Source organism: Streptosporangium sp. NPDC051022, from assembly GCF_040683035.1.
In the GTDB taxonomy this organism is placed as follows: Bacteria; Actinomycetota; Actinomycetes; order Streptosporangiales; family Streptosporangiaceae; genus Streptosporangium.
Genome location: NZ_JBFBCF010000002.1, coordinates 479,480 through 593,973 on the forward strand (window position 1 = coordinate 479,480; position 114,494 = coordinate 593,973).

The following is a 114,494-nucleotide window of genomic DNA, read 5'->3' on the forward strand; positions in this document are numbered from 1 at the left end:
GGGAAACACCCCACACCAAGCGACAGCGGGAACAGCCCCCGGACGGATCACTGAGCCTTGGCGTACTTCTCCAGGTCGTCGAGGATCTTCCCGGCAGCCGTGACACCGATGCCGAGCATCCAGGTCTCGTCGTCCACGGTGTGCGCACGACCGTCCTTGACGACGGGGATGCTCTTCCAGAGCGGGCCGCCGGTGACGGTCGCCTGGCTCTGGGCCGCCTGGTCGCCGTAGGCGCTGTAGAACAGGACGTCGCCGTCCGCCTGGGAGAGGTTCTCCTGGCTCAGCTCGCCGAAGCGCTTGTCCTGGGCGTCGGACAGTCGCTGCGGTTCGGGACGGCCGAAGCCGGCGTCGCCGACGACGATGCCGCTGAACGACTCGGGACCGTACATCCGGATCTGGGTGGGCATGAAGCGCACGATGCTCACCTTGACCACCTCCGAGCCGCCCAGGGCCCGCGCGCGACTCTGGTAGTCGGCCAGGAGCTTGTCCGCCTTGGACTTCACACCCAGCGCGTCGGCGTCGAGGAGGAAGTTCTCCTTCCAGGTGGTTCCGACCTTCTCCGTGAACACGGTCGGCGCGATCTTGCTGAGTTTGTCGTAGAACTGCTCCTGCCGGAACTTCGTACCGAGGATCAGGTCCGGCTTGAGGGCCATGATGGCCTCCAGGTTGGGCGTCTGGAGGGTGCCGACCGGTGTGGTGGCGTTCAGCGCGGCGCCCAGGTATTTCGGCCATGCCTGGTTTTCGGCCGCCTGGGCTGCGCCGACCGGGGAGAGCCCCAGTGACACCAGGGTGTCGAGCTTGTCGGTGTCGAGCACCACGACCCGCCGGGGAGACTCGGGCACCTTCGTCTCGCCCATCGCGTGCTTGATCGTGCGGGTCGCACCCGTGGTGTTCTCGCCGCTCCCACTGGTTCCGCAGGCCGTGGCGGTGACGAGGGACAGCAGGACGGCGACCGTGGCCTTGGTCAGGCGGGCGGGCATCGAATCTCCTCAGGTTCTTAGGTAAGGCATGCCTAAGCATAGTTTCGGACAGTTTTCCGTCCAGACTCGCCCCGTCCGAAACAAGCCCGAAACACCGTGTGACGGAGTTTCACAGATGCGAAACACAGGGCGCCGCGCCACGAAACCACCGAAGAAGACGCTGAAGCGCATCGTCAGTGCGCGGCCGGTCGACGGAGCCCAGAAGCGTTCACTGCGACCTGAGATCGGCCACACGCCATTTGTAAGGAGGGTCGCTTCGGATGAAGATCGATGGCGGCACCACTGCCTGGATGCTCACGGCCACCGCGCTGGTGTTGCTGATGACCCCGGGGCTCGCGTTCTTCTACGGCGGCATGACCAGAGCCAAGAGCGTCCTCAACATGATGCTGATGTCGTTCGCGAGCATCATCACCGTGACCATCGCCTGGGTGCTCTACGGTCACTCGCTGACCTTCACCGACAACGGCAGCAGCCTTGTCAACAAGTTCATCGGAGGCTTCGGCGCCCTCGGTCTGCAGAGCCTGGTGGACACCGCCACCAAGCCGGACGGTACCGGAATGCCCAGCCTCGTGTTCTCAGCCTTCCAGCTGACCTTCGCGATCATCACCGTCGCGCTGATCAGCGGTGCCATCGCCGACCGCGCCAAGTTCGGCGCGTGGGTGCTGTTCACCGTCGTCTGGGCCACCGTGGTCTACTTCCCCGTCGCCCACTGGGTCTGGGGCAACGGCTGGCTGTTCAGTCTCGGCATCGAGGACTTCGCCGGCGGTACGGTCGTCCACATCAACGCCGGTGCCGCGGCCCTCGCGCTCGCCCTCGTGCTCGGCAAGCGCGTCGGGTGGCGAAAGGAGCCGATGCGCCCGCACAACCTGACCCTCGTGCTACTGGGCGCCGGACTCCTCTGGTTCGGCTGGTTCGGGTTCAACGCGGGCTCCGAGCTCGCCGTGGACGGCACCGCGGGCCTGGCGTTCATGAACACCCAGATCGCCACCGCGGTCGCCGCGGGTGCCTGGCTCGTCGTAGAGAAGATGCGCGACGGCCACGCCACCAGCCTCGGCGTGGCCTCCGGCGCGGTCGCGGGCCTGGTGGCCATCACCCCGGCCTGCGGCTTCGTGGACCCCTGGGCGGCGATCGTCATCGGCGCCGTCGCGGGCGCGGTCTGCGCCTGCGCCGTCGGCCTGAAGTACAGGCTCGGCTTCGACGACTCGCTCGACGTGGTCGGCGTGCACATGGTCGGAGGCGTCCTCGGCGCGGTCTCGCTCGGCTTCCTGGCCGCCTACCCCTTCCTCGAACAGCAGAGCAAGGGCCTGGTCTACGGCGGTGGCCTCAAGCAGCTCGGCCTGCAGGTCCTCGGCCCGGTGGCGGTCGGCGCCTACTCCTTCGTCGTCACCTGGGTCATCGCCAAGATCATTGACAGGGTGATGGGCTTCCGGATCAGCGCCGAGGAGGAGATCGCCGGCGTCGACATCACCTCCCACGCCGAGACCGGCTACGACCTCGGCACCGTGCACGCGTCGGGCATGGCCTCCCCCAAGGGCCCGGCGGTTTCCAGCACCGCGAAGAAGGTGAACGCATGAGACTCATCACCGCCGTCATCAAGCCCTTCAAGCTCGACGACGTGAAGGCGGCCCTGGAGCAGTTCGGGGTCAGGGGCATGACGGTCAGCGAGGCCAGCGGGTACGGCCGCCAGCGCGGCCACACCGAGGTCTACCGCGGCGCCGAGTACCAGGTGGACCTGGTCCCCAAGGTCCGGCTGGAGGTGCTCGCCGAGGAGGACGACGCCGATGACATCATCGACGTCATCGTCAAGGCGGCGCAGACCGGCAAGATCGGAGACGGCAAGGTCTGGTCCGTGCCGGTGGACACGGTCGTCCGGGTCCGCACCGGAGAGCGCGGACCCGAGGCGCTCTAACCGGTGAGAGGCGACACTCGCTCGTACGCCGCGGCCCGCAGGGAGCGGGCCGCGAACGTCGACCGCTGGTTGACGGACCTCCTCCGGGCCGCCTGCGGCACGCCGTACGGGCGTGTCGGGAGGAACGGGGACCCCGGGACCGACTCCAGGGCCGACTCCAGGGCCGGGGACGACCACGGCGCCTTCGGCGGTGTCGCACTCGTCGCGGTGGGCAGCCTGGGCCGCGTGGAGCTGGCCCCGGGAAGCGACCTGGACCTGGTCCTGCTGCACGACGGCCGTGACGACGTGGCCCGCATCGCCGACCGCCTCTGGTACCCCGTCTGGGACTCGGGCGCCGGTCTCGACCACTCGGTGCGGACCGTCGAGGAGGCCACGGTGGTCGCCGAGAAGGACCTCAAGGCGGCGCTGGGGCTGATCCAGGCCCGGCACGTGGCGGGGGACCCCGAGCTGACGAGGGCCGCCAGGGAGAGCGTGCTCACCGGCTGGCGGGCCGACTTCAGGCGCCGTCTGGCCGAGCTGCGGGAGTCGGCGGACACGCGGGCCGGGGCGAGCGGCGAGCTGGCGTTCCTGCTCGAACCCGACCTCAAGGACGCGCGCGGCGGGATGCGCGACGTGCAGGCGATGCAGGCCGTGGCCGCCGCCTGGGTCGCCTCGGCCCCCGGCCCCCGGGTCCGTGAGGCCTACGAGCTCCTGCTCGACGTCCGGCACGGTCTGCACCTGGTGACCGCCAAGGGAGCCGACCGGCTGGTGCTCCAGGAGCAGGACGCGGTCGCGGGGACCCTGGGCCTGCTCGACGCCGAGGCGTTGATGCGCAGGCTCGCCGAGGCGGGCCGTACGGTCGCGCACGCCTTCGACGCCACCTGGCGCACCGTCGACCGGTCGCTGTCCGGGCCCGTGCCGCGGGGGCGCCGCCCGCTCGCCGACGGCGTCGTCGAGCACGGCGGCGAGGTCGTGCTCGCCCGAGGCGTGGACCCGCGCAAGGATCCCGTCCTGGTGTTGCGTGCCGCCGCCGCGGCGGCGGAGGCCGGGCTGCCGCTCGCGCCGGCGACCATGAGCGCGCTGGCCGCCCAGTCGCCGCCGCTCCCGGTGCCCTGGCCGGACGAGGCGCGGGACGCGCTGGTCGCGCTGCTCGGCGCCGGGCGCGCGGCGGTGCCGGTCTGGGAGGAGCTGGACCAGGCGGGCGTGCTGGTCCGGCTGCTGCCCGACTGGGAACGGGTACGGCACCGCCCCCAGCGCAACCCGGTCCACCGCTACACCGTGGACCGGCATCTGATCGAGACCGCCGCGGGGGCCGCCTCCTTCACCCGCGAGGTCTCCAGGCCGGATCTGTTGCTCGTCTCCGCGCTGCTGCACGACATCGGCAAGGGCCGGCCCGGCGATCATTCAGCCACGGGAGCGGTCGTGGCCAGGGATATCGGCGCCCGGATGGGGTTTTCTCTGCCAGATGTGGAGACCCTGGAGACCGTGGTCCGCCACCACCTGCTGCTGCCGGAGACGGCGACCCGCCGTGACCTGGACGATCCGGTGACGATCTCCCGCGTGGCCGAGGCCGTCGGCTCGCGCGAGGTCCTCGAACTGCTGGCCGCGCTCGCCGTGGCGGACGGCAACGCCACGGGGCCCGCCGCGTGGAACTCCTGGAAGGCCTCCCTGGTCGCCGATCTCGTCCGGCGGGTGCGTTCGGTGCTGTCGGGGACCCCGCCGCCGCCCGCGCCCGCGCTCTCGGCGGCGCAGGCCTCCCTGGCCAGGCACGGCGGCGGCGCCGTACGGGTCCACGGGGGAGCGGTGACCGTGGTCGCGCCGGACAGGGTGGGGCTGCTGTGGAACGCGGCGGGGGTGCTCGCCGCGCACCGGATGGTGGTTCGTGCGGCTTCCGCCGCTTCGGCGGGGTCGACCGCCGTGATCGAGTTCTCGGTGATCCCAGAGTACGGCTCGCCGCCCGATCCGGCGACGCTGGAAGCCGATCTTCGGCTGGTTCTGGCGGGGCGGCTCGACATCGGGCAGCGTCTGGCCAGGAGGGCCCGTTCGATGCGTCCGCCCCGGGTACCGGTGGCTCCACCACGGGTTACTCTCGTGGACGACGCGTCCAATACCGCGACGGTCGTAGAGGTGCGCGCACATGACCGTCCGGGGCTATTGTGGCGAATCGGTAGGGCTTTTGGAGATTGTGGTCTTGACGTGCGGGCCGCACGTGTGGAGACTCTCGGCGCAGAGGCGGTGGATGTCTTCTACGTTGTCGATAGAGCCGGACGTCCTCTGACTGACGAGGCCCAGCGGGCACTGGTGCGGGACCAAGTGCTTGCCGCCTTGCGATAACCATAGGAAGTCGTTCTCTCGTCACCTGCGTAACGATTACGTCCGGTTTGTCGGCTATGTCGATTGCGTCCCGTGACCTTGTGGTCTGATGAGGGCCACCTATGTCGTGATGGTGAGAGGTAGAGCGAGAGCGGTGACGACGGCTACAACCGAGGGCGGCAGTGCTGCGGCACATGACCGCGGCAAGCGCTTCGCCGCCCGGTTCGGGCTGCGGAACTGGCGTGTGCGGTCACGTCTCACCGCCCTGATCCTGGTGCCGACGGTGGTGGGCGTCGTGCTCGCCGGGACGCGCGTGGTCACCTCCGTCGACAGCGTGGCCGGATACCAGCGGACCGCCTCGGCGGCCGAGTACTCCGGTGGGTTGCGCGAACTGGCACAGGCTCTCGGTTTGGAACGTGACCGAGTCGCCTGGGCCGCGTTCTCCCCCGCGAACCAGGGGTTGCAGGACGCGGCGACGGCGCAGCAGGCGACCGTCGACGCGCTGGTCGCCAAGGTCCTGCTCGACCTGCAGGCGATCGACGACTCCTACGGCCAGCGGGCCGCGGAGGCGGCCAAGGACGTGGGCTACCAGCTCGCGGGGCTGGGCGAGCTGCGCAAGCTGCCCGGGACGAACCGGGCGGAGCGCTACAGCATCATGATCGCTCCGCTGCTCCAGCTCCACGAGGAGCTCACCCTGGTCAGCGACGACCCGGAGATCATCGGCAACACCCGGGCGCTCAGCGCGCTGGCGCGGGCCAAGGAGGAGGTCTCCCGGCAGCGCTCGCGCCTGCTGGCCGGCTACTACGCGGCGTCGCTCGTCACCACCCAGGAGATCGAGAAGTTCATCGCCTCCCGATCGCGGATGGAAGAGTACAAAGCGGACTTCACCGTCGAGGCGAGCCCGGTCAACCGCCAGCTCCTCGTCAAGGCGATGATGGACGAGAAGGTCTACCGGGCCGAGCTGACCAAGGCCAGGGCGATCGTGCTGGCCGGCGACCCGCGCCACCAGGGCCGCCTGATCTCCGACTTCGCCGCCGTCAAGCAGTGGTTCTCGGACAACAGCTTCATCCTCGACCGGATGAAGAAGGTCGAGACCCAGGTCGCCGGCGATGTGATCACCCGGGCCCGTGAGCTGGAGGACACCGAGCAGCGCAACGCGATCATCGCGTCGGGGCTGATCCTGCTCCTGCTGATCCTGGTCCTCGGCCTCACGGTCGTCATCGCCCGCTCGATGGTCCTGCCGCTGCGCCGCCTGCGGGCCGAGGCGCTGGACGTCGCGGGCTTCAGGCTCCCCGAGGTCGTGCGCAACCTGCGGGTCTCCGGCGACACCCAGGCGCCGGACGTCGCCTCGATCTCCGTCGACTCCAAGGACGAGATCGGGGAGGTCGCCAAGGCCTTCGACGAGGTCCACCGGCAGGCCGTACGGCTCGCCGCCGAGGAGTCCGAGCTCCGCTCCAACATCAGCGCGATGTTCGTCAACCTCTCCCGCCGCACCCAGACCCTGGTCGAGCGGCAGATCTCGCTGATCGACGGCCTGGAGAAGGGCGAGGAGGACGGCGGCCGCCTGGCCGACCTGTTCAAGCTCGACCACCTCGCCACCCGCATGCGCCGCAACTCCGAGAACCTCCTGGTCCTCGCCGGCCACGAGCCGTCCCGCAGGCGCAGCCAGCCGGCCAAGCTCGTCGACGTCGTCCGGGCCTCGCTGTCGGAGGTCGAGGACTACGAGCGGGTCCAGGTCAAGGTGCACCGTACGATCTCGGTCGCGGGAAGCGCCGCGAACGACATCGTCCACCTGGTGGCCGAGCTGGTGGAGAACGCCATCCAGTTCTCCCCGAGGGCCAGCCAGGTCACGGTCTCCAGCAGCCTGATCGAGGGCGGCGGCGCGCTGCTCGCGGTCAGCGACGCGGGCATCGGCATGACCAACGAAGAGCTGATGGAGACCAACCGCCGCCTGGCGGATCCGCCCGTCGTGGACGTCTCGGTCTCCCGCCGGATGGGTCTGTTCGTGGTCGGCCGGCTGGCCCTGCGCCACGGCATCAGGGTCCAGCTGCGCCCCCAGGAGACCGGCGGTCTCATCGCCATGGTCCTCTTCCCGGCCGCGCTCATCGTGGAGACGACCCAGCCGAGCCACACGCCGTCCTGGGGCGGCGAGTCGCAGAGCCAGAGCTCCTTCAGCCAGAACTCCTTCAGCCAGAGCTCGTTCGGGCACGCCTCGCTCGGCCGGACCTCGTTCGGGAACACCTCCTTCGGGCACACCTCGATCTCGCAGCCCTCTCCCGGGCAGCCCCAGGCCCCCCAGCCGGCCTCCGCGTTCGGCTCGACGTCGTTCTCCGGCGAGCAGCCCCCGGCCCAGCAGCCGGTCTCCTCGGGCTCACTGAGCGCCCCGCTGCCGACCGGGGGGTACCCCCTGCCCAAGCGCCGGGTCCCGGGGGCGAACGGCAACGGGCCCGTCCCCGCGGCCCCCTCGGGTGACTTCTCGGCCTGGGGGAACACCTCCCACGACGACCCGGTGACCGCGTCGATACCGGTCGTACGGCTCTCCCCGCTCGAAACCGAGCAGGAGGAGTATCTGCCGATCTTCGCCTCCATCGAGTCGGCCTGGTTCCGCCGGGCGGACAACACCGGTGAGGCCGCGTCCGCCGCCGACGACGCCGGTGAGCAGCCGGACTCCTCGGCGCACGAGGAGTCGCAGGGGGCGGTCGAGGCCGTCGCGGCGGGGGCCTCGACGGCCGGTGAGCCGTCCTCGGAGCCGGACGTGGAGCCGGTTCCGCGGCCGCTCAGGAGGCCGGCGCCGGTTCGTGAGCCGGAGAACTGGCAGACCGCCGCCGACGCCGGATGGCAGGCGGCCCAGGCGGCCAGCGACCCCACCCTCGGCGGGATCACCGCGGCGGGTCTTCCCAAGCGCACTCCCAGGGCCAACCTGGTGCCGGGCACCGCGGCCTCCGCGCCGTCCGCCCCGGCGGCCCCGATGCCGCCCATCTCGCCCGAGCGGGTCCGTAGCCGTCTGTCGAGTTTCCAGCAGGGGGTACGGCGAGGACGTGCCGAACTTAACGAGGACCCCGCCAGGAACCTGGCGGACAGGGAGGAGAGCCCGTGACGACCTTGAGCCATGAGGCGCGGAGGTTCGACTGGCTTATCACCGAGTTCGTCCGAGGCACCCCCGGGGTCGCGCACGCCGTGTGCGTTTCGGCAGACGGGCTGCGGCTCGCCAGTTCGGAAGGTTTCCCGGACGACCGCGCCGACCAGCTCGCCGCCGTCGCGGCGGGCCTGCTCAGCCTGACCGTCGGAGCCTCCCGCGTCTTCGAGGGCGGGGCCGTCACCCAGACCGTGGTCGAGATGGAGCGCGGCCTGCTGCTGGTCATGGCGATCAGTGACGGCTCGGTGCTCGCCGTGCTGGCCGCCCCCGAGTGCGACATGGGCCTGGTGGCCTACCAGATGACCCTGCTCGTCGATCGCGCGGGCCAGGTGCTCACCCCGGCTCTGCGGGCCGAGCTACAGGCCTCGCGGGGGAGATGACGATGACGTGCTTCAGGGGAGAGGGCCGTGCTCGGGAGTGACGGAAGCGGGGACGAGGAACCCCTCTTCCGTCCCTACACGGTCACCGGCGGACGCGCCGAGCCGCGCTATCACATGGCGATCGAGACACTGGTCTCCTCCTCGTTCATCATGGACGAGGAGCTGGCCCTGCTCACCCCCGAGCAGGAGGCCATCATCAGGATGTGCCGGGCGTTCCGGTCGGTCGCCGAGATCTCGGCGTTGCTGAGGGTCCCGCTCGGCGTGGCCCGCGTGCTGGTGGCGGATATGGCCGACGAGGGGCTCGTCCGCCTCCACCAGCCGAGTCTCGAAAAGGGACAACCGGATCTTAACATGCTTGAAAGGGTTCTCAGTGGACTTCGCAGGCTCTAACCATGGCGGCCTGACGTCGACGAAGATCGTCGTCGCCGGCGGGTTCGGCGTCGGCAAGACCACGTTCGTGGGCGCCGTCTCGGAGATCATGCCGCTGACCACGGAGGCGGTGATGACCGACGCCAGCGCCGGCATCGACGACCTCGGCCTCACCCCGAACAAGGCCACCACCACGGTCGCGATGGACTTCGGGCGTGTCTCACTGGACCAGGATCTGATCCTGTACCTGTTCGGTACGCCGGGTCAGCACCGGTTCTGGTTCATGTGGGACGACCTGGTCCGCGGCGCCATCGGCGCGGTCGTGCTGATCGACACCCGGCGGCTGGCCGACGGTTTCCCGGCGATCGACTACTTCGAGGAGGCCAGGCTCCCCTTCGTGGTCGGAGTCAACGGCTGGGACGGGCAGTTCCCGCACATGGAGGAGGAGGTGCGGGAGGCCCTCGCGCTCGCCCCGCACGTCCCCGTCGTGCGCACCGACGCCCGTTCCCGGGACTCGGTCAAGAGCACGCTCATCACGCTGGTCGAACACGTCCTGCGTGTCCGCGCCGCGTACGGCATGTCCGTCTGACCCCCGCGCCGCGGCCGCGTGTCAGTCCGGCAGCCAGTCCTTCCAGACGATCTTGTTGGCCTCGATCCACTTCTGGGCGGCCTCGTCGGCGCTCATGCCGTGGTTGGTGATGTCGTCGGCCACCGCGTTCTGGTTGTCGTTGCTCCAGGAGAAGTTGCGCACTAGCTCGTAGGCCCTGCCGCCGCCGTCGGCGAACCGCCTGCTCACGATCTTGTCCAGCAGGTAGGGCGGATAGTCGCAGGCGACCTTCTTGGGGTCGGCGTCGCAACCGATCGCGTAGGGGGGAAGGTTGATCTTCGCCAGCTTGAGCTGGGTGAACAGCCACTGCGGTTCGTAGAAGTACATCAGCAGCGGGGTGCGCCGTTCCGTCGCCAGTTTCGCGGCACTGATCAGAGCCTTCTCGCTTCCCGCGTACACCACTTTGTACTTGAGGCCGAGATTTCGGACCAGTGCCTCGTCGTTGGTGACATATGAGGGATCTCCGTCGAGGAGCTGGCCGAAATTACCCGATTTTTGGGTTTTAAATAGGTCAGCGTACTTATTGAGCTTTCGCCAGTCGGTGATGTCGGGATATCGCTCGACCATCCACTGGGGGACGTACCATCCGATGACGCCCCGGTTTCCGTTCCGCCCGGCGGCGACCGCGACTTTCCGTTCCTCGATGTAGGTCTTCTTCTCCGCCTCGCGCCCCCAGTTCTCGACGATGACGTCCACCGTCCCCTTTTCGATTCCCTCCCAGGACTGGGCCTCGTTGAGTTCCACCTTCTGCACGCGGTAGCCGAGTTCCTGTTCCAGTAGCCGGCTCAGGACCGCGGCGCCGGCCTCGTAGCCGACCCACGGATTGATCGCGATCCTCACGGTGCCGCCGGTCGCCTGCGGCCCGGGCGTCGGCGGGCTGCACGCGGAGAGCAGGACGAGCAGTGCGGTGATCCCGGCGATCCCGGCGATCCCGGCGAGCCGTCTTCCCGCCGGAGTCCTCGCGGGTGTTCTCAAGGGGGTTCTCGCGGGGGTCCCCCCATGGGCTCCCGGAGAGGCCGGCCCGGTCACCGGGGTATCCAGGGGGACCAGACGGACTCGTTGGCCTCGACCCACTTCCTGGCGGCCTCCTCGACGCTCATGCCGTGGTTGGTGATGTCGTCGGCCACCGCGTTCTGCGCCGCGTTCGTCCAGGAGAAGTTCCTGACCAGCTGGTAGGCCCTGCCGCCGCTCTCGGCGAACCGCCTGCTCACGATCTTGTCGAGGTCGAGCTCGGCGTAGTCGCAGGCGACCTTCTTGGGATCGGCGTCACAGCCCGGGGTGTGCGGGGGGAGGTTGATCCGGACCAGGTCGATCCGGCTGAACAGCCAGTGCGGGTTCCAGAAGTAGAACAGCAGGGGCCTGCGCTGTTTCTGGGCCTGGGTGGCGGACTCGATCAGCGCCGCCTCGCTGCCGCCCACGACCACCTTGAGGTCGAGCCCCAGGTTCTTGATCAGGGCCTCCTCGTTGCTGACGTACGACGGATCGCCGAAGAGCAACTGCCCCTTGCCGCCCGACTCCGGGGTTCTGAACAGGCTCGCGTACTTGTTGAGGTTTCTGTAATCGGTGATGTCGGGATATTTATCCACCATCCACTTGGGGACGTACCAGCCGATGACGCCCTTGTTGCCGGTCGAACCCGCCTCGACGGCGACCTTCCTGCCCTGGATGAAGGTCTTCTTCAGGTCCTCGTGGCCCCAGTTCTCGACGATGACGTCGACGTCGCCCTTCTCGAAGCCCTCCCAGGAGACCTGTTCCGCGAGTTCCTTCCGTTCGACGGTGTAGCCGAGCTTCTTCTCCAGCAAATAGGCGATCACTCCGGCGCTGGCCTCGTAACCGACCCACGGATTTACGGCGATCTTCACGGTTCCGCCCGCGGACGGTCGTGCCGGGCCGGAGACCGCCTCCACCTTGGCGCCGCCACAGCCCGCGGCCAGTGCGAGTGTGAGAACACCGGCGAGCAGGCGGACTCTGCGTCCGATCCTCATGCGATCCTCTTCTTTCGGGGGAAACGTTCGGGGGAAACTCTCTGCGGATCCGTCACGGAGGGACGCTCGCCGGCGCCCCGGGTGATCCGGTCGAGCATGACGCCGACCAGCACCGTCGCCACTCCGGCGGCGAACCCCATGCCGAAGTCGGCGCGCTGGGAGAAACCGGAGACGACGTCGTAGCCCAGCCCGCCGGCGCCGACCAGCCCGCCGACCACGACCATGGCGAGCGTCAGGACGATGCCCTGGTTGGCGGCGAGCAGGATCGCCGCGCGGGCCATCGGCAGCCGGACCTTCCACAGCACCTGCCGCTCGGTCGACCCGCAGGAGCGCGCGGCCTCGACGGCGGCGGGACAGACGCCGCCGATTCCGTCCTCGACCAGCCGGACGACCGGCGGGACCGCGTAGACCACCGAGGCGAGGATCGCGGTGAACCGGGTCGCGCCGAACAGCGCCAGCGCGGGCAGCAGGTAGACGAACGGCGGCATGGTCTGCGCGGCGTCGAGCAGCGGGCGCTGCACCGCGGCGAACCGGGGCGAGCGGGCCGCCGCGACGCCGAGCAGGAGCCCGGCGGCCATGGTCAGCGTCACCCCGGCCAGTACGGTGGTCAGCGTCTCCATGGTGTGCTGCCAGAGCCCGAGCAGGGCCGTGGCGAGCAGGCAGCCGGCGGCGGTGACGGCTGCCCCGCGTCCGCCGGTCCGCCAGGCGATCACCGCCACCGTCGCGGTGGCCAGCCACCAGGGGGCGGTGGTCAGCACGGTCTGCAGCGGGTTGAGCAGCGTCTCGGTCGTGGCGGCCACGATCGTCTCCGTCACGCCGTACCAGGAGAACTTCGCCCAGGTCACGGCCTCGTTCACCGGACGGGCGAGGTGGAGCACCCAGCCCTCGGGGAAGTCGGCGGGCAGGAACCTCGCCGCGATCACGCCGCAGAGCGTCAGGGCCGCGGCGACGGCGATCCGTGGCCGTGCGGAGGTCCGCGCGGAGAAGGCGCCCGGGGCCGTGGGCTCGCGTGTCGCGGCGGCCGTGGTCACCCGGTCCAGCACGACGGCCATGATCACCACGGCGAGGCCCGCCGGGAGCATGAGGCCCACGTCGGCCCGCGACAGTCCCGAGACGATGTCCGAGCCCAGCCCGGGGGCGGCGATCAGCGCGGCGATCACCACCATGGACAGCGCCATCATGAAGGTCTGGTTGACGGCCAGCGCGATGGTCGTGCGGGCCATGGGGAGGTGGACCTTGCGCAGCGTCTGCCAGCGCGTCGCGCCCACCGCGGTCGAGGCCTCGACCGCGGTGGGGGAGACCCGCTCGACGGCCAGCGCCATGATCCTGATCGCCGGGGGAATCGCGTAGACCGCCGTGGCGACCGTGGCCGACGCCGGTCCGATCTGGAAGAACAGCACCATCGGCGCCAGGTAGGCGAACGTCGGCATGATCTGCATGACGTCGAGGAGGGGGAAGAGCAGGCGGCGCAGCCGTACCGAGCGGCCCGCCCAGACGCCCAGCGGCAGGCCGACGAGCAGGGAGAGCAGGACCGCCGCGAGCACGAGCGCCAGGGTGTCGGCGCTCTCCCGCCACACTCCCAGCACCCCGAACGAGACGAACCCCGCCAGTGCGGTCAGCGCGACCCGCCCGCCTCCCGCCAGCCGGCCCAGCGCGCAGGCCAGCCCGGTCGTCCCCGCCCAGCCCAGCGCCTCGGGCACCAGGTGGAGCGCGTCGTGCAGGCCGCCGACCAGCAGCCGCACGTAGTTGACGAAGAACAGGAAGACCGGGCTGTCGTTGCGGTTGGCGTCGACCCAGTCGCGCACGTCGCCGACGAACCGGAACGGTGCCGCGTCGTCGTCGTGGGGGAGGGTCGCGGTGCCCCGGAAGAGCAGGTAGGCCGCCACGACCACCGCGACCCCGGTGAGCCGCGCCGGCCAGGACCGCGGTCCCGTCCGGGCACGGGGCGCGGAGGGTGGCGCGGGTGGCGCGGGCGGCGCGGGCGGCGGAGCGGTCCCGGGTACGGCGAGCACGCCGGTGAGACCCGGGACTCCCGGCGGTCCGGACGGCCCGAAGGACGCGGGGGATCCGAGAGCGCCGGAGGGCGAGGTCATGCGCCGCTCCTCCCGGCGTACGGGCCTGTCAGCGGATCGCCGGTCATCGCCGCCAGGATGTCGAGCCGGTCCACCACGCCTATCGGGCCGCCGCTCTCCATGACGCGGATCGGGCAGGCGGAGCGCATGGCGGCGGGCACCGCGTCGCGGACGACGGTTCCGGCGGGGAGCGCGGGGCCGTCCAGCGGCTCGCCCTCCCGGGGCGGACGGCAGATCCAGCGCAGCGAGAGCACCTCGCCCCTGGGCACGTCCCTGACGAAACGGGCCACGTAGTCGTCGGCGGGGGCGCCGACCAGCTCCTCGGCCGTACCGAGCTGGACGATCTCGCCCGCACGCATGATCGCGATGCGGTCCCCCAGCCTGAGCGCCTCGGACAGGTCGTGGGTGATGAACAGCATGGTCTTGCCGACCTCGTGGTGCAGGCGGATGATCTCGGCCTGCATGTCCCGGCGGATCAGCGGGTCCAGCGCGCTGAAGGGCTCGTCGAAGAGCAGCACCTCGGGGTCGCAGGCCAGTGCCCTGGCCAGGCCGACCCGCTGTTGCATGCCGCCGGAGAGACGGTCCGGGCGGACGTCGGCGAAGCCGTCCAGGCCGACCAGGGAGAGCAGTTCCCCGGCCCGCCTGTGCCGCCGGGCCCGCGGGACGCCCTGGACCTCGAGGCCGTAGGCGATGTTGTCCAGCACCCCGCGGTGCGGCAGCAGGCCGAAGTGCTGGAAGACCATGCTGACCCGGTGCCGTCGCAGATCCCTGAGCTGCGAGGGGGAGGCGGCGCACACGTCCTGGCCGGCGATCGAGATCTCTCCCGCGGTCGGCTCGACCAGCCGGGTCAGGCAGCGGACCAGGGTGGACTTGCCGCTTCCCGACAGGCCCATCACGACGAACACCTCGCCGGGCCGTACCGAGAAGCCGACGTCCCTGACCGCGGCGACACAGCCGGTCCGTTCCCTGAGCGTGGCGGGGTCGAGCCACGCGTCGGGACCGCCGAGGACGCGTCCGGCACGGGGGCCGAAGATCTTCCACAGCCCGCGTACCTCGATCGCGGCGCCGCCGGATGGGGCCACTGGCTCCTCCAAAGCTGGAAGCTCGGATTTGGTGAGGCTAAGGACGTAGTGAGTCAAGATATGGGGGAAATATCGCGAATCACAATGATGTGATCTTCTGAAGTTCGCCCGCCCTTCCGGTCCGATGTCCGTTCCGCATTGGCATGGAACGGTGTAAACGGTCATGTGGGCAGCGAAAAACTTAATGGACATATAAGGATGTCCGTAATAAGGATTCCAGGCATTATTTGATCTCTCGGGTTTCCCGAACTGTTGTCGCGTAAGCGGCTATTTATGAAGTTGTGTTCGATTGGCCCCGTAGGTTGAGATGTGCTCGAATTGCCGGAAGCCATGGAAATTCGGCCATCGGATTCATCCACCGAGAGGCAGCGTTCGGTGAGTACACACAAGATCCAGGGGGCGGGAAGCGGCTTCCGCCTGCGGAACTGGCGGGTGCGCTCCAGGCTGATCGCGCTCATTCTGGTTCCCACGGCCGCCGCGGTACTGCTCGGCGGAATCCAGGTGCTCACCTCCCTGGGCGCGGCCACCGACTACCAGAAGGTCAACGATCTGGCCAGGCTCTCCGACCACATCGGGGCCCTCACCCACGAGCTGGCCAGAGAACGCGACCGCACCTCCTGGTACATCGCCCTCGGCCGTCCGCAGCGTGAGGTGCAGGCCGTACGGCAGCAGATGGACGGGGTCGACACCGAGGTGACGCGCGTCCGCGACAGCGCCACCACGCTCAGAACCGTGGTGGGCGGCCGGACCAGGGACGAGGTCGACACCGTGCTCGCCCGGCTGGGCGACCTCGGGCCGCTGAGACGGCAGGCGACGGGGTCGTCGCTGCTGCCCGACGCGGCCGTCGACGCCTACTCCCTGGTGATCGACGACCTGTTCTCCCTGTACGACGAACTCGGCAAGGGCAGCGACGACGACGTGCTGTTCGGCCAGGCCCTGACCCTGGGGGCGCTCGCCAGGGCGAAGGAGGCCCTCTCACAGCAGCGGGCCCTGCTCTCCGTGGTCCTGGTCGCGGGCCGGTTCGAGCAGGAGCAGCTGGAGAGGTTCCTCGGCGAGATCTCCGTGGAGCGCAACGCGCGCCGGACCTTTGCCGCCGAAGCCGGAAGCGGGGAACGCCGTCTGTTCGACGAGACCGTCAACGGCCGGACCTCCGACCGGGCCGAATTCCTCCGTGAACTGGTCCTGCTGCGCGCGGACTCGGGCGCCTCCCTGAGGGGACTGGACCTGTCGAAGCGGGACGACGCCGCCGAGTGGTACGACGCGGTGACGGTCACGATCGACCGGATGCGCGATGTCGAGCGGCGGCACACCCAGGCCATCGTCACCCGCAGCCAGCAACTCGGCGACGCCGAACAGAACCGCGCCCTGGTGGTCGCCGGATCCGTCGCGATCCTGCTGGTGATCGTGCTCGCGATCACCACCGGGGTCGCGCGCTCGCTGGTCAAGCCGCTGCGGCGGCTGCGGCGGGAGGCGCTGCAGGTCGCGGGGGAGCGGCTGCCCGCCTACGTCCAGCGGGTCCGCGAGTCACGCGACGGCGAGGTCGACGAGGACGTGGTCCCGATCGGTGTGCTCTCCCGCGACGAGATCGGCGAGGTCGCCCGCGCCTTCGACGAGGTTCACCGGGAGGCGGTACGGCTGGCGGGCGAGGAGGCGAAGCTGCGCACCACGGTCAACGCGATGTTCGTCAACCTCTCCCGCCGGAGCCAGACCCTCGTGGAACGCCAGCTCACCCTGGTCGAACGGCTGGAGCGGGGAGAACGCGACGACCGGCGCCTGGCCGACCTGTTCAAGCTCGACCACCTCGCGACCCGGATGCGCCGCAACAGCGAGAACCTCCTCGTCCTCGCGGGGCAGGAGGTCGCGCGACGCTGGCGGAAGCCCGTCGAGCTGATGGACGTGGTCCGGGCGTCGCTGTCGGAGGTGGAGAACTACGACCGGGTGGTGACCCAGGTCCAGTCCGACGCCTCCGTCATCGGTCCCGCCGTGAGTGACGTGGTCCACCTGCTCGCCGAGCTGGTGGAGAACGCGCTGTCGTTCTCGCCGAAGGAGAGCAAGGTCGTGGTCTCCAGCAGCCTGATCGACGGCGGGGATGTGATGATCTCGGTGACCGACCGCGGCATCGGCATGACGACCGAGGAGTTCTCCCGGGTGAACGAACGTCTGGCGAGCCCGCGCACCGCCGACGCCTCGGCCGCCCGGCGCATGGGCCTGTTCGTGGTCGGCCGTCTCGCGCTCAAGCACGGCATCCGGGTCCGGCTCCGGCCCCAGGACACCGGCCTGACCGCCATGGTCCTGCTGCCCGAGACGCTCATCGATCCGGTCCCGTCGCAGGGGGCGTCCCCCTCCGCGGGGTCCCCGCGGCCGGTGGGCTTCCCGATGCCGTCGAACGTCTCCCCGTTCCCCGCCGGACCGGACGACGTGTTCGGGTCGATGCCGCCGGGGATCCCCGGGGCGGTGCCCGCCCCCTTCGGCGCCCCGCCCCCCGGATCTCCCGTCCTGTCGGCACCCGTCGCCCAGGACACCCCCGTCGCCCGGGACACGCCCGCAGGATCCGGCCATGCCGGGCCGGGCGCGGCCCCCGGTTCACCGGAGACGGACGCCATCGGCTCGCTGCCGGAGGTGGGGGCCTCCGCGCTGGACGCGGAGGAGTTCCTGCCGATCTTCGCCTCGGTCGAGTCGGGCTGGTTCCGCCTCTCCTCCTCGGGGGGCGCGACGGCCTCTTCCCCGGGGGGCGCGACGGTCGCCGACCGGCAGGGACACGCCGAACGGCCCGGTGGTCCCGGGCAGTCCGGCGAGCACGCCCCCTCGGACGCCGGCGCCGGAGGCGGGGAGGAAGGCGGGGCCGAGCCTGATTCGTGGTCGTCCCCCGCAGACGCGGGCTGGCGGGCGGCCCAGGCCGCCAGTGCCCCGGTACTCGGCGGGACCACGACATCCGGCCTGCCCCGGCGCACCCCCAAGGCCAATCTGGTGCCCGGCTCGGTGATCCCCCCTCCCGACGAACCCCCGCGCTTTTCGCCGCCCCGTTCGGCCGACCGCGTCCGCAACCGGATGTCGAGTTTCCAGGAGGGGGTTCGCAGGGCCCGTAACGAACTTCCGGACCGGGAGAGCTGAGCAGTGCGCGGGGAGTACCGAGGCGACCGGGAGCGGATGGACGGCCACGACCCTTCGCGGGGCACGCCCGCCCGCTACGGCATGCCGTACGAGGAGCGTTCCGGGTTTCGAGAGGAGCCTCCGGAGCGCCACGGAGGACGTCCCGGATTTCAGGGGGAGCGTTCAGAGGCGTACGGAGAACGTCCCGCTTTCGGAGGGGAGCGTTCAGAGACGTACGGGGAACGTCCCGCGTTCGGAGGGGAGCGCTCAGGGGCGTACGGGGAACGCCCCGGATTCCAGGACGGCCGCGAGGAGCCGTACGGGGAACACGGCGGGTTCCACGACGAGCGCTCCGGAGCGGCGGGGGAGGAGCGTTCCGGTTTTCCCGGCGGGCCCGAGCCGTACGGCGAGCACGAGGAGGAGAGCTCGCTGGTCAGGCTGTACGCCGTCACCGGAGGCAGGACGGCGCCGACGACCCGGCTCGCCATGGAGGCCCTGGTCTCCTCCGCCACGTCCGCCCGGCTGGGCCTGTCCTACATCCGCGAGTACCGTGCCATCAGCGAACTGTGTCACCAGATCCGCTCCGTCGCCGAGATCTCGGCCCTCCTCGGCATCCCTCTCGGGGTGGCCCGCGTCCTCATCTCCGACATGGAGTCCGAGGGGCTGGTCCGTGTCCACCATCCGCACAGCGACGCGAGGGGCCCGGACCGCGTTCTCCTCGAACGCGTCCTCAGCGGCCTGCACCGGCTGTGACCCGCGTTCGCGTCCCCTTTCGGCCACTATCGGGTGGTCTCCCGGCTCAGGGAGGAGGGGTCAGCTGAACCCCGGCTGAAAGTTCGCTGGAGATTTCCTGGGAGGCGGAAGAAAGCGGCGGATCGCGGGCGGGGCGGTGACATCCGAGCTCAGAGCGTTGATCACCGCACCGGCCTGTCCGCTGCCCGCGTGTGACACGGGAGTGAGCCGGTGCCGGATTGAAGCGGAGTTCAGCAGGTGAACCAAACTTTCCAGGGGTGATGTCGCGCAAAGTCTTGCTCAAGTTACGCTTGGCTGCAACACTCCTGCTTTGGTCTGCCGTGTCCTTAACGGTCGGTCTACCCCACTTACACCGAAATTCCGAAGGAGTAGCGGCCGTGTCTCGTGCCCGGTACCCCCGTCGTCTCCCGGCTGTCGTCCTGGCGGGCGGTCTAGCACTCGCGGTCTCGGCCTGCGGTGACGGCGGAACCACAGAGGGCACGCTTTCCGCTCCCTCCCCCTCGGCCACGGCCGCGCAGCTCAACCCGAACGTCAACCTGAGCAAGCAGAACCTGACCGTCTCGATCCCGCCGGGCTACACCCCCGACGACCTGGCGGCGAGGGTCGACGAGAAGCTCAGGGTCAAGCTCAAGGTCCTGTCGCACGACAGCAACGCCGCCGTCATGGGCAAGCTGACCGCCGACGGCGGCAGCGACCTCGACGTGGCCTTCGTCTCCGGCCAGTACGCCCAGGCCCTCAACAAGAAGGGGCTGCTGGAGCCGATCCACTCCGAGCTCGTCCCCAACCTGGCCAACCTCTACCCCGAGGCCGAGGATCTCGCCTACGACAAGGGCAACGCCTTCTCGGTCCCCTATATCTGGGGGACCACCGGCATCTGTTACCGCTCGGACGTGCTGAAGACGCCCCCGACGAGCTGGAACGATCTCCTGAGCCCGCCGGAGGAGGCCAGGGGGAAGGTCACCATGATGACCGCCGAGCGCTGGCTGCTCCTGCCCGCCGTCAAGGCGATCGGCACGTCGATCAACACCAAGAGCGAGGACGACCTGGTCAAGGTCAAGGAGAAACTGATCGAGGCCAAGCCGAACCTGCTGGGCTACGACGACGGCACCTACGGCGAGCGCCTCAAGAGCGGCGAGGCCGTGATGGCCGAGGCGCGGGACGGCGGGTGCCCGGGCCGGGAGAAGGACATCAAGTTCGTGCTGCCGAAGGAAGGCAGCGACCTCTGGGTGGACACCATGGTCATCCTGAGGAGTTCGAAGAACAAGGAGGCCGCGCACGCCTTCATCAACTTCGTCCTGGACCCGAAGATCCACGCCTGGGCTGCGCGGAGCACCTCCTACAAGGTTCCGAACAAGGCCGCGATGGACGCCCTGTCCCCGGAGGTCAAGCGCGGCGACGCGTCGCTGCAGATGTCCCCGTCGCAGCTGCTCGCCGGTGAGTCCCTCACCGATCTCGGCGAGGACACGGTCAGGTACACCCGCCTGGTGACCGAGGTCAAGGCGGGCAAGTGACGGATGCCGCCGCCCCCGGCGCGACCGCGCGGACGCGGTCGCGCCGGTCGCGTGTGCAGGGACGCCCGGCCCGCCGGGTGGCCCGGGACGGAGCGCTGATTTCTCAATGAGACGTCTTGAGCGGATTGTTCGTGACGGTCCTGGCGTAACCCAGAATCAGTTCCACCGCCTCATCCGGGCCGATCACCGGGTGGCGGGCCGTTATGCGGTAGCCGTACGCATCCTCGAGCGAGACCAGATTGCGCGCGATGACGACGGGGTCGTCGGACAGGGTGAAGGTCCCCAGGGCGGATCCGGTCTCCAGGATGCTCTGGTACATCGAGACCTGACGGTCGTAGAGCGTGGTGAGCAGCAGGGCGTACATCCTGTTGCGGGGGGCGGCTCCGCCGAGCTCGTTGAGCAGCCGTACGTCCGGGTCGTCCGGTCCGTGAGGCAGTCCGGAGCGGACGGTCACGACGAGTTTCTCGGCGGGGTCGCGCATGCCGCTGATCCGCTTGAGACGCTGCTCGTAGAAGCGCTCCAGCCCGGCGTGGTGGGCGTCGATCAGCAGTTCGTCCAACTGCGGGTAGTGGTAGAGCACGGCGCCGGAGGTCAGACCGGCCTCCTCGGCGACATGGGTCAGATGCACCCCCTCCGTGCCGTGCCGGATGATCGCCCGGTGCGCGGCCGCGATGAGATCGAGACGCCGATCCGCCCGCCTCTTGCGCGTCATAATCCCCCAATCGTTCAAGACCCGCCTCTGTACCGGGGTCCATAGTGGCTGCTTTCTGGTGTTTTAGCTAGAGAGAGAATTGAATCATTCTTCAAGCCGTATAACTTCTAGTCACGTGGAGGTGTGATGTCTCTCGCGATCTCGTTCACGTCGGAAAGCGCCTGCGCGCCGGCGAAGAACCACGTCGGCGTCGGCGGCATTCTTCACGGGCGCGGAGGCGTTTTCGCAGCTGAAGCCTTCCGGAGGAGAAAAACGGCGGACCTCGGATTCGAGCGGGAGCGGGCAGGCCTCGCATCACCGCCGGAAGAGGAACCGGAAGAGGAAGAGGACGCGGGGCGGTTCCGGAAGGACGACGTCCGGGGCGCCGTGCCGGAATATCGCACGTCGGCCCGGGGGCGGCGGGAGACGATGGCCGCGGTGATCCGGGACACGCCCATCGATGGCGTGTTGGGCACGACTCCGTATCGATTCGTCGTCTTCACGGAGACGCCGCACGAGGGGATCGAGCCCACCGGCACCGTGCGGGAAGCCGTCCCGCCCCCGCGAACCAAGATCATCGCCATGGTTGGCCTGGTCACGGCACATGGTGGCGACAACGCGGCCACCGGGGGGTCGCGCCGCGGCGGGCAGGTGATCGCATTTCCCCTCACAAGGGACCAATACGACAATGCGCAACGAGTCGGCGAGCTCGGCTACGGTGTGCGCCTGGCCACCCACACGTTCACCGACGAGGAGCTGGCCGGCGCGCTGGACAGGCTGCTTGGCGACACCGGGCTCCGTGAGCGCCTGGCCGTCGCGCGCGAGAGGATCCGCCGCCGTGACGGCCTGCGAGGGCCCGTCGGCCTGATCGAGAGAGTCGGCTCCTGAGGGCCCCGGCATGACCACGATGAGAGAAGTTCCATGGGCGAGTTGACCAACCCGGCGGGCGGGGGAGTCCGGTCCGAGGTGCCTGACGCCCCGGTGGGTGAGGTCGCGGCCGGCCGTCCGCGCTCTTTCGTCCGTGCCGCCCGAAACGGCGAGATTGTTCGGGGAGAGCCTTTCGGGCCGGTGCTTCTGGCTCTACCGTTCAACGATGAGGGCGAGGCGGTACGGCCGACAGGCGACACGCCGTACGGACCGGCCTCCTCGGTACGGCCCGCGGGTGTGGCGCGGGCGCTGTGCGTCTCCGGCCGGCTCGATGTGGGCGTGACCTGGATGAACGACCACCCGCCGAGCGCGTCCGAGGCTCCGTGCGGCGGGGTCGAGGACGGTGGCCTCGGTGAGGACGTGAGTCAGGGGGTGGCCCGGGGGCGCCCGGTCATCCACCACTTAATGATCAAACACCAGATCCCGGAGGCGAAAGAATCTTTCAGGCCTTCTTGAGGTTTGGTGTCGAATGTCCCTTTTGGGGGGATTTGTCGGCACCTACTCCATTCGAAGTGACATAAAGGATGTGCTCAAATTGCTACCGCCGTATCCAAAACCGGCGAGGGGTTACGTAGGCCAGTGATGACAAAAGACCGCCGCAGCCACCGTGTGTCAGCGGTGGGCAGCCGCCTCCTGCCCTCGAACTGGCGTGTGCGCCCCCGTCTGGTCGCGCTGATCCTGCTCCCCACGGCCGCGGCGGTGGTGCTGAGTGGACTCCAGCTCAACAGCTCGCTGACAAACGCCACGGAGTACCGTAAGACAACCGAGGTCGCCTCGCTCATCGAGCAGCTCACGGATCTCTCCTACGAGATGTCCAACGAGCGTGACCTCACCGCGTGGTATATCGCCGACAGGCGCCGGTCCTCGCGGCTCGCCATGGTCAAGGACCTCCAGGGCCGGGTCGACCTGACCCGCACGAAGGTGCTCACCGCGATCGACGCCCTGGGCGACGACCAGGATCCCCGCGTTCTCGCCGAGGTGACGCAGGTGCGCAACTGGCTGAACGGTCTGTTCAGCCTCCGCAAGTCCCTCACCGGAGGCGACGTTCTCCCGCGTGCGGCCCTGACCATGTACTCGCGGATGATCGCCGACTTCATGACCCTGCACGACGACCTCGGTCGAAGTGCCCGCGACGAACGCCTGGTCGGTGACGCCCTCGCGCTCGGCGCGCTCACCCAGGCCAGGGAGCAGTTCGCCAAGCAGCGAGGCATCCTGCTCGTCGCCCGGATCGAGGGAAAGCTCGACTTCGACGACCCCGCCGACTTCCTGGGCGCCTACAAGAGCCAGATCAGCCAGCAGGCGTCCTTCCAGGCGGCCGCTTCGCCCGCCGACGTCAAGCGGCTGAACGACGTGCTCACCGACCCCCAGATCGCCAAGGCCGAGGCCATGCGAGCCCTGGTCATCTCGCGGATGCGCGAGAACATGGGCCTGCCCAGGGAAATGGGGATGAACGCCTGGTACGAGGCCGCCTCGGCCGTCGTCGACGGTATGAACGCGGTCGAGCGAAGCCTGGCCGCCTCGGTCGTCTCCCGGAGCCAGGAGCTGCAGGATGCCGAAGAGCGCAGCGCCATCATCACCGGTTCCACGATCCTCGCCCTGTTGATCATGATCCTGCTGGTCACCGCCTGGGTGGCCGGTACGCTGGTCCGTCCGCTGCGCAGCCTGCGGAGCGAGGCGCTGGAGGTCGCGAGCACCCGGCTGCCCGAGACCGTCCAGGCGCTGCGGGAGTCCGGTGAGGCCAATCCGAACGTCGAGGTGGCCCCCATCCAGGTGGCGGCCCGCGACGAGATCGGTGAAGTCGCCCGGGCCTTCGACGAGGTCCACCGCGAGGCCATCCGGCTGGCCGGTGACGAGGCGCGACTGCGGAACAACGTCAACGCGATGTTCATCAACCTCTCCCGGCGCACCCAGTCGCTGGTGGAACGCCAGATCGACCTCATCGACGACCTGGAGCAGGGCGAGCAGGACGACTCCCGGCTGGCCAGCCTCTTCAAGCTGGACCACCTGGCCACCCGCATGCGCCGCAACTCCGAGAACCTGCTGGTCCTCGCGGGCCAGGAGCAGAGCCGCCGGTGGAGTGAGCCGGTCCCGCTGAGCGACGTCGTCCGAGCCTCGCTGTCCGAGGTCGAGAACTACGAGCGAGTCAGCCTGCGGGTCGAGTCGGGAACCCTGATCGTCGGCTCGGCCGTCAACGACATCGTCCACCTGGTCGCGGAGCTCGTCGAGAACGCCATCTTCTTCTCACCGCAGGACACCAAGATCGTGGTGAGCAGCAACGCCAACGAGACGGGCGCCATCATCCTGGCGGTCACCGACGCGGGCATCGGCATGAGCGACGAGGAACTGGTCGACGTCAACCGCAGGCTGGCCGAGCCTCCCGCGGTCGACCTGTCGGTCTCCCGCCGGATGGGCCTGTTCGTGGTCGGCCGGCTGGCCATGCGCCACGGCATCAAGGTCCAGCTCCGCCGCCCGGAGACCGGCGGCCTGAGCGCCGTCGTGCTGCTGCCCGTGCAGGTGGTCGCCCAGTCTCCGCTGATGCCGCAGATGGCCATGGCGGGTCAGGGCGCCGCCGTCGTGCCCGATCACGACCCGTTCGCCACCGGGCCCAACCCGAACCCGTTCGGGACCGCCCCCTCACGCATGACCCCCGGCCGGGCCCCCTCGGTTCCGGAACCCCCGATCCCGCAGCCTCCGGCTCCGACCCCCTCGGTGGCCGACCTCTGGTCGTCCCCGGTGGTCTCCGCCTCCGCGGTCGAGGACCTGTGGTCGTCTCCTCTCACGCCGTCTCCGTCGGCCTTTCCCCCGGCGCACCCCTCCTTCCCGGTCGGCGACCCGTCGTTCCCCACGGCGCAGCCGCACTTCCCGGCGGAGCAGTCCTTCCTGGCCGAGCCGTCGTTCCCGGCGGCGCAGCCGTCCTTCCCCGCCGACCCGCTGTCGTTCCCGGCGGCCGACCGGTCCTTCCCCGCGGCGCAGCCGTCGTTCCCGGCGGGGCCGCCGCGGTCCGCCGCGCAGCCGCCGGCCCCGCCCGCCTGGCCGGAGATGCCGCCGGTCGATCCGTGGACGCCGCCGCGCCGGGAGGTTCCCGACCACACCCAGGCCCTGCCCGCCGTCGAGGTCTCGCCGACGGAACCGGAGCCCGAGGAGTTCCTGCCGATCTTCGCGGCGGTAGGATCCGACTGGTTCCGCAGTTCCTCCGCCGGACCCGAGGCCGAGGCCGAGATCGAGGCCCAGGTCGAGGTCGAGGTCGAGCCGGAGGAGGAGACGGAGGAGCCCGAGATCGGGTTCGGCATGCTGGAGCAGCCGCTCCAGCAGGACCAGCCGGTGCTGCCCGTCCGGCGGCCGGGACGGCAGGGGCCGCCTCCATTCGAGAGGCAGGGGCCGCCTCCGCTCGAGAGGCAGGGGCCGCCTTCGCTCGAGAGGCAGCCCTGGAGCAGCCCGTCCGACCAGGGCTGGGCCGCCGCCGAGGTGGCCAAGAAGCCGGTGGAAGGCGGCGTGACCGGAGCGGGCCTGCCCAAGCGGGTGCCCAAGGCCAACCTGGTTCCCGGAACCGCCGCCCCGGCACCGGCCACTCCGCCCGCCCCGCTGCCCCCGATCTCGGCGGAGCGGATGCGCAGTCGTCTGTCCAGTTTCCAGCAAGGCATTCGGCAGGGCCGCGCTGAGATGAACGAGCGGTTGAACGCCGCTGAGGGAGAAGAGCAGTGAACCACCAACTCAGTCAGGCCGCTCGCGGCTTCAATTGGCTGATCACCGAGTTCGTCAAGGAGATGCCCGGTGTGGCCCACGCGGTGATCGTCTCCGCGGACGGTCTTCCGCTGGCCTACTCGCAGGGCTTCCCGAAGGACCGCGCCGACCAGCTCGCCGCGATCACCGCCGGTCTGATCAGCCTTACGCAAGGGGCCTCCCGCGTCTTCGAGGGAGGCCCGGTGTCCCAGACCGTGATCGAGATGCAGCGGGGCCTCCTGCTGACGATGTCGATCAGCGACGGTTCCGCGCTGGCCGTACTGGCCTCCCCGGACTGTGACATGGGCCTGGTGGCCTACCAGATGACGATGCTGGCTGAGCGTGCGGGGCAGGCGCTTACGCCTGCTCTCCGGGCTGAGTTGCAGTCGGCCCAGCGATAGGGAGGTGGTATGGACGCACCAGGTTGGCGTGTACCGGGGGAGGAGCCCCCTAGCACGCCTCATCAGGCCAAGAGTGGACGTAATCGTCTGATTCGTCCGTACGCTGTGACGGGGGGAAGGACAGCTCCTCGCATACAGCTCGCGCTCGAGGCGCTGGTCTCCTCGGCGACGTTCGTAAGCGTGGACACCTCCACGCTCTCCACGGAGTACCAGGCGATCATCTCGTTGTCCCAGCAGGTGCGCTCGGTGGCGGAGCTTTCGGCTCTGCTGCGCATGCCACTGGGCGTGACCCGGGTCCTGATCGCCGACATGGCTGCCGAGGGCCTGGTGCAGATCCACCAGCCGTCGCTGGATGCCGGAAAGCCGGATCTCAACTTGCTTGAAAGGGTGCTCAGTGGGCTTCGCAGGCTCTGACGCCGGAATGACGTCGACGAAGATCGTTGTAGCCGGGGGATTCGGTGTCGGCAAGACGACCTTCGTCGGCGCGGTCTCCGAGATCATGCCGCTGACCACGGAAGCGGTGATGACGGAGGCCAGCGCGGATGTGGACGACCTCTCGCACATCCCGAGCAAGCGGACCACCACGGTGGCCATGGACTTCGGGCGTGTCTCGCTGGACCGGGATCTGATCCTGTACCTGTTCGGTACGCCGGGTCAGCACCGGTTCTGGTTCATGTGGGACGACCTCGTGAAAGGCGCGATCGGTGCGATCGTGCTGGTCGACACCCGGCGGCTGGCCGACAGCTTCCCGGCGATCGACTACTTCGAGGAGGCCGGGCTGCCCTTCGTCGTCGCCCTGAACGGCTTCGGCGGGACGCATCTCCACGGCGAGGAGGAAGTGCGGGAGGCTCTGACGATCTCTCCGCACATTCCCGTCGTCCGGACCGACGCCCGTTCGCGTGACGCCGTGAAGTCGACCCTCATCACCCTGGTCGAGCACGTTCTCACGCTTCGCGTCTGATCTCTTGTGTCCGGCGCGGGGCTCACCCGGACGATGAGCCCCGCGCCGGGCCGGCTCCACCGGCGAGCCGGCCGGGTCCCCGGTCCTACTTCTCCGGCCTGACCCGGATGTCACGCTCGTGCATCAGCTTGATCCGCCGGTCGACGACCTCGGTCCGGAACTCCGCGCGCCCGTAGGGCCCGCGGTCGAGACACAGGTCCTCGGGGTGGATCGGCCTGTCGTGGACGGGCCGGTACCGCTCCGTCTTGAAATCCCTGATCCGGTCGTTCCGCCGCGCGTTGACGCGGAAGCGGCGCGGCGCTTCGATGCCGATCGTGCCGGACCCCCGGGAGAAGGCACCGCCTTGGTCGCGGCACCCGACGATCCGCCCCCTGTGATCCACGACCGTCGGGTGACCGCCGAAGGTGCCGATCCGACGTCCTCGTGGCCGACGTCGAGGACCTCCTCGAATCCCCGCGGCGCTCCCTCGGGAGGCGCGATCAGGTCGATCACTTCTGTTCCGGCAGGATGAGGGAGGTGACGTCGAACGGCTTCTGCAGGTAGCCGTACTCGAGCATGAGGTCCGAGACCCGCTGCAGCCGCGCGGCGTTCGTCGTGAGGGGGAGACCGGGGAGCTGGATGATCTCCGCGGTCTGCTTGTTGATCTTGGTGTACTGGGGGATGACCTCGGCGAACGCCTTGCGGTCGTTCGCGGCGATGGTCTTGGCCTTCAGCAGGGCGCGCTGGAAGGCCGCGACCGTGCGCGGGTTCTTGTTCGCGAAGTCGGCGGTGACGAAGTAGCCGGCGATCGGGAGGCTGTCGGTCGGCCCGGTCATGGGGTCGACGAGCTTCACCGCGCCGTCCGTGGCCGAGGCGCTCACGAACGGTTCGGGCATGAAGCCGGCGGCGACCTGCCCGGTCTTGACGGCCTGCCACATGTTGGGGAACGGGAACTCGGCGAAGTTAATCTTGTCGCGGTCGACCTCCAGGCCGTGTACCTTCAGGGTCACGCTGGTGGTGAGCATCGCGATGTTCCGCTTTGTGTTGATCCCGATCGTCTTGCCCTTGAGGTCCTCGATTTTGGTGATGCCCGAGTTGGGCGCGACCATGAGGGCGTAGCCGCCGGGCGTCGCCGTGGTGGCCTCCGAGATCACCTTCAGGTCGGCGGTCTTCTGGGAGACGGCGGTGAAGGCCGAGACGTAGTTGCTGTGCAGGATGTCGATGCCGCCGCTTATCAGCGTGGTGAGCGAGGACCCGCCTCCCTCGATGATGGTGTACTTGACCTTGAGGCCCTCCGCGGCGAAGAGACCGCGGTTGATGGCTATCTGGATCGGCGCCACCTCGGGTACGGGCAGCACGCCGATGGTGATTTCGGGCTTCTCCAGGCCGTTCGCGGCGGCCGTGGTTTCACTCTTTCCGGTACTGCACGCGGTGGCGAGGAGCGAGAACGCGGCGATGGCGACGCAGACTCGCGCCAATGGACGGAACCTCATATGTGGCTCCTCGAAGAGGTGGGGGATTTCGACATGACTTGCACGTCCCGGAAACGGGGGGAAGAGATCAAGGAGCGATCGTAGATGCTCTCAAATCCAGCAGCAACCCTTAATGTCGGGTTTAGCGGCAGTCCATAATTAATGTCCCTGTATGGTGCCTTTTGATAGCTTCACGATAGTTTTATCGGATTAGCAGTGTCCCTACTTGACGGAATTGAGAGGAGTGTGGGAGGGGAGTGCCGGTTTCCGGCTCTCCGGATTCGGTGTGCCGATGGGGTGTGGTCCCGCATTCCGTCGTTTCGGGTCACCGAAATGAGATGTGATGGCCTCATCGCCGTACCCCGCTTTTCATTTGGGGACATACGACGCATGTGGAACGTTCTGGGGTGTGGCCGGGGTCACAGTTGTTTTATCCGGAGTCTCGAAAAGCTTTTGCGGATGGCTTCAAAAATGTGGTCCCGGATCGTCGAGGGGAGAACGTGACCGCATGTCAGCGGCCGGACGGCGTGCCGTACCGGTCTGAAGGGGAGTTCAACGCGGCACTCGGCGCGGGGGCGGGAGAGGTGTGCGGCGCGGTGGCTCGGGCGGTGGCTCGGGCGGTGGCGGGGCGCTGCCGGGACGTCGGCGGGGCCGGGACGGTGGCCGGGCGGGATTCTCACGCCCGGCGGCGTCTGGGGCTCGGAGCGGCCGGAGATGTCAGCGGATAGGGGAGGACACCGGCGGGGATGCCGGAAGGGGACCGGCCGATGTCAGGAGGGGGAGCCCTGCGGGGTCCGCATGCCGCGCACCAGGCGGCCGACCTCGGCGCGCATGCGCACGAACTCCGGGTGCTCACGCGTGCTGATCTGGTCGCGAGGCCCGGGAAGGTCGACGCGCAGGTCGCCGACGATCCCCGCGGGCGCCTTCGACAGCACCACGACGCGATCACCGACGTACACGCTCTCGTCGATGTCGTGGGTGATGAGCAGGATCGTCATGGTGTGCAGGCTCCGGACCCGCAGGGTCAGGTCCTCCAGGTCCTCGCGGGTCTGGGCGTCGACGGAGCCGAAGGGCTCGTCCATGAGCAGCAGGGAGGGGCGGTAGGCCAGGGCGCGTGCGATGGAGACGCGCTGCTGCATGCCGCCGGACAGCTCCCAGGGATACTTGCCCGCGGCGCCGGCCAGGCCGACCAGCTCCAGCGCCTCCAGGGCGGCGTGCGTGCGCTGCCTCTTCCCCTGTCCTTTGCGGCGCAGCGGCAGCGAGACGTTGTCGGCCACCGACATCCAGGGGAACAGCGAGCGGCTGTAGTCCTGGAAGACCACGGCCAGGTCGTCCGGGGTCCGGCTCACCGGCGTGCCGTTGAGCACGACCCGGCCGCCGCTCGGGCGCAGCAGCCCGGCGATGGAGCGCAGCAGGGTGGACTTGCCGCATCCGGAGGGGCCGACGATGCACACCAGCTCGCCCTCGGCCACGCTCAGGTCGATGCCGCCCAGCGCGTTGTGGGCGGACGCCCCGCGGCCGTAGGTGTGGGTCAGGTTCGAGATCTCGAGCACAGCGGGTCCTCAGGTTGTCTGCTTGGCGGCGCGGTGCCAGGACAGGACACGCCGCTCGATCGCGAAGAAGGCCAGGTTCAACAGGTAGCCGAGGAGGCCCAGCACCACGATGGCGCTCCAGATGCCGGGCGGGTCGAAGGCCCGCTCGGCGGCGCGGAGCTGGAAGCCGATCCCGTCCGTGCTGCCGACCAGCTCGGAGACGACCATGAGGATCAGCGCCAGGGACAGGCTGAGCCGCAGGCCCGCGAAGATCTTCGGCAGCGCGGAGGGCAGGACGACCCGCCACAGTCGCTGCCCCCACGAGAACCCGAAGACCCTGGCGGTCTCCATGTGCTGGCGGTCGACGTAGCGGGCGCCGTCGACGGTGTTGAGCAGCACCGGCCAGATGACGCCGAACACGATCGTGGTCAGCTGTATCTGCGTGCCGATGTTCATCAGCGGCAGCAGGAGCGGCAGGAGCATCGGCGGCGGGATCGCCCGGCAGAAGTGGACCAGCGGGTCGACGAAGCGCGCCAGCGGCGCCGAACGGCCGATCATGATGCCCAGCACGATCCCCGCGATTCCGGCCACGGCCCAGCCGGCGAACAGACGTGCCAGGCTGGGTGGGAAGTTCTCCACCGCGAGGTCGCTCAGCCACAGCCGGTTCGCGGGGCCGGTGAGCCACATCTCCCGCATCTTGACCACGATCGTGGTCGGCGGCGGGAAGTAGGGGTTGTCCGCAGCCCGGGTGCCGGCCTCCCACAGGACCAGGACCACGGGCAGCAGCCAGAGCCGCAGGACGGCGCGCAGGACGGTGCGCAGGACAGCGCGCGGGGCGGTGTTCACGGCGGTGTTCATGGCGGTGTTCATGACGGTGCCCATGGCGGTGCTCGGAACGGTGCTCGGAACGGTGCTCGGGGTGGTGCTCGGGGTGGTGTGTTTCACCTGCTCGCTCACCCGGTCACCCCCGCGCGGGCGGTGTGCCAGCGGAACAGGCGCCGCTCGGCCCCGACGAACAGGCTGTTGGTCGCGACGCCGAGGATCCCGGCCCACATCGTCGCGGCGATGATGAACTCCAGGCCGTCGGGGCTGCTCCCGGCCATGATGACGTAGGCGCCGATCCCGGCTGATCCGCCGGCGAGCAGTTCGGCGCTGATCGCCAGGATGAGGGCGACGCCGGCCGCCAGCCGTACTCCGGTGGCGATGAAGGGGGCGGTGCTGGGCAGGGAGACCCGCCACAGTACGGCCAGCGGCCCGAAGCCGAAGCTCCGCAGCGTCTCCTTGGCCACCGGGTCGACCTCCTGCAGGCCGTACATGGTGTTGATCAGGACGGGCCAGCAGGAGGCGTAGAAGATCACTGCGATCTTGAGGTCCAGCCTGTCGGGGAAGATCAGGATCGCCAGCGGGACGAGGGCGACCGAGGGGATGGGGCGGAGGAACTCGATCAGCGGCCGCACCGCCCTCTCCACCCCGGGAAGGCTGCCGAGCAGCAGCCCGAGCGGGACGGTGACGGTCACCGTGAGCAGCAGGCCGAGCCCCCACGCGGTCATGGTGGCCGCCACGTTGGTGAGGAACTCCCCGTCGACGGCGAGCTCGGCGACCCGGGTCAGGATCGTCGAGGTCAGCGGGAGGACACCCGGGTCGACGAACCCCGTACGGCCGGCCAGTTCCATGACGGTGAGCAGCCCGGCGATCCCGAGAGCGCCGCAGAGCACCCTGGTGCCGATCCCGGCTCGCCCGGTCATCCGACTGGCCCGGAACGGATCGCCAGGTTCGTGGATCCCAACCTCATGAGGTCTCCTTAGAAGGATGTGACCGTCCGGCCGGATCTCCCGCGAAGTCGTCCGATGACGTGGAGACGGTTCCTCGGGAACGCGAGGTGAGGGGCTCCCGACCGGGAAGCAGCGTAGCGGAGGGATCAGCTTAATCATAAGTATTGGCCAATAGGGTCAAATCGGACAAATAAGGACTTATGTTCTTCGATTTCGTGGATTAGGGTCTTGCCAATCTCTCCGTCTCAGGCTTGTCTGGTGAAGGTGTGGTGACATGAAGGGAAAGCCGCGTCATCACGCCGGATATGGCCCTATAAATCTGCTCGGTGGGTCCCGTGGGGGCTGTCCGATTGCGGGCATCTAGTCCTGATTACCCATAAGTTGCGACTTATGGGCTATTGGCCGAACTCTTCTGGCTATGCTCCAATAACCCTCGCCCCAAGGATGCATCCGCGTCACGTGAAGATCAGATGCATGACAGGATCCCCTCCAATCAGACAATCCGAGGAGAGGTAGCGGAGGCCAGTGAGGACAGCGTCAATCCCCAGTGAACCCGAATCCGGGCTGGTGGCTGCCCAGGTCTTCGGCGACTCGGAGACGCCGGAAAGCGGCCGGAGCAAGGCCGTCAAGCAGGAAAGATCCACAAAGAACGGCAGCAGGTTCGCGTTCAGAAACTGGCGTGTGCGATCGCGGCTGGTCGTGCTCATCCTCGTCCCCACCATCGCGGCGATCGTCCTCGGTGGGTTACGCGTGGCCGCCTCCGTCGCCAGCGCCGCCGAGTACGAACAGGTGCGCCTGACCGCGGAACTGTCGTCCAGCGTGAGCGGGCTGGTGCACGGCCTGCAGCTGGAGCGCGACCTCGCCGCCAGGTTCGTGGCCCTGGGCCGCCCCCGCGGCGCCCGCGCCAAGCTGGACGAGCAGCACGGCGTGGTCGACAGGATCGTCATGGACGTGCGCGAGCGGCTCCGCGGCGCCCAGAGCGGAGTCGTCGCCACCCGTCAGCGCGATGAGCTCACGCAGATGAGCGCCCGCCTCGACGAGCTCGACGGTATGCGCAAGGCCGTCGTGAACAGCGCGCTGCCCGCCCAGCCCGTCATCCAGACGTACTCGCAGACCATCGCCGATCTTCTGGCGCTCCACGAGAACATCGTCCAGGTCGACGCCGACCAGAGCCTCACCAGTGGCGCGGCCGCCTTCGCCGCCCTGACCAGAGCCAAGGAACAGGCGTCCAGGGAGCGGGCCGGACTCGCCGTCGCGCTGGCCGGCGGCCGGTTCAGCGACGAGGGACTCAACGCCTTCACCGTCGCCCGCGCGCAGCGCGACAGCGAGCTTGCCACCTTCAGAAAAGAGGCCTCGCTCGACCAGCGCCAGTTCTACGACGACACCGTCAGCGGCCAGAAGGTCGACCGCGCGGAGTTCATCCGCCTCAGAGCGCTGTTCCTGGCCTCGACCGACGCCCCGCTCGTCGGCGTCGTCGCCACGAACCCCGGCGTGGGCGAGCAGGGCCAGTGGTTCGACGCCTCAAGCGTGATCATCGACAAGATGCGCGCGGTGGAGAAGGCGATCTCCGACGAGGTCATCACGGAGAGCCGTACGCTCCAGGAGTCCGAGCAGCGCGGCGCGCTGGTCGCCGGCGTGGCGAGCGGGCTGCTGCTCCTCCTGGTGCTCGTCATCACCACGATCATGGCGCGCTCGCTGGTCAAGCCGCTGCGCAGGCTCCGCACCGAGGCGCTGTCCGTCGCCGGGCAGCGGCTGCCCGAGACCGTCCAGGCCCTGCGGGAGAGCGGGGACGCCGACGCGGTCAAGGTCCTGCCGATCGGCGTCGACTCCGACGACGAGATCGGAGAGGTCGCGCGAGCCTTCGACGAGGTCCACCGCGAAGCCGTACGGCTGGCCGGCCAGGAGGCCACGCTGCGGAGCAACGTCAACGCGATGTTCGTCAACCTCTCCCGGCGGAGCCAGACCCTGGTCGAACGCCAGCTGTCCCTGATCGAGAGCCTGGAGCACGGCGAGCAGGACGAGAACCGTCTCGGAAACCTGTTCCGGCTCGACCACCTCGCCACCCGCATGCGGCGCAACAGCGAGAACCTCCTGGTCCTGGCGGGGCAGGAGCCCGCGCGCAGGTGGAGCCAGCCGATCCCGCTCATCGACGTGGTCCGCGCCTCGCTGTCCGAGGTCGAGAACTACGAGCGGGTCGTCCTGCAGCTGTCCGCGGGCGTGTCCGTGGTCGGCACCTCCGTCAACGACGTCGTGCACCTCATCGCCGAGCTGGTGGAGAACGCGACCTCCTTCTCTCCCAAGGAGACGAAGGTCGTCGTGTCCAGCAACCGCATCGACGGCGGCGGCGTGATGGTCGCGGTCACCGACGTCGGCATCGGCATGACCGCCGACGAACTCGCGCAGGCGAACTGGCGGCTGGCCCACCCGCCGGTGGTCGACGTGTCGGTCTCCCGCCGGATGGGCCTGTTCGTGGTCGGCCGGCTGGCCCTGCGGCACGGCATCCGCGTACAGCTCAGGCAACAGGACGCCGGCGGCCTGACCGCCATGGTGCTGCTGCCCGAGGAACTGCTCTCCGGAGGAGTCGGCTCCCGTCAGGCGCCGGCCACCCAGGGCGGCGGCGACTGGGCCGCGACCATGGGCCCCGCGGAGCGGGCGGTGATGGACCGGTCGCCCATGCTGGCCAGCCCGGCCGGGCTCGACCCGGCGCAGGCCGCGTTCACCTCCTTCGAGACGGCCCAGCAGGCCTTCAACACCTTCGACGTGCGCCGGCAGCTCGCCTCCTTCGAGACGCAGCGGCCCCCCGTCACGAACGACCCCCTCACCCCCTCGCCGTTCGACTCCTCCTGGGTCGGCCACATCCCGCAGCAGGGCAACGGCCCGAGCTGGTCGAGCCCCACGGCGGACACGGGCGTGTGGCCCGGCCTGCCGGTACAGGGAGGCGACGCGGGAAGCTGGCAGCACACCTCCCAGGCGGGCACGAGCGTGTGGCCCGACCAGGCGGGCACGAGTGTGTGGCCGGACGCGCCCGTACGCGGCGGCGACTCCGGGATCTGGACGAGCATGCCCGCCCGCGACGGCGACTCGGGGATCTGGCCGGGCCCGGGAGGGCCGGGCCCGCTCGACAGCCGCCCGTTCGGCGGCCGCGGGTTCGACGCCGCGGACAACACGGGCCCGCTGCCCGTGATCTCCGACCCCTCGGTCATGGAGGAGGCAAAGGAGGAGTTCCTGCCGATCTTCGCCGCGGTCGAGTCCGACTGGTTCAAGAAGGTCGAGCCCGCCGCCCCGGCCGAGGCTCCGGCCCAGAAGCCCGAGGACGTGCCCGCGTCCCCGGCGCCCGACGCCTGGTCCTCACCCGCGGACGCGGGATGGCAGGCGGCGAAGGCGGTCAGCGAGCCCGCCCTCGGCGGGATGACCGGCTCGGGGCTGCCCAAGCGGGTGCCCAGGGCGAACCTGGTGCCCGGTACGGCCGCGCCCGACCAGGCCGCGGCCTCCCCTCTCCCCTCGCTCCGGCCGACCGTCTCCCCGGAAGCGGTGCGCAGCCGCCTGACGAGCTTCCAGAAGGGAGTACGGCAGGGCCGTGCGGTGGCGAGGGGCGAAGCGGGTGACGGGCAGCCGTATCCCGACTTCAGTCGGGACGTTGAAGGAAACAAGGAGGACCGGTGAGCGATCTCATCATGGTCGCCAAGGAGGATGACACGTGCGCGAGATGAGCCAGGCCGCTCGGGGGGTCAACTGGCTGATAACCGACTTTGTGAACAACGTCCCAGGCGTGGCTCACACGGTCGTGGTGTCGGCTGACGGTCTGCCGTTGGCGTATTCCGATGGATTCCCCCGGGACAGGGCGGACCAGCTGGCGGCGGTCGCCGCCGGGCTGATCAGCCTCACCCAGGGTGCCTCCAGGGTCTTCGAGGGCGGTGCGGTCACCCAGACGGTGGTGGAGATGCAGCGAGGGCTGCTCCTCATCATGTCGATCAGTGACGGCTCCTGCCTGGCCGTGCTGGCCGCCGCCGACTGTGACATGGGCTTGGTGGCCTACCAGATGACCCTTCTTGTCGAACGAGCGGGCCAGGTGCTGACACCGGCCGTCCGCGCCGAACTCCAGGCCTCCCACCCCCGGTGATGGCGATGACCACCATAGGAGGACGCCGTGGCAGGCCGCGGCTGGACGGGTGAGGGCGACCCGCTAGGCGGGTCGCCCTACCAGTCGATGGAGGATCCCTACCGGCATCAGGGGGGACCTTCGCATTTCACGCAACCGGTGCCCGGGGAACAGAGCTCTCTGGTCCGGCCGTACGCCGTGACCGGAGGGCGGACCGCCCCCCGGACCCAGCTCGCCATGGAGGCCCTGGTCTCCTCGGCGACGTCCGTACATCACGATCTATCCACCCGCACGCCGGAGTATCAGGCCATCAGCGCCCTGTGCCGGCAAGTGCGTTCGGTCGCTGAGATCTCCGCGATGCTCCGCATCCCGCTCGGCGTTACCCGGATCCTGGTCGCGGACATGGCGGCCGAGGGTCTGGTCCAGCTGCATCAGCCGCAACTGGACGCGGGCAAGCCGGATCTCAACCTGCTGGAAAGGGTGCTCAGTGGACTTCGCAGGCTCTAGCCGCGGCGGCGGCCTGACATCGACGAAGATCGTCGTCGCCGGTGGGTTCGGTGTTGGTAAGACCACGTTCGTGGGGGCGGTCTCGGAGATTCTGCCGCTGACCACGGAGGCGGTGATGACCGACGCCAGCGCCGGCATCGACGACCTCGGCCTCACCCCGAACAAGACGACCACCACGGTCGCGATGGACTTCGGGCGTGTCTCGCTGGACCGGGACCTGATCCTGTACCTGTTCGGTACGCCGGGTCAGCACCGGTTCTGGTTCATGTGGGACGACCTGGTGCGCGGCGCGATCGGTGCGATCGTGCTGGTCGACACCCGGCGGCTGGCCGACAGCTTCCCGGCGATCGACTACTTCGAGGAGGCCAAGCTTCCCTTCGTGGTCGCGGTCAACGGTTGGGACGGGAGCTATCTGCACGGTGAGGAGGAGGTGCGGGAGGCGCTCACCCTGGCGCCGCACATCCCGATCTCACGCACCGACGCGCGCTCGCGCGACGCGGTGAAGGCGACGCTCATCACCCTGGTCGAGCACGCCCTCACCGTACGGATGGCCGTTCCGGGCTGGGGCCGTTGAGGGGTCGTCGAGGGGTCGTCGAGGGGTCACTGAGGGACCGCTGACATCTCACCCGCCTTCCCGCCGTCTCCCTGCCGCCTCCGGGGCCCGCCCCCGGCGCCGGTACGGCGAGGCATGGCTGCGCGGGTCCGGCCGGCACCGGCGAGGGGTGCCCGGCCAGACGGATCCTCCCGGCGGTGACGACGGCCGGCCGTTCCGGGCCGTGACCTGGTGAATTATCCTGGGCACGGCGCCGGTCCCCGCTCGCCGGGGCCCTTCGGCGTGGCCGGGATCGGCGGGCCTGCCGATCCCGGGCGAGGGCGAGATCCCCGGGACGGAGAGGCCGCCGGGGCGTAATTCGTCCCTCTCAGCGGATAGGCTGGGGGGTCGAGTCGCAGACCTGTAGCGCAGAGGCTGGCCAATCACGTGTTCGAGACGCTTTCCGACCGGCTGACATCGGTCTTCTCCTCCCTCCGTTCCAAGGGTCGGCTCTCCGAGGCCGACATCGACGCCACCTGCCGCGAGATCCGCATCGCGCTGCTCGAGGCCGACGTCGCGTTGCCGGTGGTCAGGACGTTCGTCGCCCAGGTCAAGGAGCGTGCCCGGGGGGCAGAGGTCTCCCAGGCGCTGAACCCGGCACAGCAGGTCGTCAAGATCGTCAATGACGAGCTGGTCGAGATCCTGGGCGGTGAGACCCGGCGGCTTCGCTACGCGAAGAACCCGCCGACCGTCATCATGCTCGCGGGTCTCCAGGGTGCGGGTAAGACCACCCTGGCAGGCAAGCTCGCCCGCTGGCTGCGTGAGCAGAACCACACGCCGCTGCTGGTCGCCGCCGACCTCCAGCGCCCCAACGCGGTCCAGCAGCTGTCGGTCGTCGCCGAGCGCGCCGGCGTCGCCGTCTACGCTCCCGAGCCGGGCAACGGCGTCGGCGACCCGGTCGCCGTGGCCCGCCAGTCGGTCGAGCACGCCAGGCGCCAGCAGCACGACATCGTCATCATCGACACCGCGGGCCGCCTGGGCATCGACCAGGAGCTGATGAAGCAGGCCGCCGACATCCGCGACGCGGTCTCCCCGGACGAGGTCCTGTTCGTCGTCGACGCCATGATCGGCCAGGACGCCGTCTCCACCGCCCAGGCCTTCATGGACGGCGTCGGTTTCGACGGCGTCGTGCTCACCAAGCTCGACGGCGACGCCCGCGGCGGTGCGGCCCTGTCGGTCCGCCACATCACCGGCAAGCCGATCATGTTCGCCTCCACCGGTGAGAAGCTCGAGGACTTCGACGCCTTCCACCCGGACCGGATGGCCTCCCGCATCCTCGACATGGGTGACATCCTCACCCTGATCGAGCAGGCGCAGAAGACCTTCGACGAGCAGGAAGCCGCCAAGATGGCGGGCAAGCTCACCTCGGGTGAGGGCTTCACGCTCGAAGACTTCCTCGAGCAGATGATGATGGTCCGCAAGATGGGCCCCATCAAGAACCTGCTCGGCATGATGCCCGGCATGGGGCAGATGCGCGACCAGCTCAACCAGGTCGACGATCGCGACCTGGACCGCGTCGCGGCCATCATCCGCTCGATGACCCCCGGCGAGCGCCAGAACCCCAAGATGATCGACGGCTCCCGCCGCGCCCGCATCGCCAGGGGTTCCGGCGTGACGGTGACCGAGGTCAACAACCTCGTCGTCCGCTTCTTCGACGCGCAGAAGATGATGAAGCGCATGGCGGGCGGGATGGGCATCCCGGGCATGCCCGGCGGACGCAAGGCGGGCAAGGCCGCCCAGAAGAAGGCGGCCAAGGGGCGCCGGGTCAGCGGTGACCCGCGCAAGGCCGCGCTCGGCAAGGGCGCGTCCGGTGCGGCGCCCGCCCAGGACGGCGCGCCGGGCGGGGGAGGCCTCCTCGGCAAGCTGGGCGCCGGTCAGCTCCCGCCCGGCATGGAGCTGCCGCCGGGCTTCGACCCCTCGAAGTTCAAGCTTCCCGGACAGAAGTGACCGGTCTTCCGGGTCGTGGGTGAGCCGGTCTTACGGGGGCGGCGATGAGCGGCGGTTTCGACGGGTGGGCCCGGTGGATCTGGGTGGTCATCGTGGTGGGCTTCATCGTCGTGGCGACCCTGGAACTCCTGGGAGTGCGGCCCAGGTGACCTCCGGGCCGCGGGCCGCGCCGTGCACCGGACGCTCCGGGGCCGCGCTGTGAACCGGACGCTCCCGGGCCGAGGCGCGGATCGGATCCCGGCCCGGCCGGGACCCGTCCCGGGGCGCGGGCCGGATCAGCCCGGCGGGCAGCCGGCCGGTGCCGACAGCATCCGCAGCAGCGCCCCGAGCGGAGGCGGCACCCCGTCGGCGCCGTCGCCGCATCCGTCCGGGGCGGGGACGGAAACGCTCCGGATCCCCTGTTCCGCCTCTCCCGTCCGGCCGAACTCGCCGGCGACGGCGCCGGCCCTCAGGGTGAGCGCGGTGCCCAGCACGGCGAGGGATCCGGTCGCGGCCAGCAGCAGGGGTCTCAGGGTGGTTGCCACGGCGGCCAATTAGCGCAGTGACCGGAGCCGCCCGGCGTCTTGGACACACGTGGCTTACCGAGATTTGCCCTTCGCCTGCCGTACGGAATGGTGTCGGGTTGACCTGGCACCCCCGTACGTCTGGCACAATGACATGTTGGAACATCGTGACCACGCGGGTGCCCTCTCACCCCCGCATGCCGCGCCTGTCCCTTGAACGGTCCTCTCCTCGTAACCCCACTCGATGAGACGTCGTTCACCCACGCTCTAATGCAGGAGAGACCACACCAGTGGCAGTCAAGATCAAGCTCAAGCGGCTCGGCATGATCCGCAACCCGCAGTACCGCATCGTCATCGCCGACAGCCGCACCAAGCGTGACGGCCGGGCGATCGAGGAGATCGGCCTGTACCACCCGAAGGAGACCCCCTCGCGCATCGAGGTCGACTCCGAGCGGGCGGCTTACTGGCTGGGCGTCGGCGCGCAGCCGACCGAGCCCGTGCTGAAGCTCCTCAAGCTCACCGGTGACTGGCAGAAGTTCAAGGGCGAGGCTGCTCCGGCTCCGCTCAAGGTGGCCGAGCCCAAGGCCGACCGCCACGCCGCCTACGAGGCCGCGGCCAAGGAGACGCTGTCCCTGGACAACGCCACCACGCCGAGGAAGTCGGCCAAGAAGACGGTGAAGGCCGACGAGCCGGCCGCCGAGGCCGAGCCGGTTGCGGAGGAGAAGCCGGAAGGCGAGGCCTGAGGTGCTCGAGGAGGCCCTCGAGCACCTGGTGAAGGGCATCGTCGAACACCCTGACGAGGTCCAGGTTCACGCCCGCCGCATTCGCAGCGGACGTGTGCTTGAGGTTCGGGTTCACCCCGAGGACCTCGGTAAGGTCATCGGCCGTGGCGGCCGCACGGCCAAGGCGCTCCGCACCGTCGTGAACGCTCTGGGCGACGGCAAGTACGTCCGGGTCGACCTGCTCGACCTGAACGAGGCCCGCTAGCCGACACGAGATCCATCGAGTGAACGGGTCACCCACGCAGCGTGGGTGACCCGTTCGCTTTTCCGACACACGATCATCTTGGGAGGCGGGCGTGCAGCTTGTCGTAGGCCGGATCGGCCGTCCCCACGGGCTCCGCGGCGACGTGTCCGTCGAGGTGCGCACCGACGACCCCGACCGGCGTTTCGCCCCCGGGGCGGTCATCGCGACCGACCCCGCGTCCGCGGGCCCGCTCGTCGTCGAGTCCCGGCGCTGGCACTCGGGGATCCTGCTGGTCAGGTTCCAGGGGGTGGGCGACCGCGACCGCGCCGAGGACCTCAGAGGCACCATGCTCGTCATCGACTCGGCGGACATCCCCCCGTCGGAGGACCCCGACGAGTTCTACGATCACCAGCTCATCGGCCTGGCCGTCGTCACCCCCGGCGGAGAGCGGGTCGGCGAGGTGTCCGACGTGCTCCACCACGGCCAGGACCTGCTCGTCGTACGGCGCGGCCGGGACGAGGTCTACGTGCCGTTCGTCAAGGCGCTGGTCCCTGTGATCGACCTGGAGAAGGGTGTCCTCGTCGTGGACGGGCCCGCCGGCCTGCTCAACCCGGACGAGGCCGTCTGAACATGCGCGTCGACGTGATCTCGATCTTCCCCGAATACTTCGCCCCGCTCGACGTCTCCCTCATCGGCAAGGCCCGTGAGCGCGGCATCCTGGACGTCCATCTCCACCAGCTGCGCGACTGGGCCCACGACGTGCACCGCACCGTGGACGACACCCCCTACGGCGGCGGCCCCGGCATGGTCATGAAGCCCGATCCGTGGGGCGAGGCCATCGACGCGGTCCTGGCGGCCGACCAGGCCGCGCTGCCCAGGATCATCGTGCCGACCCCGAGCGGCGTGCCCTTCACCCAGCGGCTCGCGATGGAGTACGCCGCCGAGCCGTGGTTGCTGTTCACGCCCGCCCGCTACGAGGGCATCGACTCCCGGGTCATGGCGGAGTACGGCTCGCGGATGCGCGTGGACGAGGTCAGCATCGGCGACTACGTGCTGGCCGGGGGTGAGGTCGCGGTGCTGGTGATGATCGAGGCCGTCGGGCGGCTGCTGCCCGGGGTGCTCGGCAACGCCCGCTCCGCCGTGGACGACTCGTTCGCGCCGGGAGCGATGGAGAACCTCCTGGAAGGTCCCGTTTACACCAAACCTCCGGAGTGGCGGGGGCGCGGGGTCCCGGAGGTCCTGCTTTCCGGGCACCACGGCAGGATCGCCCGGTGGCGGCGGGACGAGGCGCTGCGCCGTACCGCGAAGAACCGGTTCGAGCTGCTGGCCGCGCTCGATCCGGAGAGCCTGGACAAGCACGACCGGCAGGTTCTGGCGGAGCTCGACATCCCCGCCCGGCCCGTCTCCGGGGGCGACTGACCGGGCGCGGCCGAGAGGACTGATCTTCCCGGCGGGAGCGGTGACCGGTACGTCCAAGGGGTGGGGCCGGGGCCGTCGAGGGGAGTCGCCTCGCGCGTCCTGACGCGCTGATTTCCGGTCGGTCGTGAAAATATGGCAGACTGAAGCGTTGCCGCTTACTGTCCACGGGTTGGCGCGCGCTGTCGGACGGACAGGTCCGACTCCAAGACACATTCGATCCAGCACGTGTGTCCATCGCGATGCCGCCCGGCGCGGCCGGATGGACCTCCACGCGCTCGCCTAAATGAGGTACCACTGCCATGCACACGCTGATCAGCGAGCTCGAGAAGTCCTCGCTCCGCACCGACATCCCGGCTTTCCGCCCCGGTGACACGCTTGAGGTTCACGTCCGGGTCATCGAAGGCAACCGGTCCCGTGTCCAGGTGTTCAAGGGCTTCGTCCTGCGCCGCCAGGGCAGTGGCGCCCGTGAGACCTTCACCGTTCGCAAGGTCAGCTACAGCGTCGGCGTCGAGCGCACCTTCCCGGTGCACAGCCCGGTCATCGAGAAGATCGTTCTGGTGACCCGTGGCGACGTCCGCCGCGCCAAGCTCTACTACATGCGTGAGCTGCGCGGCAAGGCCGCTCGCATCCGCGAGAAGCGCGAAGCCCGCTAAAGCGCGGAGCCCGCTAAGACGTCCGCGTCGTGCCGTTCTGGCCCGTCCACCCTTGCCGGTGGGGCGGGCCAGTCGCATGCAGGAGGGTTTGACCTCTTATGGCGGACCCATAGCTGTCAGGTAACCAGCAGGGAGCCCGGCCGGGACTCCGCATCATCTAGGCTCGTCAGCGATGATTAGCGAAGACCGGGAGTCCGGCGCCGCTCCGCGTCGACCTGCCGAAGACGAGGTGGGCGTGGTCGCCGAAGAAACCCAGAAGACAGCCAAGGACGGCAAGAAGGGCTCCTTCTGGAAGGAGCTCCCCGTCCTGATCGTCGTCGCGCTGGTCCTCGCGCTGATAATCAAGACCTTCGTGATCCAGGCGTTCTACATCCCGTCCGAGTCGATGGAGAACACCCTCCTGACCAACGACCGCGTCCTGGTGAACAAGCTCGTCTACCACGTCCGCGACATCGAGCGCGGTGACGTGGTGGTGTTCTCCGGCGTGGACTCCTGGGACGGCGAGGTGCGGCTCGAGGAGCCGTCGAACCCGGTTGCCGGGTTCTTCCGCTGGGTCGGCACCGCCTTCGGCGTGGTCCCCGGTGAGAAGGACTACATCAAGCGCGTCATCGGCGTGCCTGGCGACACCGTGAAGTGCTGTGACGCCAAGGGACGTGTCACGGTCAACGGGGTCCCCCTCGATGAGAAGAGCTACCTCCACCCCGGTGACGCGCCGTCCCAGAGGTTCTTCGAGGTCAAGGTCCCGCAGGACCGTCTGTGGGTGATGGGCGACCACCGCTTCGTCTCCCTCGACTCCCGCTCCCATCTGGGCGACCCCGGCGGCGGGACCATCCCGATCGACAAGGTGATCGGCCGGGCCTTCGTGATCGTGTGGCCGTTCTCCAGGGCGGCGATCATCCCCATTCCCCCAACCTTCAACCAGCCGGCTCTCAAGGCCGTGGCCGTCGCGACGGAGGCGGTTCCCTACGCCGCCGGTCTCGCGGGGGCCGTGCCGCTGATCCTGTGGCGGCGGCGTCGCCGGCTTTCGACTCGAGGCGGTAGCCGTACGTCATGACCGTGGAACCCGACAACAGGTCCGTTGCCCCCGACAGCGAGCCCGGCGGAGACAACGGCGGAGAGAAGCACACCGGAGGCCCCCGCGCCGAGAAGGGCGCGGCGGCCTCCGACGCGGACAGGCCCGGCACCGGAGCGTCCGGTGAGGACAGGGCCGGTGAGGACAGGTCCGGCACCGAGGTGATCGGTGTCGGCGGGCACGTGGAGGAACCCGGCAAGGACGGGAAAGGCGGCAAGGACGGGAAAGGCGGGAGGAAGGCGTCGTCCGGCAAGGGCGGCGCGCGCGAGTCCCTGCTTCTCGTCGCCGGCGGTGTGGTGGTGGCGCTGCTTTTGCAGGTGTTCGTCTTCCAGACCTTCCGCATCCCCTCCGAGTCCATGGAGCACACCCTCGAAGTGGGCGACCGCGTGGTCGTCAACAAGTTCCACGGCGACACCGAGCGCGGCGACGTGGTGGTCTTCACGGGCTGGCGCGGCGGTGACACCATCAAGCGGGTCATCGCGGTCGGCGGCGACACCGTGAAGTGCTGCGACGACCAGAAGCGGATCACCGTCAACGGCGTGCCGCTCGACGAGAAGGACTACCTCTACCCCGACGACTTCCCCTCGGGCTCCAAGTTCGAGAAAGTCGTGCCGAAGGGGCGGCTGTGGGTCATGGGCGACCACCGCTCGGCCTCGGGTGACTCGCGCTCGCACGAGAAGACGGAAGGGGAGGGCACGATTCCCGAGAGCGCGGTGGTCGGCCGGGCCTTCGCGATCATCTGGCCGCTCTCCAGGGCGGGCCTGCTGTCGACGCCGGAGACCTTCACCAAGGTGAGATAGCCAGTACCGAATGGTCCGGTTGGGGCGTACTCTCTGCTCATGGTCCCTATGTGTGCCGTGGTGTCATGACGGTTGCGTTCCGTCCCACGCCCAGCGTGGTCCGGCGAGACTCAGGGCTGTACGGCTATGAGCGGGCTCTCGCACGCCGTGGACTGGGGCCGGTGGCCGGAGTCGACGAGGCGGGCAGGGGGGCCTGTGCGGGGCCCCTGGTGGTCGCGGCGGTGGTGCTCGGGCGCAGGATCGAGGACCTGAACGACTCCAAGGCGCTGACGGCCTCCCGGCGGGAGACGCTGTACGAGCGGATCACCGCGACCGCCGAGGCGTTCAGCGTGGTGGTGATCCCACCGGAGGAGATCGACGCGCGTGGTCTGCACAGGTCCAACATCGAGGGCATGCGCCGGGCGGTGGCGCGGCTATCCTGTGATCTTGGTTACGTGCTCACCGACGGCTTTCCCGTCCCGGGCCTGCCGGTGCCGTCGCTGGGCGTGTGGAAGGGGGACCAGGTGGCGGCCTGCGTCGCGGCGGCCTCGATCGTGGCGAAGGTGACGCGGGACAGGATGATGACCGCACTCGACGAACACCATCCCGTGTACGGCTTCGCCGTGCACAAGGGGTATGGCACCGTGGGGCATCGCAGAGCGCTCCAGAGGCACGGTCCGTGTCCGGCTCACCGTTTCTCGTTCGCGACGGTGGCGCGGTCAGGGACGGATGAGGTGATGGGTGAAAATGAAATGGGGGCCGGTGTCGCCTGATCTGGCGGCTCGGGAAGGGCGTGTGACAGGAGGACCGGTATGAGCGCAGAGGATCTCGAAAAGTACGAAACCGAGATGGAGCTGCAGCTTTACCGTGAGTACCGCGACGTGGTCGGGTTGTTCACCTATGTCGTCGAGACCGAGCGGCGCTTCTATCTCACGAACTCCGTCGACCTGGACGTCCGTACGGCTGAGAACGGTGACGTGTTCTTCGACGTGAAGATGCAGGACGCGTGGGTCTGGGACATGTACCGGCCCGCGAGGTTCGTCAAGAACGTCCGCGTGGTCACCTTCAAGGACGTGAACGTCGAGGAGCTGGCCAAACCCGACCTGGAGATGCCCAAGGAGGGCTTCTCGAGCTGAGATTCCTCACGACCCGCGAGCCTCCCGCGGACCCGTCCCTTCAGGGACCTCCCGCGGGATCTCGCCGGCTGTCCGGGGGAGGGGTCCCCACACCGGCCTGCCGGTGACCCGGGACCTCCCGGACCCGGAAGCCCGGGGTCGGGCGCCGCGCCGGGTTCCCGGACGTGCTTTCCGCGGGCCGCGCCTCTCCCGGGGGCGGGTTCCAGAGGAGGCTCCTTTCCCGCCGGGGTGCCGTGGGGCCCGCGCACGACGCGGTCGGACGCGGCAGGGGAGACGGGCGGAAGGGCCGGTGCCGGGGCTCTGCCAAGAAGGCGGCCCCGTGGCACGAGCGGGCGATCGATTCGTCCGGGGAGAAAAGACCGCCGCCGTGGCTACGGTACGTGTCGGCCGTTCGGGACGGCCCTGCCCAGAATCAGATTCGCGATGCGCAGCAGCCGGACGATGTAGGTGCGTCCTTCCTCGCTGCGGACACGCGGCTTGATCCAGCGCAGGTCCCGGGCGCAACTGCTGAGGATACGACGTTGCCCGGCGTCCAGGACACCGCGCTGGTGACCGACGTAGTGTGAGGGCGTTCCTCCCGGCTGAGAACGGAACGCCGGGCTGAGGCTTCGGCGGACGGGGCCAGGGCGTGTTTTCCACAGGCGTGACCCGTGCTCGGCCCGATATCCACAGAACCCGTTCGGGCTCCCCGGGACCGGGGTGAGGTGAGCGAAGGTCTGGGACCGGAGGTGGTTCCATGACCGCGAAAGACGATCTCGGCAGGCATGGCGAGCAGATCGCCGTCGACTATCTGCTGGCCCACGACATGCAGATCCTGGATCGCAACTGGCGATGCTCCGACGGGGAGATCGACGTGGTCGCCCGTGAGGGGCGCACGCTCGTCGTGGTGGAGGTGAAGACCCGCTCCGGCCGGAGCCACGGGACCGCCTTCGAGGCGGTCAACGAGGCGAAACTCGCCCGTCTGCGCAGGCTCGCGGCCAGGTGGCGGGGTGAGCAGGGCGAACGGAGCGAGCGGTTCGACGCGATCCGCATCGATGTCATCGCCCTGGAGCGGTTCGCCGGAGACTTCACCCTCCGCCACGAACGAGGGATGTGCTGAATGCCTCCCCGAATGTCGTGGACCGTGCGCCAGGCCCGAGAGGGGGCGTGATGACCGTCGCACGCACCCGCTGCGTCGCCCTGCTCGGGGTGACGGGTCACACCGTCGACGTCGAGGCCGACGTCGGCAACGGCATGGCGGGCATGCATCTCATCGGCATGCTGGACACCGCGCTCAGCGAAGCGCGCGACCGGGTTCGCTCGGCCGTGGTCAACAGCCGCTACGCGTGGCCCGACGCCCGCATCACCGTCAGCCTGTTTCCCGCCAGCCTCCCCAAGCGGGGCAGCATGTTCGATCTGGCGATCGCCGTCGCCCTGCTCGCGGCGGCCGGGTTCGTGCCCGCCGCCAGGGTGGCCCGGCCGTTCTTCCTGGGAGAGCTCGCTCTCGACGGGTCGCTGAGACCCCTGCGCGGGGTGCTTCCCGCCGTGATGGCGGCCGCCGCCGCCGGGGCCGGCACGGTCGTCGTTCCCGCGCGCAACGCCGCCGAGGCCGCTCTCGTGCCCGGCGTGACGGTGATCCCCGCCGCCACCCTGGGCGAACTGGTGAGCTGGCTGCGCAGCGACGACCCGGTCAACGTGCCCATGATCGAGGATCTCCGGCGGCAGGACGGGCCCGCCGAGCCCGCCGTCACCTGGCTGTCCTCGCCCGCGAAGGACGGCGGGGTCGTCCCGGATCTGGCGGACGTGGCGGGTCAGCCCTTCGCCCGCCGGGCGCTGGAGGTCTGCGCGGCCGGAGGGCACAACCTCTGGATGCTGGGACCACCGGGCACCGGCAAGACGATGCTCGCCGAACGCCTGCCCGGCCTGCTTCCGTCCCTGGAGCCGGAGCAGGCACTGGAGGTCACCGCGATCCACTCCGTCGCCGGAACCCTGCCCGAGGACCGCCCGCTGCTGACCAGGTCACCGTTCGTGGCACCCCACCACACCGCGACCGTCGCGGCGGTCATCGGCGGAGGCAGCGGAGCGATCAGGCCCGGTGCGGTCTCGCTCGCCCATCGGGGAGTCCTGTTCCTCGACGAGGCCCCCGAGTTTCCCACGACCGTGCTCGACTCGCTCAGACAGCCGCTCGAGTCGGGCACGGTGACGGTCTCCAGGGCGATGGGATCGGTGATGTTCCCCGCCAGATTCATGCTGGTCCTGGCCGCGAACCAGTGCCCGTGTGCGCGGCCGTCCAGCCCCGAGGACCCGTGCCGGTGCACTCCGACGACCCGTCGCCGCTATCTGGCCAGGCTTTCGGGCCCGCTGCTGGACCGGGTCGACGTCAAGATCACGCTCTATCGCTCGACCCGGCGTGAGCTCCTGGCCGACCGCCGGTTCATCGAGCCGAGCCGGGTGGTGGCCGAGCGGGTGCTCGCCGCCCGCGAACGCGCCGCCAGACGGCTGGCGGCCACACCCTGGCGGTGTAACGCGGAGGTGCCGGCCCAGGCCCTGCACACCGACTACCGGCCGGCGCCCAGGGCGATGACCCCTCTGCTGAAGTGTCTCGACAGCGGAGAGCTGAGCGCCAGGGGACTGGATCGAACACTCAGGGTCGCCTGGTCGCTCGCCGACCTCGCGGACAAGAGCATGCCCGAGGTCACCGAGACCAACGCGGCACTCGGACTGTGGCTGGGAGTGGAGCGATGAACGATCGGCTCGCGCGGATCACCCTGATGCGGGTGGCCGAACCGGGCGACGCGGTGATGGGCGGGATCGTCGCCGCCCACGGCCCGGAGGCCGCCGTCGAGCGGATCAGCCGGGGACGCCCGGACCCGGAGCTCACCCGCTGGTTCGCGAACCTCCACGGCTCAGGATCACCCGGCCCGCAGGACACGTGCGAGGTCGAGGACGGCCCGCACGGCATCGGTTCGCGGGATGTGCGCGAGATCGGGTCCGGTGTGTACGGCGCCGGTTCGCGGGATGTGCGTGAGGCCGGGTCCGGTGTGTACGGCGCCGGTTCGCGGGGTGCGCGTGAGGCCGGGTCCGGTGTGTACGGCGCCGGTTCGCGGGGTGCGCGTGAGGCCGGGTCCGGTGTGTACGGCGCCGGTTCGCGGGATGTGCGTGAGATCGGGGACGGAGCGTACAGCGCCGGTTCGCGGGATGTGCGTGAGGCCGGGCGCGGTGTGTGTGACACCTGCCGCGCTCGTTCCGGGGCGGATGGTGCCTCCGGTGCCCGGGCTGGGATGAGCGGTGCCCGCGGTGCCCGGTCCGGGGTGGAGGACGTTTCCGATGATCGGGCCGGGGCGAACGGTGTCCATGGTGAGTGCTCAAGTGTCCGTGGTTTCTGCTCAAGGAGGGAGGATGTTTCCGGGGCCGAAGCCGGGGGCGGGGGTGAGATGAGCGGTGTCCGCGGTGCCCGGTCCGATGCGGCGGACGCTTACGGCGTCTCCTCCCGATCGAGGGACGACCACGTCGCGGCTAAGTTCGCTCGGATGCTCGCCTCCTGGGCGGCCCGTTTCGAGACGGCCGATCCCGCTCGGGATCTGGCCGAAGGGGAGCGTTGCGGGGCCCGGCTGGTGATTCCCGGAGACTCCGAATGGCCGACCCAGCTGGACGACCTCGGAGACCGTCGCCCCTACGCCCTCTGGCTTCACGGGGAGGCGGACCTGCGTTTCTCCTGCCTTCGGTCCGTCGCCGTCGTCGGTTCCCGGGCGGCCACGCCGTACGGCACGCATGTCGCGACGGAGTTCGGAGCGGGGTTGAGCGAGCGCGGCTGGACCGTCGTGTCGGGCGGCGCCTACGGCATCGACGGGGCGGTCCACCGCGGCGCCCTCGCATGTGAGGCGCCGACGGTCGCGGTGCTCGCCTGCGGTACCGACGTCACCTATCCCAGCGCACACCACGACCTGTTCGCGGCCGTGCGGTCGCAGGGCCTCCTGGTGAGCGAGTCACCGATGGGCGTCCGGCCCACCCGGCCACGTTTCCTGATTCGCAACCGGCTCATCGCCGCGCTGTCCAGGGGAAGCCTGGTGATCGAGGCGGCGGTGCGCAGCGGGGCCCTGAACACCGCCGGACACGCCGTTTCGCTGAACCGGGTCCTGGCCGTCGTGCCGGGGCCGGTGACCTCGGAGACCTCGGCCGGATGCCATCGGCTGATCCGTCAGGGCAAGGCTGTCTGCGTCACCTCCCCCGAGGAGATGATCGAGCTCGTCGGCGTGATGGGCGACGACCTGGCCCCCGAACAGCGAGGTCCGGTGTTTCCCCATGACCTGCTGAACTCGGAGACCCGCAGGGTCCTGGAAGCCATGCCCATCCGCATCGGGGTCGGTCCGGCCACGATAGCGGTGACCGCAGGCGTGGACATGGAGACCGTGCTGTCCTGCCTGGGCGGACTGGCCGCCGCCGGATACGTCGAACGCGTCCCCAAAGGCTGGCGCCTGCGTTCCGGCGGACCTTCCGGAGGATAGACATGCCGTTGCGACGGGGGCAGCGAAGGGCCCGGCACTTGCTGTGACGGGGAAGCCGGGGGCAGGGTCTTGTGGCAAGGGGCTGGAGAGGGTCATCTCTGGCGAGGTTTCGGGGCATGCCTCGCTGAGGGGCATGCTCTCTCCCGTTGACATCCGTTGATCGCCTCGGAAGCCTCTCCGGAGCCCTTGTGTCGGCGACCGGTGAGAACCGCTCCTCCCCTCTCACTCATGGTTCGTCTCGTTCACGGTTCGTCGGCCAGATGGGAAGCAGCCTGACCTGGCCATGCCCCAGTAGGAGCAGTGGGTCGAGATAGAAGTGATCCCGGAGCAGGCCCCAGTGCAGGCAGCCGGTCGGGCAGTGACCGGGAAGATCCTGGACTATGCCGATGACCTCACCCCGGGCCACCGTCTGGCCGTGCCGTACCGATGGATGGACGGGCAGATAGGTGGTTCGCAGACCGCCGGGATGGAGCACCGTCACCACGTCGCGCTCGGCGAGCGGCCCCGCGTAGCCGATCGTTCCGGCTCCTGCGGCGCGCACCTCCGCACCAGGGGACGCGGCGAGGTCGACTCCACGGTGACCGGTCAGCCATGGCTGTGCCGGGGGTGCGAAGCCCCGGAGCACGCGGGGGTGTCCCGTGAGCGGCCAGTCCCATTTGTGCGAGGGATCGGCTGCTTTCCGGAGATCCGTCGGAGTGATCGTGGCATGGGTGCTTCCGGTCCCCGTTCCCAGGGCGGTGAGCAACAGCGCAGACAGCAGGGTGCGTATCCCAGAGGCGCGGAGGAGATTCACGTGTTCGAGGATGAGAGACCTTTGTCGGCTCCGGGTGGACCGAACCGGATTCTGTGGACAGGTGGAGAGAGAACGCCGGGGGTGTGGGCGGGATGAGGCCGGGAGACGAACGGGAGCGGTGAGGGAGTGGGGGAGCGGGGAGATGTGAACGAAGGGGACGGGAGCGGGATATGGGCGAACGGCGATGGAGGTGGCGGTGGCGGTGGAGGTGGCGATGAGGGGGGCGGTGGTGGGAGGCGATGAGGGTGAAGGGATGGGGGAGTGGTGGACAGGGGTGAGACGAAGGTGGAAGACGGCGATGAAGGTGGCGGTGGTGAGGAGAGACAGGGGGGAGGGGAGCGAGATGAGAGCGGGAGGTGAGGGGGAGATGGTGATGAAGGTGGTGGTTGGGGGAGATGGGAGTTAAGGACGGCAGGCGGGAGTGATGGGTGGGAGTGGGATGAAGGTGGGGGATGGGTGGGAAACGGTGGTGAAGGGTGATGAAGGTGGCGGTGGTGGGGTGGGTGAGATGAGGCGAGGAGATGGAGATGCGGGTGAGACGAGTTCGGGTGGGAGGGGCGGGGTGGAGGAGCGCGTGCGGGAGTTGGCCGCCGGAGTGGGGGTCGAGCTGCCGCCGCTCCGGGTAACCGGCGCGGACCCCGTGTTGCCGTCCGTCTTCCGCGTCGGTACGGCCGCGGCCGTCACGGTGGGAGCCGTCACCGCGACGGCCGCGAAGCTCTGGGGAGGTGCGCGGGAGGCCGAGGTGGACGTACGGGAGGCGGCGGTCGCCTTCAGGGACGAGCGTCACTTCGAGATCGACGGGGTCGCGCAGGGCGGATGGGCCCCGCTCTCCGGCGACTACCGGAGCGCCGACGGCTGGGTCCGGCTGCACTGCAACTTCGACCATCATCGCGACGCGGCCCTCGTGGTTCTGGGACTGCCCTTGGACGCCGACCGGGACGCCGTCGCCCGGGCATGTGCGGGCCGCGAGGCCGTCGAGATCGAGGAGGCGGTGACGGCCGCGGGAGGCTGCGCGGCCGCGATGCGAAGCGCCGCCGAATGGCGGACGCATCCTCAGGGGCGGGCGCTCGCCGGATTGCCGCTCGTCGGCGTCGGCCGGATCGACGTCGCCGGGCGCGGGCCCGATCACGAGGGGACAGGGCGGCCGGAGAGCGGTGGTGGGGCGGAACGGTCCGACGGCGGATGGTCCGGACGGGCGGGGCATGGTGACGAGGGGACAGGGCGGGGGCGTGGGGATGCGGGGTCTGTGCCGGGGGAGCGCGACGCCGGTGGGGTGGGGCGGGGAAGCGGTGATGACGAAGGACCGGGACGGCTGTGGCGTGGTGGCGAGGGGCTTGGGCGGGGGGCGGTTGGTGTCGAGCGGCTGGGGTGGGGGCGTGGTGGTGATGGGGGGTCTGTGCCGGGGGAGCGTGACGCCGGTGGGGTGGGGCGGGGAAAAGGCGGTGCCGGACGGTCGGGATGGATGGAACGCGGTGGCGAGCGGATGGAGCGGGGACGGCCGTTGGGCGGGCTCAGGGTGCTGGATCTGACACGGGTGATCGCCGGGCCGGTGGCCACGCGGACGCTCGCCGCCCACGGGGCACAGGTCCTCAGGGTGGGGGCCGGGCATCTGCCCGAGGTTCCGGGGGTGGTGATCGGTACGGCGTTCGGGAAACGGTCCTGCCATCTCGACCTGAGGACCCCGGCCGGTGCCGCCGCACTGCGCGACCTGGTCGCGGAGGCGGACGTGTTCGTGCAGTCCTACCGGCCCGGCGCCCTGGAAGCACTGGGCTTCGGCCCCCGGGAACTGGCCGCGATCAGACCGGGGATCGTGTGCGTCGACGTCTCGGCGTACGGCTCGCACGGCCCCTGGGCGGGCAGGCGGGGGTTCGACAGTCTGGTCCAGATGGTGTGCGGCATCGCCCACGAGGGCGGGGACGGCTCCCGGCCGCTTCCCCTCCCCGCCCAGGTTCTCGACCACGCCACCGGTTACCTGGCGGCCTTCGGCGCGATGGCGGCCCTGCTGCGCCGGGCGGCCGAGGGCGGTTCCTGGAGGGTCGAGGTGTCGCTGGCCAGGACCGCGCTGTGGCTCGACTCCCTCGGCCGCGTCGACGGCGGGGACACGCCGGATCCGGAGGTCGCCGACCTGCTCCGCGAGATGGACAGCCCTTTCGGCAGGCTGACCTACGTCAGGCCGCCCGGAACGATCGACGGGGCCTCGCCGTACTGGGCGAGCCCGCCGCCGGGGCGGGGGAAGCACCCGCCCGCCTGGTGGTGAGGCGGTCCTCGTAGCCTCGAACAGGGGGAGGGCTGCCCGGCTTCGGACAGGGGTGGTGACGTGGGAGCACAGGGTGGGCTGCGCCGTACGCTCTCGGCTCGGGATCTGATCGTCTACGGGCTGCTGTTCATCGGGCCGCTGGCCCCGGTCGGGGTGTTCGGGGTGCTCGACGCCAGGAGCCTGGGCGCGGTCGCGCTTGTCTACGTCATCGCCACGATCGCCATGGCGTTCACCGCTCTCTCCTACGCCGAGATGTCGCGGGTCGTGCCGAAGGCGGGGTCGGTGTTCGCCTACGCCTCGGCGGGGCTGGGGCCGAGGGCCGGGTTCCTGGCGGGGTGGCTGGTCATGCTCGACTACATGCTCATCCCGAGCGTGGCCTACCTGTTCTCCGGGATCGCGCTGCACGCGCTCTTCCCGTCGGTCCCCGCCTGGGCGTTCACGGCGCTGGCCTTCGTGTTCACCACCGCGCTGAACGTCTCCGGCGTACAGCTGGCCGCCCGTGTGGGCATGGTCGTGCTGCTGTCCGAGATCGTGGTGCTGGCCCTGTTCGTGGTCATGGCGGTGGCCGCGCTGGTCACCGAGGGGCCGGTCCGGCCGTGGCTGTCGCCGTTCGTCGGGGTGGGCGGGACCACGCTCGCCGCGGTGATCGGAGCCGTCTCCGTGGCGGTGCTGTCGTTTCTGGGCTTCGACGCCATCGCCTCGTTCGCCGAGGAGACGACCGGTGACTCCCGCCAGGTGGGGCGGGCGGTGCTGCTCTGCCTGGGGGTCGCGGGCGTGCTGTTCGTGCTCCAGACCTACCTGGCGGGGCTGCTGGACCCGATCAGCCCGGCGGAGCTGGCCGCGCACCCGGCGGCGCAGGGCGTCACCTTCTACGAGGTGACGGACCGGTCGGTCGCGCCCTGGCTGGCGGGTCTGATGAAGGTCGCCAAGGCGGTCGGGCCCGCGTTCGCCGCGATGACCGCGGTGGCGGCTGCGGGGCGGCTGCTGTACGGCATGGCCAGGGACGGCGGGCTGCCCCGCGCGCTATCGTCGGTCGACGCCGGGTCGGGGACGCCCAGGGTGGCGTTGCTCAGCGCGGGGGCGGTCACGCTGGTGGTCTCCGTCTGGGCGGCGAGCAGGCCCGACGGTCTCGACGTGCTGGTCTCGGTCGTGGACATCGGGGCGCTGGCGGCGTTCACGATGCTGCACGTGTCTGTGATCGGATATTTCAGGATCCGGCGGGGAAGCCGTGACCTGTGGCGGCATCTGGCGGTGCCTGTCGCGGGCGCGCTCGTCGCGGTCTGGGTCATCGTCCTGGCCTCCTCCCTCGCCAAGCTGGTCGGTGTGCTCTGGCTGGCCGCCGGGTTCATCGTCCTCGCGGTGCGCGGGCGCGGCCCAGGGGGGAGAGCCAGATCCACGGGATCGTGAGCGCGACCCCGGCCGCGCCGATCCACAGCACCGGGCGCAGTCCCAGCAGTTCGCCGAGCAGGCCGCCGGCGAGGCCGCCGAGGGTGAGGACGCCCTGGACGGTGAAGGTGTTGGTGGCGTTGACCCGGCCCCGCAGCTCGGCGGGGGTCTCCCGCAGGACGACGGCGCTGAAACAGACGGCGAAGGAGAGGATGGCCATGCCGGTGACCAGCCCGCTGACGGCCAGGAGCAGGGACGTGGCCCACAGGGCTTCCGGGGCGGCGGTCGCCGCGATCACGTAGTTGAGCGGGAAGAACAGCGTCGCGCAGGCCAGCACCCGGTTCTCGCCGAACCGCCCGGCCAGGCGCGGGGCGGCGGCCGCGCCCGCCAGGCCGCCGACGCCGAAACAGGCGAAGAGCACGCCGATCAGCCCGGCGGGCAGGCGGAGCTCGGTGAGCGCGTAGATCATGAACACCGCGTTGTAGGCGGCGGCGAAGAAGTTCGTGATCGCTCCGCATCCGCAGAGCGCCCGGAGCGCGGGGTTGCCCGTCACCGCGCGCAGGCCCTCGTGGATCTCGGTCCACATGCCGCGAGGGGGAGGCGGGGTGTGGTTCTCCGGGGCCCGGATGCCCTTGATCAGGAACGCCGAGACCAGGAAGGACACCGCGTCGAACAGGATCGCGAACGGCGCGGTGAACAGCTGGACGAGTAGCCCCGCGAGGCCGGGACCGCAGACGGAGGCGAGGGAGTAGACCGAGTGCATGCCCGCCAGGGCCTCGGTCCGCTGGTTCTCCGGGACGACCACGGTCAGGTGCGGGAAGCTCGCCGCCCGGAAGATCACGGTTGCGGTGCCGACGACGAACGCCGTCGCGATCAGCCAGGGCACCGTCAGCACCCCGATGCCCCAGGCGAAGGGAATCGTGGCCATGGCCAGTGCCGACGCCGCCTCACAGGCGATCATGACCGGCCGGTGGCGGCTGAGCCGGTCGGCGATCGCGCCCGCCTGGAGCCCGAACATCAGGAAGGGCAGCGAGGCCGCGGCGGTGAGCGCGCCCATCTCGGCGGGTGAGGCACCGAGCAGGGCGGCGGCGGTCAGCGGCACGGCCAGAAGGGAGATCGCGCCGCCGGTCTCCGAGGTGATGCGGGCGGACAGCAGCAGCCGGTAGTCACGCTGCCTGCGCAGCGGGACCGTCTGGGGCATGGGGGACGAGGCCGTTTCCTGAAGGGAATGCTTCATAACTCTGAAGGTAATCCTTCACGGTTATGAAGGCAATCCTTCAGATCTGGAGTGGGTACGGTTTGCACATGACCCAGGCACGCGAGCCGCTCACCGATCCCGTGGCGATGCGCGCGCTCGCCCATCCCGCACGGCTGGCGATCCTGAACCGGCTCCAGGTCGAGGGGCCCGCGACCGCGACCGAGGTCGCCGCCGTCGTCGGCGTCACCCCCAGCGCGGCCAGCTACCACCTGCGCATGCTCGCCAAGTACGGCTTCGCCGAGGACGCGCCCGCCCGGGGCGACGGCCGGGAACGCGTGTGGCGCCGGACCAACGGCGCCCTGTCCGTCGCCCTCGACCCGGACGACGGCCCCGAGGCGCGGGCGGCCAAGGACCTGCTGATCAGGGCCATGCGCGGCCAGGCGGACGAGGAGGTGGCCCGCGCCCTGGACAACGCCGACCGCGAGTCCCCCGAGTGGCGCGAGGCGTCGGTGTTCACCCGTACGGCCCTGCTGGTCGACGCCGAGGAGCTGCGGGAGCTGCACAGGCGGATCGAGGAGCTGATCGCCCCCTACGCGATCACCGAGAGGGACCGGACCCGGGCTCCGGCGGGGGCGCGGGTCTCCGAGGCTCAGATCAACCTCTTCCCGCGGGCCGAGCGACGTCCGCACGGGCTGCCCCGCGACCGGTAGGATCCACGGGCGCTTTCCCGTGGCTGACCGGGCAGGGAAGGCAAGCTGAGGTCAGCGTGAGGCCCGGCTGAGGGTACACTTTTCGATGGCCTGTCACTGGCGGGCCGACTTCGCATGCCCCGTCAAGAACCGTCCACTCGGTCCGGGTGAGAGCCCGGCTGGAGTCGGTTCGGAGCATCAGGGCGGCGGTCGAGGACCGTCGCGTCAAACCGAGAACAGCGCCCAGCGATGGGCGCTCCGACCTGGAGGACAATCACATGTCCACCCCCGTCGTCACCATGCGACAGCTCCTTGAGAGCGGCGTCCACTTCGGTCACCAGACTCGTCGCTGGAACCCGAAGATGAAGCGCTTCATCTTCACCGAGCGCAACGGCATCTACATCATCGACCTGCAGAAGTCGCTGTCCTACATCGACAGGGCCTACGACTTCGTCAAGGAGACCGTCGCGCACGGCGGCACGATCATGTTCATCGGCACGAAGAAGCAGGCCCAGGAGGCCATCGCCGAGCAGGCCGCGCGCGTCGGCATGCCCTACGTCAACCAGCGCTGGCTGGGCGGCATGCTCACCAACTTCTCCACCGTGCACAAGAGGCTTCAGCGCCTGAAGGAGCTCGAGGAGCTCGACTTCGACAACGTGGCCGGCTCGGGGCTCACCAAGAAGGAGCTCCTCATGCGCCGCCGCGAGAAGGAGAAGCTCGAGCGCACCCTCGGCGGCATCCGCGACATGTCCCGTGTTCCCAGCGCGGTGTGGGTCGTCGACACCAAGAAGGAGCACATCGGGATCAGCGAGGCCCGTAAGCTCAACATCCCGGTCGTCGCGATCCTCGACACCAACTGCGACCCGGACGAGGTCGACTACCCGATCCCGGGTAACGACGACGCCATCCGCGCCGTCGGCCTGCTGACCCGCGTCGTCGCCGACGCCGTCGCCGCCGGCCTCATGGCCCGCGCCGGTGTCAACCGCGGCGACGACAAGCCGGCCGTCGCCGGTGGCGCCGAGCCGCTGGCCGAGTGGGAGCAGGAGCTGCTCGCTCGCCCCGAGGCCGCTCCGGCCGCCGAGGCCGAGGCTGCTCCGGCCGCTGAGGCCGAGGCTGCTCCGGCCGCCGAGAACGACGCCGACGCCGAGGTCGCCGCTCCGGCCGCCGAGGCCGAGGCTGAGGCCGCCGCTCCGGCCGACGAGGCCGACAAGCAGGCCTAGGCCTCTCCCGTACGGCGCAGCCGTACGACCCGCAAGGCTCTTTCCGGGTGGGTGCGCTCCCCAAGGAGGGCACCCACCCGATCCACCCAGCCACCTGATCTCATGCCGACTTCTGAGATCAGTGATGATCCCCGCGAGGAAAAGACAATGGCTTCCGTGAACATGGCCGACGTCAAGCGGCTTCGTGAGCTGACCGCCGCCGGCATGATGGACTGTAAGAAGGCTCTGGAGGAGTCCGAGGGCGACTTCGACCGCGCCGTCGAGCTCCTGCGTCTCAAGGGCGCCAAGGACGTCGGCAAGCGCGAGGCCCGTACCGCCTCCAACGGCCTGGTCGCCCTCCAGCAGGACGGCGACTCCGCCGCCGCGCTGCTCGAGCTCAACTGCGAGACCGACTTCGTCGCCAAGGGTGAGCGCTTCCAGGAGCTCGCCGCCCAGGTCGTCGAGCACATCCTGGCCACCAAGCCGGCCGACGTGCCCTCCCTGCTGGAGTCCGAGCTCGACGGCAAGTCCGTCAAGGAGCAGCTGGACGAGGCCAACGCCGCGCTCGGCGAGAAGATCGAGATCCGTCGGTTCGCGGTGCTGGAGGGCGGCTTCATCGGCGCCTACATGCACAAGACCGACCCGCAGCTTCCGCCGACCGTCGGCGTTCTGGTGCAGCTCGACACCGCCAACGCCGAGGTCGCCAAGGACATCGCGCAGCACGCCGCCGCGATGGCCCCGAAGTACCTCAACCCCGCCCAGGTCCCCGCGGACGTCATCGAGAAGGAGCGCGCGCTCTTCGAGGAGATGACCCGCGAGGAGGGCAAGCCGGAGGCCGCCATCGCCAAGATCGTCGATGGCCGCATCAACGGCTGGTACAAGGACTTCACGCTGCTTGAGCAGGCATTTGTCAAGGACAACAAGAAGTCCATCGCGAAGTACGCCGGCGAGAACGGCGTCGAGGTCCAGGGCTTCGTCCGTTACAAGGTCGGCCAGGCTTAGGCTTGACCCAGCTTCTCTCACCAGAGCGCTAAACGAGGAGGCCGCCGCCGTGCAGGAGAACTCAGAACCCGCTACGTCGGCGGTTTCGTCGTACGCGGGCCCGCTTCGCTGGAAGCGCGTCATGTTGAAGCTGTCCGGCGAGGCATTCGCCGGCGGCGAGCCGCTGGGCATCGACCCTCGTGTCGTCGGCCAGCTGGCCGACTCGATCGCCGAGGCGGTCCACGAGGGTGTCCAGGTCGCTGTCGTGGTCGGCGGCGGCAACATGTTCCGCGGCGCGGCCATGTCCGAGCGAGGAATGGACCGCGCCAGAGCCGACTACATGGGCATGCTCGGAACGGTCATCAACTGCCTGGCCCTCCAGGACTTCCTGGAGAAGCGCGGCATCGACACCCGCGTTCAGACGGCGATCACCATGCAGCAGGTCGCAGAGCCCTTCCTGCCCCGTCGCGCCATCCGCCACCTGGAGAAGGGGCGCGTGGTCATCTTCGGGGCCGGGCTCGGCTCGCCGTTCTTCTCCACCGACACCTGCGCCGCCCAGCGTGCGCTGGAGGTCGGTGCCGAGGCGCTGCTCAAGGGCACCCAGGTGGACGGCGTCTACGACGCCGACCCCCGGAAGAACCCCGACGCCGTCCGGTTCGACCACCTCGAATATGGTGAGGTGCTGACCCGCGGTCTCGGTGTCATGGACGCCACCGCCATCAGCCTGTGCATGGACAACGGCCTGCCCATCGTGGTCTTCGACCTCATGGGCGAGGGCAACATCCTCCGGGCGGTACGCGGTGAGAAGATCGGCACGCTGGTGAGTCCGGCAGGGAAATAGGGAGCGAGCCTGACGGAGCGAGCGAAGTGGTGCGCGACGGAGGAGCGTCCCGCGGAGTGAGTGAGGAATGGTGAGTGACCCAGAGAACGGGGAGCGAGCCTGACGGAGCGAGCGAAGTGGTGCGCGACGGAGGAGCGTCCCGCGGAGTGAGTGAGGAATGGTGAGTGACCCAGGGAACGGGGAGCGAGCCTGACGGAGCGAGCGAAGTGGTGCGCGACACAGGAGCGTCCCGCGGAGTGAGCGAGGAATGGTGAGTGACCCAGAAGACGGGGAGCGAACCTGACCGCGGCGAGTGGAGCGGGGGCGGCACAGGCCGGCCGGAGGGGTGCCTCCGGTGGGACGGCGTTCCGCGAAGCAGGTGTGGAATGGTGAGTGACCGATAAGGCAGGGAGCCGCTGTGATCGACGAAACTCTCTTCGAAGCCGAAGAAAAGATGGAGAAGGCCGTGTCTGTGGCGAAGGAGGACTTCGCCAGCATTCGCACGGGCCGCGTCACCCCGTCGATGTTCAACAAGATCAGCGCTGAATACTACGGTGCTCTGACGCCCATTCAGCAGCTGGCCTCGTTCCATGTCCCCGAGGCTCGCATGGTGATCATCCAGCCTTTTGACAAGGGCTCGATGGCCGCGATCGAGAAGGCGATCCGCAACTCCGACCTTGGCGTGAACCCGGGCAACGACGGCCAGATCATCCGGGTGGTCTTCCCCGAGCTGTCGGAGGAGCGCCGCAAGGAGTACATCAAGGTCGCCCGGGGCAAGGCGGAGCAGTCCAGGGTCTCCATCCGCAACATCCGCCGCCACGCCAAGGAGAGCCTCGACAAGATGGTCAAGGACAGCGAGGTCGGTGAGGACGAGGCCCGTCGCGCCGAGAAGGAGCTCGACGACCTCACCCAGAAGCACGTCGCCAAGATCGATGAGCTGCTCAAGCACAAGGAAGCCGAGCTGCTCGAAGTCTGAGCCGTGGTCCTTGTCCCGCACGGGTCCTTCCGCGCGGGGCAAGGATTTTGCGTATGAGAGTGGGACCCCTTGGAATCTGCGGCGGGCGGTAGCCGTACAGGCCGGAACCTTCCCGTCGCGATCGCGGTGGGCGTCGGTCTGGGAGCGGTCATCATCGCCTCCCTCTATTTCGTCGAGTGGCTCTTCCTGGCCGTGGTGATCGCGGCGGTGGGCATCGGCGTGACGGAACTCGTCAAGTCGTTCGCGGCCAGGGACATCAACGTCCCGGTGATCCCCGTCCTGGTCGGGATGGCCGCCATGATCTGCGGTGCCTACTGGGGCAGGGAGAACGGGCCCGCCTGGCTGGTCGGCATCTTCGCGATGACCGTGCTCGTGCTGATGGTCTGGCGGATGTTCCAGGGAACCGAGGGCTACGTCCGCGACGTCTCCGCGACCGTCCTGGTCACCGTCTATCCCTCGCTGCTCGCCGGATTCGTGGCGCTCCTGCTCGCCGATCCCCACCATGGGGCGGACCGGGTGGTCGTCTTCATCGCCACCACGGCCGCCAGCGACATCGGCGGTTACTTCGCGGGCATCTCCTTCGGCAAACACAAGATGTCGCCGCTGATCAGCCCCAAGAAGACCTGGGAGGGCTTCGCCGGCTCCGCGCTGGCGTGCATGGCCGTGGGCGGCTGGCTGGTCGCGTGGCTGCTGGAGAGCGACGTCTGGAAGGGCGTGCTGATCGGCGCGGTCGCGGTGGTCTTCGCCACGCTGGGAGACCTTGTCGAGTCGGTGATCAAGCGGGATCTCGGCGTCAAGGACCTGGGTAGTGTGCTGCCCGGTCACGGCGGTCTGATGGACCGTCTCGACTCCCTCGTCGCCGCGTTGATCCCGGTCTGGGCGCTGCTCACCCTGCTGGTGTGAGCGACGGCAGGGACCGGCGGTGTGTCACCCCGTTCCGGTGAGCCTGGCCGCGGAGAGGCGTGGCAGCAGCGCGCGGTAGCCCGCCTCCACGACCAGGTCCAGCTCCTCCGCGGTGATCGGGACCAGCCACAGCCACTGCACGGCCTCGCCGCCGAAGACGAAGCCCGACAGGTCGGGCAGGCCGGGCAGCCCGGCCAGCATGATGACGCCGTTGTAGGCGGAGCCGAGCGGGAAGGTGTCGGGCCGGTGGTACCACTTCGCGGTGTGCCCGTGGCCCAGCCAGGTGACCGAGTGCCAGGGGTACTGGCCGAGCCAGAGGAAGAGCCGGGCGGCGTCGCGCGCGTCGCCCGGGGTGGCGACGGCGAGCTCCACCCGGGCGCAGGCCTCGGGGCGTTCGATGTACTGCTCCACGGTGGGCATCGGCTGGCAGCTCATGCCCACCGTGGACAGGATCGTGTACTCCCGGTCCCGCTCGGGCGGCCGTTCGGTGACGCCGACCGCGGGCAGCCGCTCGCCGCCCGCGTCCCAGAACCTGCCCGCCGTCCCGACCGTCCGGTCCAGATGGCCCATCACGAACTGCTGGAACGTCGCCCAGGACCCGTCGCCGCCGCGCCAGTCCCAGTAGGCGCGGGCCTTGGCCAGCCGGGGAGCCAGGCCCTCCAGGGCCTCCTCCAGGGACCAGGCGAACGGGGACTCGCCCATCGCGTCACGGGAGTAGCCCGGCATGCCCCGGCTCATGTCGGCCCAGCCAGGAATGACCGCGAGCAGCTCGTCGTTCTCGTACAGGGCGACGCCGTCGCCCTCCTCGAACCACAGCGAGCGCAGCTCGCCCAGCGGCGGCCTGCCGTCGGGGTGCCGGGTGTTGGCCCTGGCGGCCACCGGAGGCAGTTCCGGGTCGAGGCCGGCCGGGTCGACCGTCTCCGGAGCGGGACGATGGTTGGCCAGCCATACCGCTCCGTGCACCGTGCCCTGAGGCCCGCACAGGTAAGCTACCGAGGAGGTCTCGTCGCGTTCGACCACCAAGGTGCGGCTTCCGTAGGGATTGGCGTCGGTGAACACGACCTCGACGCCGTCTCCCCGCTCGCCCGTGGAGCGGATTGTCGCCATACCTCCGGACTCTAGATCAAAGGGCGAGCACCGCTTCGAGTATTCGCGTAACCGTCGAGAGAAGGCTTTGGACGTGTCGACTGCCAGCCCGGCCGGAACCCCCGCCCCCGGCCAGCTCACCTTCGTGGCGCCCCGCCGGGCGAAACCCGCGCGCCACCTGGCCGACCTGACCATGGCGGAACGCCGGGCCGCGGTCGCCGAGCTGGGCGAGAAGCCGTTCCGCGCCGACCAGCTCTCCCGCCACTACTTCGAGAAGCTCAACGGCGACCCCGCGCTGATGACGGACCTGCCGGCCGCCGCCAGGGAGAAGTTCGCCACCGCGCTGTTCCCCAGGCTGCTGACCTCGGTGCGTGAGCTGACGACCGACGCGGGCACCACCCGCAAGACCCTGTGGCGGCTGTTCGACGGCGCGCTGGTCGAGTCCGTCCTGATGCGCTACTCCGACCGGACGACCATGTGCGTGTCCTCCCAGGCGGGCTGTGGCATGAACTGCCCGTTCTGCGCCACCGGTCAGGCGGGCCTGACCCGCAACATGACCACCGCGGAGATCGTCGAGCAGGTCGTCGCCGGGGCACGGGCCCTGGCAGAGAACCAGGTCCCCGGCGGTCCCGGGCGGGTCAGCAACGTCGTCTTCATGGGGATGGGCGAGCCGCTGGCCAATTACAGGGCCGTGGTCGGAGCCGTGCGCCGGTTGGTCGAACCCGCCCCCCACGGCCTGGGCATCTCCGCCCGGGGCGTCACGGTCTCCACCGTCGGCCTGGTCCCGGCGATCGGCAAGCTCGCCGACGAGGGCCTGCCGGTCACGCTGGCGCTGTCCCTGCACGCGCCCGACGACGAGCTCCGCGACACCCTGGTGCCGATCAACACCCGCTGGAAGGTCGCCGAGGTCCTCGACGCGGCCTGGCGCTACGCGGCCAAGACCAAGCGGCGCGTCTCCATCGAGTACGCCCTGATCAAGGACATCAACGACCAGGAGTGGCGGGCCGACCTGCTCGGCAAGCTCATCAGGAACAAGCTCGTGCACGTCAACCTGATCCCCCTCAACCCCACTCCGGGCTCCAAGTGGACCGCCTCGCGCCCCGAGGACGAGCGGGCCTTCGTCCGCCGCCTGGAGTTCCACGGCGTCCCGGTGACCGTCCGCGACACCCGGGGCCGCGAGATCGACGGCGCCTGCGGCCAGCTCGCCGCCGCCGAGTAACCCGGCCTCCGGGACACACCGTCGCCGCCCCGACCGCGCGGGGGCTTGGGGCGGTGGTGCGGGCCGCCCCGCTTCGAGGCGGTCGGGTGCCTACCAGCCCGCCCCGGCCAGGGCGGCGGCAAGCCTGGGGGCGATCACGTCCCCGTCGGCCAGGCCGGCGATGTGATCCAGGCCCGCGAACTCGATCACCTCGAATCCGAGCTGACGCAAAGCCCCGGTGTGGCGGCTGACGCGGCTGGCGATGGCGCTTCCCCCGACGTAGTTGTACATCCGGCATTCCGGTTCACCGTCCAGGGTGCCGTACCACACGATCTTCGGGCCCTTCAGGGCCGCCAGGGCCGGGGCGTCGTCACGAGTGGCCCACTCCCGGTACAGCAGGATGCTCATGTGGAGTTCGTCGGCCTTGTCCGGTAACCCCGCCTGCAGGAAGGCCGTGCGGGCACCTTCGACACAGCCGAGCCAGTAGTCGTTACCCGTCAACAGGGGAAAGCCGCCGATCATGAGGCCCGCGGCCCGGTCGGTGGCGACCACCAGGAAGCTCGCCAGGGCGGCCATGCCCGAATACCCGGCCAGCACGAAGTCGCCCACGCCCGCCGCGTCCGCCACGGTGTGCAGGTCGGCGATCTCGACTTCCGTGGGGAAGCGGGTCCAGCTCGTCGCCTCCCACGGGCCGCCCGCCTCGTCCTCGGCCTCCATCTGGCCGACGACCTGCCGGGGCTTGTAGCGGACCACCCGGTGGCCGCTCGCCGCCAGCGCGGCCCCGAGCGTGGAGTGCTCGTTGCGCATCCGCGACGGAAACACGACGGCCGGGCCCTCACCGATGGCCTCGTACCACAGCCGGTAACCGTCGTTCGTCACCGTGATCGCCATGATGCCCCTCTCCTTCGACCCGGCACGGATCTTCCTTGACCCGAGACGGGTTCCCCTGACCCGATACGGAGCCATCTTTGGGCACACCGCTCGCGGACAACAAGATCTTCAAGGAATCGGGGAAGCACCGATTCCCGGTGTTCTCCCATCCTGCCGATCACGGCTCCGAACAGACCGCCGTTCCCATGGGGCTGCCCCTGTCAGCCACGGCTCCGGCATCCGGACGTTCGCCGGTCCAGTCGGCCGTGGCCGTCGGAACGGACTCCGGCCGGACGTCGGCGGAGACGGTTCGAGACCGAGCGCCGGGGCTTTGGGGGCTTGGGTCACCGGGGTGCCACCTCGGGGACTCCTGGGGGACCTCGGAGCCTCAGGGGCGGGTGCGGCGCAGGCGTAGGTAGGCGATGATGCCGGCGGCGGTCCACAGGAGCGTCGCCGCGGCGATCCCGGGCAGGGCCTGGTCGACTCTCCCCGTGTTGGCCGCCCGCATCCACGGCATGATCGGTACCGTGAAGGCGCTCACCGGGGTGAGGCTGATCAGCAGCATGGCCGTGTAGCCGCCGACCAGGGCCACCAGCGAGGTGGTGGGAGAGGGCAGGATCGGCCTGCTGGTCAGCGCGCCCAGCGCGGTTCCGACGCACAGGCCGAGCAGGTGCAGCCCGATGCCGCGGAACAGGTCCCCGGCGGTGGGCAGGGCGCTGAACCCGTAGAGCAGGGGAAGCGCGACCGCGAACGCCGCCATGCCGAGGTTGACGATGAGCGCGGCGAGCAGCCCGGCTCCGACCTCCCGGCCGGGGCGGCCCGCCGCCGTCATCGAGATCAGCCGCTGCGTCGGGGGCTCGGTGTCGAGAAGTCCCCGGGCGCCCCAGGCGAAGACGAGGATGAGCAGCCCGGCCGAGTCGCCGTACGAGGACAGCTCACTGCCCACCGGGACCCGTGACGAGTAGAAGATGATCATCATCGCGAACAGCCCGATCACCGGCTGGAACAGGCGGTGCGATCGCGCGTAGGCGGCCAGCTTGAAGCGGACGAGGGGGATCATTCGCCTCTCCCGGTGGTGGACGTCTGGTTCGTCATGGGGCTTTTCGGCCCTGTCTTCCCCGGCCATGGGGCTTCCGGCTGCCGGTCGTCCGGTTGGGGGACGTGGGGCGGCGGGTGGGCCGCGATCACGGAAGTCGCCGGGTCGTGTGGCCGTCCGCGCGGAGTTTCTGCTCGACCTCGTCGGCCTGTCCGGCGTCGACGACCACCTCGATGACCACCTGCTGGGGGCGCTCCCCGGTTTTGACGGTGACGGCGCCGTCGGCGACCAGCCAGTGGTCGGCTCCGGGGAAGTTCTCCAGCTGGTTCTGGTGGTCGCTCACCACGATCGTCCCGCCGTTCGCGGCGATCTCGCCGATGATGACGGGCAGTTCGGCGCGGGTGTGCGCGTCCAGCCCGGCGAAGGGCTCGTCCAGGATCAGCAGGTCCGGCGGGGCCAGCAGCGACTGGATCAGCCCGACCTTCTGGGCGCTGCCCTTGGACAGGTCGCCGAGGGGCTGCTCCAGCAGGTGCGTCGCGTTCAGCCGCTCGGCCAGCCGCCCTATGGCCGCGGGGGAGACGCCCCGGATCCTTGTCATGTGGGTCAGGTACGCGGTGACGGTGAACGCCTGGTCGACGGGGAACACGTCGGGGGCGTAACCGACGACGCGGGGGCGCTCGGAGATCGACCCCTGGGAGGGCGGGACGATTCCCGCCAGCAGGCGCAGCAGCGTGGACTTGCCCGCGCCGTTGCGGCCGGTGACCTCGATGACGGAACCGGGCTGAAGCGCCAACTCGATGTCCCGCAGGACCCAGGGACCGCGGCGGGAGTATCGGAAGGACACTTTGGAGAGCCGCATGGCTGGTAACACTATCGTGATCACCCGTTTCCATCCCATTGTCGCCAGTGGAAACGGTAGCGATTAGGAAATAAAGTTAACAGAAGTTGCGGCGGACGTTCTCCCCTCCGGCGCCGGGCGTTCCCGTGGCCGCCGGACACGGAGCCGGACGGCTCACGCGGGCCGGGACGGTCTCGGGCGGGTGGTCGCGCTCATTCGGTGAGACCGAGTCGTCCAGCGGCCCGGACGGCCAGCCAGACCTCGGTGAACGCCCCGGTGGAGGCCAGGTCCCGGCCGGTGAGGGCGGAGAACCTGCGGATCCGGTAGGCCAGCGTGTTGGGGTGGACGTGCAGCGCGGCGGCGGCCTCCTCGGTGCGCCGGTCGCGTTCCATCCAGGTGCGGACGGAGGCCAGCAACCGGGAGTCGTGCTCGGCGTCGTAGCGGATCACCTCCCCGAGTACGTGCTCCACCAGGGCGGACAGCACCGACGGATCCTCGGGCAGCCACCTTCCCGTGGCGTCCTCGCCGTAGCGGACCAGCGGCCGGCCGGACTCCGCGGCCCGGGTGGCGGCCCAGACCGCCTCCCGCTGGGCCACCCGCAGCGAGGATCCCGCGGAGAACGGCCTGCTCATTCCGGCCGCGACCCCGGGGAGACCGGGCTCCGCCGACCCGCCGCCCTCCGCTTCGGTCTCCGCCGTTCCGGCGATCACCGTGCCGAGTTCCGGGGGGCCGAGCACGTAGCGGTCCTCGCCGCGGCGCAGTACGAGGCAGGGGTGGTCGTCGAGGGCGCGGAGCAGCGCCTCGTCCGGGACCCGCCGTACCGTCAGCAGCACGAGACCCTCCGTGGGCAGCCCGAGCCGGACCAGCCGTCGCCGGGCCGTCGCCGGGTCCAGCACGTCCTGCAGCAGTTCGGCCAGGATCTCGGCGCCCTCACGGCGGAGCGTCTCGCGCTCGTGGCGGACCATCGCGACCTGGAACGCGGCCACGGTGGCGATGTGCTGGGCGACGGCGAGACCGGCGGGGCGGGCGCCCTCCCGTTCGAGGGCGACCAGGAATCCCGCGGGCCCGCCCGGGGCGGGCACCGGCAGCACGAAACCGCCGGGGATCGTGGGGGGCGCGTCCACCGAGGTGGGCAGCGTCCCGGGATCGGGCACCGGCACCCCCGGCAGCAGCGGGCGCCCCTGCGGTGTGCACAGGTACACCTGGTAGCCGGACAACCGCTCAAGCCGGTGGAACAGCGTGGGGGTGTCCAGGTCCTCCGAGGCCAGCCAGCGCAGCGCGCCGAAGACCTGCAGCTGCGCGCCGAGCCGCTGGCGGGCGTCCTCCTGCACGGCCGCCGCGACCTCCTGGGCGATCGCGATGAACGGCACCGCCAGCGGCACCTCGAGCACGGGCATGCCGCGCTCCTCCGCGGCGGCGAGGAACGACTCGTGCAGCGGCGGCACGTGGAGCTGGGCCGACAGCGCGAGCGCGGAGACCCCGGCGTCGTCGAGCCGCTCCAGGTAGGCGCGTTGCCGCGCGGCGGAGCGGGGGATCGCGATGCCGGTCGTCATGATGACCTCGGCGCCGAGCAGCCAGGGGGTCGGGTCGTCCAGTTCGCTGACATGCGCCCAGGAGACCGACCGGCCGAGCCCGCTCTCACCCGCCAGCAGGCGCAACTGGAGGGCGGGGAAGCGGATCAGGTCCTCGACGGTGAGCTTGTGGTTGGCCACAAAGACCACCGTACTGCTTCATGGCTCACACAATTGCCTAGAGTGGTCGAAAGCTCGCAAACTGTCCTGAACCTCACTTTGACCTGGAGATTTCCGGAGGGACCAGCCGCATGACCGAGCCTCGAAGGCCCCGAGGGCCCGTTGACTCCTCACTCGTCCCGCGCTTCGCGGGACCGGCCACCTTCGCGCGGCTGCCCCGGCTGGACCAGGTCGGGCGGGCCGACGTGGCGGTGCTCGGGGTGCCCTTCGACAGCGGGGTCTCCTACCGGCCCGGCGCCCGGTTCGGCCCCTCGGCGGTGCGCGAGGCCAGCCGGTTGCTGCGGCCGTACCATCCGGCGCTGGACGTCTCGCCGTTCGAACTGGCCCAGGTCGCCGACGCCGGGGACGTCGCCTGCAACCCGTTCGACATCGGGCAGGCGGTCGAGACCGTCGAGCACGCGGCGGGGGAGCTGATGGACACCGGGGCCAGGCTGCTCACGATCGGCGGCGATCACACGATCGCGCTGCCGCTGCTGCGGGCGGTGGCCCGGCGGCACGGCCCGGTCGCGCTGCTCCACTTCGACGCCCACCTGGACACCTGGGACACCTACTTCGGCGCCGCCTACACCCACGGCACCCCGTTCCGCCGGGCCGTCGAGGAGGGGCTCCTCGACACCGAGGCGCTCAGCCACGTCGGCACGCGCGGGCCGCTGTACGGCCGGCGTGACCTCCAGGACGACCGGCGCATGGGCTTCGGCGTCGTGACCTCGGCGGACGTGATGCGCCGGGGCGTGGACGAGATCGTGGCCGCGCTCAGGCAGCGGATCGGCGACCGCCCGCTGTACGTCTCGGTCGACATCGACGTGCTCGACCCCGCGCACGCCCCCGGCACCGGCACCCCCGAGGCGGGCGGGCTGACCAGCCGCGAGCTGCTGGAGATCATGCGCGGCCTGGCCGGGACCGGCCTGGTCGGCGCGGACGTGGTCGAGGTCGCCCCCGCGTACGACCACGCCGAGATCACCTCGGTCGCCGCCTCCCACGTCGCCTACGACCTGGTCAGCCTGCTGGCCCTGCGAGGGGCTCACGGCACCGGCCCGGCTCTGGAGGAGACTCCGTGACGACCCCCCGTGAGGAAACCGTGACGACACCCCCCGAAGAAGGCGCGGACCGGGGACCGGCGCTCAAACGCGGCGCGATCTCCACCCCCCACCTGGTGTTCTTCGTGGTCGCCGCAGCGGCCCCGCTGACGGTCATGGCGGGCTTCGGCGGCATCGCCTTCCTGTACGGCGGGCAGGCCACCCCCGCCGGATACCTCGTGGCGGGCCTGGTCTACCTGCTGTTCAGCGTCGGGTTCACCGCGATGAGCCGCTACGTCAGCAACAGCGGGGCCTTCTACGCCTACATCTCGGCGGGGCTGGGACGGGTGCTCGGCGCGGGTTCCGCGGTCGTCGCCTACCTCGCCTACCTGGGCGGGCAGATCGGCTTCGTGGCCTCGGCGGGACTGTTCGCCTCCCTCCAGATCGGGCAGGCCACCGGGTTCACGCCGCACTGGGCCGTCTCGGCGGTCGTCATCACGCTGGCGATCGGCTGGCTGGGCTACCGTCAGGTCGACCTGGGGGCCAAGGTGCTCGCCCTGCTCCTCGTGGGGGAGATCGGCGTGCTGCTGGTCTTCGCGGCCGCGGTGCTGCTGAAGGGCGGTCACGAGGGACTCTCGCTGGAGAGTTTCACCCCGTCGACGGTGGCGACCCCCGCGATGGCGACGGTGCTCGTGCTGACCCTGCTGGTCTACATCGGCTTCGAGCAGACCGCGATCTACAGTGAGGAGGCCCGCGACCCCGCGCGCACCGTGCCGAGGGCGACCTACGTCGCGGTCGGCTTCCTCGCGATCTTCTACACGTTCATCGCGTGGACCATCCTGATGGCCGCGGGCCCGACCAGGCTCGCCAAGCTGCTCGAAGGCGACCCCTCGACGTTCGTCCCGGTGCTGAACAGCGAGTTCGCCGGTGAGACGATGACCGTGATCATGCAACTGCTCGTCATCACGAGCTTCATCGCGGGGGTCCTCGCCCTGCACAACGCCTGCACCCGCTACCTGTTCGCCCTGGGCCGCGAGCGGCTGGTCCCGGCGGCGTTCGGCCGGGTCGGCGCCCGCACCCGGACCCCCGCGTTCGCGGGACTCGTGCAGACCCTCGTGGTCTGCGTGGCGCTCGTGGCCTTCGCGCTCGCCCAGGCCGACCCCTACACCCAGGTCGTCATCTGGACGAACACCCCGACCGTCATCGGCGTGCTGTTCCTGCAGGTGCTCACCTCCGTCGCGGTGGTGCGCTTCCTGGCCAGGCACGGCAGGCGGGAGAGCGTGTGGCGGCGGCTGGTCGCCCCGGTCCTGGCGGCGGTGCTGCTGGTCTCCGCGCTGGTGCTGGTCATCAGCCGGCTGGACGTCCTGACCGGGATGAGCCCGGCGCAGAACATGCTCGTCATCGTCTCCCCCCTCATCGCCGGGCTGCTCGTCGGCTGTGCCCGTGCCCTGTGGCTGCGCGGTATGAGGCCGGAGGCCTACGACGCGCTCGCCGTGAAGATCCTGACCGCGGAGACCGCGGAGACCGCAGAGGAGAGAGCATGACGTACGCGTGGTCCGTTCCCACGACCTGGATGCCCGAGAAGCCGGGCGAGGGGCCGGAGATCTGGTGTTACGCCGACCGTTTCTCCTACGACCCGGGGGATGTGGTGGCGCTGCACGTGCACACCACCGCCGAGACCTACGACGTCGAGGTGATCGCCGACGGGGCCCGCCCCCGTACGGTCTTCCGCAGGGAGGGGCTGCCCGGGGTGGCCTGCGAGACCCCCGAGGACTCCTACGCCACCGGCTGCGGCTGGCCGGTCGCGCTGACCGTGCCGGTCGAGGAGGACTGGCCGTCCGGCTTCTACCTCGTCATCGTCCGGATCATGGACGGGGACCGGGTCCACGAACGCGAGGGCTTCTTCGTGGTCCGCCCCGGAGACCGGCCGAAGGCCCCCATCGCCATGGTGCTGACCACCAGCACCATGCTGGCCTACAACGACTGGGGCGGGGCCAACCACTACCGGGGGCTGCCCGACGGCGCGGGCAACGACATCCCCACCCCGCTCTCCTCGGCCCGGCGGCCGCTGGCCAGGGGGTTGTGCCGTAAACCCGTCGGGGCGCCCCGCAACATCCACACCGACACCCCCGAGCCGGGCTGGATCCCCCGGCACCCGCCGTACGAGTGGGCGCTCCACAACGGCTACTCCCGGCACCACGCCGACGCCTTCTGGGCCACCTACGAGCGGCCCTTCATGGTCTGGGCACAGGAGCAGGGCTACGAGATCGACGTCCTCACCCAGCACGACCTGCACTTCGAGCCCGAGATCTTGGACGGCTACTCCTGCGCGCTGTTCGTCGGCCACGACGAGTACTGGACCTGGGAGATGCGCGACGCCGTCGACCGCTTCGTCGACCGGGGCGGGAAACTGGCGCGCTTCGCGGGCAACTTCGTCTGGCAGGTACGGCTCAGCGCCGACGGCGGCACGCAGACCTGCCACAAGATGCCGCAGCTCGATCCGCTGCTGGACAGCGACCCGGCCCGGGTGACGACCGCCTGGGACTGGCCGCCCATCGGCAGGCCCGCCGCGGAGACGATGGGGCTGACCGGCCTCGGCGGCGTCTACATCCGCTACGGGAACTGCGTGCCCCGCGCCTCCGGCGGGTTCACGGTCTACCGCCCGCACCACTGGGCCTTCGAGGGCACCGACCTCTACTACGGCGACGTCTTCGGCGGCGCCCCGATCTGCGTCGCGGCCTTCGAGGTCGACGGTGTCGAGTACACCTTCCGGCGCGGCCTGCCGTACGCCACGGGGGAGGACGGCGCGCCGGACGGCCTGGAGATCCTCGCCATGGCGCCCGCGGTCACCGGCGCGGAGGACCGCTGGAGGGGGCAGGTGCCGTTCGGCGCCCCGGCGGCGGAGGTGGCCGACCTCCTCCGCGCGATGTACGACGGCGACGTGCCCGAGCACCTGGACAAGGAGTACGGCGCGGGCATGATCGCCTCCTTCGCCCGGGGCGCGGGGGAGGTCTTCAACGCCGGGAGCTGCGAGTGGGGCAACGGCCTGATCCACCGCGACCCGTTCACCGAGCGGATCACCCGCAACGTGCTCGACCGCTTCACCGCGACCGCCGGGGAGACCGGAGCGGCTCAGGAGACCGGAAGCGCCGAACGAGCCGGAACCACCGCGGAGACCGGGAACACCGGAGGAGAAGGATGATCGAGCGGACCGTGGACGACCTCAGGGACATCGCCGTCGGCCTGGGCACGCCCGTCGTGCCCGTCTGGCCCCCGGGGGAGGCCTCCGAGACCTGGCGCGAGACCGAGTGGCGCAGTTTCTCCGACGACAGCGGGGCCTTCTTCGGCGGTGGCTGGGAGGGCGAGCCCGGCACTCTCCGCCTGGATCCCTACCCCTACGACGAGGTCTGCGTGATGATCGAGGGCGCGGTCGCGCTGGTCGACGTCCACGGGGGACGCCGGGAGTTCCGCGCGGGTGACGCCTTCTTCGTCCCCCGCGGGTTCCGCGGCGTCTGGGAGACGCTGGAGCCCGCGAGGAAGGTCTTCGTCGCCTTCGCCCCGCCGTCCTCCTGACCCGGGGGACACGACTCCCGGGGGCGCCCGCGAGGCCGGTGGGCCGTGCGGGCGCCTCCTCCGGGAGGGGTCAGCGGGTGCCCCAGGAGTAGGTCTGTTTGTGGAGCTTCAGGTAGACGAACGTCTCGGTGGCGCGGACCGCGGGGATGGCGCGGATCTTGCCCAGGATCTCCAGCAGGTGCTGGTCGCTCTCGCAGACCGTCTCGACCATGATGTCCAGCGACCCGGCGGTCAGCACGACGTAGCTGATCTCCGGAATGGCCGACAGTTCGTCGGCCACCGCCTCCAGATTGCCCTCGCACTTGATGCCGATCATGGCCTGCCGGGGGAAGCCCAGGGTCAGCGGGTCGGTGACCGCGACGATCTGCATCACCCCGCCGTCGATCAGACGCTGGACCCGCTGGCGCACGGCCGCCTCGGACAGGCCGACGGCCTTCCCGATGGCGGCGTACGGCTTGCGCCCGTCCGATTGCAACTGCTCGATGATCTTCTTGGAGATCTCGTCGAGGACGACCGGACCGGACTTGGCGTCGGTTTCGCGGCGTACCTTGGGCGGCGTCGTCATCCGCGCTCCCTGGCGTCATGTTGCGTGGCTGCTGCCGTCATGTTGCGGCTCCGGTGCGACATGCTGTCAGTTATCAGGCCTCTGTCAAGCGATTTCGTAGCAATTTGGTATCTTAACAACGAAATCCCTTGTCGCGAGGCCTTTCTTCTGTAAGAGTCGCGACAACTCAGCCCAAGAGCACTAGGAGGTCGACGGTGACCACCCCGGTTGAGAACCCTGAACTCACCCGTCTGCGCAACTATGTCAACGGTGAGCTCGTGGACGCCAGAAGCGGCAGTTTCTCCGACGTCATCGATCCCTGCACCGGGGCAGCCTATCTTCAGGCGCCCATCTCCGGCCCGGAGGACGTCGACGCCGCCTACGCCGCCGCTGCCGCCGCCTTCGAGTCCTGGAGCCAGCTCACCCCGGGAGAGCGCGCCAACCTGTTGCTCAAGGTCGCCGACGCCATCGACGCCAGGGCCGACGAGCTGAACGAGGCCGAGTGCCTCAACACCGGCAAGCCGCGCGCCCGCATGGCCGAGGACGAGACCCCGGTGGCCGCCGACCACTTCCGGTTCTTCGCGGGCGCCGCGCGCACGCTGGAGGGGCCGACGTCGGGTGAGTTCCTCGCCGACCACACCTCCGTCATCCGCCACGAGCCGATCGGCGTCGTCGGCCAGGTCACGCCCTGGAACTACCCGATGATGATGGCGGTCTGGAAGATCGCCCCCGCGCTCGCCGCGGGCAACACCGTCGTGCTCAAGCCCTCGGACACCACCCCGGTCTCCACGGTGAAGCTGGCCGAGATCATCGGCGAGATCCTGCCGAAGGGCGTCTTCAACGTCGTCGTCGGGGACCGCGAGACCGGCGCGCTGGTCGTGGGGCACCCGACCGCCCAGATGGTCGCGATCACCGGTTCGGTCGGCGCGGGAATGGCCGTGGCCAGGTCTGCGGCCGACGACCTCAAGCGGGTCCACCTGGAGCTGGGCGGCAAGGCCCCGGTCATCGTCTTCGACGACGTCAAGGACCTCAAGGGCGCCGCCGAGGCCATCGCCACGGCCGGGCTGTACAACGCGGGCCAGGACTGCACCGCGGCCTGCCGCGTGCTGGTCCACGAGGACGTCCACGACACGTTCGTCGCCGCGCTCGCCGAGGCGGCGGCCGCCACCGTGACCGGCGACCTGTCCACCGAGGACGCCCTGTACGGCCCGCTCAACAACGCCGCCCAGCTGTCCAGGGTCGCGGGCTTCCTGGAGCGGGTCCCCGGCCACGCCAAGGTGCTGACCGGTGGTCAGCAGGTCGGGGAGAAGGGCTACTTCTTCGCCCCCACCGTCGTGGACGGCCTGCTGCAGGACGACGAGATGGTGCAGAACGAGGTCTTCGGCCCGGTCATCACCGTCCAGACCTTCTCCGACGAGGCGGACGCGGTGGCCAAGGCCAACGGCGTCCGGTACGGCCTGTCGAGCTCGGTCTGGACCTCCGACCACGGCCGGGCCATGCGGGTGTCGAAGCGTCTTGACTTCGGGGTCGTGTGGGTCAACACTCACATCCCGTTTGTCTCAGAAATGCCACACGGAGGCTTCAAGCACTCCGGTTACGGCAAGGATTTGTCGGTTTTCGGACTTCATGACTACCTTCGCGTCAAGCACGTCATGCACTACATCGGCGAATAGCCGCTAACAAGAGGGACACGCCTGGTATGACCGAAATCCAGGCGGGTGCAGAGGGGGAGTCGGAGGCGGCCGTCGCCGTCATCGCCGCCGGCTCCCCGGTGCCCGCCATCGAACTCGCCGGAGTCGTCAAGGAGTACCTTTCCCACGGGGAGGTCGTCCAGGCGGTCAAAGGGGTCACGCTGACCATCGCCGAGGGCGAGTTCTTCTCGCTCCTCGGCCCCTCCGGCTGTGGCAAGACGACCACCATGCGCATGATCGCCGGGTTCGAGGACCCGTCGCGCGGCACCGTACGGCTGCACGGCCAGGACGTCACCGACGTCCCCCCCAACAAGCGCGATGTGAACATGGTCTTCCAGTCCTACGCGCTGTTCCCGCACATGAACGTCTGGGAGAACGTCGCCTTCGGTCTCAGGCGCAAGAAGGTGGGGGCCGCCGAGATCAAGCGGCGCGTCGGCGAGATGCTGGAGATCGTGGACCTCACCGGGCGGGAGAAGCGCCGCCCCAAGGAGATGTCCGGCGGCCAGCAGCAGCGGGTGGCCCTGGCCCGCGCCCTGGTCAACAAGCCCAGGGCGCTCCTGCTGGACGAGCCGCTCGGTGCCCTGGACCTCAAGCTCCGCCAGGCCATGCAGATCGAGCTGAAGCGCATCCAGCGCGAGGTGGGCATCACCTTCGTCTACGTCACGCACGACCAGAGCGAGGCGCTCACCATGAGCGACCGCATCGCCGTCATGAACGACGGCCTGGTCGAGCAGCTCGCCTCCCCCCGCGAGATCTACGAGCGTCCGGCGACCGCCTTCGTGGCCGGGTTCATCGGCACCTCCAACCTGTTCAACGGCACCGTCGACCGGGTCGAGTCGGGCTGTGCCGTACTGCGGGCGGGGCAGACGGGACAGGGCGGGCAGGAGGGCCGGATCCTGGTGGCCGCGGACTCCCACCGGCCCGGGGACGCCATCGCGGTCACCGTGCGCCCGGAGAAGATCACGATTTCCGCCGAGGAGCCGGCGGGCGACGTCAGCGCCGTGCGCGGCACCGTCTCCGAGGTCGTCTACCTCGGTCTCTACAACAGCTACGCGGTGCGCCTCGCCGACGGCGCCGAGATCACCGTCTTCCAGCAGAACGCGCTAGACAGTACGAGCACGGCCGAGCGCGGCGAGGCCGTCTGGCTGTCGTGGCAGCCCCGCCACTCGTACGTGATCGGAAGTTGACTACAGCCATGCACCCTCGCACGAACCCCGCCCTCCTCCGAGGCATGACGCAGAGCCGTTCGGTCACCCGTCGCGACGCCCTCCGCCTGGCCGGGCTCTCCGCCGCTGGCCTCGCCCTGGCCGGCTGCGGCATCCAGGGCAAGAAGGCCGCCGCGCCGCCGCAGAAGGACGCGGTCACCGACTTCTGGGCCGCCAAGCAGAAGAACGGCACCCTGCGCTTCGCCAACTGGCCGCTGTACATCGACAAGGACGGCAAGAAGTACCCGTCGCTGGAGATGTTCACCGCCGACACCGGGATCCAGGTCGCCTACCAGGAGGCCATCCAGGAGGTCCCGTCGTTCTTCGGCAAGATCCAGCCGCTGCTCGCCGCGGGCCAGGACATCGGCTACGACCTGATGGTGCTGACCAACGGCGTCCACCTCGGCCGGGCCATCCAGCTGGGCTACCTGGCCCCGCTGGACCACGCCAAGCTGCCCAACTTCACCGCCAACGCCGCCCAGAAGGTCAAGAACCCGCCCTGGGACCCCGACAACGCCCACACCATCCCGTGGATGGTCGGCCTGACCGGCATCGCCTACAACCCGAAGTACGTCGACGAGGTCAAGAGCGTCCAGGACCTCTGGAACCCCAAGTACAAGGGCAAGGTCGGCATGCTGTCCGACAACGAGGAGATCGCCAACTTCGGGCTGTTCGCCCAGGGCATCGACCCCGACAAGTCGACGGAGGCCGACTGGCGCAAGGCGGGCGAGAAGCTCAAGGCGCAGCGGGACGCCGGGCTCGTGCGCAAGTACTACGAGAACGACTACGTCGACGCGCTCGCCAGGGGCGACGTGTGGATCACCATGGCCTGGTCGGGTGACATCTTCCAGCAGGTCGCCGAGGGCAAGGACCTCAAGTTCGTGGTCCCCCAGGAGGGCGGCACGATCTGGACCGACAACATGTGCATCCCCAAGACCGCGCAGAACCCGGTGGACGCGCTGACGTACATGGACTACGTCTACCAGCCCAAGATCGCGACCATGCTGGTCGAGGCCATCAACTACGTCACCCCGGTGCCCGTGACCAAGGACCTGGTCCTCGCCGACGCGGCCAAGAAGACCGGGGACGACAAGGCGGCGCTGGAGCAGCTGGCCAACAGCCCGATGATCTACCCCGCGGAGGTCGACATGGCCAGGCTGCGGTCCTACGTCACCCTCGACGCGGCGAAGGAGAAGGTCTTCGAGTCCATCTTCCAGCCGATCACGCAAGGCTGACGGTGAGCCCCCGGTGAAGCGTCTCGCCCCCTACCTGCTGATCCTGCCCGGCGGCATGTGGTTGCTGATCTTCCTGGTGGTGCCGATGGTCTTCATGGCCTCGGTCTCCACCCAGGAGGGCGACATGGTCAACGGCTTCGTCCAGACCTTCAACTTCTCGGTGTACGGCGACGCCCTGATGCAGTACCAGACGCAGTTCCTGCGTTCGGCGCTCTACGGCCTGGTGGCCACGGTCGTCTCCATCGCGCTGGCCTACCCGATGGCCTACTGGATCGCCTTCAAGGGCGGCGCGCGCAAGTCCACCTACCTGCTGCTGGTGCTGCTGCCGTTCTTCGTGTCATTCGTGCTGCGCACGGTGTCGTGGAAGTTCCTGCTCGCCGACGACGGCATGCTGCTGTCGCCGATGAAGTCGATGGGCCTGCTGCCCGCCGACTTCCACGTCCTGCAGACCACGGTCGCGGTGATCGGCGGCCTGGTCTACAACTACCTGCCCTTCATGATCCTGCCGATCTACGTGGCGCTGGAGCGGGTCGACCCCCGGGTGATCGAGGCCGCCCAGGACCTCTACGCGGCCAAGCGCGAGGCGTTCACCAAGATCGTGCTGCCGCTGTCGCTGCCCGGCGTGTTCGCCGGGGTGCTGATGACGTTCGTCCCCATGACCGCCGACTACGTCAACGCCGGGATCCTCGGCGGCCCGCAGAACACGATGATCGGCAACATCATCCAGACCGAGTACCTGGTCAACGCCGACTACCCGGTCGCGGCGGCGCTGTCGTTCACCCTGATGGCGGCGATGCTGATCGGCATCTTCGCCTACGCCAGGGCGCTCGGCACCGAGAACGTGCTGGAGGCGGCGGCCCGATGAGCGCACCACGAACCGCCACGGTCACGGCCGGGGAACGGGCCGACGCCGGAACCCCCGGGCCGCGGCGGCCGAAGACCCGGCTGGGCGACCGGCTGCTCAAGATCTACGTCTGGCTCATCATCGCCTGGCTGTTCCTGCCGATCGCGGTGATGATCGTGTTCGGCTTCAACGACACGCAGAGCAAGTCGAACGTGAACTGGCAGGGGTTCACCCTCAAATGGTGGACCCGGCTCGGCGACTACCCCGAGCTGGTCGCAGCCGTGGGCAACTCGCTGAAGATCGCCCTGCTCGCCACGCTGATCACGACGGTGGTCGGCACGCTCATGGGCCTGGCCCTGGGCCGCCACCGCTTCCGCGGGCAGGGCGCGACCAACCTGGTGCTGTTCGCCGCGATCGCCTCGCCCGAGCTCGTGATGGGCGCCTCGCTGCTGTCGCTGTTCGTCAGCCTCGGCGTGGGCACCGGCTTCTGGACCGTGGTCGTCGCGCACGTGCTGTTCTCGCTGTCGTTCGTGGCCATCACCGTGCGGGCCCGGGTGGTCGGGCTCGACCGGTCGGTCGAGGAGGCCGCCAGGGACCTGGGCGCGTCCACCTGGGTGACCTTCTGGCGGGTGACGTTCCCGATGATCCTGCCCGGCGTCGTCTCCGGCGCGCTGCTGGCGTTCGCGCTGTCCATCGACGACTTCGTGATCACCCAGTTCACCAGCGGCGCCCTCCAGACGTTCCCGCTGTGGATCTGGGGAGCCACCCGTATCGGGGTCCCGCCGCAGGTCAACATCCTGGGAACGCTTATATTCGCGGTAGGCGTCGTGATCGCCGTGATCAACACGGTGAACACTCGCCGCCGAACCTAGCTGCCGTCAAGCCCCGTGCCATCGGTGGATGGCACGGGGCTTCGGTGTATCAAGATCCTCGGCAGAGAACAGGGAGGCGAGATCGGATTCAGGCGGGGGGAACCCGCGCGTGATCTTCATGATCCCGCGATACACACAACAACACTTTGACTCACGTAGGGAAGTGAGATTTGTGGATCCGCTGAAGGCTCTTGCTGACGCGGAGCGCAAGCCGTACTGGCTCGACAGTCCGGCGAAACCCGAGCCGCTGCCGCGGCTCTTCGGAAACACGACCGCCGATCTCGCGGTGGTCGGAGGTGGCTTCTCGGGGCTGTGGACCGCCCTGATGGCCAAAGAGCGCGACCCGTCGCTCGACGTGGTCCTGCTCGAAGGTCGCAAGATCGGCTGGGCGGCGTCCGGCCGTAACGGGGGCTTCGCCATGGCGACGCTCACCCACGGCATCGCCAACGGCCTGGAACGCTGGCCCGAGGAGATCGAGACCCTCGAACACATGGGACTCGCCAACCTCGACGAGCTCGGCGAGACCGTCGCCCGGTACGGCATCGACTGCGGCTACGAGCGCACCGGTGAGCTGCACGTGGCCACCGAGCCGTGGCAGCTGGAGGAGATGAACGAGAGCGTCGAGGTCGCCAGAGACCTGGGTGTCCGCTTCGACACCCTTGACCAGGAGCAGGTCAGGGCGGAGGTGAACTCGCCCACCTACATCGGAGGCCACTGGGAGCGCGACGGCTGCGCCATGCTCGACCCCGCCCGGCTGGCCTGGGGGCTCCGGGAGGCATGCCTCTCCCTGGGGGTACGTGTTCACGAGCACACACCCGTCCGGCACATGAAGGACACCGGGACGAGCATGGACCTGCTCACCCCGTACGGCACCGTCAAGGCGGGCAAGGTCGCACTCGGCACCGGCGTGTTCCAGCCGCTGCTGCGGCGGCTGAAGCACTTCCTGGTGCCGGTCTACGACTACGCGCTGATGACCGAGCCGCTGTCGGCGGAGCAACTCGCCTCCGTCGGCTGGCACAACCGGCAGGGCGTCGGCGACTCGGCCAACCAGTTCCACTACTACCGTCTGACCTCGGACAACCGCATCCTCTGGGGCGGCTACGACGCGGTCTACTACAACGGTGGGAAGATCAAGCCGGAGTACGAGCAGCGCGACGAGACCTTCGCCAAGCTGGCGGAACACTTCTTCACGACGTTCCCCCAGCTGTCCGGGCTGCGCTTCACCCACAGGTGGGGCGGCATCATCGACACCTGCAGCAGGTTCAGCGCCTTCTACGGTCAGTCGCACGGCGGGCGTCTCGCCTACGCCGCCGGCTACACCGGCATGGGGGTCGGCGCGACCCGCTTCGGGGCCAACGTCATGCTCGACATGCTCTCCGGTGAGCGGACCGAGCGGACCGAGCTCCGGATGGTCAAGGAGAAGCCGCTGCCGTTCCCGCCCGAGCCGGTCCGCTCGGTCGGGATCCAGATGACCCGCTGGTCGATCGCCCAGGCCGACCTCCACCAGGGCCGCCGCAACCTCTGGCTGCGCACCCTGGACCGGATGGGCCTCGGCTTCGACTCCTAGGGCGTCCCGGTCCTCATCGGCGCCCCGGTCCCGGCCGGTGTCCCCGGCCTGGCCGGTGCCCCGATCGTCGCCGTCCGCATGCCGTACGGCTCCGCGCCCCCGCCTCGGGTGCGCGGGGCCGTACGCGCGGGTCCGGTTCTCGCGGCTTCCGTGCCGTGCCCGGTTCGCGGGGCCGTACAGTCTTGGGACATGAGCGAGAGGGTGGAGTTCGACGCCGACGGGATCACGCTCGTCGGCGACCTGCGCGGGCCCGCCGGGTCCGGCCCGCATCCGGCGCTGGTGCTGACCGGGCCGTTCACCGGGACGCGAGACCAGGTCACCGGGCTGTACGCGGCCAGGCTGGCCGAGGCGGGATACGTGACGCTGGCCTTCGACCACCGCAACTGGGGTGAGTCGGGCGGCGCGCCACGCGGGCACGAGGACCCGCAGGGCAAGCTGCACGACCTGCGGGCCGCGGTCTCACTGCTGCGCTCGCGCCCCGAGGTGGACGGCGACAGGATCGGCGCGGTCGGGATCTGTCTCGGCGCGGGGTACGCGCTCAGGTTCGCCGCCTTCGACCCCCGGGTCGGGGCCTTCGCGGGCATCGCCGGGGCCTACAACAACCCCTACGGCATGCGCGCCGCCATGGCGGGCGGCTACCGGGACGCGCTGGCCTCTCTCACCGACGTGCTGGAGCGCCAGGACCGGGGCGGACCGGTGGAGTACATCCCCGCCGTGGCCGAGGACGGCGAGGCGGCCATGCCCGGCGACGAGCCGTTCGCCTACTACGGGACCGGGCGCGGAGCCTCCCCGCTCTGGCGCAACGAGGTCACCCGGGCCTCTCTCCGCGAGCTGATCACCGTGGACAACATGACCGGCGCCGACTTCCTGTCCCCCAAACCCGGCCTGATCGTGCACGGCCTGGTCGACCGCTTCTGCTCCCCGGAGGGGGCGGAGGAGGCCTACCGGCGCATGGACGAGCCCAGGAGGATCGTCTGGCTGGACGCCCGGCTCCACACCGACCTCTACGACACCGAACCCCACATCACCCACGCCGTCGAGGCGGCCACGGCCTTCCTCACCGAACACCTCCGGAGCCGGTCCTCACAGTGATCCGGGCTGGGACCGGGAGCCGTGCCCCGATAGGTGTACATCCATCGGTGTATCGGGGGGATGGGTCTGGATGACGATGTCCGGGCGGGGGTGGCCGGACATCGTTGACGGTGTGACGACGCGACGTATCGACGTACTCGACGTGCTCAGGGGCGTCGCCATCATGGGCACCCTGGGCACCAACATCTGGATCTTCGCCAGTCCGGAGGGACCGGCCGGGGTCATGAAGGCGCTGGGCGACCCCGGGGTCCTGGAGACCTTCCTGCGGTTTCTGACGAACGGCAAGTTCCTGGCCCTGCTCAGTCTGCTGTTCGGGGTGGGGATGGAGCTGCAGTACCGCTCGGCCGTACGGCGCGGCGCCACCTGGCCCGGCTGGTACCTGTGGCGAACGGCGCTGCTGTTCGTCGAGGGACTGCTCCACTATGTGCTGATCTTCGAGTTCGACGTGCTCATGGGCTACGCCGTGGTCTCGGTCCTGGCGGCGTTCCTTATCGGCCGGAGCGACCGAGTGGTCAGGGCCTGGATGATCACGGTGGGGGCGGTGTTCGCCGCGCTGATCGGCCTGGCCACCTTCGCCATGTTGTACGGCGTGGCCTCCATGACCTCGCCCGCTCAGAGGGAGTCCTCGACGCTGTTCTCCGAAGGGAGCTATCTCGACCAGGTCGCCGCCAGGATCCACCTGGTCGTCGTCTACCGGATCGAGGCCGTGCTCATCCTCCCGCTCGGCGTCGTGCTCTTTCTGCTCGGCTCGCGGCTGGTGCGCGCCGGGGTGTTCGAGGACTCGGGACGGGGCGCCGCCCTGCGCCGGAAGCTGATGCTCGTCGGGTTCGGCCTGGGCGCGCCGCTCAACCTGCTGACCGCCTTCGCCGGGGACACCTGGTTCCTGGTCGACCGCTACCTGTTGCCGCCGCTGGTCGCGCTGGGCCTGCTCGCGCTGACGACGACCCTCGTGCACCGGATGAGCGGTGCTCCGGGCCTGGTCAGAAGGGGACTGACGGCCGTCGGCCGTACCGCGTTGAGCTGCTACGTCTTCCAGAACCTGGCCGGGGCGGTCCTCTGCTACGGCTGGGGGCTGGGTCTGGCCGCGAGGTTCGACGGACTGCGGCCGTGGTGGGTCGCGGGCGCGTGGGCGGGTATCTGCGTCGCGTTCATGACCCTGTCCACGCTATGGCTGCGCCGCTTCGAGCAGGGGCCCCTTGAGCTCGTCCGGCAGTGGGCCCACAGCGCGCCGCAGCGCCTGGCGTGGCCTCGGCCCCGGTCCGGTCCGGAGGGGGCTGATAAAATGACCGCCAGTTCTCTCCGGCGTTAGGGTCCAGTTTGTCGCGGAAGGTCATTGGCACCGTCGCCGCCCTTCTGCTTGTCCTGTTCGCCGTCGTCCACGCGCCGCTCCAGGTGCCTCACGACCTTCACCACGAGCCCGGCCTCGCCGTCACGCTGGCCGGTGGCGCGGTGCTTCCCCCGCACCTCCCGCATTCGAATCCGAGCCCGAGCCCGAACCCGGATCCGGGACCGGCGGGGCACTTCCTGGCTCCGCCGGACACCGCGCAGGGGCCGCCCGCGGGGGCGACGTGGACCCCCCGTCCCCACCGGGCCGCGCCTCCCGTCGCGCGGGCCGTACACACCTCCGCCGAACCCCGGGCGCCTCCGTCCGGCGATCTCTGACACCTGACACCGAGATCGTCCGTCCTACGGAGGCCTTCCATGTTCTACGAATGTGCGTTCACCATGCCCGGAATCCGCCCGGAAGGGGGACACCGTGGCACTGGGTGACGCTCTCATCGCCCTCGGCGGCTCCTTCCTCGCCGCCGGAATCATCGCCAGGCTCGGCGCCCGGATCGGGCTGCCGACGATCCCCCTGTTCATGCTCGCGGGCATCATCTTCGGCCCGCACACTCCCGGGCTCGCCCTGGTGGAGAACCCGGCCGACCTGAAGGTCATCGCCACGCTCGGCCTGATCTTCCTGCTGTTCTACCTCGGTATCGAGTTCTCCCTCGACGACCTGGCCGCCGGCGGCAAGCGGCTGGTGTTCGCCGGGGTGACCTACATCGTGCTCAACGTCGGCGGCGGCCTGGCGTTCGGGTTCGCCCTCGGCTGGGGCTCCCGGGAGGCGCTGGTCCTGGCCGGGGTGATCGGAACCTCCTCCTCGGCCATCGTGACCAAGCTGCTCGTCGACCTCGGGCGGCTCGGCAATCCGGAGAGCCGCCTCATCCTGGGCATCGTCGTGGTCGAGGACGTCTTCCTCGCCCTCTACCTGGCCATTCTGCAACCGGTGCTCAGCGGCGCCGACTCCTTCGCCGCCGCCGCGCTCTCCTTCGGCAGGGCGTTCGCCTTCCTGATCGCGCTGACCGCGCTGGCCAGGTGGGGCGCCCGGCTGGTGGACAAGCTCGTGACGACCAGGGACGACGAACTGCTCGTGGTGACGTTCACCGGGCTGGCGATCCTCACCGCGGGTGTCGCGGAGGAACTCGGCGTCTCCGACGCCATCGGCGCCTTCATGATCGGACTCATCCTGAGCTCGACCAGGGCGGCACCGCGCATCCGCGAGCTCGTCCACCCGCTCAGGGACGCCTTCGCGGCCCTGTTCTTCTTCGCCTTCGGGCTGTCCATCGAGCCGGGGGACATGCTCTCCGTCGCCTGGCCCATCGCGGCCGCGGTGGCGATCACGCTGGTGCTCAACGTCCTGGCCGGCGGGCTGGCCGCCAGGATGAACTCCTTCGGCATGACGGAGGGGGTCAACGTCTCGCTGACCGTGCTCTCGCGTGGTGAGTTCGCCCTGGTCCTGGCGACCATGGCGCTCGCCGCGGGACTGGACGGCAGGCTCGCGCCGTTCATCGCCGGATACGTGCTCGTGCTCGCCCTGTTCGGGCCGCTGATCGCCAGCCGCTCCGACTGGATCGCCCGCGTGCTCGCGGGCAGGCTGGCGCGGACACGGGAACGGGCCGTCTCCCGGCCGGGCTAGTTCCGCGCGCCTTCGCGGCCCTGCACCACTGCGCCCCTGACCTTCAACCGCGCCTCCGCGTGCCCTACGGCAGGCGTGCCCGTGGCGATCCGTCGCCGGTGAGGTCCCGGGCCCACGGCGGGTCGGCTCCCGGCACCGAACAGGTGAGAGCGGCGACCCGGGCCGCGAAGGCCGCCGCGTCCCCGGCCCGGTCGAGGTCGAGGGTGTCGAGCCGCCCGCCGAGCAGGCCGTGTGAGCGCAGCCGGTGCAGGAGGGCGGCGGTGAAGGAGTCGCCCGCGCCGACGGTGTCCACGACCGTGACGACGGGAGCGGGCACCGTCACGCGCTCGCCGTCCAGGGAGACGAGCGCGCCCTCGGGCCCGCGGGTCACCACGACCAGCCGCGCGCCCGCGGCGTGCCAGGTGTCGCAGGCCCGCTCGGCCTCCTCGCCGGGGTGGATCGCCTCCAGGTCGTCGTCGCTCAGCTTGACGATGTCGGCCAGCGCGCACCACCGGAGCATCCGTTCCCGGTAGACGGCCAGGTCGACGAACCCGGCACGGACGTTGGGGTCGATCGAGACGGTCGCGCGGGCGGCGATCCGCGCCAGCAGCTCCTCGATGCGATCCGCGCCGGGGGCGTGGACCAGGGCGATGGAGCCGGTGTGCAGGCAGGAGACGTCGCCGGCCCGCTCGGCGGTCAGCTCCGCCGTGCTCCACTGCCAGTCGGCCGAGCCCTCCGCGTAGAAGGAGTAGGCGGCCTGCCCCGACTCGTCCAGCGTGGCCACCGCGAGCGTGCTGGGCTCGGCGGCGCTCACGCAGCCGGTCAGGTCGACTCCGGAGGCGTTGAGATGGGCGCGGAACAGGGCGCCGAAGGAGTCGTGGGAGAGCCGCCCGAGAAAGCGGGTGGGCGTGCCGAGCCGGGAGAGGGCCACGGCGGTGTTCGCGGGGCTGCCGCCGGGCAGGACGCGCAGGGTGAGCTCGCCCCGCGCGCTCCCGGTGACGAAGCCGTCGGCGACGCACTCACCGAGCACGGCGACCTGGCCATCGGACATGTGGGCCCGCCCTTTCTGAGACGGCCTGACGGGAGGCGCTCCGTCGGCGTCTCCGGCCCGTCACGGCCGATTCCTGCGGTCGCGGGTCCGAACCGTCGTCGCGCCCGCTCTCCCCCGGAGCGTCGCACAGTCGTGCCCGGAACCGGAGGGTCGCGATCGCGCCGGAACCGGAGGATCGCACAGTCGTGCCCGGAACACCGAACCGGGACGCCCACCGGTTCGATGTGGTCGGCGACCCATGAAAAGGGCGGGCCGTAAACCCGCGAAAAAGGGCGGGCCGCGACCGTGTGAAGCCTGGGGCGGATGAGGCGTCCGGCCGGCGCCCTCCGGGATATTCGTATTCGTATTTTGTCGGTGGTTTCCGTGCAGGTGAGAGTGGGCTTTCGCGGCGGAGAGTAGTCCGATGTCGCCGAACGGTTATTGACTCTCGATGAAAACAATATTATCCATGTCTGTTATGGATGTCGGCGGATGAGGTGCCGAAATCCTCGCAGGGGTGCCCGAGGCCGTGTAGCCCGATGTGTGGAGATCGCCTTTCGGCTCCCCGGAACCCGTATGCACTGAATCGCATTAACGGAGAGGCCATTGCCCACAGCGCATATCGTCCAGTTACCGTTTCCCTCGACCAGTGAGCCGCAACGCGACCTGCGCCGCTATTACGATCTGTACGAACGGGAGTTCGCGCGCCTCTTCCCGGAGTTCTTCATTCCGGAGGCGAGCCTCTGGGAGATGCCCCTGTGGGTCGCCCACATCACCGCGCTGCTCGACGAACTCGACGTCGAGTCCACCTACGTCGACCTGAGCTCCACCGCCTCCCCGGACGACTGCCTGCGCGCGCTCGTCGAGGTGAGCGCCCCCGGAGACGCGATACTGCTCAGCCCGCTGGCACAGAACTTCGACCTGGCCCTGCGCGTCAGCCGCCCCCTGAAGCAGATGGGGCGGATCACCGTGATCGGGGGGAACATGGCGCCTCTCGCCACTCCCGGCGACGTCAGCAGGGTGGTCAGGGGACAGGTCGGGATCGAGCAGTTGCGCGCGGTCCTCCGCCCCGAGACCTCGGCCGACGGACTCGTGTCGGTGCGCAGCCGTTCCGGGATCGCCGAGGAGCGCATCAGCTGGGTGCCCCAGTACCGCCATCTCGGAGGATACGCGGGACGGGTCCCCCTGCTGCGGCTCAACGCCAGCCACGGCTGCCTCTACAAGTGCCGCTTCTGCGGAGACGCCTGGAGCCAGCAGCTCACCCTCGTCGAGACGGACGCGCTCGGGCGGGAGGTCGACCAGTTCGCCGAGCGCTACCCCGGTACGCGGCTGGTCTACATCGGGGACAAGACGTTCGGCCAGTCGCGTGAGGCCGTGCGGAACCTGCTCACGGTCTTCCGCGACAGGCCCGGCTACCGCTTCATCGTGCAGACGCACGTCCTGGCCGTACGCCCCTGGGTGCTGGACGCGATGTCCGAACTGGGCGTCGTGGCGGTCGAGCTCGGGTTCGAGTCCGCCGACACCGAGATGCTCCGCGAGTCGGGAAAGCTGTCGCGGGGCCTTGACCACTACCGCGACAGCCTGCGGGCGATCGACCGGCGGGGCATGCGCGTGGTGCTCAACGTGATGGGCGGCCTCGCCGCGGAGACGGAGAACGGCCACGCCGAGACGGTCCGCTGGCTGCGGGAGTGCGCCGACGTCGTCTGGCTCGCCAACCTCTACAACTTCGTCCCCTACCCCCTGGTGCCCGACTTCCCCGTACTGCGCCCGCGCATCCACGACTGGGACTTCGCGCACTGGCGGGAGGACGCGCCCGTGGTGTTCGAGCCCTATCACCTCACGCCCGGCAGGAGCTGGGAGTTGTTCGTGGAGAAGGTGGAACTCATGACAGATCTTCTGGCCGGAAGGCGCGAAGCGGAGGACGCATGCCTGAAGTGAGAGAGTCGTCCTTCGACCCCGCCGTCCTTGTCGCCGCCGCCGAATCGGCGCCCGTCCGCGTCGCCGCCGCGCCCGGCTGGGCCGGAGTGCCCACGCTGTTCGGGGCGGATCTGGTGACCGACTGGGACCGCCTGCCGTCCGAGCCCTCCACGTGGGTGGCCGCCGGGGTCCCCTTCGACGGGACCACCAGCTCCAGGCCCGGCGCGGCCGAGGGACCGAGGGCGATGCGCGCGTCGAGCCTCGTCTATTCAAGTTCCCTGTCCACCCGTGCGGTCGAGCCGATGACGGACATGCGGACGGGCAAGGAGTTCGAGTACGGACATCCGGTGGTCGTGGACGCCGGAGACCTGTCCGTCTTCCCCAGCGACCCGATGGCGACGGTCGCCTCCGTGGCCTCGGGAACGCGGGCGCTGCTGGACGGCGGGCGTCGCGGCATATTCCTCGTCGGGGACCACTCGTGCACGATCGGCACCTTCACCGGCTTCTACCTGGCCATGAGGGAGACCGTCCCGCCGGAGCGGATCGGGTTCGTCAACCTCGACCACCACTTCGACTACGGCGATTCGAGCCGTCTGCACGGGCCCATCTACCACGGGTCCAACTCCCGCAGGATCTCCGAGCTGCCCGGGATGAGACCGGAGAACATCGCCTTCGTCGGGGTCGGCGACGTGACACGCCGCGACCAGCTCCGCCACCTGGTCGACCGCGGCCACTCCGTGATCGCGGCCCCCGAACTGCGCGACGACGCCCGGCCGGTCGCCGCCCTCGCCGAGCGGCTGGGGGAGAGCTGCGACGTCGTCTACATCTCGACCGACATCGACATCCTCGACTGCTCCGTCGCCCCCGGGACGGGCAACGTCACCCTCGGAGGGCTGACGGGCTCGGCGTTCCTGGATGTCTGGGAAATCCTGCACGGTCTGCCCGTCGGGGCCTTCGACATCGCCGAGGTCGCGCCCCGTCTCGATCCGACGGGCCGGACCCCGCAGATCGCGGCCAGGCTGCTCTTCGAGGCCGTCTTCCGACTTCACAAGGGGTGATCCATGACCCGTTCCGAACATGCCACGCGAAGCCCGCACGACGCGTCCGATCCGGTCAGGGTCGACGTCCTCACGGTCGACGTCCCCCCGTCCTGGTTCGCCGAGGCCGGGGCCGCGTCCTGGGCGGACGGGGCCGCCGAGCACCTGTCCGGCGGAGGCTCGGTCACGATCCGGCTGGCCGGTGAGGACCTCTCCCTGCCCACCGCGGAGCTGATCTCCAGGGCGAGGGCCGCGCTGCTGGCCGTCACCACCGTCATGAGGCGCGAGCACCTGCTGCCCGGCGACGCCTACGTCGAGGTCGACGAGGAGAGCTACGGCACGCCGACGGTGCCCCGGGGGAGGTCCCGGTTCCTGCTGCCCCACCAGGACGGGGCGCATTCGAGCTTCCTCACCCCCCGCAGGGAGAACGACCGCCACGGCATCACCGACGACCGGATGTTCTCGAACACGGTCTTCTTCAAGCGCCCCTCCCACAAGATGTACCAGGGTTTCCTGATCACCCATCGCGGGGCGTTCCCCGGCGAGACGTACTACTACAACCTCATCGCCCTGCTGGTCGAGGCCTACCGGGTACGGTCCGGCGCGCCACCGGAACGCGGCGAGGACGTCGAGCGGTTCCTCGGCGACAACATCGCGCGCTCCCTGCGGTTGAGCGACGTGCACCGTTCGCGTTACCTGACGCTGGGCTCCCTGCTCGGCTCGGCCAACCCGGCCCACCACGTGCTCCCCAGCGGCCCCCGCGCCGAGAGCGAGCTGTGGCCGGAGCAGTACGCCTCGATTCCCGGGATCTGGGAGCTGGTCGAGGGCTGTCCCTGCGGCGCATGTGAGGGCCCCGGGGCCGTACTCGTCTGCCACTCGACCTTCGAGACACTCGGCGTTTCCTGGCCGGGGGTGCGGGAACGCTACGAGAGCACGGTCGTCGGCGGGCGGGGGGATCTGCTCATCGGCAACAATCTCTCCCAGATGCACGCGGCCTTCTCGGCCAGGAACCGGCAGATCTGTCCCGTCTGCATCGTCGTCGACAAGCCCGCCGGACCCGGGTACGAATCGTGGCTCGCCAGGGAGTGGGACCAGGGGCTCGCCAGGCTGGGGGTGACGGCGTGAAACGCGAACACGAGAGCGCGCGGGCGCTGGCGATCCACGAGGCGGGCCACCTCCTCGTGGGGTGGGCGCAGACGGTCGTCTCGGTGAGCGCGAGTGTGTGGTCGCCGAAGGGGTTCACCTTCACCGAGGTCGGCGCGGACGCCGACTGGACCGCGGCGGAGGAGAAGACGCGCAGCATCGCCGCGCAGGTGGCCGTCGCCGTCGCGGGCGGCGCGGCCGAACTGGCCGTGGCCGGAGAGCCGGGCGTCTCGCGGCTCGCGGAGATTCCGCTGGACGACATCCTCGGGGCGACCGGAGGCATCGACTTCCAGCTCGCCCAGGAGTGGCTCGCCCTCCAGCGTCACGATCCCAGCCAGGACTCGATCGAACTGGAGATCGTCGACGTCTTCCGGCTGGTCGCCGTCGACCTGTCCGCCTCCCGGGTCACCTCGGCCCTCGGCGCGCTGGCGGACCTGTTCCTCAGCAGGCGGGCCGCCCGGCCGCGGGAGGAGGTGAGCATCCGCCTGGACGAGCCCGAGGTCCGCGACATCGTGGCCGGCCTGACGCTTCGCGCGGACTATCCGCTCGGCCGTACCACCACACCGAACATCACCGAAGTGACGACACGTTAGGGGCACCCAGGGAATTGGAGACGGGAACGATCGGCATCACCACCAGGCGCGTCACCCTCGACGACCCCGTGGCCGCGCTCGACTGGGCGAAGGCCGTCGAGGGAGGGCCGCCCCAGCTCTCGGTCCGCTGGCTCGTCTGTCACGGCGCGGGGTTCGACCGGCCCTGCGAGTACGCCGTCGCCTACGCCGAGGGGCGGCCGGTCGCGGTCGCCGTGTTCCACCTGCGGTTCGACACCGACGACCACACGAAGTACCGGTTGTCGAACCACATCGACGCCGCCGGCCCCGGCCTGCCGTTCGAGGGGGCGGAGGATCTGCTCGGGGAGCCGTCCGTCGTGGTCGTCGCGCCCAGCTCATACGTGTCCGGCCTGCACGTGGCGGCGGACGCCGGGCGGCGTACGGCGAGAGCCGCCGCCGGCGCCCTGCTGCGGCTGGTCGGACGGGTGGCCGCCGAGTCCGGAGCGGGCTCGGTGTTCCTCCCGCACCTCCCCGATCCCGCGCCCGGCTGGCTCGCCGAGGAGATCTCCGGCCCCTCCCACCTGTTTCCCATGGGGGCCTCGGCGTATCTCGACCTCGGCGGGATGTCGACGTTCGGCGAATATCTCTCGGGGTTCACCGCGAAACGCAGGCGTGAGGTCGTGCGTGAACGCCGGGCCTTCGCCGCGGCGGGGCTGCGGATAGAGACATCGCCGGTCGTGACGGTCTCCTCCGATGTCGTGCGGCGGCAGGTCGGTCACTACCGGAGATACGGCCTTGTTTCCAGCGAAGAACGGATATCAGGGCAATTTCACTCTTTGCAGAAAGAATATGAGGGAAGGCTGCTTTTCCTTAAGGTGATACGCGGTGACTCCGGCGTCATCGGCCATGTGCTCGCGATCCAGGAAGCGGACTGGCTCGTGCCGAAACTCGCGGGATTCGAGGGCAGGGAGGGGTTCGCGTATTTCGAGGCCACCTACTATGCGATGATCGAATGGGCGCTGAGAGGCCCGAGGTGCGCCCGGATCGACTACGGAGGCGCCGCCATCGACGCGAAGGTCCGGCGAGGCTGCCGAGTTCGCCCGCTTCAGGGGGCGCTGCTGCTGCCACGGTGACCGAGCCTTCGGCACGGAGACCCGGGCGGCGCCCCGACGGAGGGAACGGCCCGAGTCGCTTTGGAGATGGGAAGCTGCCTTGTTGCAGAGTGTGGAAGTCCCGGACGAGGAACTGCTGGCCAGGAGCATGGCGGGGCAACTGGCCGACCGGTTGCCGCCCGGCAGCCGGGTTTCGCCGTGGCGGCGCGGTGCCGACTACGCCGCCCTGCTCGTCGAGGTCGACGGCGAACGGCGTTTCGTGCTCCGGGTGCCCCTCCGGGAGATCGCCCCTTCCGCGTACGACGGCACGGTCGACTTCGGCGCGGTGCTCGAACGGGAGGCCCTGGTCCACGGGGTCCTCGCGGACGCGGGTGTTCCCGTGGCCTCCCTCAGAGGGTGGCAGCGCGCCCGCGGTGAGGACACGCGCTCGTGGATGCTCCTGGACTTCGTCGCAAATGACGAGGTGGCCGAACTCGGTGCCGCGCAACTCCGCCGCCTCGGCGAGGTCCTCAGGCTGATCCACGGGATACCGGTGCCCGCGTCCCTGCGGGCGCGGCTGGGAGCCGAGTGCGCTCCGGAGGCGATGGTCGAGCGGGTCGCGATCCGGGTGGGCGCGCTGGCGGAGCGGGTGCCGGTCAGGGGCCATCGGGCGCTGGTCGAGGCGGCCACGGCGGTGATCAGGAAGCGTTCGGCCGGGGCCCTCCACCTGCTCCACATGGACCTGCGCCCGGAGAACCTCTGCTTCCGCGGGGACGACCTTGTCGCGGTGATCGACCTGTCCAACTGCACCATGGGCGATCCCGCGGCCGAACTCGGCCGGATGAGGGCGTACGGCCTGCTGGGAGCGCCGCTCCTGACCGGCTACGGCTCGCCGGAGGGGGACCCGCCGGGAGAGGACACGGTGGCCGCCTACGCGGCCGACACCTTCGCGCTGCTCGGCCTGCTCGGCACCGACGAGTTCGCCGACCAGGCGCTGGTCGACAGGGGAACGGCGGGGCTGGAGTGGTGCGAGAAGGTGCTGTGCGGTTGACCCGCGAAGCGGGAACGGCACCGAAGGCGCCGTGCGGGTGACCTCGTGCGGGGACGGCGCGAAGGGGGAGATTCCGTACGGGTGACCCGGTGCGGGGGTGATGTGACGGGGGAGGTTCGTACGGGTGAGCCGGTGCGGGATCGATGCGACGAGGGAGATTCCGTACGGGTGAGCCGGTGCGGCGGGGAAGGCGCCGTGGGGGTGAGCCGGGACGGCCGAGGGGGCGGGAAGCGTGGTGCGGGGGGATCGCTGTGACGCTTGACGGGGAACGCCGTGCGGGTGACCCGGTGCGGGTGGCGGAGAGGAGGAGTGCCGGTTGGCCGCCCCTGGCGGCACTGCTCCCCGAGCCGGGCCCGGTGACGGCGCTCACCTGGGCGACCGCCTTCAGGACGGTCGGGCGGGGCCTGTTCATCACGATCAGCGTGATCTACTTCACCTCCTCGGCCGGCATGTCGGCGGTCGAGGTGGGTCTCGGCCTGTCGATCGCCTCCGCCGCCGGGCTTCTCGGCGGCCTGCCCGCGGGGCGTCTCGCCGACCGGTTCGGCCCGCGCGGCGTCACCGTCGCGTTCTCCGCGGCCGGCGCCGTCCTCACCTGTGGCTACGTCGTCGTGGACGGCTTCGCGGGCTTCGTGCTCACGGCGGGTCTGGCGACCTTCGCCGAGGCCGCCGAGCAGACCGCGCGCAGTGCCCTGATCGGCGTGGCCGTCCCCCCGGACAGGCGGGTCCAGGCCAGGGCCTACCTCCGTGCCGTCACGAACGTGGGCTGGTCGGTCGGAGGGCTGGGCGCGGCGGTCGCCCTCCACTACGGCACCCGGCCCGTGTACCTGACGATGATCTTCGGGTGCTCGGTCTGCTACCTGGCCGGGGCGCTGCTGACCCTCAAGGTTCCCGCCGCCCGGACACCCGTACAGGCCGCTGACGAACCCGTGTGGGCGGTGCTGCGCGACCGCCCCTACGCACTGCTCGCCCTGCTGAACGGGGTGCTGTCCGTACACGGCGGCCTGCTGACCGTGTCGATCCCGATCTGGGTCGTCGAGCGCACCACCGCCCCCACGGCGACGGTGGGGGTGATGATGATGCTCAACACCGTCGCCGTCACCCTCCTGCAGGTCCGTTTCAGCCGGGGAACCGAGAACATCGAGGGCGCGGCGCGCGCGCAGCGCCGCTCAGGGCTGGCCCTCCTCGTCTCCTGCCTGTTGTTCGCCGCCTCCGCCGGCCGGTCCGAGTGGGTCGCGGTCACGGTGCTGGCCGCGGGCGCGCTCGCCCACGTCGTGGGAGAGCTGCTCCAGGCCGCGGGATCGTGGGGCCTGTCCTACGAGCTCGCCCCGGCTTACGCGCTCGGGCAGTACCAGGGGTTCTACGGGATGGGCTACCAGCTCGCGAACATCCTCGCGCCCGCCCTGCTCACCACCGTCGTGATCGCCTGGGGAGAGACGGGGTGGGCGCTGTTCGGAGTGGTCTTCGCGCTGGCCGGGCTCGCCGTGCCGCCTGTCGCGCGCACCGCGACCAGGACGGTCACCACCGGCTAGCCGGGGGGCTGGTCGTCGGCGGCCTCGTGGGCAGGATCGGAGACGGAGGAGGAACCCGCGTTGCGGGCGGGGGCGGACCCCGCGGCGGCGACCACCACTCCCGAGGTGCCGTCGACCGTGATCCTCTGACCGGTGACGATGTGCTCGGTCGCGTGGGCGACGCCGACCACCGCGGGGATGCCGTACTCGCGGGCGACCACCGCGCCGTGCGAGTTCGCGCCGCCCATCTCCATCACCAGGCCGCCCGCGGTGAGGAACAGCGGGGTCCAGCCGGGGTCGGTCGAGGGGCAGACCAGGATCTCACCCGGATCGAGGTGGGCGCCGACCGGGTCGAGCACCACCCGGGCGATCCCGGTGACGGTGCCCGCCGAGGCGGAGGTGCCGGTCAGCGCGCCGTCCACCGGCACCGCCGAGGCGACGGCCTCCGGTTCGGTGCCGTCCGACAGCACGATCCGGGGCAGGTGCCTGCGCCGCCGCTCGCGGGCGGCGTCCTCGCGCCGCCGGGAGACGAGCGCCCGCAGTCCGCCCTCCGAGAAGGACGGGTCCGACGAGCCCGAAGAAGAGGGAGCGGTCAGGGCGGTCCTGACCTCCCGCACCGTCAGGAAGAAGACGTCGCCGGGGGAGTCGACGAGGCCGCGGGCGGCCAGATCGGCGCCGACGGTCCTCAGCTCGGCGCGCATCGCCGCCAGGACGGTCACCATGGAGAACTTGGGCAGCTCGCGGAGACCGGCCAGGGCCCGTGCCCGGCCGAGGGCGAAACGAATGACCACGCCGCGCGGGCCGCCCACGCGGGAGCTCAGATCTCTGATCATCTTTGTGGCCTCGGCGGTGCCCCGGGCGAACAGGGCGTCGGGGGCCGGTGCCGGGTCCTCCAGGCGGAGGTAGTTGGCCAGCACGCCGATGATGTGCGTGGGATCCTCCGACCAGCGGGGCACCCCGAGGTCGATCTCACCCACCGCCCGGTCACCGTAGACCGACAGGAACTCCCGCAGTCCCCGCTGCACCGTCTCCGGCAGCGATCCGTCGCCGAAACGCCCGGCGAGCTCCGCCGCGGGGGTGCCCAGCAGCAGGGCGGCGGCGTCCGCGTCCGTGCGGATCCGGGTCGCCAGACGCCACAGGGCCAGGTCCATCTCGGTGGTCACGTTGTGCGGCAGCCCGCGCAGCACGGTCGAGATCTCTCCCGGCCCGGCGTGCTCGCCGAGGAGCCACGCGGCCAGGCCCAGCATGGCGAACCCGGCCGCCGGTCCCGGCACGATCCGGGGGAGCACGGTGACGGCGTGGACGCCCAGCATCCGCTCCACCCGGTCGAGCCGCTCCAGCGACGTGGCGGTCCCGGGCAGGGGCGCCAGCCGCTCCCGCAGCTGTGATCCCAGCCGCTCCAGCCGCTCGCGTGCCGCCGCGGGGCGCAGCACGGCCTGTACGGCGCGCGAGGGAATCCGGAACCGGGACGCGACCCGGAGGAAGCGGCGCAGGGCGGGCCGTACCGAGCGCTGGGTCACCCCGAAGCGGGGGTCGTCGAACAGGCCGCGCACCACCACGGCCGACCTCGCCTCCATCACGTCGAACACGCGAGGCATGACCGTCCGGCCGGCCCGGCTGCGCACGAGCCCGGTGATGTCGAAGAACAGCCTTCCCCCGGCCTCGGCGATCTGGGGGACCCCCTCCGCCCTGCCGGCCGCCGTCCCGGCCACGGGGAATCCGAACATCCCGGCGCCCGCCGACGACAGCAGCCGGAAGGCCGAGACGCCCATCGGGGTGAAGGGCGCGTAGACGCCCTGCGCCACGTTGACGGAGAAGTAGATCCGGGTGCCGTCCGGCTCCGCCTCCCGCGCGGAGTGCCGGGGGACGGGGAAGAGGGTGGTGATCGGGCGGGACTGGGTCAGCCACAGTGTGCCGTCGGCGTCGATGGCCCACTCGGTGTCCTGCGGGGCGCCGTAGTGCTCCTCGACCCGTCCGCCCAGCGCGGCCAGCGCCCTGACCTGGTCGTCGGTGACGCAGGCCCGCTCCGCGGCCGAGGCGCCGGCCGGGTTCTCCACACGCTCGACACCGCCCCCGGGCAGCGACCGTACGGCCAGCAGCTTGTCACCCGGGCGCCGCTCGGTGATCCGGCCGGTCGCGATGTCCACCACGAAGCGGTCGGGGTTGACCGCGCCGGAGACCACGGCCTCGCCGAGCCCGTGGGCGGCGTCGATCACCGCCTCGTGCCGCCGCCCGGTGACCGGGTTGGCGGTGAACATCACCCCGGCGACCTCGGACTGCACCATCTCCTGGATCACGACGGCCAGCAGGACGGTCCGGTGGTCGATGCCGTTGGCCGCCCGGTAGGCCACCGCCCTGTCGGTCCACAGCGAGGCCCAGCAGCGCCTGACCGCCTCCAGCACGGCGTCGTCGCCGATCACGTTGAGGTAGGTGTCCTGCTGTCCGGCGAAGCTGGCGTGCGGCAGGTCCTCGGCGGTCGCGGAGGAACGGACCGCGACGGGGCCGTGCGCGCTGCGCCGTACGGCGTCGGCGATGTCGCCGGGGACGGGGGCGGACAGCACGAGCTCGCGGGCCCGGGCCGCCAGGCCGTTCAGGGTCGCGACGTCTGTGGCGGGGGTCGCGGCCAGGGCGTCGAACACGTCGTCCAGACCGGCCCCCTCGGTCACCCTGCGGTAGGCCTCCGTGGTCAGGCACAGGCCGGGCGGGACGGGGAGCCCGGCCGCGGTGAGCACCCCGAGGTTGGCGGCTTTGCCGCCGACGAGGGGCAGGGTCTCCGCCCCGATGTCATCGAATTTCAGGATCAGCGGAGTGCTGGGCATCGGCTTGTCGCCTCGGATTCACGCAGCGGCTGGGGACGGGACCGGGGGCGGAGCCGCCCGAGACCGCCGGCGACGCCGGTGAGGCGGTCGCGCTCCAGGCCGTCCACGGAACAACTCCTCGCATGACTGTAATCAGTGCGTTTCCGCAACGGTAAATCCACGTGAGCAGGAAGTCAACAAGTGATGAAATAACGCGTGTGATCGGACCGCCGGGGACGTGGGGACGGCGGGTGTGGGCGACGGACCTGGTCCGGATGGCCGGCGGTGGGGGAGATCGGCGACGGGCGTGTTCCGGAGGAACGGCTGTGAGAGCGGAGACACGCCCGGAGAGGTCGTCCTCCGTGGGCCAAGTTCTCCCAAGTGATCGAAACCGGGGCGGGAATTGGATAAGAAGGAGGACATGACTACCGAGCAGACGTTCGTCATCGTCGGTGCGGGCCTCGCCGGTGCGAAGGCCGCCCAGTCCCTGAGGGAGGAAGGCTTCGACGGCGGGATCACGCTGGTCGGCGCCGAGACCGAGCTGCCGTACGAGCGCCCTCCGCTGTCGAAGGGCTACCTCCTCGGTAAGGAGGAGAAGGCCAAGATCTACGTCCACGACGAGACCTGGTACCGCGAGCACTCCGTCGAGCTGGCGCTCGGCAACCGGGTGACGGGTCTCGACCGGGGCTCGCGCAGGCTGGAGCTCGACGGCGGCGGGCGGCTCGACTACGACAAGCTGCTGCTCGTCACGGGTGCCTCCCCGCGCCGGCTCGACGTGCCGGGCGTCCAGCTGGAGGGAATCCACTACCTTCGCAGCCTCGAAGACTCGGAACGGCTCCGTGAGACCATCCGGGGCGGTGGCCGGATCGTCGTCGTGGGGGCCGGATGGATCGGTCTGGAGACCGCGGCCGCCGCGCGGGAGTACGGCTGCGAGGTGACCGTCGTCGAGCCGCAGCCGGTGCCGTTGCGGGCCTCGCTCGGCCCCGAGATGGGCGCCTTCTTCGCCGACGTCCACCGGCGGCACGGGGTCGACCTGCGGTTCGGGCGGCAGGTGACCGCCTTCCTCGGCGGGGAGAGGCGGCTCCGCGCGGTGGTGACCGACGACGGCGCCGAGATCCCGGCCGACGCGGTGATCGTGGGGGCGGGCGTGCTGCCCAACGTCGAGCTCGCCGTGCTGTCGGGCCTGGCCGTCGACAACGGCATCGTCGTCGACCGGTCCCTGCGCACCGAGGATCCCGACGTCTACGCCGCGGGCGACGTGGCCAACGCCTTCAACCCGCTCTACGGCACCCGCATCCGCGTCGAGCACTGGGCCAACGCGCTCAACGGCGGCCTGACCGCCGGTAAGGCCATGCTCGGGCAGGACGTCGTCTACGACAGGCCGCCCTACTTCTTTACCGATCAGTACGACGTCGGCATGGAGTTCTCCGGCTGGTTCGCGCCCGGCGGATACGACTCCGTCGCCGTCCGCGGGGACCTGGAGGCGCAGTCGTTCTACGCCTTCTGGCTCGCGGAGGGCCGTGTCGTGGCGGGGATGCACGTCAACCAGTGGGACGACGGCATCGCGCCGGTGCAGGCACTGATCCGCGGCGGCGCGGCCGTCGACCCGGCCCGTCTCACCGACCTGTCGGTCCCGCTGTCCGACCTCGCGAAGAGCTAGGTGCCGCGACTCGGAAGTAGGTGCCGCGACCGGGAAGACCGGGAACGTTGACCGGGCCGGGCGCCGCCCGTCGGCGTCGATCCGCCCCGCTTCGCCGCCCGCCGTACCGGCGCCCGGACGGTCACGGGCGCGGTGAAGGCGGGCGGCGCGAACGCGGTGAAAGTGGGGTCGTCACGGATGTGGCGGAGGTAGGACGGTCACGGGCGCGATGGAGGCGGGTGCCGCGAATCGCACTTTTTTATGGCGGGGTCCCGGTGGGAGTGTGCGTTCATGGAGACCGAACGCAGGCGGATCGTGGTCCGGCCGTACCGTGCCGGAGACCGTGACGAGGTTCTGGCCCTGGCGCCCCGGCTCACCGAGGGGGTCGCGGCGTGGCGTGAGGCGGGGGCGGTCGCCGAGGCCGTCGTCGGCTGGGTGACGGGCTCGCTGGAGCGCGCCGCCCGGGGAGACGCCGGGGTGTTCGTGGCCGAGTGCGACGGCCGTGTGGCCGGGTTCGTGACCGTCACCGTACGCGCGCACTTCACCGGGCAGCTGGACGGATACATCGGCGAGCTCGCCGTCGCCCCCGATGCGACCGGGCGGGGTGCCGGGCGGGCTCTGGTGGCCGCGGCCGAAGGGTGGGCGCGTGACCGCGGTCTGGAGAACGTGGTGCTGGAGACCGGGGCGGCCAACCGGCAGGCTCTCGGGTTCTATCGCGCCCTGGGTTACGTCGCCGAGGAGGTACGGCTGCGCAGGCCCGTCGGCGCTCCCGGTCCGGCGGTCCGGGAGCCGCTCGGGTGAGCGGTTCCCGGCGGCGGACCCGGGAGGACGGAAAGGTCCCGACGCCGGAGGGCCCGGCGCGAGGCGTCCGGCGAACGGCCGGAGAGAGCGCTCAGGAGGTGGCGGCCTGGCGGGCGCGGCGGGCTTCGCGGCGCTCGACGAAGCGGGAGGCGGAGACCTCGAGACGGGCGAGGAACTCGGCGAGCTCCTCACGGGCCTTCTCGCCCTCGCCGTCGAGGTCCTTCATGTCGAAGACGGCCCACTGGCGCAGGACCGGCATGAGGACGTCGTCGATGTGGAGGCGCAGGTCGTAGATTCCGGCGTTGGCGATGGTCATCGCCTTGCGGCTGAAGCCCTGGATCCCGGTGCCGGGCATCTGGAAGGTGGTCACCACGTCGGTGACGGCGCGCATCGTCTGGCTCGGGGTGAGCTGGAAGGCCGCGTTGAGCAGGTTGCGGTAGAAGAGCATGTGCAGGTTCTCGTCGGCGGCGATCTTGGCGAGCAGCCGCTCGCAGTTCGGGTCCCCGGAGGCCTTGCCGGTGTTGCGGTGGGAGATGCGGGTGGCCAGCTCCTGGAAGGAGACGTAGGCCAGCGAGTGGAGCACGCCCTCGTAGGTGTTGCTGAACCCCTCCTCCATGTGGAACATGCGGGCACGCTCCAACGCGACCGGGTCGACCGCGCGGGTGACCGTCAGATAGTCGCGGATGGCGGTGCCGTGCCGGCCCTCCTCGGCGGTCCACCGGTGGACCCAGGTGCCCCAGGCGGCGTCGCGGCCGAAGGCGGTGGCGATCTCGTAGTGGTAGCTGGGGAGGTTGTCCTCGGTCAGCAGGTTGACGATGAGGGAGACCCGTGCCTCCTCGGGGATCGTGGAGTCAGTCTCGACCCAGGCGTCGCCGCCGAACACGCCGTCGTAGTCCCTGCCCTCGGACCACGGGACGTACTCGTGCGGGAACCACTCCTTGGCCACCTTGTGATGCCGGTCCAGCTCCCCGGCGACGACTGGCTCAAGCTCAAGCAGCAGCTCGGTCTGACTGAACTCGCGCATACGGCCTCTCCCTCACAGACTACGGAACCGTAACCTACGTTAGCGTAGGTAAAGCGAGGCCCGGTACGTGGGATATGCCGTCTCCCCCAATAAAAAAGGCCTTTCCGCAGGTGAGAGGGGCGAGCGCGGTGAGCTCCGGACTTGGCCGGAGCTCCTGGTCACGCGGGACCGAGGCCGAGCGGCTCGCGGGGATGAGGGACGTCGCCCGCGGACGGCTGGGCGGAGGCGGGGACACCCGTGGCGGGGCGCCCGGGGAAGGCGAGGAGCGTTTCCCCGGCGGGCCGGTCGCCCAGGGCGCGCGCGGCGAGGAAGACCACGGCCGCGTCGCCCAGCACCAGCAGGCGCTGGACCAGTCCGTAGTAGTCGGGGCCGTCGATCAGGGCCGAGGGCAGCGAACCCGGATGGGCGGCCAGGAACGCCGCGAGGAGCGCGATCGACAGCACGCTGGCCGCCGACAGCGCCGGGTTCCCGAACCGCCTGCCGAGCATCCAGCCCGCGCAGGGCAGCGCGGTGAAGACCACGGCCGCCGACCAGCGGTGGATCTCGCCGCCGACCGAGGTGACGCCCGGTGCCGCGTCCGTGGTGAAGACCGCGGTGAGCAGCAGCCCCAGGGCTCCGGCGAGGAGCAGCACGCGGGCGGCCGCGCTGCGGACCGGGTCCGTCCGTGCCAGGCCGTACGCGACCCACACCGCTCCCAGGGCGAGCGCGATCGTGCCGCCGACGATCGCCCAGGCGCTGGTGTCGAGCAGCGCGTAGTCGCTGATCACGGTGTTCATCGGGTTCACCTGCCCGGCGGCGGCCACGTGCGCGTAGGACGTCGCGGTCAGGGCGAGGACCGCGCCGGCCATCCCCGGCCAGCGCGGCATGCTCCCCGGGGGATACCCGGCCGCGGAGCGTCCGCTCACGGACTCTCCGATACCTCCGACGCTCCCGGCCGTGATCCCTCCGGCCGTGGAGCGCCTGGCCGCAGGCTCCCCGGCCGTACGGTTCACGTCCGCGTCCGCTCCGGTCGCCGCCCCTTCGTTCACAGTGCCTCCACTCACAGGGCTTCCGTTGACGGCGTCTCTGCCCGGGGAGCCCGCTTTCACCGCGCCACTTCCCGGTAGATCGCCTCGAATCTGGCGAGGGACGCCTGGTGGTCGTGGGTCATCGCGATCGCGCGGCTGACCGCCCCCATGGCGGCGCGCGTCTGCGGGGAGCCGAGCAGGTCGCGCAGGTGGCCGGCGAGCCCCCGCACGTCACCGGGGCGGAAGAGCCAGCCGTTCTCGCCGGGCCGTACGAGATGGGGCAGCGCCATCGCGTCGGCGGCCACCACCGGCAGGCCGGTGGCCATCGCCTCCAGGGTCGCGATGCTCTGCAGCTCGGCGATGCTGGGCATGGCGAACACGTCACCCGCGGCGTAGACCTGGGGAATCGCCTCGTCGGGCACGAACCCGAGGAAGAACACCCGGTCCTCCACCCCGATCCGGCGCGCCAGCTTTTCCAGCACCTCCCGCTGCCCCCCGCTGCCCACCAGCGCGAGCTGCGCGTCGGTGTCGTTGAGGAGGTACGGCAGGGCGCGGACGAGCTCGTCGAGCCGCTTCTCCTCGTCCAGCCGCCCCACGAACAGCACGGTGTCCCGGTCGGGCAGGTCGAAGGCCTTGCGCGCCCACGACTTCGGTTCGGCACGCGGCTGGAAGCGTTCGAGGTCGATGCCGCAGGAGACCGCCTCGACCGTGCGGGTGAACCGCCTGCCGGTGAGCAGCCCGGCGGCGATCTTGGTCGGCGTGGTCACCCGGTCGACCCGGGAGAAGATCCGGTTGAAGTCCCGCCAGGCCAGCTTGGCCGCCTGCGCGCGCAGCGGCCCCGGGACATGCGCGAACTGGAAGAGGTTGTCCGGCATGAAGTGGTTGGTCGCGACCACCGGAACGCCGCCGCGCCGGGCGGCCGCGATCGCGGCCCGGCCGATCACGAAGTGTCCCTGGACGTGGACCACGTCCGGGGTGATCGCGCCGACCAGCTGGTCCAGCCGGGTGGGCACCGAAAAGCGCATGGTCGGGTGGACCACCAGCCGCGCCGAGCGTAAGCGGTGCACGGTCACCCCGTCGACCTGGTCGGTCCTCGCGGATCCGGTGTCCGAGACGCAGACCACGTGGACCTCGTTGCCCCGCTCGGCCAGCCCGCACGCCAGCCGATAGGTGAAATAGGCGGTGCCGTTCACGTCCGGAGGGTAGGTGTCGGTGGCTATCATGATCCGCCGCGGACGCGTGGGGACGGTGTCGGGAGCGAGGATCGGGGCGGCTGACATGACCATCGGTACTCCGTTCGTCGAGCTATCGAGTAGTGGGGGACAGCGGAGTGGTGCGCGCCAGCGCGACGGTGCCGGCGATGGTGAGCGCCCCCGCGGCCAGCGCGGTCAGCGTGCTCGCCAGGCCGGTCGGCAGCGGTTCGTTGAGCAGTAGTGCCCCGAACGCGACGGCGGTGAGGGGGTCGGCCACCTGGAGCGCGGCGAAGGCGACGCCGAAGTGGCCGACGGCGTAGGCGCGCTGCAGCAGGGCCAGCGCGATCAGAGCGGGCAGCGGGACGGCGAGCATGAACCAGATCTCCCAGTTCCCGTAGACCACGACCCTGGTGAGGGTGGCGGTGGCCCCGTACAGCACGCCCGCCGCCATGGCGAGCAGGCCCGCCCGTCCGGCGGGCGGGGCCTGCCGGGCGACGCCCCACAGGATGAAGGCGACGGTGGCCGCCCCCGCGAGCAGGGTCACCGCCCCTCCGGTGCTGAGATGCGGATCGCCGGTGTGCGGGGGGATGGCCAGCACCAGGCCGATGAGCCCGATGGCGATCACCGCTGCGGCGGTCAGCTCGCTCGGCTCCGGCCTGCGGCGCCCCAGGGCGGCGGCGCAGGGCAGGGCGAACAGCAGGCTGGCCACGCCCATCGGCTGGACGACGGTGAGCGGGCCGTACCTCAGTGCGAGGACGTGCAGCGCGGTGCCCACTCCGATGGCGAGGCCACCGAGCAGCCACCTGGGACGCCGGAACAGGTGTCGTAGCGTGGGCCGCTCCGCGTCCGTCGCCTCGGCCTGCTGCAGTGCGGCTCCGAGTGCGAAGAACAGCGATCCCAGCAGTGCCAGGCCTGCGGCCAACACGGTCATGCACACTCCTCCCAAAGCAGATGAAGACATGGCGAGATGGCCGATACGCCTCAAATAGGCGTCCGGATGGGGTCTTTCGGGGGACCACTGGCAGCGTCCCGTGACACGGACGCCGAAGCCATCAGGGTTCTCCCTGACTTCCCGGGGAATTCCCCGGGATCCGGATCGGGGACTGTTGACCCGCTGGCTTCGCCTATCGTAGTTTCGCGGGCATGGATCTGGTCGGAGCATGGCGGCTGATCGAGTGGCGGATCACCCGTCCCGACGGACGCGCCTCCCACCCCTTCGGCCGAGACGCGATCGGCCTGCTCTGCTATACCTCCGACGGCCACATGAGCGTGACCATCGCGCGCGCGGGGCGTCCGCCCCTGCCCGAGGCCGACCCTCGCAAGGCATCCGCGGAGGCGCTGGCGGGGGCGTTCACCTCGTTCTTCTGCTATTCCGGCCGCTACGAGATCCGCGACGGCCACGTGGCCCACGACATCGAGGCGGCGCTCAACCCCGCCTTCGCCGGCACCACCCAGATCCGCGAGATGAACTTCGACGACGACCGGCTCGTCCTGGCCGCCCCCGAGGGCGGCAGGTGGCACACCCTGATCTGGAGGAGGGCATGAGCGCCGCGCGGCGCCTCCGGCCAGGCCCGCCGGGTTCACCGGCTTCGCCGGGCGTCTCGGGCCCCACGCGGGGACGCGCCCTCCGGATCCCCGCCTGACCGCGCGCTGTCCGGGCTTCCGCGCGGCGGTGCGGGGTGGTGCTCAGTCACGGGCCCTGACGGCGACCGGCCGCGGCTCGTCGGCGCCGACGGGGGCGGCGGTGCCCGCGGTACGGCGTCCCCGGACGTGCCGGACGATCTCCACCACCGCGGTGATCGACAGCGCGATGCCGAGACCGAGCAGCAGGCCCTTGATCGGGTCGTTCTCGAAGGCCGCGCCGCCCACGTAGCCGATCAGCCCCGAGTAGACCGCCCACGAGAGGGCCGCGACGGCGTCGAAGAAGGCGAACGCGCGCCGGGGGTAGGCGACCGCGCCCATGGTGAGGGTGCAGGCGGTCCTGCCCGCCGGGATGTAGCGGGCCACGACCAGGACCAGCCCGCCCCGCTGGGCCAGGGCCCGTTCGGCCCAGGCGATCGCCTTGCCGCTGCGTCTGCCGCTGCGCAGCCGGTGGTTGGTGGTCCGCCCGATGGCGTAGGAGATGTGGTCGCCGGCGAACGCGCCCAGCGCCGCCACCGCGATCACCAGCGCGAGGTTGGGGGCACCGGTCGAGGCGGCGAACACGCCCGCCGTGATGACGGACGTCTCGGCGGGCACCACAGGGAAGAACCCGTCGAGCATCGCCAGCGCGAACAGCGCCAGGTATATCCAGGGCGAGGACATCGCCTGGTGAACGGCGTCGAGAATGGCCTGGGTCACGCTGTGCTCCTGTAGGTGTGGGGAACCCGCTTACAGCACGGTGACGAGCTATCTGAATCCGGGCATCGGGGGCGGGCCCCCAAGTTTTCGGGGCAGATCCCTGAGATCCCTCAGGGGTCCATCACATCGACCATAGGAAGCGAGGGGAATCCCGCACATCCCGCATTCGGCTGCCGTGACCCCCTACTTTCGGCAGGGGTGCCCGTCCTCCGTACGGCCGAGACGTGTCGCCCGGGTCACTTTGTGACATCGCGGAGGTGACGGGCATGAGGCCGCGTCGTGTCAGGGGTGGAGAACCGGCCGGGCCGACCGGGATGTTCCGGCCGGCCGCTACCTCCGGGGCGCGCGGGGTCAGGCGGTCAGGGCGGCGGGAGCCGGGTCGTGGTGCAGGCGGCGCAGCACCCGCCGGAAGGCGTAGACGGAGACGGCCGCCGCCAGGCCGCTGATCAGGGCCACGACCGAGGTGCGGACCAGCAGGTAGGTGCCGATCGACTGGTGGAGCAGGAGCCAGATGCTCACCGAGGAGTTGGCCAGCAGGACGAAGGCCCACAGCAGGGTGATCCGGGCGAAGAACCGGCGGACACGCTCGTGCCTCAGCACCGCCGAGGGCAGGTGGATGTAGTCGAGGGTCAGCTTCTGCGCCAGCGGGCGGTTGAGCCGTACCGAGGCCAGAAAGGCCATGCTGATGCAGATCGTGCCGAGCTCGGGCTGGAGGAAGTAGACCACCGCGCTTCCGCTCCACAGCGCGAGCAACGCCCGGACGGTGATCGCGATGGCGGCCAGGACCATCGTCCCGGGCACCCGCACCCGCCGGATCAGCCGCCAGGCCACCCCCGCGTACACCCAGCTCACCGCCGCGATCAGGGCGCCGTTGAGACCGAGGACGGCCAGGGCGGCGTAGAAGACGGCCAGGGGGGCGACCACGCCCTCGAGCAGCTTCGGCACCGCCTGCCGGAGCAGGGCGGTGAGGCGGGGGAGGGCGACGGGTACATGGCTCATGACGCTCCACGGGACGGTGGAATGACCGGCGCTGAGGGCTTCCGCGCCTCCCCGGAGGTGGGGGTGCCGGACATATCGGGTCTGTCGTGTGGGCTTTCGCCGTGCCGGCGTGCCGGAGAGGCACCCCGGCTTGACCGGCCCCTTACCGTACCCGAGCCGAATGCATGCCTTCGCTATACCTGCCGATGCCGTATGGCCGGGTGCGGTTTCCGGTCCGTTGCCGTATGACGCGGCGACGCGGGGCCGGATCCCGCGGCTGCGGTACGCCGCCTGCCGGGGATCCGCTCGTCACGGCCCAGCAGGAGGCGCGGACACTCCGTCGCGGGCGAAGCTCGGGAAAGATGCCAAGGATCGTGGGAACGGTATAACGGTTCGGAAACGGAAGCTTTCCCGATGCGGTCAAGTCCGCGACGATTCAAACATGGCAGTACGCGCACACACGTCCGGCCGGTCGACCGAGGGTGTTGCGAATGTGGCGGCCCAGCTCATCGGCTGGCCAGACCTGGCGCTGAAACGTACCCGCAGGGGGCTGGGCTTCCGGGCCAGCGGCCGGGAGATCGTCAGGATGCCGGGGGACCACACCGCCGAGCTGCTGCTCACCACCGACGTGATCGACCGGTGGGCCCGGGTGCTCACCGACTGCAGGCGGGTCACCCCCGGCAGCACCGCCGGGTGGGTGACCATGACCATCGACGGCAGGGCCGACGCCGAGCTGTTCCTCTCGCTCGTCAGCGTGGCGATCAAGGTGAACCAGACGGCGCGATAGCCCCGGTCCCCGGCCCCGGCCGTGTGCCACGCGGCCCGGCCTCCGCGGCCGATCGGGGGGCGTGGCGGTCTTCCACGCCTGCCCGTGTGCCGCGACGGCCGGTGTCCGCGCCTATCCGAGCGTCGCGGTGGCCAGCCTCGCGCCGAAACCGATGAACAGCGCGCCGACCCCGCTGGTCAGCCCGGCCGCCAGCTTGCGGCGTGCGCGGAACTGGTTGGCGAGGAAGGTCCCGCCGAAGATCAGCGCGGACAGGTAGAGCACGCTGAACAGCTGGCAGATGGTGCCCAGGATCAGGAAGGACAGCACGGGCGCGCCGTAGGCCGGGTCGACGAACTGGATGAAGAACGAGATGAAGAACAGGATCGCCTTGGGGTTCATCAGGCTGATCACCAGGGCCTTGCGGAGGGGGTTCTCCGCGCTGCGCTGCGGTGCGGGAGCGGCCTGTGCCGCCGCGGGCGTCCGCCACGAGCGCCAGGCCCCGCGGAGCATCTGGAAGCCGATCCACGCGAGGTAGCCGGCTCCGGCGTACTTGACGACGTTGAAGAGGATCGGCGTCGACCTCAGGAGCGAGGCGACCCCGGCCGCCGCGAGCACCATCAGGACGGTGTCACCGATGAAGACCCCCGCCGCGGCGCGGTATCCCTGTCGCACCCCGCGCTGCGCGGCGGTGGTGAGCACATAGAGCGAGTTCGGGCCGGGCAGCAGGATGATGAGGAAGGCGCCGATGACATAGGTCCATATGTCGGTGATGCCGAAGAACATAGCGATGCTCCATGCGATGTTGCGAGATGCACCACACGGTACCCCCCGCGGGCCTTCTCCCGCCTCCCGGTATGGCTTCTCGGGCCCTCGCCGCGCATCCGGGCCGCCACCGCGCGTCTGGACCGTCACCATGTGCCCGGGTCGTCACCCTTTCCAGGCCGTCGTCATGTGCCCGGGTCGTCACCCTTTCCAGGCCGTCGCCGCGCATCGCGAGCCGCCGCCAGGGAAGGTGTTTACCTTTAATTCCTATCGAATTACCATGAAAATGCTCGGGGGGTGCCGTAGGACGAGTGAGGTCGTGAGATGAGCGAGACAGGTCCCCCAACCGCGCCCGAGGGCCGGACGGCGATCAACGAGGACTGGGCGGCCACGGTCGTCGGTCTGGTGCTGGTGGTGCTGGTCCTCACCGGGGTGATCCCCGTCGGGCTGGTGCCCTGATGAGCACAGAGAAGAGGAGAGAGGCCCCGGTCGGGGCCGCGCCGACGCCGGGAGCGGGAGCGGGGCCGGTGGGGGCGCTGCTCGGCGTCCTGGTCGTCCTGCTGCTGGCCGCGGTGACCCGTTACCTGGACCAGAACGTCCCCGCCCTGCTCAAGGGCACCGCGCTTGAGAACGTCGCCGCCGCGATCGAGTATCCGGTCTACGCGATCGTCATCGGGCTGCTCGGCAACGCCGTGCTCACCGCGACCGGGGTGCGCGACCGGCTGTCGGGAGGCTTCCGGACCGAGTTCTTCATCAAGACGGGCCTGGTCCTGCTGGGCGCCTCGATCAACCTCAAGGTGATCGTCACCGCCGCCGGGCCCGCGATCGTCCAGGCGATCGTGCTGATCACCACGGTGTTCCTGTTCACCTGGTGGCTCGGCGGCAGGCTCGGCCTGGACGACAGGCTCCGCGCGCTGCTGTCGGCCGCGGTGTCGATCTGCGGGGTGAGCGCGGCCATCGCGGCGGCGGGCGCCGTACAGGCCAGGCGCGAGCAACTCGCCTACAGCGCCAGCCTGGTGATCGCCTTCGCGCTGCCGTCCATCTTCATCCTGCCCTGGCTGGCGAGCGTGTTCGGGCTCAGTCCCGAGGTGGCCGGGGCGTGGATCGGCGGCAACATCGACACCACCGCCGCGGTGACCGCCGCCGGCGCGATCGTCGGGGACAACGCGCTGGCGGTCGCGAGCATCGTCAAGGTGACCCAGAACGCGCTGATCGGCATCGTGACCATCGGGCTGACCGCCTACTTCGCCTTCCGGGTCGAGCGCCGCGCCGACGCGAGCCGGCCGGGTCCCGGGGAGTTCTGGCGGCGTTTCCCGAAGTTCGTGCTCGGCTTCGTCGCGGCCTCCGTGATCGCCACCTGGTGGCTGACCACGGTGAGCGCGGCCACGGGGAAGGCGACCATCGGCGAGATCAACGATCTGCGCGTCTGGTTCCTGATCCTGGCGTTCGTCAGCATCGGCCTGGAGTTCAGGGTGGCCTCGCTCAGGGAGGCCGGCTGGCGTCCCGTGGGGGTCTTCGCCGCCGCGACCGCGGTCAACGTGGTGGTCGCCCTCGGGCTGGCACTCCTGCTGTTCAGCGGGTTCAGCGTCGCCTAGGAGGGGCGCGTCAGAGGGGAGAGGGGTCCGGTGCGGCGTGCCGCGCCGGACCCCGCCCGTCTCGCCGCGTCCTCGCCTCCTGTCTCGTCCCGTCTCGTCGTGCCCCGCCTTGTCTCCGTGTCTCGCGGTGTCTCGCGGTGTCTCGCCGTGTATCGCCGTGTCTCGTCGGGTCTCCGTCCGGCCTCGTCGGCGCTCTCCGGGGCCGTGGCTTCGCCGTACCGGTTGGGCGGCCACTTCATCCGGCAAAGCAGGCTTTTTTCGCTTGTCATGATGACTCCGCTATCTCCGGTGAATTACCGCATTATCATCATGGCTCGCCGGAATGGACTTTCGGATTTCCGGAATGCCGGTGGATGGGGGGAATCCACCGCCGAGGGGCGCGGACATTCTGATGACAAAGGCTCCCGCATGGGGTACCTATTGGTAACCGATTGGTCAATGGAGACCGTCGTGTCGCGGGTGCACGTGCGAGAGGTGAGCATGACCGACGATTTCGATCCACGCCTGACGCCGGTTCAGCGATTCGGCCGCGAACTGGCGCGGGTGCGCAATGAGGCGGGCCTTTCCCAGTCCAGGCTCGGCGCGCGACTGGGGGTCTCGTCATCGCTTGTGGGGCACATGGAGATAGGCAGCCGGAAGCCCAGGGCCGAACTGGCCGCGCGGTGCGACGAGATTTTCAAGACGGGCGACCTTTTCGCCCGTCTCTGCCGGAACATCACCTCTCCCGTGGGGCCGCAGTGGTTCCTCAGGTGGTCCGACGAGATCGAGCCGCGGGCCCATGTACTGCGGAGCTGGGATCCGCTGCTGGTCCCTGGATTGTTGCAGATTGAGAGTTATGCGCGTTTTGTCTTTCGCGGTGATCTGGCCGCCTCGGAACGGGAGGTCGAGGAGCAGATCAGCGCCCGCATGCGCCGTCAGCTGGTGCTGCGCAGGGACAGCCCGCCCGCCCTCTGGGTGCTCGTCGACGAATGGGTGCTCCGCCGTCAGATAGGCGGGCCCGAGGTCATGTACGAACAACTCGACCATCTTGTGACCGTCGCCGGTCGCCAGAATGTGAAACTGCAACTCGTTCCCCACGATTCGCCGTGTACGGCAGGGCTGATGTCCGGATTCGCGCTCGCCGAACTACCCGACGCGCCGACCGTCGTGTCCGTGGAGTCGGCCGGTGTGGGGGAAGTGTCGGCGGAGCATGACTTGGTGGGCGCTGTTCTGGCCAGATACGACAGGATTCGGGCGGAGGCGTATCGCCCGGGACAGTCACTGGAGATGATCAAGGAAATGAGGGACCAGTGGAAGCAGAAACTCTGATCGGGCCGGATCTCTCGCGGGCCGCGTGGCGGAAGAGTTCCCTCAGCGGTGGAAGCGGCGGTAACTGCGTCGAGGTCGCCACCGGCATTCCCGGTCTTCCCGGAGTCGTCGCTGTGCGCGACAGCAAGAACCCCGCCGGCCCGGCCCTCGTTTTCACCTCGGAGGAATGGGATGTTTTCCTCAATGACGTGAAGTCGCGAAACCTCCTCTGACCGAGTGCGGTGACCGCCCGCCTTCGGCGTGTTCGTGACCGTCGGGGGTTCGGAGGCCGGGGGGCCGGATCGGACGGGGGAGGGCCCTTCGATCTCCACGAGCCGGTGGATTGCCCTTCCCTGGTCTATCTGTTAGATATATCTGGCAGAGAGAATGTGGGGAGAGGGAGGTGTCGATGGCACGGCGGAGTCAGACGGAGACGGCGATCCTGGGGGCGCTGAGCATGCAGCCGATGACGGCCTACGCGCTGCGGGAGGCCATCCGGGACGTGCTCGGGCATTTCTGGAGCGAGAGCTTCGGGCAGATCTATCCGACGCTCGGCGTCCTCGAGCGGCAGGGCCATGTGGAACGGCGCGAGGGGCCGCGCGCCGGCTCGTCGACCTTCGTCATCACCGACTCCGGCGCCACACGCCTGTACGAACTGCTGAGCGAGCCGATCACGGCGGTGCCTCCGCGGGACGGACTCCTGCTGCGCCTGTTCTTCGGCCGGACCCTGGGCGCGCGGAAGTGCCGGGAGCTGCTGCTGGAGGCGAAGGCGGACGCCGGACGGAGGCTGGCCGAATACGACGGCCTGGCCCGCACGCTCTCCGTCGAGGAGAAGGGCTCCGCGGACCTGCCGTACATGCTGACGACCGTCTCCGCCGGCAGACACGGCGCCGAAGCCGTCATCGCCTGGGTCGACGAAGCGCTCGCCCTGCTTGAGGACACCCCCGCGAACGGAGAGTCACGATGACCACGTCGGCCGATCCTGTGAGCGTCGCGGAGCGGCGCCGTCCGGTCTCGCCTCTTCGCGCCCGGATCAACTTCGCCGTCTTCGCGGCCGTCACCGTCGGCGGCGGCTGGCTCTTCGTCGCCCTGGACCGGGCCACCGGGCAGAGCGCCGGCACCGGGAGCGTGACGTCCGCGAGCGGTGGCACGAGCGGGCAGGGACTGTGGATCGCCGTCCCGGCACTGGTCGCGCTCGCCCTCCACTTCCTCAGCCGGGACGGCGCGGGGCCCCTGGGGCTCACACTGCGGTTCGCGCACCGGACCCGCTGGTTCGCGTTCGCGACGGTGCTCGCCCCGGCCGTGACCGCGGTCCTGGTGGTGGCGGCGGCGGCCACCGGCGCCGCGACGTTCTCCCTCACCCCGCGCCCCGGCGAACCGCCCCTCCTCGTCGCCTTCGCCACCACGCTCGGCTTCCTGCTGGTCAAGAACCTGCTGGAGGAGTTCGTCTTCCGCGGCTACGGCACGCGTACCGCGATGGCCCTCGGCCTGCGCGGCCTGGCCCCGCACATGCTCGTCGGGCTGGTCTGGGGGCTGTGGCACCTTCCGCTGTACACGGTCTGGATGTCCCAGGCGGACCTCCGCCGGACCACGACGCTGCCGTGGTCGTGGTACCTGCCGGTCTTCCTCGTGGGCCTGATGGCGCTGGCCGTCCTCTACGGTGAGATGCGCGTGCGGACCGGCTCGATCTGGCCCGGTGTGGTGTTCCACACGGTCAGTAACGCGCTCGCGACCCCGCTCCTGCTCAACGGTCACCTGAGCTTCGAGGGACACGGCGACGCGCTGTTCGGCATCGCCTCGAACTCGGTCTTCTCGGTCCTCCTCTTCGGCGGGACGGGACTCCTCCTCTACCGGTGGAACCGGAGCGGTGAGCGCCCGGTGGCGTGACGGCCCGGTGAGGGCCCCGGCGGCTCGCCGGGTCAGCGGTTGTCGGCCAGTGGCTGGACCCGATGCGGGACCACGGTGGACAGCGTGATCACCGTGCTGCTGCGCCGTACTCCCGGGATGGCCAGGGCGTCGTCGATGATCTGCTGGATGTGCTCGTGGTCGCGGCCCGCGATCCGGCACCAGACATCGCCCGGACCGGTGACGATGTAGGCCTCCAGGACCTCGGGGATCGCCTCCAGCGCGGCGGAGATCTCGGCGCGGGAGACCTGCTCGACCTCCAGCGTGGTGAACGCCTGCACCGGGTAGCCAAGAGCGGTGGGGGAGAGGTTGGGCCCGAAGTCGGTGATCACACCGTCGGCGACCATCCGGTCGAGGCGGGCCTGGACGGTGCCCCTGGCGACGCCGAGAAGCCGGGCGATCTCCAGCAGGCCGGTCCGGGGACGTTCCCTGATCAGATGGAGCACCTTACGGTCGAGGTCGTCCAGCCCGTTCCGCCGAGCTGCCAATCTGCCCACCTCCGGAGTGCACGCCGTGCCCGGCACTGACGATCTGGCAGTGAACCGGCAGGTGTGTTGCCCAGCTTGTAGCTGCGATTCAGACTACGCCTGCATATATGACATTTATGGAAAAGATGGAGGCAAAATGGCACGCGAGCATTCCCACCCGTTCGTTCCCTACCGGCCCGTGCGCTACCCGGAGGCCGAGATGGTCGAGCGGGGCCGGAAGTTCTACGAGCACATGGATCTGCGCCGGAGCGTGCGTTTCTTCAGTGACGAGCCGGTGCCGCGAGAGTGCGTCGAACTGGCGATCAGCGCCGCGAACACCGCGCCGTCGGGAGCCCACCAGCAGCCGTGGAAGTTCATCGTCGTCGGCGACCCCGAGACCAGGCGGCGCATCAGGGAGGCGGCCGAGGCCGAGGAGCGGCAGAACTACGAGGGCGGACGGCTGACCCCCGAGTGGCGCGAGGCGCTGGCCCACCTGGAGACCACCTCGGACAAGAGTTACCTCGAAACGGTGCCGTGGCTGGTGATCTGCTTCGCCGAGAAGTACGGCGTCCGCCCCGACGGCACCCGCGTCAAGCACTACTACGTCAACGAGAGCGTCGGCATCGCCTGCGGGTTCTTCATCGCCGCGCTGCACGAGATGGGGCTGTCCACACTCACCCACACCCCCAACCCGATGGCCTTCCTGACCGAAATCTGCGAGCGGCCGGCCAACGAGCGGCCCTACATCCTGTTCCCGGTCGGCTATGCGGCCCATGACGCGGAAGTGCCGGATCTGGCACGCAAACCGCTCTCCCAGGTTCTGGGGTAGTCAGGAAACCCCGCGGGATCGAAGGCCGAGACCGTTCCTCGCCCCCGTCGCCGACTCGGCGGCGGGGGCGTTTTCACGGGCCTCTCCCTCGGGTTTCATCCTCAACTCGCCTCCCGGCGGCCACGTCCGCACCTCCGCGCGGGAGAAAGACGGCGGAATTTGGAACGTGCCTAGCTGGATCGTTGAATCCCGGAGCTTTTGGGCCTTGTGGCGGATCTCTGTCAAGGCTACGATCGCGACAACTCTTAGGAAACTTTCCTAAAAGAAATGAGAAAGGTGGATGACCATGGTGCGCCCGCCCCCGTTTCGGGTGATTGCGAGCTGCGACAACGCTGAGGCGGCAGTCGTCGCTTCGTGAAGGTCCGACGGTCCGGACGCCATCATCCCTCAGGTTTTCCCTTCATGGGAGCGATCATGCGGCGTACCCTTCCCTTACTCGTTCTGACTGAGCTTGCAAGCCCCCTCTCCGAGGCGCTTCCGCCGCGCGGCACCGCCGCCAGGGCGGCTCTCGCCACGTCCTCCAGCGGGAGAGAGGGGTCCTCCAAGGGCAGGTACACCCCCAAGAATGACACCGTCGCGGTTCCGGCGGGCCGGAAAGTCGAATTCGACCCCATGGCGAGCGTCATCTTCGGCTTTCTCCAGGACACCGCGCCGCTTCGCGACGGCCGGCGTCACCTTCTCGCTTCCCTGGACCGCAACGGTGCGGTCGCGCAGGCCGTACCGGGCGCCGAGCGCTCGCCCGTACAGGCCCGCGGCACCGACGTTCCGCTCCTCAAGGCCTCCGCGGGCGGTGGTTCTCCCGCCGCCCCGCGCGACGGCCTGCGCTGATCCACGGCGAGGTCCCGGCCTTCCTGCGGCCCCGGGACAGCGCCCTACCCGCCGTACGGCTTGCGCCCCGCCTCCTCGCTGCCTGCCGAGGAGCACCCCCCAATTGGGGCGCGAGCCGTACGGCCACCCCCCACCGAATGCATGAGGTCAACGTGAGATTTCGCGTCATCGCTCGATCGTTCGTCGCCGTCGCGGCCCTGGCCGCCGCGGCGACGGTGGTCGCGCCGCCCGCACAGGCCGCCTCGGCCACCGCGACCTTCGTCAAGGTCGGCGACTGGGGCTCCGGTTTCGAGGGCAAGTACACGATCAAGAACGACAGCAGCGCGGCCCTGAGCAGCTGGAAGGTCGAGTTCGACCTCCCCGCGGGGGTCAGCGTCGGCTCCTTCTGGGACGCCACCCTGACCAAGAGCGGTCAGCACGTCACCTTCACCAACGTCGGCTGGAACGGCAGCGTCCCGGTCGGCAGCAGCGTGAGCTTCGGCTTCCTCGGCACCCCGGGCGGGGCCAACTCCCTGCCGCTGAACTGCAAGCTCAACGGCGCCGACTGCGGTGGCGGCAGCACCGAGACCGCCCCGGGCAAGCCGGGCACGCTGACCGCGACGGGCGGCCGG

107 protein-coding genes (1 of these 107 cut by a window edge) are annotated in these 114,494 nt (G+C 70.0%); 76 read left to right on the forward strand and 31 right to left on the reverse strand.

What is annotated here, in order from left to right:
* Positions 1-47: 47 nt before the first annotated feature.
* Positions 48-980: an iron-siderophore ABC transporter substrate-binding protein gene (locus tag AB0N02_RS06160; protein WP_363943243.1), complete on the reverse strand. Its 933-nt coding sequence runs from the start codon at positions 978-980 to the stop codon at positions 48-50.
* Between the two features lie 260 nt (positions 981-1,240).
* Here AB0N02_RS06160 and AB0N02_RS06165 point away from each other — a divergent pair, with 260 nt between their 5' ends.
* From AB0N02_RS06165 to AB0N02_RS06195, 7 genes are all read left to right on the forward strand, one after another.
* Positions 1,241-2,554: an ammonium transporter gene (locus AB0N02_RS06165; protein WP_363943245.1), complete on the forward strand. Its 1,314-nt coding sequence runs from the start codon at positions 1,241-1,243 to the stop codon at positions 2,552-2,554.
* Positions 2,551-2,889, forward strand: coding sequence for a P-II family nitrogen regulator (locus tag AB0N02_RS06170; protein ID WP_363943246.1), 339 nt, complete (start codon positions 2,551-2,553; stop codon positions 2,887-2,889). Before AB0N02_RS06165 ends, AB0N02_RS06170 begins: the two co-directional genes overlap by 4 nt.
* Positions 2,890-2,892: 3 nt before the next feature.
* A complete protein-coding gene (locus tag AB0N02_RS06175) occupies positions 2,893-5,202 on the forward strand; it encodes a [protein-PII] uridylyltransferase (RefSeq protein WP_363943248.1) in 2,310 nt (769 codons plus the stop codon).
* A 133-nt stretch (positions 5,203-5,335) separates the two neighbouring features.
* The gene (locus tag AB0N02_RS06180) at positions 5,336-8,278 is read left to right on the forward strand and encodes a nitrate- and nitrite sensing domain-containing protein (protein WP_363943250.1); all 2,943 of its coding nucleotides are present in this window, start codon (positions 5,336-5,338) and stop codon (positions 8,276-8,278) included.
* Positions 8,279-8,283: 5 nt separating this feature from the next.
* Entirely contained in the window at positions 8,284-8,697 is a 414-nt protein-coding gene (locus AB0N02_RS06185) for a roadblock/LC7 domain-containing protein (RefSeq protein WP_363943440.1), read from the forward strand.
* Between the two features lie 27 nt (positions 8,698-8,724).
* Positions 8,725-9,087, forward strand: coding sequence for a DUF742 domain-containing protein (locus tag AB0N02_RS06190; RefSeq protein ID WP_363943252.1), 363 nt, complete (start codon positions 8,725-8,727; stop codon positions 9,085-9,087).
* Positions 9,068-9,655, forward strand: a complete 588-nt coding sequence (locus AB0N02_RS06195) for an ATP/GTP-binding protein (RefSeq protein WP_363943254.1) — start codon at positions 9,068-9,070, stop codon at positions 9,653-9,655. The genes AB0N02_RS06190 and AB0N02_RS06195 overlap by 20 nt, the downstream gene beginning before the upstream one ends.
* Positions 9,656-9,676: 21 nt before the next feature.
* On the opposite strand, the gene AB0N02_RS06200 is transcribed toward AB0N02_RS06195, so the two are convergent.
* From AB0N02_RS06200 to AB0N02_RS06215, 4 genes are read right to left on the reverse strand one after another with little or no spacing between them, the layout of a single operon-like run.
* Positions 9,677-10,648 (reverse strand): ABC transporter substrate-binding protein, encoded by a 972-nt coding sequence (locus tag AB0N02_RS06200; RefSeq protein WP_363943255.1) that lies wholly within the window; start codon positions 10,646-10,648, stop codon positions 9,677-9,679.
* 50 nt (positions 10,649-10,698) lie between these two features.
* Entirely contained in the window at positions 10,699-11,658 is a 960-nt protein-coding gene (locus AB0N02_RS06205; RefSeq protein ID WP_363943257.1) for an ABC transporter substrate-binding protein, read from the reverse strand.
* Complete coding sequence (locus AB0N02_RS06210; protein WP_363943259.1) at positions 11,655-13,751, reverse strand: ABC transporter permease subunit; 2,097 nt, start codon at positions 13,749-13,751, stop codon at positions 11,655-11,657. Before AB0N02_RS06210 ends, AB0N02_RS06205 begins: the two co-directional genes overlap by 4 nt.
* Positions 13,748-14,812 carry a glycine betaine/L-proline ABC transporter ATP-binding protein gene (locus AB0N02_RS06215; protein ID WP_363943261.1) on the reverse strand — a complete coding sequence of 355 codons (1,065 nt, stop codon included), beginning with the start codon at positions 14,810-14,812 and terminating at the stop codon, positions 13,748-13,750. The genes AB0N02_RS06210 and AB0N02_RS06215 overlap by 4 nt, the downstream gene beginning before the upstream one ends.
* A 375-nt stretch (positions 14,813-15,187) precedes the next feature.
* Between AB0N02_RS06215 and AB0N02_RS06220 the strand changes: the two genes are divergently transcribed.
* From AB0N02_RS06220 to AB0N02_RS06230, 3 genes are all read left to right on the forward strand, one after another.
* Positions 15,188-17,923, forward strand: coding sequence for a nitrate- and nitrite sensing domain-containing protein (locus tag AB0N02_RS06220; protein WP_363943263.1), 2,736 nt, complete (start codon positions 15,188-15,190; stop codon positions 17,921-17,923).
* Positions 17,924-18,331: 408 nt separating this feature from the next.
* On the forward strand, positions 18,332-18,655 hold the full coding sequence (locus AB0N02_RS06225) for a DUF742 domain-containing protein (RefSeq protein WP_363943442.1): 324 nt from the start codon (positions 18,332-18,334) through the stop codon (positions 18,653-18,655).
* Between the two features lie 377 nt (positions 18,656-19,032).
* Positions 19,033-20,166 carry a spermidine/putrescine ABC transporter substrate-binding protein gene (locus AB0N02_RS06230; protein ID WP_363943264.1) on the forward strand — a complete coding sequence of 378 codons (1,134 nt, stop codon included), beginning with the start codon at positions 19,033-19,035 and terminating at the stop codon, positions 20,164-20,166.
* 103 nt (positions 20,167-20,269) lie between these two features.
* Here the strand turns inward: AB0N02_RS06230 and AB0N02_RS06235 are convergent, their stop codons facing one another.
* The gene (locus tag AB0N02_RS06235; RefSeq protein ID WP_363943266.1) at positions 20,270-20,878 is read right to left on the reverse strand and encodes a TetR family transcriptional regulator; all 609 of its coding nucleotides are present in this window, start codon (positions 20,876-20,878) and stop codon (positions 20,270-20,272) included.
* 126 nt (positions 20,879-21,004) lie between these two features.
* On the opposite strand from AB0N02_RS06235, the gene AB0N02_RS06240 reads away from it, so the two are divergent.
* From AB0N02_RS06240 to AB0N02_RS06265, 6 genes are all read left to right on the forward strand, one after another.
* On the forward strand, positions 21,005-21,745 hold the full coding sequence (locus AB0N02_RS06240; protein ID WP_363943268.1) for a hypothetical protein: 741 nt from the start codon (positions 21,005-21,007) through the stop codon (positions 21,743-21,745).
* Positions 21,746-21,778: 33 nt separating this feature from the next.
* A complete protein-coding gene (locus tag AB0N02_RS06245; protein ID WP_363943269.1) occupies positions 21,779-22,240 on the forward strand; it encodes an aldehyde dehydrogenase family protein in 462 nt (153 codons plus the stop codon).
* Between the two features lie 162 nt (positions 22,241-22,402).
* Complete coding sequence (locus AB0N02_RS06250; RefSeq protein ID WP_363943270.1) at positions 22,403-25,486, forward strand: nitrate- and nitrite sensing domain-containing protein; 3,084 nt, start codon at positions 22,403-22,405, stop codon at positions 25,484-25,486.
* Positions 25,483-25,905: a roadblock/LC7 domain-containing protein gene (locus AB0N02_RS06255; RefSeq protein ID WP_363943272.1), complete on the forward strand. Its 423-nt coding sequence runs from the start codon at positions 25,483-25,485 to the stop codon at positions 25,903-25,905. Before AB0N02_RS06250 ends, AB0N02_RS06255 begins: the two co-directional genes overlap by 4 nt.
* Before the next feature lie 9 nt (positions 25,906-25,914).
* Complete coding sequence (locus tag AB0N02_RS06260; RefSeq protein WP_363943273.1) at positions 25,915-26,319, forward strand: DUF742 domain-containing protein; 405 nt, start codon at positions 25,915-25,917, stop codon at positions 26,317-26,319.
* Between the two features lie 7 nt (positions 26,320-26,326).
* Positions 26,327-26,866: an ATP/GTP-binding protein gene (locus AB0N02_RS06265; RefSeq protein ID WP_363943275.1), complete on the forward strand. Its 540-nt coding sequence runs from the start codon at positions 26,327-26,329 to the stop codon at positions 26,864-26,866.
* An 85-nt stretch (positions 26,867-26,951) separates the two neighbouring features.
* Here the strand turns inward: AB0N02_RS06265 and AB0N02_RS06270 are convergent, their stop codons facing one another.
* From AB0N02_RS06270 to AB0N02_RS06295, 6 genes are all read right to left on the reverse strand, one after another.
* Positions 26,952-27,248 (reverse strand): hypothetical protein, encoded by a 297-nt coding sequence (locus AB0N02_RS06270; RefSeq protein ID WP_363943277.1) that lies wholly within the window; start codon positions 27,246-27,248, stop codon positions 26,952-26,954.
* A gap of 106 nt (positions 27,249-27,354) precedes the next feature.
* Complete coding sequence (locus AB0N02_RS06275; protein WP_363943278.1) at positions 27,355-28,338, reverse strand: ABC transporter substrate-binding protein; 984 nt, start codon at positions 28,336-28,338, stop codon at positions 27,355-27,357.
* A gap of 749 nt (positions 28,339-29,087) precedes the next feature.
* Positions 29,088-29,870: an ABC transporter ATP-binding protein gene (locus AB0N02_RS06280; RefSeq protein WP_363943280.1), complete on the reverse strand. Its 783-nt coding sequence runs from the start codon at positions 29,868-29,870 to the stop codon at positions 29,088-29,090.
* Positions 29,871-29,879: 9 nt separating this feature from the next.
* Positions 29,880-30,806 (reverse strand): ABC transporter permease, encoded by a 927-nt coding sequence (locus AB0N02_RS06285; protein ID WP_363943281.1) that lies wholly within the window; start codon positions 30,804-30,806, stop codon positions 29,880-29,882.
* Entirely contained in the window at positions 30,803-31,594 is a 792-nt protein-coding gene (locus AB0N02_RS06290; RefSeq protein ID WP_363943283.1) for an ABC transporter permease, read from the reverse strand. Before AB0N02_RS06290 ends, AB0N02_RS06285 begins: the two co-directional genes overlap by 4 nt.
* 482 nt (positions 31,595-32,076) lie before the next feature.
* Positions 32,077-32,328: a hypothetical protein gene (locus AB0N02_RS06295; RefSeq protein ID WP_363943285.1), complete on the reverse strand. Its 252-nt coding sequence runs from the start codon at positions 32,326-32,328 to the stop codon at positions 32,077-32,079.
* On the opposite strand from AB0N02_RS06295, the gene AB0N02_RS06300 reads away from it, so the two are divergent.
* From AB0N02_RS06300 to ffh, 5 genes are all read left to right on the forward strand, one after another.
* The gene (locus tag AB0N02_RS06300) at positions 32,303-35,284 is read left to right on the forward strand and encodes a nitrate- and nitrite sensing domain-containing protein (protein ID WP_363943287.1); all 2,982 of its coding nucleotides are present in this window, start codon (positions 32,303-32,305) and stop codon (positions 35,282-35,284) included. The genes AB0N02_RS06295 and AB0N02_RS06300 overlap by 26 nt on opposite strands.
* A 43-nt stretch (positions 35,285-35,327) precedes the next feature.
* On the forward strand, positions 35,328-35,741 hold the full coding sequence (locus AB0N02_RS06305) for a roadblock/LC7 domain-containing protein (RefSeq protein ID WP_197048434.1): 414 nt from the start codon (positions 35,328-35,330) through the stop codon (positions 35,739-35,741).
* Between the two features lie 87 nt (positions 35,742-35,828).
* Positions 35,829-36,227: a DUF742 domain-containing protein gene (locus AB0N02_RS06310; protein WP_363943444.1), complete on the forward strand. Its 399-nt coding sequence runs from the start codon at positions 35,829-35,831 to the stop codon at positions 36,225-36,227.
* Positions 36,208-36,801: an ATP/GTP-binding protein gene (locus AB0N02_RS06315; protein WP_363943289.1), complete on the forward strand. Its 594-nt coding sequence runs from the start codon at positions 36,208-36,210 to the stop codon at positions 36,799-36,801. Before AB0N02_RS06310 ends, AB0N02_RS06315 begins: the two co-directional genes overlap by 20 nt.
* A gap of 405 nt (positions 36,802-37,206) precedes the next feature.
* Positions 37,207-38,766: a signal recognition particle protein gene (gene ffh, locus AB0N02_RS06320; protein WP_363943290.1), complete on the forward strand. Its 1,560-nt coding sequence runs from the start codon at positions 37,207-37,209 to the stop codon at positions 38,764-38,766.
* Positions 38,767-39,041: 275 nt separating this feature from the next.
* Here the strand turns inward: ffh and AB0N02_RS06325 are convergent, their stop codons facing one another.
* Positions 39,042-39,290, reverse strand: a complete 249-nt coding sequence (locus AB0N02_RS06325; RefSeq protein WP_363943292.1) for a hypothetical protein — start codon at positions 39,288-39,290, stop codon at positions 39,042-39,044.
* 269 nt (positions 39,291-39,559) lie between these two features.
* Between AB0N02_RS06325 and rpsP the strand changes: the two genes are divergently transcribed.
* The 12 genes from rpsP to dprA all read left to right on the forward strand — a co-directional run bounded on the left by rpsP (position 39,560) and on the right by dprA (position 49,778).
* Positions 39,560-40,012: a 30S ribosomal protein S16 gene (rpsP, locus tag AB0N02_RS06330; RefSeq protein ID WP_363943294.1), complete on the forward strand. Its 453-nt coding sequence runs from the start codon at positions 39,560-39,562 to the stop codon at positions 40,010-40,012.
* A 1-nt stretch (position 40,013) separates the two neighbouring features.
* Positions 40,014-40,256, forward strand: coding sequence for an RNA-binding protein (locus tag AB0N02_RS06335; protein ID WP_012888562.1), 243 nt, complete (start codon positions 40,014-40,016; stop codon positions 40,254-40,256).
* Between the two features lie 91 nt (positions 40,257-40,347).
* Positions 40,348-40,863: a ribosome maturation factor RimM gene (gene rimM / locus AB0N02_RS06340; RefSeq protein WP_363943295.1), complete on the forward strand. Its 516-nt coding sequence runs from the start codon at positions 40,348-40,350 to the stop codon at positions 40,861-40,863.
* A gap of 2 nt (positions 40,864-40,865) precedes the next feature.
* Positions 40,866-41,654, forward strand: a complete 789-nt coding sequence (trmD, locus tag AB0N02_RS06345) for a tRNA (guanosine(37)-N1)-methyltransferase TrmD (RefSeq protein ID WP_363943296.1) — start codon at positions 40,866-40,868, stop codon at positions 41,652-41,654.
* Between the two features lie 299 nt (positions 41,655-41,953).
* Positions 41,954-42,307 (forward strand): 50S ribosomal protein L19, encoded by a 354-nt coding sequence (gene rplS / locus AB0N02_RS06350; protein WP_363943297.1) that lies wholly within the window; start codon positions 41,954-41,956, stop codon positions 42,305-42,307.
* A 172-nt stretch (positions 42,308-42,479) separates the two neighbouring features.
* On the forward strand, positions 42,480-43,361 hold the full coding sequence (gene lepB, locus AB0N02_RS06355; RefSeq protein ID WP_363943299.1) for a signal peptidase I: 882 nt from the start codon (positions 42,480-42,482) through the stop codon (positions 43,359-43,361).
* On the forward strand, positions 43,358-44,179 hold the full coding sequence (gene lepB, locus AB0N02_RS06360) for a signal peptidase I (RefSeq protein WP_363943301.1): 822 nt from the start codon (positions 43,358-43,360) through the stop codon (positions 44,177-44,179). Before lepB (AB0N02_RS06355) ends, lepB (AB0N02_RS06360) begins: the two co-directional genes overlap by 4 nt.
* Before the next feature lie 65 nt (positions 44,180-44,244).
* Positions 44,245-44,931: a ribonuclease HII gene (locus AB0N02_RS06365; RefSeq protein ID WP_363943302.1), complete on the forward strand. Its 687-nt coding sequence runs from the start codon at positions 44,245-44,247 to the stop codon at positions 44,929-44,931.
* A gap of 39 nt (positions 44,932-44,970) precedes the next feature.
* Complete coding sequence (locus AB0N02_RS06370; RefSeq protein WP_030511723.1) at positions 44,971-45,294, forward strand: DUF2469 domain-containing protein; 324 nt, start codon at positions 44,971-44,973, stop codon at positions 45,292-45,294.
* Between the two features lie 736 nt (positions 45,295-46,030).
* The gene (locus AB0N02_RS06375; RefSeq protein ID WP_363943304.1) at positions 46,031-46,393 is read left to right on the forward strand and encodes a YraN family protein; all 363 of its coding nucleotides are present in this window, start codon (positions 46,031-46,033) and stop codon (positions 46,391-46,393) included.
* Positions 46,394-46,443: 50 nt separating this feature from the next.
* The gene (locus AB0N02_RS06380) at positions 46,444-48,018 is read left to right on the forward strand and encodes a YifB family Mg chelatase-like AAA ATPase (protein ID WP_363943306.1); all 1,575 of its coding nucleotides are present in this window, start codon (positions 46,444-46,446) and stop codon (positions 48,016-48,018) included.
* A gap of 785 nt (positions 48,019-48,803) precedes the next feature.
* Positions 48,804-49,778 (forward strand): DNA-processing protein DprA, encoded by a 975-nt coding sequence (gene dprA, locus AB0N02_RS06385; RefSeq protein WP_363943307.1) that lies wholly within the window; start codon positions 48,804-48,806, stop codon positions 49,776-49,778.
* A 226-nt stretch (positions 49,779-50,004) separates the two neighbouring features.
* Here dprA and AB0N02_RS06390 read toward each other — a convergent pair whose 3' ends face one another.
* A complete protein-coding gene (locus AB0N02_RS06390; RefSeq protein ID WP_363943309.1) occupies positions 50,005-50,571 on the reverse strand; it encodes a M23 family metallopeptidase in 567 nt (188 codons plus the stop codon).
* Between the two features lie 196 nt (positions 50,572-50,767).
* On the opposite strand from AB0N02_RS06390, the gene AB0N02_RS06395 reads away from it, so the two are divergent.
* The 3 genes from AB0N02_RS06395 (at position 50,768) to AB0N02_RS06405 (ending at position 54,235) form a co-directional block, all read left to right on the forward strand.
* Entirely contained in the window at positions 50,768-50,977 is a 210-nt protein-coding gene (locus AB0N02_RS06395) for a hypothetical protein (RefSeq protein WP_363943310.1), read from the forward strand.
* 168 nt (positions 50,978-51,145) lie between these two features.
* Positions 51,146-52,828, forward strand: a complete 1,683-nt coding sequence (locus tag AB0N02_RS06400; RefSeq protein ID WP_363943312.1) for a CoA transferase — start codon at positions 51,146-51,148, stop codon at positions 52,826-52,828.
* Between the two features lie 60 nt (positions 52,829-52,888).
* The gene (locus tag AB0N02_RS06405; protein WP_363943313.1) at positions 52,889-54,235 is read left to right on the forward strand and encodes an APC family permease; all 1,347 of its coding nucleotides are present in this window, start codon (positions 52,889-52,891) and stop codon (positions 54,233-54,235) included.
* On the opposite strand, the gene AB0N02_RS06410 is transcribed toward AB0N02_RS06405, so the two are convergent.
* Positions 54,174-55,451 (reverse strand): MFS transporter, encoded by a 1,278-nt coding sequence (locus AB0N02_RS06410; RefSeq protein WP_363943314.1) that lies wholly within the window; start codon positions 55,449-55,451, stop codon positions 54,174-54,176. The two genes, AB0N02_RS06405 and AB0N02_RS06410, sit on opposite strands and share 62 nt — an antisense overlap.
* 68 nt (positions 55,452-55,519) lie before the next feature.
* Between AB0N02_RS06410 and AB0N02_RS06415 the strand changes: the two genes are divergently transcribed.
* The 6 genes from AB0N02_RS06415 (at position 55,520) to AB0N02_RS06440 (ending at position 60,980) form a co-directional block, all read left to right on the forward strand.
* On the forward strand, positions 55,520-56,122 hold the full coding sequence (locus AB0N02_RS06415) for a winged helix-turn-helix domain-containing protein (RefSeq protein WP_363943315.1): 603 nt from the start codon (positions 55,520-55,522) through the stop codon (positions 56,120-56,122).
* Between the two features lie 257 nt (positions 56,123-56,379).
* Positions 56,380-57,321: a 30S ribosomal protein S2 gene (gene rpsB, locus AB0N02_RS06420; protein ID WP_363943317.1), complete on the forward strand. Its 942-nt coding sequence runs from the start codon at positions 56,380-56,382 to the stop codon at positions 57,319-57,321.
* Positions 57,322-57,468: 147 nt separating this feature from the next.
* Positions 57,469-58,302 (forward strand): translation elongation factor Ts, encoded by an 834-nt coding sequence (gene tsf, locus AB0N02_RS06425; protein ID WP_363943318.1) that lies wholly within the window; start codon positions 57,469-57,471, stop codon positions 58,300-58,302.
* Between the two features lie 121 nt (positions 58,303-58,423).
* Complete coding sequence (pyrH, locus tag AB0N02_RS06430) at positions 58,424-59,122, forward strand: UMP kinase (protein WP_363943320.1); 699 nt, start codon at positions 58,424-58,426, stop codon at positions 59,120-59,122.
* 397 nt (positions 59,123-59,519) lie between these two features.
* Positions 59,520-60,077, forward strand: coding sequence for a ribosome recycling factor (gene frr, locus AB0N02_RS06435; RefSeq protein ID WP_363943322.1), 558 nt, complete (start codon positions 59,520-59,522; stop codon positions 60,075-60,077).
* Between the two features lie 69 nt (positions 60,078-60,146).
* Positions 60,147-60,980, forward strand: coding sequence for a phosphatidate cytidylyltransferase (locus AB0N02_RS06440; protein WP_363943323.1), 834 nt, complete (start codon positions 60,147-60,149; stop codon positions 60,978-60,980).
* Positions 60,981-61,004: 24 nt separating this feature from the next.
* Here AB0N02_RS06440 and AB0N02_RS06445 read toward each other — a convergent pair whose 3' ends face one another.
* The gene (locus tag AB0N02_RS06445) at positions 61,005-62,087 is read right to left on the reverse strand and encodes a suppressor of fused domain protein (RefSeq protein WP_363943325.1); all 1,083 of its coding nucleotides are present in this window, start codon (positions 62,085-62,087) and stop codon (positions 61,005-61,007) included.
* Between the two features lie 73 nt (positions 62,088-62,160).
* Between AB0N02_RS06445 and rlmN the strand changes: the two genes are divergently transcribed.
* Positions 62,161-63,285 carry a 23S rRNA (adenine(2503)-C(2))-methyltransferase RlmN gene (gene rlmN, locus AB0N02_RS06450; protein WP_363943327.1) on the forward strand — a complete coding sequence of 375 codons (1,125 nt, stop codon included), beginning with the start codon at positions 62,161-62,163 and terminating at the stop codon, positions 63,283-63,285.
* A 90-nt stretch (positions 63,286-63,375) separates the two neighbouring features.
* On the opposite strand, the gene AB0N02_RS06455 is transcribed toward rlmN, so the two are convergent.
* The 4 genes from AB0N02_RS06455 to AB0N02_RS06470 all read right to left on the reverse strand — a co-directional run bounded on the left by AB0N02_RS06455 (position 63,376) and on the right by AB0N02_RS06470 (position 67,720).
* Positions 63,376-64,155, reverse strand: coding sequence for a hypothetical protein (locus AB0N02_RS06455; RefSeq protein WP_363943328.1), 780 nt, complete (start codon positions 64,153-64,155; stop codon positions 63,376-63,378).
* 367 nt (positions 64,156-64,522) lie between these two features.
* The gene (locus AB0N02_RS06460) at positions 64,523-65,194 is read right to left on the reverse strand and encodes a hypothetical protein (protein ID WP_363943330.1); all 672 of its coding nucleotides are present in this window, start codon (positions 65,192-65,194) and stop codon (positions 64,523-64,525) included.
* 124 nt (positions 65,195-65,318) lie between these two features.
* Positions 65,319-66,029 (reverse strand): ABC transporter ATP-binding protein, encoded by a 711-nt coding sequence (locus AB0N02_RS06465; protein WP_363943332.1) that lies wholly within the window; start codon positions 66,027-66,029, stop codon positions 65,319-65,321.
* A 191-nt stretch (positions 66,030-66,220) separates the two neighbouring features.
* A complete protein-coding gene (locus AB0N02_RS06470) occupies positions 66,221-67,720 on the reverse strand; it encodes a PucR family transcriptional regulator (RefSeq protein WP_363943333.1) in 1,500 nt (499 codons plus the stop codon).
* Positions 67,721-67,830: 110 nt separating this feature from the next.
* Here AB0N02_RS06470 and speB point away from each other — a divergent pair, with 110 nt between their 5' ends.
* From speB to AB0N02_RS06490, 4 genes are read left to right on the forward strand one after another with little or no spacing between them, the layout of a single operon-like run.
* Positions 67,831-68,817 (forward strand): agmatinase, encoded by a 987-nt coding sequence (speB, locus tag AB0N02_RS06475; protein WP_363943334.1) that lies wholly within the window; start codon positions 67,831-67,833, stop codon positions 68,815-68,817.
* Positions 68,814-70,319 carry an APC family permease gene (locus AB0N02_RS06480; RefSeq protein ID WP_363943335.1) on the forward strand — a complete coding sequence of 502 codons (1,506 nt, stop codon included), beginning with the start codon at positions 68,814-68,816 and terminating at the stop codon, positions 70,317-70,319. The genes speB and AB0N02_RS06480 overlap by 4 nt, the downstream gene beginning before the upstream one ends.
* The gene (locus AB0N02_RS06485; protein ID WP_363943336.1) at positions 70,316-71,977 is read left to right on the forward strand and encodes a N,N-dimethylformamidase beta subunit family domain-containing protein; all 1,662 of its coding nucleotides are present in this window, start codon (positions 70,316-70,318) and stop codon (positions 71,975-71,977) included. Before AB0N02_RS06480 ends, AB0N02_RS06485 begins: the two co-directional genes overlap by 4 nt.
* On the forward strand, positions 71,974-72,348 hold the full coding sequence (locus AB0N02_RS06490; protein ID WP_363943337.1) for a cupin domain-containing protein: 375 nt from the start codon (positions 71,974-71,976) through the stop codon (positions 72,346-72,348). The genes AB0N02_RS06485 and AB0N02_RS06490 overlap by 4 nt, the downstream gene beginning before the upstream one ends.
* A gap of 70 nt (positions 72,349-72,418) precedes the next feature.
* On the opposite strand, the gene AB0N02_RS06495 is transcribed toward AB0N02_RS06490, so the two are convergent.
* Positions 72,419-72,913, reverse strand: coding sequence for an Lrp/AsnC family transcriptional regulator (locus AB0N02_RS06495; RefSeq protein ID WP_363943338.1), 495 nt, complete (start codon positions 72,911-72,913; stop codon positions 72,419-72,421).
* Between the two features lie 194 nt (positions 72,914-73,107).
* Between AB0N02_RS06495 and AB0N02_RS06500 the strand changes: the two genes are divergently transcribed.
* The 9 genes from AB0N02_RS06500 (at position 73,108) to AB0N02_RS06540 (ending at position 84,357) form a co-directional block, all read left to right on the forward strand.
* Positions 73,108-74,565, forward strand: a complete 1,458-nt coding sequence (locus tag AB0N02_RS06500; RefSeq protein ID WP_363943339.1) for a gamma-aminobutyraldehyde dehydrogenase — start codon at positions 73,108-73,110, stop codon at positions 74,563-74,565.
* Positions 74,566-74,591: 26 nt separating this feature from the next.
* Entirely contained in the window at positions 74,592-75,770 is a 1,179-nt protein-coding gene (locus AB0N02_RS06505) for an ABC transporter ATP-binding protein (RefSeq protein ID WP_363943340.1), read from the forward strand.
* 44 nt (positions 75,771-75,814) lie between these two features.
* Complete coding sequence (locus AB0N02_RS06510; protein WP_363943341.1) at positions 75,815-77,023, forward strand: spermidine/putrescine ABC transporter substrate-binding protein; 1,209 nt, start codon at positions 75,815-75,817, stop codon at positions 77,021-77,023.
* Between the two features lie 13 nt (positions 77,024-77,036).
* Entirely contained in the window at positions 77,037-77,888 is an 852-nt protein-coding gene (locus AB0N02_RS06515; RefSeq protein WP_363943343.1) for an ABC transporter permease, read from the forward strand.
* A complete protein-coding gene (locus AB0N02_RS06520; protein ID WP_363943344.1) occupies positions 77,885-78,739 on the forward strand; it encodes an ABC transporter permease in 855 nt (284 codons plus the stop codon). Before AB0N02_RS06515 ends, AB0N02_RS06520 begins: the two co-directional genes overlap by 4 nt.
* A 172-nt stretch (positions 78,740-78,911) precedes the next feature.
* Entirely contained in the window at positions 78,912-80,306 is a 1,395-nt protein-coding gene (locus AB0N02_RS06525; protein WP_363943446.1) for an FAD-dependent oxidoreductase, read from the forward strand.
* Between the two features lie 189 nt (positions 80,307-80,495).
* Complete coding sequence (locus AB0N02_RS06530) at positions 80,496-81,398, forward strand: alpha/beta hydrolase (RefSeq protein ID WP_363943345.1); 903 nt, start codon at positions 80,496-80,498, stop codon at positions 81,396-81,398.
* Positions 81,399-81,510: 112 nt separating this feature from the next.
* Positions 81,511-82,707, forward strand: coding sequence for a DUF418 domain-containing protein (locus AB0N02_RS06535; protein ID WP_363943346.1), 1,197 nt, complete (start codon positions 81,511-81,513; stop codon positions 82,705-82,707).
* Positions 82,708-83,154: 447 nt separating this feature from the next.
* The gene (locus tag AB0N02_RS06540; RefSeq protein ID WP_363943347.1) at positions 83,155-84,357 is read left to right on the forward strand and encodes a cation:proton antiporter; all 1,203 of its coding nucleotides are present in this window, start codon (positions 83,155-83,157) and stop codon (positions 84,355-84,357) included.
* A 64-nt stretch (positions 84,358-84,421) separates the two neighbouring features.
* On the opposite strand, the gene AB0N02_RS06545 is transcribed toward AB0N02_RS06540, so the two are convergent.
* A complete protein-coding gene (locus AB0N02_RS06545) occupies positions 84,422-85,387 on the reverse strand; it encodes a carbohydrate kinase (protein ID WP_363943348.1) in 966 nt (321 codons plus the stop codon).
* A gap of 585 nt (positions 85,388-85,972) precedes the next feature.
* Between AB0N02_RS06545 and AB0N02_RS06550 the strand changes: the two genes are divergently transcribed.
* The 7 genes from AB0N02_RS06550 to AB0N02_RS06580 all read left to right on the forward strand — a co-directional run bounded on the left by AB0N02_RS06550 (position 85,973) and on the right by AB0N02_RS06580 (position 93,685).
* Positions 85,973-87,304: a radical SAM protein gene (locus AB0N02_RS06550; protein WP_363943350.1), complete on the forward strand. Its 1,332-nt coding sequence runs from the start codon at positions 85,973-85,975 to the stop codon at positions 87,302-87,304.
* Positions 87,292-88,341, forward strand: coding sequence for an arginase family protein (locus AB0N02_RS06555; protein WP_363943352.1), 1,050 nt, complete (start codon positions 87,292-87,294; stop codon positions 88,339-88,341). Before AB0N02_RS06550 ends, AB0N02_RS06555 begins: the two co-directional genes overlap by 13 nt.
* 3 nt (positions 88,342-88,344) lie before the next feature.
* A complete protein-coding gene (locus AB0N02_RS06560) occupies positions 88,345-89,445 on the forward strand; it encodes a hypothetical protein (protein ID WP_363943354.1) in 1,101 nt (366 codons plus the stop codon).
* Positions 89,442-90,056, forward strand: a complete 615-nt coding sequence (locus AB0N02_RS06565) for a hypothetical protein (RefSeq protein ID WP_363943356.1) — start codon at positions 89,442-89,444, stop codon at positions 90,054-90,056. Before AB0N02_RS06560 ends, AB0N02_RS06565 begins: the two co-directional genes overlap by 4 nt.
* Positions 90,057-90,070: 14 nt before the next feature.
* Positions 90,071-91,147, forward strand: coding sequence for a peptidogalycan biosysnthesis protein (locus AB0N02_RS06570; protein ID WP_363943358.1), 1,077 nt, complete (start codon positions 90,071-90,073; stop codon positions 91,145-91,147).
* 91 nt (positions 91,148-91,238) lie between these two features.
* A complete protein-coding gene (locus AB0N02_RS06575; RefSeq protein ID WP_363943448.1) occupies positions 91,239-92,156 on the forward strand; it encodes a phosphotransferase in 918 nt (305 codons plus the stop codon).
* A 251-nt stretch (positions 92,157-92,407) separates the two neighbouring features.
* The gene (locus tag AB0N02_RS06580; RefSeq protein ID WP_363943360.1) at positions 92,408-93,685 is read left to right on the forward strand and encodes an MFS transporter; all 1,278 of its coding nucleotides are present in this window, start codon (positions 92,408-92,410) and stop codon (positions 93,683-93,685) included.
* On the opposite strand, the gene AB0N02_RS06585 is transcribed toward AB0N02_RS06580, so the two are convergent.
* Entirely contained in the window at positions 93,682-96,483 is a 2,802-nt protein-coding gene (locus AB0N02_RS06585; protein ID WP_363943361.1) for a PEP/pyruvate-binding domain-containing protein, read from the reverse strand. The genes AB0N02_RS06580 and AB0N02_RS06585 overlap by 4 nt on opposite strands.
* Before the next feature lie 400 nt (positions 96,484-96,883).
* Here AB0N02_RS06585 and AB0N02_RS06590 point away from each other — a divergent pair, with 400 nt between their 5' ends.
* The gene (locus tag AB0N02_RS06590) at positions 96,884-98,122 is read left to right on the forward strand and encodes an FAD-dependent oxidoreductase (protein ID WP_363943363.1); all 1,239 of its coding nucleotides are present in this window, start codon (positions 96,884-96,886) and stop codon (positions 98,120-98,122) included.
* A gap of 270 nt (positions 98,123-98,392) precedes the next feature.
* Positions 98,393-98,902 carry a GNAT family N-acetyltransferase gene (locus tag AB0N02_RS06595; protein WP_363943365.1) on the forward strand — a complete coding sequence of 170 codons (510 nt, stop codon included), beginning with the start codon at positions 98,393-98,395 and terminating at the stop codon, positions 98,900-98,902.
* A 91-nt stretch (positions 98,903-98,993) separates the two neighbouring features.
* On the opposite strand, the gene AB0N02_RS06600 is transcribed toward AB0N02_RS06595, so the two are convergent.
* From AB0N02_RS06600 to AB0N02_RS06615, 4 genes are all read right to left on the reverse strand, one after another.
* Complete coding sequence (locus AB0N02_RS06600; protein WP_363943367.1) at positions 98,994-99,926, reverse strand: acyl-ACP desaturase; 933 nt, start codon at positions 99,924-99,926, stop codon at positions 98,994-98,996.
* A 158-nt stretch (positions 99,927-100,084) separates the two neighbouring features.
* Entirely contained in the window at positions 100,085-100,831 is a 747-nt protein-coding gene (locus AB0N02_RS06605; RefSeq protein WP_363943369.1) for a DUF998 domain-containing protein, read from the reverse strand.
* 179 nt (positions 100,832-101,010) lie between these two features.
* Positions 101,011-102,219: a glycosyltransferase gene (locus AB0N02_RS06610; protein WP_363943370.1), complete on the reverse strand. Its 1,209-nt coding sequence runs from the start codon at positions 102,217-102,219 to the stop codon at positions 101,011-101,013.
* A 19-nt stretch (positions 102,220-102,238) separates the two neighbouring features.
* Positions 102,239-103,057, reverse strand: a complete 819-nt coding sequence (locus AB0N02_RS06615) for a DMT family transporter (RefSeq protein ID WP_363943371.1) — start codon at positions 103,055-103,057, stop codon at positions 102,239-102,241.
* A gap of 212 nt (positions 103,058-103,269) precedes the next feature.
* On the opposite strand from AB0N02_RS06615, the gene AB0N02_RS06620 reads away from it, so the two are divergent.
* A complete protein-coding gene (locus AB0N02_RS06620) occupies positions 103,270-103,671 on the forward strand; it encodes a lipocalin-like domain-containing protein (RefSeq protein WP_363943372.1) in 402 nt (133 codons plus the stop codon).
* A gap of 141 nt (positions 103,672-103,812) precedes the next feature.
* Here the strand turns inward: AB0N02_RS06620 and AB0N02_RS06625 are convergent, their stop codons facing one another.
* Together AB0N02_RS06625 and AB0N02_RS06630 are read right to left on the reverse strand one after the other, a co-directional pair.
* Positions 103,813-104,466 (reverse strand): DedA family protein, encoded by a 654-nt coding sequence (locus AB0N02_RS06625; RefSeq protein ID WP_363943373.1) that lies wholly within the window; start codon positions 104,464-104,466, stop codon positions 103,813-103,815.
* 351 nt (positions 104,467-104,817) lie between these two features.
* Positions 104,818-105,465, reverse strand: a complete 648-nt coding sequence (locus tag AB0N02_RS06630) for a VC0807 family protein (protein WP_363943374.1) — start codon at positions 105,463-105,465, stop codon at positions 104,818-104,820.
* 421 nt (positions 105,466-105,886) lie between these two features.
* On the opposite strand from AB0N02_RS06630, the gene AB0N02_RS06635 reads away from it, so the two are divergent.
* Complete coding sequence (locus AB0N02_RS06635; protein ID WP_363943375.1) at positions 105,887-106,231, forward strand: luciferase family protein; 345 nt, start codon at positions 105,887-105,889, stop codon at positions 106,229-106,231.
* 111 nt (positions 106,232-106,342) lie between these two features.
* On the opposite strand, the gene leuE is transcribed toward AB0N02_RS06635, so the two are convergent.
* On the reverse strand, positions 106,343-106,993 hold the full coding sequence (gene leuE / locus AB0N02_RS06640; RefSeq protein WP_363943376.1) for a leucine efflux protein LeuE: 651 nt from the start codon (positions 106,991-106,993) through the stop codon (positions 106,343-106,345).
* A gap of 303 nt (positions 106,994-107,296) precedes the next feature.
* Between leuE and AB0N02_RS06645 the strand changes: the two genes are divergently transcribed.
* From AB0N02_RS06645 to AB0N02_RS06670, 6 genes are all read left to right on the forward strand, one after another.
* Positions 107,297-107,431: a hypothetical protein gene (locus tag AB0N02_RS06645; protein ID WP_363943377.1), complete on the forward strand. Its 135-nt coding sequence runs from the start codon at positions 107,297-107,299 to the stop codon at positions 107,429-107,431.
* Positions 107,431-108,567 (forward strand): putative sulfate exporter family transporter, encoded by a 1,137-nt coding sequence (locus tag AB0N02_RS06650; RefSeq protein ID WP_363943378.1) that lies wholly within the window; start codon positions 107,431-107,433, stop codon positions 108,565-108,567. Before AB0N02_RS06645 ends, AB0N02_RS06650 begins: the two co-directional genes overlap by 1 nt.
* 480 nt (positions 108,568-109,047) lie before the next feature.
* Positions 109,048-109,875 carry a helix-turn-helix transcriptional regulator gene (locus AB0N02_RS06655; protein WP_363943379.1) on the forward strand — a complete coding sequence of 276 codons (828 nt, stop codon included), beginning with the start codon at positions 109,048-109,050 and terminating at the stop codon, positions 109,873-109,875.
* The gene (locus tag AB0N02_RS06660) at positions 109,857-110,087 is read left to right on the forward strand and encodes a DUF397 domain-containing protein (RefSeq protein ID WP_363943381.1); all 231 of its coding nucleotides are present in this window, start codon (positions 109,857-109,859) and stop codon (positions 110,085-110,087) included. Before AB0N02_RS06655 ends, AB0N02_RS06660 begins: the two co-directional genes overlap by 19 nt.
* 176 nt (positions 110,088-110,263) lie before the next feature.
* Positions 110,264-110,821 carry a PadR family transcriptional regulator gene (locus AB0N02_RS06665; RefSeq protein ID WP_363943382.1) on the forward strand — a complete coding sequence of 186 codons (558 nt, stop codon included), beginning with the start codon at positions 110,264-110,266 and terminating at the stop codon, positions 110,819-110,821.
* Complete coding sequence (locus AB0N02_RS06670) at positions 110,818-111,741, forward strand: CPBP family intramembrane glutamic endopeptidase (RefSeq protein WP_363943384.1); 924 nt, start codon at positions 110,818-110,820, stop codon at positions 111,739-111,741. The genes AB0N02_RS06665 and AB0N02_RS06670 overlap by 4 nt, the downstream gene beginning before the upstream one ends.
* A 32-nt stretch (positions 111,742-111,773) precedes the next feature.
* On the opposite strand, the gene AB0N02_RS06675 is transcribed toward AB0N02_RS06670, so the two are convergent.
* A complete protein-coding gene (locus AB0N02_RS06675; protein WP_363943385.1) occupies positions 111,774-112,247 on the reverse strand; it encodes an Lrp/AsnC family transcriptional regulator in 474 nt (157 codons plus the stop codon).
* Between the two features lie 136 nt (positions 112,248-112,383).
* Between AB0N02_RS06675 and AB0N02_RS06680 the strand changes: the two genes are divergently transcribed.
* The 3 genes from AB0N02_RS06680 to AB0N02_RS06690 all read left to right on the forward strand — a co-directional run.
* Positions 112,384-113,055, forward strand: a complete 672-nt coding sequence (locus AB0N02_RS06680; protein WP_363943387.1) for a nitroreductase family protein — start codon at positions 112,384-112,386, stop codon at positions 113,053-113,055.
* Positions 113,056-113,667: 612 nt separating this feature from the next.
* The gene (locus AB0N02_RS06685) at positions 113,668-113,883 is read left to right on the forward strand and encodes a hypothetical protein (protein WP_363943389.1); all 216 of its coding nucleotides are present in this window, start codon (positions 113,668-113,670) and stop codon (positions 113,881-113,883) included.
* Positions 113,884-114,035: 152 nt separating this feature from the next.
* Positions 114,036-114,494, forward strand: partial view of a cellulose binding domain-containing protein gene (locus AB0N02_RS06690; protein WP_363943391.1) — the start only. The gene runs 1,389 nt beyond the window's last position; 459 of the gene's 1,848 nt are visible here — the first part of the coding sequence; the start codon lies at positions 114,036-114,038; the stop codon falls past the right edge of the window.

What these genes read in the sequence shown, in the direction of transcription:
- AB0N02_RS06160 (WP_363943243.1), bottom strand. Translation starts at nt 980, where the DNA reads ATGCCCGCCCGCCTGACCAAGGCCACGGTCGCCGTCCTGCTGTCCCTC.
- AB0N02_RS06165 (WP_363943245.1), top strand. Translation starts at nt 1,241, where the DNA reads ATGAAGATCGATGGCGGCACCACTGCCTGGATGCTCACGGCCACCGCG.
- AB0N02_RS06170 (WP_363943246.1), top strand. Translation starts at nt 2,551, where the DNA reads ATGAGACTCATCACCGCCGTCATCAAGCCCTTCAAGCTCGACGACGTG.
- AB0N02_RS06205 (WP_363943257.1), bottom strand. Translation starts at nt 11,658, where the DNA reads ATGAGGATCGGACGCAGAGTCCGCCTGCTCGCCGGTGTTCTCACACTC.
- AB0N02_RS06210 (WP_363943259.1), bottom strand. Translation starts at nt 13,751, where the DNA reads ATGACCTCGCCCTCCGGCGCTCTCGGATCCCCCGCGTCCTTCGGGCCG.
- AB0N02_RS06235 (WP_363943266.1), bottom strand. Translation starts at nt 20,878, where the DNA reads ATGACGCGCAAGAGGCGGGCGGATCGGCGTCTCGATCTCATCGCGGCC.
- AB0N02_RS06240 (WP_363943268.1), top strand. Translation starts at nt 21,005, where the DNA reads ATGTCTCTCGCGATCTCGTTCACGTCGGAAAGCGCCTGCGCGCCGGCG.
- AB0N02_RS06245 (WP_363943269.1), top strand. Translation starts at nt 21,779, where the DNA reads ATGGGCGAGTTGACCAACCCGGCGGGCGGGGGAGTCCGGTCCGAGGTG.
- AB0N02_RS06260 (WP_363943273.1), top strand. Translation starts at nt 25,915, where the DNA reads ATGGACGCACCAGGTTGGCGTGTACCGGGGGAGGAGCCCCCTAGCACG.
- AB0N02_RS06265 (WP_363943275.1), top strand. Translation starts at nt 26,327, where the DNA reads ATGACGTCGACGAAGATCGTTGTAGCCGGGGGATTCGGTGTCGGCAAG.
- AB0N02_RS06275 (WP_363943278.1), bottom strand. Translation starts at nt 28,338, where the DNA reads ATGAGGTTCCGTCCATTGGCGCGAGTCTGCGTCGCCATCGCCGCGTTC.
- AB0N02_RS06290 (WP_363943283.1), bottom strand. Translation starts at nt 31,594, where the DNA reads ATGACCGGGCGAGCCGGGATCGGCACCAGGGTGCTCTGCGGCGCTCTC.
- AB0N02_RS06295 (WP_363943285.1), bottom strand. Translation starts at nt 32,328, where the DNA reads ATGAGCACGACCAGCCGCGATCGCACACGCCAGTTTCTGAACGCGAAC.
- AB0N02_RS06305 (WP_197048434.1), top strand. Translation starts at nt 35,328, where the DNA reads ATGAGCCAGGCCGCTCGGGGGGTCAACTGGCTGATAACCGACTTTGTG.
- AB0N02_RS06310 (WP_363943444.1), top strand. Translation starts at nt 35,829, where the DNA reads ATGGAGGATCCCTACCGGCATCAGGGGGGACCTTCGCATTTCACGCAA.
- trmD (WP_363943296.1), top strand. Translation starts at nt 40,866, where the DNA reads ATGCGCGTCGACGTGATCTCGATCTTCCCCGAATACTTCGCCCCGCTC.
- rplS (WP_363943297.1), top strand. Translation starts at nt 41,954, where the DNA reads ATGCACACGCTGATCAGCGAGCTCGAGAAGTCCTCGCTCCGCACCGAC.
- lepB (WP_363943299.1), top strand. Translation starts at nt 42,480, where the DNA reads ATGATTAGCGAAGACCGGGAGTCCGGCGCCGCTCCGCGTCGACCTGCC.
- lepB (WP_363943301.1), top strand. Translation starts at nt 43,358, where the DNA reads ATGACCGTGGAACCCGACAACAGGTCCGTTGCCCCCGACAGCGAGCCC.
- AB0N02_RS06365 (WP_363943302.1), top strand. Translation starts at nt 44,245, where the DNA reads ATGACGGTTGCGTTCCGTCCCACGCCCAGCGTGGTCCGGCGAGACTCA.
- AB0N02_RS06370 (WP_030511723.1), top strand. Translation starts at nt 44,971, where the DNA reads ATGAGCGCAGAGGATCTCGAAAAGTACGAAACCGAGATGGAGCTGCAG.
- AB0N02_RS06375 (WP_363943304.1), top strand. Translation starts at nt 46,031, where the DNA reads ATGACCGCGAAAGACGATCTCGGCAGGCATGGCGAGCAGATCGCCGTC.
- AB0N02_RS06380 (WP_363943306.1), top strand. Translation starts at nt 46,444, where the DNA reads ATGACCGTCGCACGCACCCGCTGCGTCGCCCTGCTCGGGGTGACGGGT.
- dprA (WP_363943307.1), top strand. Translation starts at nt 48,804, where the DNA reads ATGCTCGCCTCCTGGGCGGCCCGTTTCGAGACGGCCGATCCCGCTCGG.
- AB0N02_RS06410 (WP_363943314.1), bottom strand. Translation starts at nt 55,451, where the DNA reads ATGAAGCATTCCCTTCAGGAAACGGCCTCGTCCCCCATGCCCCAGACG.
- AB0N02_RS06415 (WP_363943315.1), top strand. Translation starts at nt 55,520, where the DNA reads ATGACCCAGGCACGCGAGCCGCTCACCGATCCCGTGGCGATGCGCGCG.
- rpsB (WP_363943317.1), top strand. Translation starts at nt 56,380, where the DNA reads ATGTCCACCCCCGTCGTCACCATGCGACAGCTCCTTGAGAGCGGCGTC.
- tsf (WP_363943318.1), top strand. Translation starts at nt 57,469, where the DNA reads ATGGCTTCCGTGAACATGGCCGACGTCAAGCGGCTTCGTGAGCTGACC.
- pyrH (WP_363943320.1), top strand. Translation starts at nt 58,424, where the DNA reads ATGTTGAAGCTGTCCGGCGAGGCATTCGCCGGCGGCGAGCCGCTGGGC.
- AB0N02_RS06445 (WP_363943325.1), bottom strand. Translation starts at nt 62,087, where the DNA reads ATGGCGACAATCCGCTCCACGGGCGAGCGGGGAGACGGCGTCGAGGTC.
- AB0N02_RS06455 (WP_363943328.1), bottom strand. Translation starts at nt 64,155, where the DNA reads ATGGCGATCACGGTGACGAACGACGGTTACCGGCTGTGGTACGAGGCC.
- AB0N02_RS06460 (WP_363943330.1), bottom strand. Translation starts at nt 65,194, where the DNA reads ATGATCCCCCTCGTCCGCTTCAAGCTGGCCGCCTACGCGCGATCGCAC.
- AB0N02_RS06465 (WP_363943332.1), bottom strand. Translation starts at nt 66,029, where the DNA reads ATGCGGCTCTCCAAAGTGTCCTTCCGATACTCCCGCCGCGGTCCCTGG.
- speB (WP_363943334.1), top strand. Translation starts at nt 67,831, where the DNA reads ATGACCGAGCCTCGAAGGCCCCGAGGGCCCGTTGACTCCTCACTCGTC.
- AB0N02_RS06485 (WP_363943336.1), top strand. Translation starts at nt 70,316, where the DNA reads ATGACGTACGCGTGGTCCGTTCCCACGACCTGGATGCCCGAGAAGCCG.
- AB0N02_RS06490 (WP_363943337.1), top strand. Translation starts at nt 71,974, where the DNA reads ATGATCGAGCGGACCGTGGACGACCTCAGGGACATCGCCGTCGGCCTG.
- AB0N02_RS06495 (WP_363943338.1), bottom strand. Translation starts at nt 72,913, where the DNA reads ATGACGACGCCGCCCAAGGTACGCCGCGAAACCGACGCCAAGTCCGGT.
- AB0N02_RS06505 (WP_363943340.1), top strand. Translation starts at nt 74,592, where the DNA reads ATGACCGAAATCCAGGCGGGTGCAGAGGGGGAGTCGGAGGCGGCCGTC.
- AB0N02_RS06510 (WP_363943341.1), top strand. Translation starts at nt 75,815, where the DNA reads ATGACGCAGAGCCGTTCGGTCACCCGTCGCGACGCCCTCCGCCTGGCC.
- AB0N02_RS06520 (WP_363943344.1), top strand. Translation starts at nt 77,885, where the DNA reads ATGAGCGCACCACGAACCGCCACGGTCACGGCCGGGGAACGGGCCGAC.
- AB0N02_RS06530 (WP_363943345.1), top strand. Translation starts at nt 80,496, where the DNA reads ATGAGCGAGAGGGTGGAGTTCGACGCCGACGGGATCACGCTCGTCGGC.
- AB0N02_RS06545 (WP_363943348.1), bottom strand. Translation starts at nt 85,387, where the DNA reads ATGTCCGATGGCCAGGTCGCCGTGCTCGGTGAGTGCGTCGCCGACGGC.
- AB0N02_RS06555 (WP_363943352.1), top strand. Translation starts at nt 87,292, where the DNA reads ATGCCTGAAGTGAGAGAGTCGTCCTTCGACCCCGCCGTCCTTGTCGCC.
- AB0N02_RS06560 (WP_363943354.1), top strand. Translation starts at nt 88,345, where the DNA reads ATGACCCGTTCCGAACATGCCACGCGAAGCCCGCACGACGCGTCCGAT.
- AB0N02_RS06585 (WP_363943361.1), bottom strand. Translation starts at nt 96,483, where the DNA reads ATGCCCAGCACTCCGCTGATCCTGAAATTCGATGACATCGGGGCGGAG.
- AB0N02_RS06590 (WP_363943363.1), top strand. Translation starts at nt 96,884, where the DNA reads ATGACTACCGAGCAGACGTTCGTCATCGTCGGTGCGGGCCTCGCCGGT.
- AB0N02_RS06595 (WP_363943365.1), top strand. Translation starts at nt 98,393, where the DNA reads ATGGAGACCGAACGCAGGCGGATCGTGGTCCGGCCGTACCGTGCCGGA.
- AB0N02_RS06600 (WP_363943367.1), bottom strand. Translation starts at nt 99,926, where the DNA reads ATGCGCGAGTTCAGTCAGACCGAGCTGCTGCTTGAGCTTGAGCCAGTC.
- AB0N02_RS06610 (WP_363943370.1), bottom strand. Translation starts at nt 102,219, where the DNA reads ATGGTCATGTCAGCCGCCCCGATCCTCGCTCCCGACACCGTCCCCACG.
- AB0N02_RS06615 (WP_363943371.1), bottom strand. Translation starts at nt 103,057, where the DNA reads ATGACCGTGTTGGCCGCAGGCCTGGCACTGCTGGGATCGCTGTTCTTC.
- AB0N02_RS06620 (WP_363943372.1), top strand. Translation starts at nt 103,270, where the DNA reads ATGGATCTGGTCGGAGCATGGCGGCTGATCGAGTGGCGGATCACCCGT.
- AB0N02_RS06630 (WP_363943374.1), bottom strand. Translation starts at nt 105,465, where the DNA reads ATGAGCCATGTACCCGTCGCCCTCCCCCGCCTCACCGCCCTGCTCCGG.
- AB0N02_RS06635 (WP_363943375.1), top strand. Translation starts at nt 105,887, where the DNA reads ATGGCAGTACGCGCACACACGTCCGGCCGGTCGACCGAGGGTGTTGCG.
- leuE (WP_363943376.1), bottom strand. Translation starts at nt 106,993, where the DNA reads ATGTTCTTCGGCATCACCGACATATGGACCTATGTCATCGGCGCCTTC.
- AB0N02_RS06645 (WP_363943377.1), top strand. Translation starts at nt 107,297, where the DNA reads ATGAGCGAGACAGGTCCCCCAACCGCGCCCGAGGGCCGGACGGCGATC.
- AB0N02_RS06650 (WP_363943378.1), top strand. Translation starts at nt 107,431, where the DNA reads ATGAGCACAGAGAAGAGGAGAGAGGCCCCGGTCGGGGCCGCGCCGACG.
- AB0N02_RS06655 (WP_363943379.1), top strand. Translation starts at nt 109,048, where the DNA reads ATGACCGACGATTTCGATCCACGCCTGACGCCGGTTCAGCGATTCGGC.
- AB0N02_RS06665 (WP_363943382.1), top strand. Translation starts at nt 110,264, where the DNA reads ATGGCACGGCGGAGTCAGACGGAGACGGCGATCCTGGGGGCGCTGAGC.
- AB0N02_RS06670 (WP_363943384.1), top strand. Translation starts at nt 110,818, where the DNA reads ATGACCACGTCGGCCGATCCTGTGAGCGTCGCGGAGCGGCGCCGTCCG.
- AB0N02_RS06680 (WP_363943387.1), top strand. Translation starts at nt 112,384, where the DNA reads ATGGCACGCGAGCATTCCCACCCGTTCGTTCCCTACCGGCCCGTGCGC.
- AB0N02_RS06685 (WP_363943389.1), top strand. Translation starts at nt 113,668, where the DNA reads ATGGCGAGCGTCATCTTCGGCTTTCTCCAGGACACCGCGCCGCTTCGC.